This is a genomic window from Alteromonas sp. BMJM2 (assembly GCF_027257845.1).
Taxonomy (GTDB): domain Bacteria; phylum Pseudomonadota; class Gammaproteobacteria; order Enterobacterales; family Alteromonadaceae; genus Alteromonas.
In genome coordinates, this window is the sequence record NZ_JAPVOT010000010.1 from 1 (window position 1) to 115343 (window position 115343).

103 protein-coding genes and 1 pseudogene (1 of these 104 running past the window's edge) are annotated in these 115343 nt (G+C 44.7%); 42 read left to right on the forward strand and 62 right to left on the reverse strand.

Going from position 1 to position 115343, the window contains the following annotated elements:
• The 8 genes from O9X84_RS11975 to O9X84_RS12010 form a co-directional block, all read right to left on the reverse strand.
• A partial coding sequence (locus O9X84_RS11975; RefSeq protein WP_269520012.1) for a right-handed parallel beta-helix repeat-containing protein occupies window positions 1-2467 on the reverse strand: 2467 nt, incomplete at its 3' end.
• Window positions 2468-2486: 19 nt separating this feature from the next.
• Window positions 2487-3050 (reverse strand): hypothetical protein, encoded by a 564-nt coding sequence (locus O9X84_RS11980; protein ID WP_269520013.1) that lies wholly within the window; start codon window positions 3048-3050, stop codon window positions 2487-2489.
• Between the two features lie 228 nt (window positions 3051-3278).
• The gene (locus O9X84_RS11985; RefSeq protein ID WP_269520014.1) at window positions 3279-5342 is read right to left on the reverse strand and encodes an FG-GAP repeat domain-containing protein; all 2064 of its coding nucleotides are present in this window, start codon (window positions 5340-5342) and stop codon (window positions 3279-3281) included.
• 242 nt (window positions 5343-5584) lie between these two features.
• The gene (locus tag O9X84_RS11990) at window positions 5585-6991 is read right to left on the reverse strand and encodes a mannose-1-phosphate guanylyltransferase/mannose-6-phosphate isomerase (RefSeq protein WP_269520015.1); all 1407 of its coding nucleotides are present in this window, start codon (window positions 6989-6991) and stop codon (window positions 5585-5587) included.
• A gap of 168 nt (window positions 6992-7159) precedes the next feature.
• Window positions 7160-7423 carry a Txe/YoeB family addiction module toxin gene (locus O9X84_RS11995; protein WP_269520016.1) on the reverse strand — a complete coding sequence of 88 codons (264 nt, stop codon included), beginning with the start codon at window positions 7421-7423 and terminating at the stop codon, window positions 7160-7162.
• Window positions 7420-7662 carry a type II toxin-antitoxin system Phd/YefM family antitoxin gene (locus O9X84_RS12000; protein WP_269520017.1) on the reverse strand — a complete coding sequence of 81 codons (243 nt, stop codon included), beginning with the start codon at window positions 7660-7662 and terminating at the stop codon, window positions 7420-7422. Before O9X84_RS12000 ends, O9X84_RS11995 begins: the two co-directional genes overlap by 4 nt.
• Window positions 7663-7799: 137 nt before the next feature.
• Window positions 7800-9260 carry a phosphomannomutase CpsG gene (locus tag O9X84_RS12005; protein WP_269520018.1) on the reverse strand — a complete coding sequence of 487 codons (1461 nt, stop codon included), beginning with the start codon at window positions 9258-9260 and terminating at the stop codon, window positions 7800-7802.
• A gap of 186 nt (window positions 9261-9446) precedes the next feature.
• The gene (locus tag O9X84_RS12010) at window positions 9447-10811 is read right to left on the reverse strand and encodes a flagellin N-terminal helical domain-containing protein (RefSeq protein WP_269520019.1); all 1365 of its coding nucleotides are present in this window, start codon (window positions 10809-10811) and stop codon (window positions 9447-9449) included.
• Window positions 10812-11125: 314 nt separating this feature from the next.
• On the opposite strand from O9X84_RS12010, the gene O9X84_RS12015 reads away from it, so the two are divergent.
• Entirely contained in the window at window positions 11126-12193 is a 1068-nt protein-coding gene (locus tag O9X84_RS12015; RefSeq protein WP_269520020.1) for a GGDEF domain-containing protein, read from the forward strand.
• A 98-nt stretch (window positions 12194-12291) separates the two neighbouring features.
• On the opposite strand, the gene O9X84_RS12020 is transcribed toward O9X84_RS12015, so the two are convergent.
• The gene (locus tag O9X84_RS12020; RefSeq protein WP_269520021.1) at window positions 12292-12681 is read right to left on the reverse strand and encodes a MerR family transcriptional regulator; all 390 of its coding nucleotides are present in this window, start codon (window positions 12679-12681) and stop codon (window positions 12292-12294) included.
• A 71-nt stretch (window positions 12682-12752) separates the two neighbouring features.
• On the opposite strand from O9X84_RS12020, the gene O9X84_RS12025 reads away from it, so the two are divergent.
• Window positions 12753-14891, forward strand: coding sequence for a TonB-dependent receptor plug domain-containing protein (locus O9X84_RS12025; protein ID WP_269520022.1), 2139 nt, complete (start codon window positions 12753-12755; stop codon window positions 14889-14891).
• Between the two features lie 586 nt (window positions 14892-15477).
• Here the strand turns inward: O9X84_RS12025 and rplQ are convergent.
• From rplQ to rnr, 22 genes are all read right to left on the reverse strand, one after another.
• Window positions 15478-15879 carry a 50S ribosomal protein L17 gene (gene rplQ / locus O9X84_RS12030; protein WP_032094882.1) on the reverse strand — a complete coding sequence of 134 codons (402 nt, stop codon included), beginning with the start codon at window positions 15877-15879 and terminating at the stop codon, window positions 15478-15480.
• Between the two features lie 41 nt (window positions 15880-15920).
• Window positions 15921-16910 carry a DNA-directed RNA polymerase subunit alpha gene (locus O9X84_RS12035; protein ID WP_032094883.1) on the reverse strand — a complete coding sequence of 330 codons (990 nt, stop codon included), beginning with the start codon at window positions 16908-16910 and terminating at the stop codon, window positions 15921-15923.
• A 19-nt stretch (window positions 16911-16929) separates the two neighbouring features.
• Window positions 16930-17550: a 30S ribosomal protein S4 gene (gene rpsD, locus O9X84_RS12040; protein WP_269520024.1), complete on the reverse strand. Its 621-nt coding sequence runs from the start codon at window positions 17548-17550 to the stop codon at window positions 16930-16932.
• 24 nt (window positions 17551-17574) lie between these two features.
• A complete protein-coding gene (gene rpsK, locus O9X84_RS12045) occupies window positions 17575-17967 on the reverse strand; it encodes a 30S ribosomal protein S11 (RefSeq protein ID WP_013786215.1) in 393 nt (130 codons plus the stop codon).
• 14 nt (window positions 17968-17981) lie between these two features.
• Window positions 17982-18338, reverse strand: a complete 357-nt coding sequence (gene rpsM, locus O9X84_RS12050; RefSeq protein WP_032094885.1) for a 30S ribosomal protein S13 — start codon at window positions 18336-18338, stop codon at window positions 17982-17984.
• Window positions 18339-18512: 174 nt separating this feature from the next.
• The gene (gene rpmJ / locus O9X84_RS12055) at window positions 18513-18626 is read right to left on the reverse strand and encodes a 50S ribosomal protein L36 (RefSeq protein ID WP_013786217.1); all 114 of its coding nucleotides are present in this window, start codon (window positions 18624-18626) and stop codon (window positions 18513-18515) included.
• Between the two features lie 37 nt (window positions 18627-18663).
• Window positions 18664-19983, reverse strand: coding sequence for a preprotein translocase subunit SecY (gene secY / locus O9X84_RS12060; RefSeq protein WP_269520026.1), 1320 nt, complete (start codon window positions 19981-19983; stop codon window positions 18664-18666).
• Between the two features lie 5 nt (window positions 19984-19988).
• On the reverse strand, window positions 19989-20423 hold the full coding sequence (rplO, locus tag O9X84_RS12065) for a 50S ribosomal protein L15 (RefSeq protein WP_032094887.1): 435 nt from the start codon (window positions 20421-20423) through the stop codon (window positions 19989-19991).
• A 4-nt stretch (window positions 20424-20427) separates the two neighbouring features.
• On the reverse strand, window positions 20428-20607 hold the full coding sequence (gene rpmD / locus O9X84_RS12070) for a 50S ribosomal protein L30 (protein ID WP_032094888.1): 180 nt from the start codon (window positions 20605-20607) through the stop codon (window positions 20428-20430).
• 6 nt (window positions 20608-20613) lie between these two features.
• Window positions 20614-21114, reverse strand: a complete 501-nt coding sequence (gene rpsE / locus O9X84_RS12075) for a 30S ribosomal protein S5 (protein WP_032094889.1) — start codon at window positions 21112-21114, stop codon at window positions 20614-20616.
• Between the two features lie 9 nt (window positions 21115-21123).
• Window positions 21124-21477, reverse strand: coding sequence for a 50S ribosomal protein L18 (rplR, locus tag O9X84_RS12080; protein WP_032094986.1), 354 nt, complete (start codon window positions 21475-21477; stop codon window positions 21124-21126).
• 12 nt (window positions 21478-21489) lie between these two features.
• Window positions 21490-22023, reverse strand: coding sequence for a 50S ribosomal protein L6 (gene rplF / locus O9X84_RS12085; RefSeq protein WP_032094890.1), 534 nt, complete (start codon window positions 22021-22023; stop codon window positions 21490-21492).
• A 13-nt stretch (window positions 22024-22036) separates the two neighbouring features.
• Window positions 22037-22429, reverse strand: coding sequence for a 30S ribosomal protein S8 (gene rpsH / locus O9X84_RS12090; RefSeq protein WP_032094891.1), 393 nt, complete (start codon window positions 22427-22429; stop codon window positions 22037-22039).
• A gap of 13 nt (window positions 22430-22442) precedes the next feature.
• Window positions 22443-22748, reverse strand: a complete 306-nt coding sequence (rpsN, locus tag O9X84_RS12095; protein ID WP_032094892.1) for a 30S ribosomal protein S14 — start codon at window positions 22746-22748, stop codon at window positions 22443-22445.
• A 12-nt stretch (window positions 22749-22760) separates the two neighbouring features.
• Window positions 22761-23300 carry a 50S ribosomal protein L5 gene (gene rplE / locus O9X84_RS12100; RefSeq protein ID WP_032094893.1) on the reverse strand — a complete coding sequence of 180 codons (540 nt, stop codon included), beginning with the start codon at window positions 23298-23300 and terminating at the stop codon, window positions 22761-22763.
• Between the two features lie 17 nt (window positions 23301-23317).
• A complete protein-coding gene (gene rplX, locus O9X84_RS12105) occupies window positions 23318-23632 on the reverse strand; it encodes a 50S ribosomal protein L24 (RefSeq protein WP_032094894.1) in 315 nt (104 codons plus the stop codon).
• A 12-nt stretch (window positions 23633-23644) separates the two neighbouring features.
• Window positions 23645-24013 (reverse strand): 50S ribosomal protein L14, encoded by a 369-nt coding sequence (gene rplN / locus O9X84_RS12110; protein WP_032094895.1) that lies wholly within the window; start codon window positions 24011-24013, stop codon window positions 23645-23647.
• A 465-nt stretch (window positions 24014-24478) separates the two neighbouring features.
• Window positions 24479-25936, reverse strand: coding sequence for a DUF4397 domain-containing protein (locus O9X84_RS12115; protein WP_269520028.1), 1458 nt, complete (start codon window positions 25934-25936; stop codon window positions 24479-24481).
• A 349-nt stretch (window positions 25937-26285) separates the two neighbouring features.
• A complete protein-coding gene (locus O9X84_RS12120; RefSeq protein ID WP_442864531.1) occupies window positions 26286-27956 on the reverse strand; it encodes a S8 family serine peptidase in 1671 nt (556 codons plus the stop codon).
• An 815-nt stretch (window positions 27957-28771) separates the two neighbouring features.
• Window positions 28772-29749 (reverse strand): transposase, encoded by a 978-nt coding sequence (locus tag O9X84_RS12125; protein ID WP_269520031.1) that lies wholly within the window; start codon window positions 29747-29749, stop codon window positions 28772-28774.
• A gap of 213 nt (window positions 29750-29962) precedes the next feature.
• Window positions 29963-30703, reverse strand: coding sequence for a 23S rRNA (guanosine(2251)-2'-O)-methyltransferase RlmB (gene rlmB, locus O9X84_RS12130; RefSeq protein WP_269520032.1), 741 nt, complete (start codon window positions 30701-30703; stop codon window positions 29963-29965).
• On the reverse strand, window positions 30704-33085 hold the full coding sequence (gene rnr, locus O9X84_RS12135) for a ribonuclease R (RefSeq protein ID WP_269520033.1): 2382 nt from the start codon (window positions 33083-33085) through the stop codon (window positions 30704-30706).
• Window positions 33086-33789: 704 nt separating this feature from the next.
• Between rnr and O9X84_RS12140 the strand changes: the two genes are divergently transcribed.
• The gene (locus O9X84_RS12140; protein ID WP_269520035.1) at window positions 33790-35466 is read left to right on the forward strand and encodes an alkaline phosphatase D family protein; all 1677 of its coding nucleotides are present in this window, start codon (window positions 33790-33792) and stop codon (window positions 35464-35466) included.
• Between the two features lie 120 nt (window positions 35467-35586).
• On the opposite strand, the gene O9X84_RS12145 is transcribed toward O9X84_RS12140, so the two are convergent.
• Window positions 35587-37950, reverse strand: a complete 2364-nt coding sequence (locus O9X84_RS12145) for a TonB-dependent receptor (protein WP_269520036.1) — start codon at window positions 37948-37950, stop codon at window positions 35587-35589.
• Window positions 37951-38292: 342 nt separating this feature from the next.
• On the opposite strand from O9X84_RS12145, the gene O9X84_RS12150 reads away from it, so the two are divergent.
• Together O9X84_RS12150 and O9X84_RS12155 are read left to right on the forward strand one after the other, a co-directional pair.
• Window positions 38293-38577 (forward strand): PepSY domain-containing protein, encoded by a 285-nt coding sequence (locus O9X84_RS12150; RefSeq protein WP_269520037.1) that lies wholly within the window; start codon window positions 38293-38295, stop codon window positions 38575-38577.
• A gap of 100 nt (window positions 38578-38677) precedes the next feature.
• Entirely contained in the window at window positions 38678-39544 is an 867-nt protein-coding gene (locus O9X84_RS12155) for a cytochrome b/b6 domain-containing protein (protein WP_269520038.1), read from the forward strand.
• Window positions 39545-39707: 163 nt separating this feature from the next.
• Here the strand turns inward: O9X84_RS12155 and O9X84_RS12160 are convergent, their stop codons facing one another.
• Together O9X84_RS12160 and O9X84_RS12165 are read right to left on the reverse strand one after the other, a co-directional pair.
• Window positions 39708-40358 carry a tetratricopeptide repeat protein gene (locus O9X84_RS12160; protein ID WP_269520039.1) on the reverse strand — a complete coding sequence of 217 codons (651 nt, stop codon included), beginning with the start codon at window positions 40356-40358 and terminating at the stop codon, window positions 39708-39710.
• Between the two features lie 115 nt (window positions 40359-40473).
• Window positions 40474-40725 carry a TIGR02647 family protein gene (locus O9X84_RS12165; RefSeq protein WP_032094905.1) on the reverse strand — a complete coding sequence of 84 codons (252 nt, stop codon included), beginning with the start codon at window positions 40723-40725 and terminating at the stop codon, window positions 40474-40476.
• Between the two features lie 225 nt (window positions 40726-40950).
• Here O9X84_RS12165 and ubiD point away from each other — a divergent pair, with 225 nt between their 5' ends.
• The 4 genes from ubiD (at window position 40951) to O9X84_RS12185 (ending at window position 46160) form a co-directional block, all read left to right on the forward strand.
• The gene (gene ubiD / locus O9X84_RS12170) at window positions 40951-42420 is read left to right on the forward strand and encodes a 4-hydroxy-3-polyprenylbenzoate decarboxylase (RefSeq protein ID WP_269520041.1); all 1470 of its coding nucleotides are present in this window, start codon (window positions 40951-40953) and stop codon (window positions 42418-42420) included.
• Between the two features lie 53 nt (window positions 42421-42473).
• Window positions 42474-43169: an NAD(P)H-flavin reductase gene (gene fre, locus O9X84_RS12175; RefSeq protein ID WP_269520042.1), complete on the forward strand. Its 696-nt coding sequence runs from the start codon at window positions 42474-42476 to the stop codon at window positions 43167-43169.
• A gap of 246 nt (window positions 43170-43415) precedes the next feature.
• Complete coding sequence (locus O9X84_RS12180) at window positions 43416-44762, forward strand: M28 family metallopeptidase (RefSeq protein ID WP_269520112.1); 1347 nt, start codon at window positions 43416-43418, stop codon at window positions 44760-44762.
• 375 nt (window positions 44763-45137) lie between these two features.
• Window positions 45138-46160 carry a hypothetical protein gene (locus O9X84_RS12185; RefSeq protein ID WP_269520043.1) on the forward strand — a complete coding sequence of 341 codons (1023 nt, stop codon included), beginning with the start codon at window positions 45138-45140 and terminating at the stop codon, window positions 46158-46160.
• 319 nt (window positions 46161-46479) lie between these two features.
• On the opposite strand, the gene O9X84_RS12190 is transcribed toward O9X84_RS12185, so the two are convergent.
• Window positions 46480-49182 (reverse strand): ATP-binding protein, encoded by a 2703-nt coding sequence (locus O9X84_RS12190; protein WP_269520044.1) that lies wholly within the window; start codon window positions 49180-49182, stop codon window positions 46480-46482.
• 207 nt (window positions 49183-49389) lie between these two features.
• Entirely contained in the window at window positions 49390-50595 is a 1206-nt protein-coding gene (locus O9X84_RS12195; protein WP_269520046.1) for an MFS transporter, read from the reverse strand.
• 212 nt (window positions 50596-50807) lie between these two features.
• Between O9X84_RS12195 and O9X84_RS12200 the strand changes: the two genes are divergently transcribed.
• Genes O9X84_RS12200 through O9X84_RS12210 form a run of 3 tightly spaced genes read left to right on the forward strand, consistent with a single transcriptional unit; the run spans window position 50808 to window position 53764 of the window.
• Window positions 50808-51365 carry a GbsR/MarR family transcriptional regulator gene (locus tag O9X84_RS12200; RefSeq protein ID WP_032094910.1) on the forward strand — a complete coding sequence of 186 codons (558 nt, stop codon included), beginning with the start codon at window positions 50808-50810 and terminating at the stop codon, window positions 51363-51365.
• An 11-nt stretch (window positions 51366-51376) separates the two neighbouring features.
• On the forward strand, window positions 51377-52747 hold the full coding sequence (locus O9X84_RS12205) for a cytochrome ubiquinol oxidase subunit I (RefSeq protein ID WP_269520047.1): 1371 nt from the start codon (window positions 51377-51379) through the stop codon (window positions 52745-52747).
• 9 nt (window positions 52748-52756) lie between these two features.
• Window positions 52757-53764: a cytochrome d ubiquinol oxidase subunit II gene (locus tag O9X84_RS12210; protein ID WP_269520048.1), complete on the forward strand. Its 1008-nt coding sequence runs from the start codon at window positions 52757-52759 to the stop codon at window positions 53762-53764.
• 190 nt (window positions 53765-53954) lie between these two features.
• Here the strand turns inward: O9X84_RS12210 and O9X84_RS12215 are convergent, their stop codons facing one another.
• The 8 genes from O9X84_RS12215 to prlC form a co-directional block, all read right to left on the reverse strand.
• On the reverse strand, window positions 53955-54428 hold the full coding sequence (locus O9X84_RS12215) for an Lrp/AsnC family transcriptional regulator (RefSeq protein WP_269520050.1): 474 nt from the start codon (window positions 54426-54428) through the stop codon (window positions 53955-53957).
• Between the two features lie 158 nt (window positions 54429-54586).
• The gene (locus O9X84_RS12220; RefSeq protein WP_269520051.1) at window positions 54587-55351 is read right to left on the reverse strand and encodes a hypothetical protein; all 765 of its coding nucleotides are present in this window, start codon (window positions 55349-55351) and stop codon (window positions 54587-54589) included.
• 392 nt (window positions 55352-55743) lie between these two features.
• The gene (gene cspE / locus O9X84_RS12225) at window positions 55744-55953 is read right to left on the reverse strand and encodes a transcription antiterminator/RNA stability regulator CspE (protein ID WP_269520052.1); all 210 of its coding nucleotides are present in this window, start codon (window positions 55951-55953) and stop codon (window positions 55744-55746) included.
• 301 nt (window positions 55954-56254) lie between these two features.
• Entirely contained in the window at window positions 56255-57886 is a 1632-nt protein-coding gene (gene ubiB, locus O9X84_RS12230) for a ubiquinone biosynthesis regulatory protein kinase UbiB (protein ID WP_269520053.1), read from the reverse strand.
• 9 nt (window positions 57887-57895) lie between these two features.
• A complete protein-coding gene (locus tag O9X84_RS12235) occupies window positions 57896-58531 on the reverse strand; it encodes a ubiquinone biosynthesis accessory factor UbiJ (RefSeq protein ID WP_269520054.1) in 636 nt (211 codons plus the stop codon).
• Window positions 58531-59385 carry a bifunctional demethylmenaquinone methyltransferase/2-methoxy-6-polyprenyl-1,4-benzoquinol methylase UbiE gene (gene ubiE, locus O9X84_RS12240; protein WP_269520055.1) on the reverse strand — a complete coding sequence of 285 codons (855 nt, stop codon included), beginning with the start codon at window positions 59383-59385 and terminating at the stop codon, window positions 58531-58533. The genes O9X84_RS12235 and ubiE overlap by 1 nt, the downstream gene beginning before the upstream one ends.
• Window positions 59386-59453: 68 nt before the next feature.
• On the reverse strand, window positions 59454-60143 hold the full coding sequence (locus O9X84_RS12245) for a DNA-3-methyladenine glycosylase I (RefSeq protein ID WP_269520056.1): 690 nt from the start codon (window positions 60141-60143) through the stop codon (window positions 59454-59456).
• A gap of 8 nt (window positions 60144-60151) precedes the next feature.
• Window positions 60152-62188 (reverse strand): oligopeptidase A, encoded by a 2037-nt coding sequence (gene prlC / locus O9X84_RS12250; protein WP_269520057.1) that lies wholly within the window; start codon window positions 62186-62188, stop codon window positions 60152-60154.
• Window positions 62189-62529: 341 nt separating this feature from the next.
• On the opposite strand from prlC, the gene O9X84_RS12255 reads away from it, so the two are divergent.
• The 6 genes from O9X84_RS12255 to O9X84_RS12280 all read left to right on the forward strand — a co-directional run bounded on the left by O9X84_RS12255 (window position 62530) and on the right by O9X84_RS12280 (window position 72504).
• Complete coding sequence (locus O9X84_RS12255) at window positions 62530-63090, forward strand: response regulator (protein WP_269520058.1); 561 nt, start codon at window positions 62530-62532, stop codon at window positions 63088-63090.
• 26 nt (window positions 63091-63116) lie between these two features.
• A complete protein-coding gene (locus O9X84_RS12260; RefSeq protein WP_269520059.1) occupies window positions 63117-63932 on the forward strand; it encodes a phosphate/phosphite/phosphonate ABC transporter substrate-binding protein in 816 nt (271 codons plus the stop codon).
• Between the two features lie 10 nt (window positions 63933-63942).
• The gene (locus tag O9X84_RS12265) at window positions 63943-65604 is read left to right on the forward strand and encodes a sensor histidine kinase (RefSeq protein ID WP_269520060.1); all 1662 of its coding nucleotides are present in this window, start codon (window positions 63943-63945) and stop codon (window positions 65602-65604) included.
• A gap of 148 nt (window positions 65605-65752) precedes the next feature.
• Window positions 65753-67060: a response regulator gene (locus tag O9X84_RS12270; RefSeq protein WP_269520061.1), complete on the forward strand. Its 1308-nt coding sequence runs from the start codon at window positions 65753-65755 to the stop codon at window positions 67058-67060.
• A 346-nt stretch (window positions 67061-67406) separates the two neighbouring features.
• Window positions 67407-68756, forward strand: a complete 1350-nt coding sequence (gene gorA, locus O9X84_RS12275; protein ID WP_269520062.1) for a glutathione-disulfide reductase — start codon at window positions 67407-67409, stop codon at window positions 68754-68756.
• 406 nt (window positions 68757-69162) lie between these two features.
• On the forward strand, window positions 69163-72504 hold the full coding sequence (locus tag O9X84_RS12280; RefSeq protein WP_442864537.1) for an amidohydrolase family protein: 3342 nt from the start codon (window positions 69163-69165) through the stop codon (window positions 72502-72504).
• 190 nt (window positions 72505-72694) lie between these two features.
• Here O9X84_RS12280 and O9X84_RS12285 read toward each other — a convergent pair whose 3' ends face one another.
• Window positions 72695-73849 (reverse strand): hydroxymethylglutaryl-CoA reductase, encoded by a 1155-nt coding sequence (locus O9X84_RS12285; RefSeq protein ID WP_269520113.1) that lies wholly within the window; start codon window positions 73847-73849, stop codon window positions 72695-72697.
• 36 nt (window positions 73850-73885) lie between these two features.
• Window positions 73886-74239: pseudogene (locus tag O9X84_RS19650) on the reverse strand (hydroxymethylglutaryl-CoA reductase); the annotation flags it as partial.
• Window positions 74240-74782: 543 nt separating this feature from the next.
• On the opposite strand from O9X84_RS19650, the gene O9X84_RS12290 reads away from it, so the two are divergent.
• The 5 genes from O9X84_RS12290 (at window position 74783) to O9X84_RS12310 (ending at window position 80063) form a co-directional block, all read left to right on the forward strand.
• Complete coding sequence (locus O9X84_RS12290; RefSeq protein ID WP_269520064.1) at window positions 74783-76036, forward strand: HlyD family secretion protein; 1254 nt, start codon at window positions 74783-74785, stop codon at window positions 76034-76036.
• Window positions 76037-76038: 2 nt separating this feature from the next.
• Complete coding sequence (locus O9X84_RS12295) at window positions 76039-78348, forward strand: peptidase domain-containing ABC transporter (protein ID WP_269520065.1); 2310 nt, start codon at window positions 76039-76041, stop codon at window positions 78346-78348.
• Window positions 78335-78646 (forward strand): helix-turn-helix domain-containing protein, encoded by a 312-nt coding sequence (locus O9X84_RS12300; protein WP_269520066.1) that lies wholly within the window; start codon window positions 78335-78337, stop codon window positions 78644-78646. The genes O9X84_RS12295 and O9X84_RS12300 overlap by 14 nt, the downstream gene beginning before the upstream one ends.
• Before the next feature lie 46 nt (window positions 78647-78692).
• Window positions 78693-78887 carry a hypothetical protein gene (locus O9X84_RS12305; RefSeq protein ID WP_269520067.1) on the forward strand — a complete coding sequence of 65 codons (195 nt, stop codon included), beginning with the start codon at window positions 78693-78695 and terminating at the stop codon, window positions 78885-78887.
• A gap of 219 nt (window positions 78888-79106) precedes the next feature.
• Window positions 79107-80063, forward strand: coding sequence for an ATP-grasp domain-containing protein (locus O9X84_RS12310; RefSeq protein ID WP_269520068.1), 957 nt, complete (start codon window positions 79107-79109; stop codon window positions 80061-80063).
• 145 nt (window positions 80064-80208) lie between these two features.
• On the opposite strand, the gene hslU is transcribed toward O9X84_RS12310, so the two are convergent.
• The 4 genes from hslU to priA form a co-directional block, all read right to left on the reverse strand.
• Window positions 80209-81537, reverse strand: coding sequence for an HslU--HslV peptidase ATPase subunit (hslU, locus tag O9X84_RS12315; RefSeq protein ID WP_269520069.1), 1329 nt, complete (start codon window positions 81535-81537; stop codon window positions 80209-80211).
• Between the two features lie 141 nt (window positions 81538-81678).
• On the reverse strand, window positions 81679-82203 hold the full coding sequence (hslV, locus tag O9X84_RS12320) for an ATP-dependent protease subunit HslV (protein WP_269520070.1): 525 nt from the start codon (window positions 82201-82203) through the stop codon (window positions 81679-81681).
• A gap of 145 nt (window positions 82204-82348) precedes the next feature.
• Window positions 82349-82963, reverse strand: coding sequence for an SPOR domain-containing protein (locus tag O9X84_RS12325; RefSeq protein WP_269520071.1), 615 nt, complete (start codon window positions 82961-82963; stop codon window positions 82349-82351).
• Between the two features lie 100 nt (window positions 82964-83063).
• A complete protein-coding gene (priA, locus tag O9X84_RS12330; RefSeq protein WP_269520072.1) occupies window positions 83064-85256 on the reverse strand; it encodes a primosomal protein N' in 2193 nt (730 codons plus the stop codon).
• Window positions 85257-85809: 553 nt separating this feature from the next.
• On the opposite strand from priA, the gene rpmE reads away from it, so the two are divergent.
• On the forward strand, window positions 85810-86022 hold the full coding sequence (gene rpmE, locus O9X84_RS12335; RefSeq protein WP_032094946.1) for a 50S ribosomal protein L31: 213 nt from the start codon (window positions 85810-85812) through the stop codon (window positions 86020-86022).
• A 100-nt stretch (window positions 86023-86122) separates the two neighbouring features.
• Here rpmE and O9X84_RS12340 read toward each other — a convergent pair whose 3' ends face one another.
• Window positions 86123-86437: a hypothetical protein gene (locus O9X84_RS12340; RefSeq protein ID WP_269520073.1), complete on the reverse strand. Its 315-nt coding sequence runs from the start codon at window positions 86435-86437 to the stop codon at window positions 86123-86125.
• Window positions 86438-86927: 490 nt separating this feature from the next.
• Between O9X84_RS12340 and O9X84_RS12345 the strand changes: the two genes are divergently transcribed.
• Entirely contained in the window at window positions 86928-88154 is a 1227-nt protein-coding gene (locus tag O9X84_RS12345; RefSeq protein WP_269520074.1) for a malic enzyme-like NAD(P)-binding protein, read from the forward strand.
• A 148-nt stretch (window positions 88155-88302) separates the two neighbouring features.
• Here the strand turns inward: O9X84_RS12345 and metJ are convergent, their stop codons facing one another.
• On the reverse strand, window positions 88303-88632 hold the full coding sequence (gene metJ / locus O9X84_RS12350; protein WP_269520075.1) for a met regulon transcriptional regulator MetJ: 330 nt from the start codon (window positions 88630-88632) through the stop codon (window positions 88303-88305).
• Between the two features lie 161 nt (window positions 88633-88793).
• On the opposite strand from metJ, the gene metF reads away from it, so the two are divergent.
• Both metF and O9X84_RS12360 read left to right on the forward strand, forming a co-directional pair.
• Window positions 88794-89684: a methylenetetrahydrofolate reductase gene (metF, locus tag O9X84_RS12355; protein WP_269520076.1), complete on the forward strand. Its 891-nt coding sequence runs from the start codon at window positions 88794-88796 to the stop codon at window positions 89682-89684.
• Between the two features lie 209 nt (window positions 89685-89893).
• Window positions 89894-90817, forward strand: a complete 924-nt coding sequence (locus tag O9X84_RS12360) for a virulence factor BrkB family protein (protein WP_269520077.1) — start codon at window positions 89894-89896, stop codon at window positions 90815-90817.
• Between the two features lie 70 nt (window positions 90818-90887).
• On the opposite strand, the gene O9X84_RS12365 is transcribed toward O9X84_RS12360, so the two are convergent.
• Window positions 90888-91526, reverse strand: a complete 639-nt coding sequence (locus tag O9X84_RS12365) for a DUF2959 domain-containing protein (RefSeq protein ID WP_032094950.1) — start codon at window positions 91524-91526, stop codon at window positions 90888-90890.
• On the reverse strand, window positions 91523-91765 hold the full coding sequence (locus O9X84_RS12370) for a hypothetical protein (RefSeq protein ID WP_269520078.1): 243 nt from the start codon (window positions 91763-91765) through the stop codon (window positions 91523-91525). Before O9X84_RS12370 ends, O9X84_RS12365 begins: the two co-directional genes overlap by 4 nt.
• A 201-nt stretch (window positions 91766-91966) precedes the next feature.
• Between O9X84_RS12370 and pip the strand changes: the two genes are divergently transcribed.
• The 3 genes from pip to O9X84_RS12385 all read left to right on the forward strand — a co-directional run bounded on the left by pip (window position 91967) and on the right by O9X84_RS12385 (window position 94397).
• A complete protein-coding gene (gene pip / locus O9X84_RS12375) occupies window positions 91967-92944 on the forward strand; it encodes a prolyl aminopeptidase (RefSeq protein ID WP_269520079.1) in 978 nt (325 codons plus the stop codon).
• Window positions 92941-93378 carry a D-aminoacyl-tRNA deacylase gene (dtd, locus tag O9X84_RS12380; protein WP_269520080.1) on the forward strand — a complete coding sequence of 146 codons (438 nt, stop codon included), beginning with the start codon at window positions 92941-92943 and terminating at the stop codon, window positions 93376-93378. The genes pip and dtd overlap by 4 nt, the downstream gene beginning before the upstream one ends.
• A gap of 104 nt (window positions 93379-93482) precedes the next feature.
• Entirely contained in the window at window positions 93483-94397 is a 915-nt protein-coding gene (locus tag O9X84_RS12385) for a bifunctional GNAT family N-acetyltransferase/hotdog fold thioesterase (protein WP_269520081.1), read from the forward strand.
• A 113-nt stretch (window positions 94398-94510) separates the two neighbouring features.
• Here the strand turns inward: O9X84_RS12385 and rpoH are convergent, their stop codons facing one another.
• On the reverse strand, window positions 94511-95368 hold the full coding sequence (gene rpoH / locus O9X84_RS12390) for an RNA polymerase sigma factor RpoH (RefSeq protein WP_269520082.1): 858 nt from the start codon (window positions 95366-95368) through the stop codon (window positions 94511-94513).
• Between the two features lie 587 nt (window positions 95369-95955).
• Between rpoH and O9X84_RS12395 the strand changes: the two genes are divergently transcribed.
• Both O9X84_RS12395 and O9X84_RS12400 read left to right on the forward strand, forming a co-directional pair.
• Window positions 95956-97182 carry an EAL and HDOD domain-containing protein gene (locus tag O9X84_RS12395; RefSeq protein ID WP_269520083.1) on the forward strand — a complete coding sequence of 409 codons (1227 nt, stop codon included), beginning with the start codon at window positions 95956-95958 and terminating at the stop codon, window positions 97180-97182.
• 269 nt (window positions 97183-97451) lie between these two features.
• Window positions 97452-98693: an EAL and HDOD domain-containing protein gene (locus O9X84_RS12400; RefSeq protein WP_269520084.1), complete on the forward strand. Its 1242-nt coding sequence runs from the start codon at window positions 97452-97454 to the stop codon at window positions 98691-98693.
• 84 nt (window positions 98694-98777) lie between these two features.
• Here O9X84_RS12400 and ftsX read toward each other — a convergent pair whose 3' ends face one another.
• The 3 genes from ftsX to ftsY are packed head-to-tail and all read right to left on the reverse strand — an operon-like array spanning window position 98778 to window position 102128.
• A complete protein-coding gene (gene ftsX / locus O9X84_RS12405; RefSeq protein ID WP_269520085.1) occupies window positions 98778-99758 on the reverse strand; it encodes a permease-like cell division protein FtsX in 981 nt (326 codons plus the stop codon).
• On the reverse strand, window positions 99755-100462 hold the full coding sequence (gene ftsE, locus O9X84_RS12410) for a cell division ATP-binding protein FtsE (RefSeq protein WP_269520086.1): 708 nt from the start codon (window positions 100460-100462) through the stop codon (window positions 99755-99757). The genes ftsX and ftsE overlap by 4 nt, the downstream gene beginning before the upstream one ends.
• Before the next feature lie 25 nt (window positions 100463-100487).
• Window positions 100488-102128: a signal recognition particle-docking protein FtsY gene (ftsY, locus tag O9X84_RS12415; RefSeq protein WP_269520087.1), complete on the reverse strand. Its 1641-nt coding sequence runs from the start codon at window positions 102126-102128 to the stop codon at window positions 100488-100490.
• 66 nt (window positions 102129-102194) lie between these two features.
• Here ftsY and rsmD point away from each other — a divergent pair, with 66 nt between their 5' ends.
• Window positions 102195-102884, forward strand: a complete 690-nt coding sequence (gene rsmD, locus O9X84_RS12420) for a 16S rRNA (guanine(966)-N(2))-methyltransferase RsmD (RefSeq protein ID WP_269520088.1) — start codon at window positions 102195-102197, stop codon at window positions 102882-102884.
• Here the strand turns inward: rsmD and O9X84_RS12425 are convergent.
• Window positions 102881-103462: a YjaG family protein gene (locus O9X84_RS12425; RefSeq protein WP_269520089.1), complete on the reverse strand. Its 582-nt coding sequence runs from the start codon at window positions 103460-103462 to the stop codon at window positions 102881-102883. The two genes, rsmD and O9X84_RS12425, sit on opposite strands and share 4 nt — an antisense overlap.
• Window positions 103462-104064 (reverse strand): YhgN family NAAT transporter, encoded by a 603-nt coding sequence (locus tag O9X84_RS12430; protein WP_269520090.1) that lies wholly within the window; start codon window positions 104062-104064, stop codon window positions 103462-103464. The genes O9X84_RS12425 and O9X84_RS12430 overlap by 1 nt, the downstream gene beginning before the upstream one ends.
• Window positions 104065-104422: 358 nt before the next feature.
• Here O9X84_RS12430 and O9X84_RS12435 point away from each other — a divergent pair, with 358 nt between their 5' ends.
• A complete protein-coding gene (locus tag O9X84_RS12435; RefSeq protein ID WP_032094963.1) occupies window positions 104423-104605 on the forward strand; it encodes a hypothetical protein in 183 nt (60 codons plus the stop codon).
• A 120-nt stretch (window positions 104606-104725) separates the two neighbouring features.
• Here the strand turns inward: O9X84_RS12435 and pepB are convergent, their stop codons facing one another.
• Window positions 104726-106009 carry an aminopeptidase PepB gene (pepB, locus tag O9X84_RS12440; protein ID WP_269520091.1) on the reverse strand — a complete coding sequence of 428 codons (1284 nt, stop codon included), beginning with the start codon at window positions 106007-106009 and terminating at the stop codon, window positions 104726-104728.
• Between the two features lie 132 nt (window positions 106010-106141).
• On the opposite strand from pepB, the gene sfsA reads away from it, so the two are divergent.
• The 7 genes from sfsA (at window position 106142) to panC (ending at window position 112453) form a co-directional block, all read left to right on the forward strand.
• Window positions 106142-106843, forward strand: a complete 702-nt coding sequence (gene sfsA, locus O9X84_RS12445; protein WP_269520092.1) for a DNA/RNA nuclease SfsA — start codon at window positions 106142-106144, stop codon at window positions 106841-106843.
• Between the two features lie 220 nt (window positions 106844-107063).
• Window positions 107064-107513, forward strand: coding sequence for an RNA polymerase-binding protein DksA (dksA, locus tag O9X84_RS12450; protein ID WP_269520093.1), 450 nt, complete (start codon window positions 107064-107066; stop codon window positions 107511-107513).
• A 286-nt stretch (window positions 107514-107799) separates the two neighbouring features.
• Window positions 107800-108783 (forward strand): tRNA glutamyl-Q(34) synthetase GluQRS, encoded by a 984-nt coding sequence (gene gluQRS, locus O9X84_RS12455; RefSeq protein WP_269520094.1) that lies wholly within the window; start codon window positions 107800-107802, stop codon window positions 108781-108783.
• A gap of 101 nt (window positions 108784-108884) precedes the next feature.
• The gene (gene pcnB / locus O9X84_RS12460; protein WP_269520095.1) at window positions 108885-110204 is read left to right on the forward strand and encodes a polynucleotide adenylyltransferase PcnB; all 1320 of its coding nucleotides are present in this window, start codon (window positions 108885-108887) and stop codon (window positions 110202-110204) included.
• Window positions 110197-110694 carry a 2-amino-4-hydroxy-6-hydroxymethyldihydropteridine diphosphokinase gene (gene folK / locus O9X84_RS12465; protein ID WP_269520096.1) on the forward strand — a complete coding sequence of 166 codons (498 nt, stop codon included), beginning with the start codon at window positions 110197-110199 and terminating at the stop codon, window positions 110692-110694. Before pcnB ends, folK begins: the two co-directional genes overlap by 8 nt.
• A 50-nt stretch (window positions 110695-110744) precedes the next feature.
• Window positions 110745-111539: a 3-methyl-2-oxobutanoate hydroxymethyltransferase gene (gene panB / locus O9X84_RS12470; protein WP_269520097.1), complete on the forward strand. Its 795-nt coding sequence runs from the start codon at window positions 110745-110747 to the stop codon at window positions 111537-111539.
• A 65-nt stretch (window positions 111540-111604) separates the two neighbouring features.
• Window positions 111605-112453, forward strand: coding sequence for a pantoate--beta-alanine ligase (panC, locus tag O9X84_RS12475; protein WP_269520098.1), 849 nt, complete (start codon window positions 111605-111607; stop codon window positions 112451-112453).
• A gap of 120 nt (window positions 112454-112573) precedes the next feature.
• On the opposite strand, the gene panP is transcribed toward panC, so the two are convergent.
• Entirely contained in the window at window positions 112574-114211 is a 1638-nt protein-coding gene (gene panP, locus O9X84_RS12480) for a pyridoxal-dependent aspartate 1-decarboxylase PanP (protein ID WP_269520099.1), read from the reverse strand.
• Window positions 114212-114727: 516 nt separating this feature from the next.
• On the opposite strand from panP, the gene O9X84_RS12485 reads away from it, so the two are divergent.
• Window positions 114728-115343: the 5' portion of an EAL domain-containing protein gene (locus O9X84_RS12485; protein WP_269520100.1), read on the forward strand. 128 nt of this gene lie beyond the right edge of the window; the window shows 616 of its 744 coding nt (coding positions 1-616); it begins with the start codon at window positions 114728-114730; the stop codon falls past the right edge of the window.

The window sequence follows — 115343 nt, forward strand, 5'->3', positions numbered from 1 at the left end:
AGCCCGACTCACTGCCCGTAACAATAAATGAATAAGAGTTAACCGCCGTGACTGTCCAGTCTTCGGTGAGTGTGTCGTAACCGGTGCTCATCACCCGCAGTGAGCCGTCGCCCACATTGTTCTTACCTGCAATCGCCAGTGTGTGGCTTGCTTTCTCGCCCGTATCTTCAGTTTCGCTGGTCACTAATACTGTAATGGTGTCGACGTCTGACGTACTGATGTTACCGTCTATATCCGCTAGGTTAAGGTATACCGTCGCGCCGCTTTCGTAGGTTTGCGCCACGTTACCTTCGCTGTCCACTAAATACAGTTCACCTGTGCTCGTTTGTGATGTGGGCTCACCACCGGTAGTAATACTGCCGTTTAACCAACCTGAGTAGTTAACCCCTCCCGTAGCGCTATTTTCACTGCCATCATAAATAAAGCTTAACGCCTTAGGGTTATCCCCCTCATTCATTTCAGCCGTGTCGTCTTCACCCCACCAGTTGTTTTTCGCATTTATCGCATTACTCGTGTGGTTCGCTAACGCATAACCACCGTTGCCGTATATGTCATTGCCGTTGATCGCAGGGTTGGCGTAGTTGTGCACACTAATACCGTAATCATCGTTATTGGTGATTTGGTTGCCGCTAACTTCAGCGTTACTGTTGCCGCTACTCTCTGCGTAACTCACGTATACACCCGCACCGTTACCGTCAATCACATTGCCAACAATAGAAGGCACAACGTTACCGCTGATGTACAGACCAACACCGCTGCCATAGTAGCCATCTTGGCCATTGTTCGTAATGGTGTTGTTATGCACTGACGCCTTCGTGGCATTAGACTCACCGTACAAACGGATACCCGACCCACTGTTACCGTCTACCTCGTTATTACTCACATCAATATGGTTATGCTTACTCAACGTGAGCTCAATACCGCTACCGTTATTACCGCTTACCGTATTGCCTGTAATGGTGGCGGTATAGTCACTGGTATTGTTTCCGTATGAGTAACTATAGCCATAGATACCCCCGTCTTGATTATCAGTGATAACGTTGTCGGTAATAACCATATCACCTTCTATACTGTCTAAATAAACCCCTCTATTCTGGTTTCCGGTAATGGTATTACCATCGAGAGTGAGGCCCTTAATGTCGTATAGGTATATCGTACTGCCATTATTTTCAATCGTGTTGTTATTGATTGACCACACGGCATTACCGTAACTCGCTTGCAACGCATAGCCCGCATTATCATGAATATGGTTGTTTGATACGATAGCCGTGCCATTGTTATATAAACTGAACGCACTTATCGCTTGGCGGTTATTGGTTAGCTCACTGTGAGTAATGCTAAATACGGCATTGTCATACATGTCTTGCGTCGCAATACCGTAGTCACTGTATTCCATCAGCATATGCGCGATACTAGCTGAGCCATTATTGATACGAATGCCGCCCCAGTCGCCTACTTCACCGTTACGATTGCTGCTCGTGAAAACGACCTTGTCATCGTCGTTACCCGCGACGACCAAACTCCCGTTTATCCATAGCTCACTGTTATAAGGGTTTTGGCCATCAGATGTGTCGTCACTATTCGCTAAGAACAAGACTTCTACGCCTGCCATAATGGTTAGCGTGACATCCGATGAAACGGTAATGTCACCGGTAATAAGATACGGGCTATTCTCTTTCGTCCATACCGTATCTTTAAGTAACGTTGCGCCAGGTAGTACCGTGGCTGCATAAAGCGCTGTAGTGCGAACTTGCTCTTCATCACCCCAATCGCCCGCGGCATCGGTATACACTGCGGTAATTAAATCGCCCGTCTGGATATCGAGTAAACCATCGCCCTCTAAAGGCGTGGCCGTCTCGTTCACATCAATACTGCCTGTGAACACGCCGCTATCCACATCGGTTTCAGTGAGCGTAACCGCCTCACCCACAATCGTGCCCGCGATAGTACTGAACGTGAAACTATCACCGGTATTAAACCCGACAGCGCCCGTGTCTATCTTAAAGCGCACTTCGCTATTGTCTGTCACATAGCCATTGTCGTTTGCGTAAATATCATACTGCTGACTTTGTAAGCCCGACTCACTGCCCGTAACAATAAATGAATAAGAGTTAACCGCCGTGACTGTCCAGTCTTCGGTGAGTGTGTCGTAACCGGTGCTCATCACCCGCAGTGAGCCGTCGCCCACATTGTTCTTACCGGCAATCGCCAGTGTGTGGCTTGCCTGTGAACCTGTATTCTCAGTTTCAGATGTAACTAGAACTTGAACGGATTCAACAATAGAAAGGTTACTGTTTAGATCTGGATCTGATACTTCGACATGAATTGCTTCACCACTTGAGTAGGTAAGTACTGATAGGCCAGCCTCATCAACTAATTGAATAGTGCCTGTTTCTGATGCAGCTACTATAAGCGGAGATACAAGGGCACACACGAATGCGTTAATCGACATCCCTTTCAATTTCATCGTTTAGTTCCTTAAATTTTTACTTATTCTTTTCGTTTAAGATTGCTAAAGATTTTACTCTTATTAGATTATTCTTTTCAGTCTGAGCAACTCTGTATTCCCACCCAACGTTTTGGCCGGCAACTAAATCATTAGCTAAAAGTCGTTTATCTATAACAAGCATATATTCTTGACGTTTGGTTTTTACCGCTACATAAATGTCGTTATTAACAGATTGGGTAGACAGCACAATGCCAGAGCGATGTATGCTTTTTACAATCTCAACAATGAATAGTTCGTTGAAGGCTTTGCTTTCTGTTTTGCTAAAGTAATTGGTAGATTTTCTGGCATTTTTCCAGAAAACTGTATCGCCAACCTTTGGCTTAGTATCAATTGAGGCGGCTGCCAATTGCAAAGCTGTCCCGTCGGCTTTTTCAACGTCGAGAAATGTGTACCCTTTGCCAATCGATATCGATACTAACTTACCTTCGCTCACACCATCAGATAAGTCACTAGACAAAGAATGGGTTGAATAGGTAATAAACAAAAAGGCTAAAGGTAAAAGGAATGAATTTTTGAAACTAGTTTTAAACAAAACTGACACAGCCTAGCGCTCCCTGCTCTTGTGCTTACTACTACAATTATTGTGCAGATGTTACTTATTTGTGAAAGTTTAACTCAACAAAGCCTTATAAACAATAAAGCAGGCCGCTGGCCTGCTTTGTAATTAGTAAGGCGTAACAATTATTTTTCAACGAGCCTCTGATTTCACGAGAATTTGTTTGGCTCTCACTATTCCATTAAAGTGTTACAAGCTATTTCAAGCAACGAGTTAGTTTATGACTATCCATTCGATGCTTACAGACTTTCCATAACCTCCCAAATTAACCTTAGGGCCATCCATAAGATATATGTAAGTTTGCCCTGACTGCTGTTGTCGCCAGAATAAATCAGCTTTTCCGTCACTATCAAGGTCGGCAATATCTGCAATTTTCCAATCACTGTTATTCACTGTGTTGATAAGTGAACTGGTTTTTATCTCACCATTGCCCATAAGATAAGCCCAATTTCGGCCGTCACTACGATTTCTCCAAATAATGTCGTCAGTGCCGTCCCCATCAATATCTCCAGCTCCAACAATGTCCCAGTTGGTATTAACCGTGTTGAGCGTGTATCGGCTTGAAATATTGGATCCATTCATGAGCCAGATATAATTTGTACCTTTTATTTTGTGACGCCAAATAATGTCATCAAATCCATCACCATTAACATCGCCGCTACCGACAATTTGCCAGTTTAAATCTGCCACTTTTAGGCTGGGTATAGAGGAGTTTGCCTCAATACCATCCATCAAATATATCCACGTATCGCCTCTTCCTTCGTGGCGCCAAATAATATCGTCTTTACCATCGCCATTGAAATCCATGACTTCTTTAATTTTCCACTGCGTGTCGTAGATGTAATTTAGTTCACCACGCTGCTTAATGTTGAACCCATCCATTAGGTAAATGTAATTACGGCCAGTTGCTTGATTACGCCACAATATATCTGATTTGCCATCGCCATCGAAATCACCGCGGCCTACAATGTTCCATGCTTGATCTGCGATAACATTAATACCTGCGTTTTTAGTCGTAGATAGTCCATCCATAGACCACATCCAGTTTCGACCATCGTTTGTGTTGCGCCAAAGAATGTCTGCCTTGCCATCGCCATCAACATCATGCTTCGTAGGCAAAGAATTATTTGTTACGACAAATTTTTCGTTAAACCTATCTGGAGGGCCGAAACTGCCTGAGTTATCCGCATTATCCTTTAATGGGAATAACGTAACACTCCAATCGCCTGATGTAGTTCCTTGAGGTACAGTGAGCGCTGCCTCCCAAATACCATCTAAATCATCTCCAGAAACAAGCCTAACTGCTCCGAAACCTGTGGTCGCATTGTTTATGTCGCTTCCTGCAGTAACACTTGGGGTGACCACACCAGACTCATCATCAGTTATACGCATGGTTACTGTCACGACTTGACTGGTTTGGCTAACATCAACAGTGGTGGGCGATATATTAAACTCTAGAAGTTCTGGGGCTGTTAAGTCTTCGGCATCAGATAAAACTGTAAATGAAGAATTGAATTCACTAGGCGGACCGAAGCTACCTGAGTTATCCGCGTTGTCCTTTAATGGGAATAGCGTAACACTCCAATCGCCTGATGTAGTTCCTTGAGGTACAGTGAGCGCTGCCTCCCAAATACCATCTAAATTATCTCCAGAAACAAGTCTAACTGCTCCGAAACCTGTGGTCGCATTGTTTATGTCGCTACCTGCAGTAACATTAGGGGTGACCACACCAGACTCATCATCAGTTATACGCATGGTTACTGTCACGACTTGGCTGGTTTGACTAACATCAACATTGGTGGGCGATATAGTAAACTCCAGAAGTTCTGGGGCTGTTAGGTCTTCGGCATCAGATAAAACTGTAAATGAAGAATCGAATTCACTAGGCGGACCGAAGCTACCTGAGTTATCCGCATTATCTTTTAATGGAAATAGCGTAACACTCCAATCCCCTGATGTAGTTCCTTGAGGTACAGTGAGTGCTGCCTCCCAAATACCATCTAAATCATCTCCTGAGACAAGCCTAACTGCTCCGAAACCTGTGGACGCACTGTTTCTCTCACTACCTGCGGTGACATTGGGTTTGACCACACCAGATTCATCATCAGTTATACGCATAATAACCGTTACTATTTGGCTGGTTTGACTTACGTCGACTGTAGTCGGTGATATCGAAAAGTCTATGAGATCGGGGGGTGTAAGGTCTTCGGCTAAAATTGCCCCAGAAAATATGCTAATAAAAAATAAAGTCAGTGAAATGAGGTTTTTTATATACATTACTAATCCTTGTAAACTAATGGTAGTAGAAGCTTCTGTGTATGCTGTATCTTTCCTAAACAACAAAATCGGCAGAAATAATGACCTGAGCCTTATCGATAATTAATAAGTTCATTGGTTGGTGAGTACAGAAGCATCGGCTTATTCCAATAGTTGGAACTCGTTTAACTGGTCGATTGGGTTAGTATGCCTAACCCTTTCGACTTTAGCTTCCGCGAAAAATGAAGACAAAGAAATACTTTCTACTTCGCCACTCGCCCATATCTATCAGAAAAACGAACAATATCATCTTCGCCAAGATATGCGCCCGACTGAACTTCAATTAGCTCTAGTGGAATTTTGCCTGGGTTTTCTAGGGCATGTACCGCTCCAATCGGAATGTACACTGATTCGTTTTCAGTAACTAACTGAGTTTCTTCATCAATAGTTACATTGGCGCTGCCTGATACTACAATCCAGTGCTCTGCGCGGTGATGATGCATTTGAACCGATAACTTTTCGCCCGGCTTAACTGTGATGCGTTTTACCTGGAAGCGTGCACCGCTGTCGATAGAGTCGTAGCTTCCCCATGGGCGAAATACTTCACGGTGAAACTCAAACTCTGGACGGTGCTCTGCTTTAAGCTTGTTTACAACAGTTTTTATGCTTTGCGCGTCGTCTTTATGGGCAACCATTACAGCGTCTTTCGTCTCTACGACAATTACGTCTTCTAATCCGATGACAGAAACTAAACGCTGCTCTGCATTTACGTAGCTATTTTTGGTATTTTCTAAAATGGTATCGCCTACAGTAGCGTTGCCGTTCTCGTCTTTTTCCGCAGTTTCCCACAATGACGACCAGCTGCCTACATCACTCCAGCCTGCATCAAGTGGCACCATAGCTGCGCTGTCAGTTTTTTCCATCACGGTGTAGTCGATAGAATCATCTGGGCAAGTAGCAAAGATATCGTGATCTACTCGGATAAAGTCTAAATCAGGTGTTTCGGTATCAATAGCACGCTTGCATACATCTAGCATTTCAGCATTATATTTAGCTAGCTCTTCCAAGTAGCGGCTTGCCTTAAACATAAACATACCGCTGTTCCAAAAGTAACTACCTGAATCTACGTATTCTTTAGCGGTCGCTAATGCTGGTTTTTCAACGAATTCTGCTACTTCAAACCCATCGCCAAGTTCGCTACCCGCTTTTATGTAACCATAACCGGTGTGCGGCTGATCAGGTACTATGCCAAAGGTAACAAGCTTTCCTGCTTCTGCTAACTTTTCTGCTTTTTCTATCGCATGGTGAAAAGCTTGGTTATCTTGAATTAAGTGGTCTGCAGCTAATACTAAAAGAACCGGATCTTCACCGTTCATTGTTGCGTGAAGCGCAGCTAATGCGATGGCTGGTGCTGTGTTTCGGCCCACTGGCTCAAGCAATATGCCCCCATGATGGATACTTTTTTGGCGAAGCTGTTCTGCAACTAAAAAACGATGCGCATCATTACAAATGAAAATGGGGCTTTGGGCCTTCGTGCCTTTTAAGCGAGTAATAGTGTCTTGCAGCATAGTGCTGTCTGAAGTAAGCGATAGAAACTGCTTTGGAAGCGCTGCTCGCGACTTTGGCCATAAACGGCTACCTGAGCCGCCAGCTAATACTACTGGTTTCATTGTAAGATCCTTGATGTGTGAGTACGGTGCCCACGTCCTAAAATTAAGTTACTCTGGGTAGTATACAAAGGAATGAATATTGATTAAATGGCAAATGTGGAAATGACTGGGTAAGAGTAACTATTTCTAAAAATGGGAGCAGAGTTTTTTACTTTGACCCGATTATTACTAGGCGTAATGAGTGCACATGCGTAACACTTTGACTGTCTGGATATCGTCTAGAACTTGATAAACCAAGCGCTGCTGTATGTTGATGCGCCGAGAATACGCTCCGTCTAAATCTCCGACCAATTTTTCATAAGGTGGATGTGTTTGATAAGGGCTTTCACTTATGATCTGAATGAGTGTTTTTGCCTTGGCTTTTAAGCCACCACTAGCGAGTTTTTTCGCATCTTTTTGCGCTTGTTTGGTATAAACGACATTCCATGTCACCAATCTACTTCCTCTGAACAGCTAGCTACATCTTCTTGCATTCCCGCTTTGATAGATTCTCGCATTCCCGAAACAGAGAGAAGGTATAACGTTTCTTGAATTGAATTCCAATCACTCTCAGAAAGCAACACGGCATTATTTCGCTTACTCGTAATTAATACTGGCTTATGGGATTCTGCGGTTTCATCGATTACGCGATACAAATTAGCTCTAGCCTCTGTGGCTGATAGTGTAGTCATAAAATGCCCTCTAAAGAAAGTACAACGTACGCCAAAACGTACACCCCTCGTCAAGAAGTATCACTCTCAAGGAGATAAGGGGGCTTGAGTTTTCACTCACGCCCCCTTTTTAGTTAAGCACTGCATGTCTGAAAGACTTACTCTGCACGAATTAGCGCAAGCACCTCTTTGGTTTTTTCTTCCATTAGCGGAATATCACCTTTACTTTCTACGTTCAGGCGAATTACCGGTTCGGTATTCGATTTACGTAAGTTAAAGCGCCACGTATCAAACTCTAACCCTAGGCCGTCGGTAGTATCAATAACGCTGGCTAGCGGCTGGTATTTACTGGTAACGCGCTCTAATGCGGCATCGGCATCTTTTAGCTTGCTGTTAATTTCGCCCGAGGAAGGGAAGGCTTTAATACGCTCTTTAACCATGCTGGCGAGGGTTTGTTTTTTTACACACACAAGTTCAGCAATAAGTAACCAAGGGATCATGCCTGAATCGCAGTAGGCAAAGTCGCGAAAGTAGTGATGGGCGCTCATTTCACCGCCATATACTGCATCCTCTTTGCGCATGCGCTCTTTAATGAAGGCATGGCCAGTTTTCGATTTTATGGGCGTACCGCCTGCGTTGGCAACGATGTCTTCGGTGTTCCAATAAACGCGCGGGTCGTAAATAATTTTGCTGTCGGTGTTTTTTTCGATAAAGGCTTCGGCAAGTAGCCCTACAATGTAATAGCCTTCTATAAATTCACCGTCGGCATCGAATAAAAAGCAGCGGTCGAAATCGCCGTCCCACGCAATACCAAAATCGGCACCAGACGCTTTTACTGCATCGGCGGTATCGGCACGGTTTTCTGGTAGCAGCGGGTTAGGAATGCCATTTGGAAAGGTACCGTCTGCGTTGTGATGCACCTTAATGAATTCAATAGGTACGTTTTTATTGTGCATAGCCTTTTCAATGGCATCTAAAGCGGGGCCCGCAGAGCCGTTACCGGCATTCACTACCACTTTAAGCGGTGTAAAGTTATCTAGATTGACATACGAAAGCATGTGTTCTACGTAATCACTCATACAAGAGCTTTTTGTATACTGGCCAGTACTGGTTAGATTGTCTTCTTGCGTGTGGGCCTGACCGTTGAAGAAGGCATCGGCATCTACAGTTTCGTTATTGAAGTAGTGATCCAAGCGGCCGTTAACAAACTTGTCGCTAAGATCTTCTGCCCGCTCTTTTATGGCGTTAAGGCCCGTGTCGCCACTAATGGGGATAGAGCCGGCTTTTACCAGCTTCATGCCGTTGTAGTTGATAGGGTTGTGGCTTGCGGTGACTTCAATGCCGCCGTCTACGCCAAGGTGCTTAGTGGCAAAGTAAATTTCTTCTGTGCCCGCCATGCCAATATCGGTTACATTTGCGCCAGCATCAATTAGCCCAGCGGTAAGCGCTAATTTAAGCGGTGTAGAGGTTAAGCGCACATCGCTGCCTACTACCACAGTTTTGGCATCGAGTTCTTCGGCAAAGGCATAGCCTATGCGGTAAGCCACTTCTTCGGTTAACTGAGCGTTAAGTTCGCCACGAATATCGTAAGCTTTAAAACAGGTAATTGGGTTGGCCATTACTGAGTCTCTATTCCTTTACTGGGATGATGAAAATTGTTCTATAAATGCTAAGTCGCAAGGACATATATTAAATCATCTAGCGAGTAATATTACTACGCGCATTCTATTATCTATTTTTGTTAAAGATAGAAAAAGAACACATACTGAGCGGTTAGTGGAACAAGAATGTTGTTCTGACCCCATTTATGCAGTTTGTTCTGCAATGCCGTTTAGTAGGCCTAACACTTGGTTTTCGCTCGACTGGGCCTGTGCTCGCACGCTAATACTTGCTTGCTCTACTATTTGGCTTTGGGTCAGTTGTGCGGTTTCTGCCGCATAATCAGTGTCGGTAATTCGTGATCGTGCAGCGTTGATATTTTCATTAGCAATGGCGTTTACGTTTAAGGCTGATGTCATTTGATTGAGCTTTGCGCCGTAAAAGGCACGACTTTCACTCACGGTGTTCAGTGCTGCATCAATTTGACTTAGGGCTGCTTCAGCATTCTGTTCGCTATTGATAGAAGTGCCTTCTAAACTTAAGTCTTCTAATGTGGCAGGCGTTTTCGTTACTTCTATATATTCAGTGCCCTTACCGAGCTTATTAGTAGCAGTAATATCAGCTGGGCCTAAATTGAACGCTCTTTCATCCTCACCGCCTAGTGAATCCCATGTAGCGGTAACATTAAAAACACCACTACCGATTACCGAAATGATTAATGGTTGAGAGTTGCTTGAAATAGTTAAAAACTCGTTTAGGTTTGACGGTGTTGCGCCATTTTGATCACCGCTAAATGAAATGGTGTTACCGTCTATAGTTGCAGTTCCACTGGTGAGTAATTCGCTGTCATCGTAACTCGCGTCGGCATTGTATCCGTTTGTGGTCAAAAAGAAGCGAGATTCAACATCGGCTACGTTAGAAATATTATTAGAACCGGCACTCCACGTTGCATTAGTAATAGGCGTGCCGGCAAGGTGTTTACCGCTGGTTGTAAATACTTGTATATCGTCGTTAGCGCCGTTGTCGTTTATATTCACCTGAACATTACTCGAACCGGCTGGTATGTACGCTATAGATTGCAAGCCGCTTGGAAGAGACTGTGTTACACCCTGAGCGAATCTGTCGCCTAATGAAGGCACATTATCACTTAACAGATTAGCATCACCTACTAAGGGAAGACGGTTGAATACTTCGGTTCCGTACGCAATGGCATTGAGCTCTAATTTAAGTGTTTGGAATTCTTTATCCAGGGCTGCTCTGTCGCTTTTACTGTTAATACCGTTTTGAGATTGGATAGATAGTTGCCGCATTCGCTGCAGTATAGCGGCAGATTCCTGCAGCCCACCTTCTGCCACTTGCGCATAGCTTATACCGTCATTCAGGTTTCGATTCAGTTGCGTATAGGCATTACGCTCTGACGTCAGCCGATTAGAGATTTGGAGGCCAGCGCTATCATCGGCAGCGCTGTTAATGCGAAGCCCTGAACTTAAGCGCTCTAGAGATGTAGCAACTGCGTTACTTCTAAACGTTGATAACCCTAAAGATTGATACTTGCCCGATACTGATAACATTTGCTTCCCTGTTTACTATTGGTCAGTGCCTACGTTGCCTACCACCGATGGTGCTAAAACTTACCGTATTATGGCTTTATCGTGTTAAGTGACTTTTTAAGTGTATTGGTTCACGTTTCATCGATATGAAAGTAGCAAATTCTCTGCCAGCAGTTTCACGTTTATGAACACGAGCGGGTTTAAAGATGAACATTAAGAGGTAAATGTGGTTCTGACCCTACTTAATTTGTGCTTAACGGTGGTCAACTAAACAGGCATACTGTTGGCTTTTTAGAGTGCAAAAACATAACGATGGTAATAAGCAGTAGAGTTTTATGAGAAGTAAAATGTATGGTCTGAGGTGGTGGTATAAGGAATATTCGCATGCACAGTTTAGCGAAGATTATTGGCGCATTAAGCTAATTCAACATACCCTACTATTGTCTTGTTTAGTGTTTCCAATCTTATCCACTATTAACGCATTTGGTTTCAAGAATGTTCAGCTCGCACTAATGGACTTTTTTGGATTTCTACTTACTCTCGCCATATATTTTGCCTTTAGAAAATCGGGTAATGTGAAATTTACTGCATGGCTTATTTCTATCGCTGTTACTGCGGTTATGCTGTATTTTTTGATAAGCGTTGAGGGTCGCGCTTATTCATTGGTTTGGGCAACTATTATTCTCCCGTTTACCTTCTTTCTGCTAGGTCGTCGCGGCGGTGCGGCGCTCTCAAGCATCACTCTTTGCGTGTGCATCTATCTTGTATCAGAGCAAGCCTCAAGCGGCATACCTATTACAATATCGACAGGCGCCATACTTAATGTAACAGAGGCTGCTATTGTGCAACTTTTATTATTTAGGTTTTATGAGGGCACACGTCAAAAAGCTTTTGATCAGCTTCGGGCAGAGCATAAAGTATCGAAAGAATTGTCTGAAACCGACCATTTAACCGGTGTTTATAATCGCGCTAAGTTTCTGTCGCTAGTGAAAACGGCGATGGCAACAAATAATGCTGGGAATCATTCTTTGGCAATTTTAGACATAGATGACTTTAAAAAGATCAACGACGAACTAGGCCACAATGAAGGCGATAATGTTTTAAAAGCATTTACTCGTATGCTTCGTGAAAGCACTCGCGAAGACGACATTATTGCGCGTTGGGGAGGAGAGGAATTTGTATTGTTACTACAGAATGTATCGGCGGTGCAAGCTAAAGCCCGGCTAAACGAGCTACTTGCGATGAATCAATGTATTACACCGCTAAACACTCCGGTTTTATTTAGTGCAGGCATAGTTCAGTGTAAACGAGGTGAAGTGACTGACGAATTAATCAGAGTTGCCGATGAAGCTTTATATCAAGCGAAGCATGATGGTAAGGCACGGGCTTACATTGCAACTTAAACTGGCTTTACAACGACAAACTAAGAATCGTTGCTTTTGAACATCAAGCTTTGATGCGATTTAGCGTACTGAATATTCGGTTCTGACCCCAATATATGCTAATTTGCTTGTAACTGACTTAAAATACAGCAGTCTTCTATTTTTTGGTTCGCGCATGAAGCGGCTAGGGATGACAGCGTATGTTCTAACAAAGCTAACTCTTTTTGTTGCTGTCGAATATCATCTAACTGCTTTTTAACCATACTATCAACTGCCTCGCATGACGCCGCAGGGTTTTGTTGCAGTAAAAGTAACTGCTTAATATCGCTTATGGCCATATTAAGTGCTCGGCATCTGCGTATAAAAATAAGTGTTTTTGTGTCTTTATCACCGTATTGCCGATATCCGTTGTCACTTCTTGTCGTCTTAGTAATTAAACCAACTTGTTCGTAATAACGAATAGTTTTTACCGAAGTTTGAGTCGCAGTAGCAAGTTCACTTATTCTCATCTTGACCTTCTAGTCACTGTAATCTTTATAATCATTGTATCATTATAAAACTGTTTAATTTGTTTCGATTCATGATTAAGTACCACAAGAAAATACTCACAAACATCGGCCTACCTTCTCAATCATCTTCAATACTATTTCTGCCCCAGCCTCTGTTATCAGCATGCTCGGTATCTAAACGCGTTTTTCGTTTTTCATTAGTAGCAGTTGCGTTAGCGAATGCTTCGTTGGTTTACGCCGCAGATTCAGAACAAGAACATGAACATGAACATGAACATGAAGAATCTATTGAAAAAATAGTCGTTCAAGCAACCCGGTCTGGCCGAATTGCTAATGAGCAACCGATCAGAGTTGAGCTTATTAACAGAGAAGAGATCACAGAAAAGGCCACCATGCGACCAGGCAATATTTCCATGCTAGTGGCAGAAACAGGCGGAGTACGGGTTCAAACTACATCCCCTGCCCTTGGTAGCGCGAATATTCGCCTTCAAGGAATGTATGGGCGTTATACACAGCTATTAGCCGATGGGCTGCCCTTATACGGCAACCAGGCAGCTTCTATTGGCTTACTGCAAATCCCTCCTACAGATCTTGGAAGAGTTGAGATTATTAAAGGTTCTGCCTCATCTCTTTATGGGGGCTCTGCCTTAGGTGGTGTAATTAACCTTGTTTCAAGACAGCCAGGAAATGAATTTACAGGAGATGCTTTAATCAACCTCACCACCCGTGACGGCCAAGATTTTACTACCTATGTTGAATCGCCTTTGTCAGATTCGTTAAAAGGATCTATTACGGCAGGGGCGCATCATCAACGCAGTGTAGATATTGATAATGACAACTGGATAGACTTAGCAGGCTATGAAAGATATACATTTCGTCCAAGGCTGTTTTGGCAGGGCGATAATGGAGAAAGCCTTTATTTTACCGCTGGGCACATGACAGAGAATCGTAACGGCGGCAATACTAATGGTGGTGTGGTTCCTCCTGTAACTAGCAGCGCTAACTCACAAGCAACAGAGTTTTTGCAGGCTCAAGATTCAACCCGCTCCGACGCAGGGTTTGTATTTAGCATGCCCGTAGGCGAGGTTATGACGCTTTCATCTCGTGCTTCGGCGATGATTCAGGAACACGAGCATCAATTTGGTAATATTCTAGAAGATGGCGCACTAAACGATGATAAGCACGAAAGCTACCTTGCTGAAACTAGCCTAGCCGGATATACCGATAAGATAGATTGGGTGGTGGGAATTGCCTACCAATCTGACATCTATAAGTCTGACACCTACCCACAGTTTGACTATACCTATGAAGTACCAGGGCTGTTTGCTCAACTCGATCATGAATTAACAGAGACAGTCACTACTTCTTATAGTGTGCGTATGGACGATCATAATCGATATGGGATGCAGGTCAGCCCTCGCTTATCTGTGTTGTACAAACCTGGTGACTTAACGGTAAGGGGCAGTTACGGTCAGGGCTTTTACGCACCTACACCGTTTGTTGAAGAAATAGAAGCAGCAGGGCTATCACGACTCGCCGCCATTAACGGGCTCGATGAAGAACGAGCAGAAACTGCATCTTTAGATTTCACTTATACCGTAGGAAGTATCGAAACCAGTCTAACTTTCTTTGGTTCTGACGTTGAGAACGCAACGGCTCTTGAGGCTTTCTCTTCACTAGCGGAGGCTAATACAGATACTGAAAACTTAGATCGCGTGCGTTTAGTGAACCGAGACGGTGAAACTGAGATACGCGGTTCTGAAGTACTTGTGCGTTACTATTTTGACGATATAAAGCTAACGGCTAACTACCTTTACGTTGATGCGCAAGAGAACTCCGTAACTGACAATACACCGCAGGCTATGGCACTGACACCTAAACACTCTGCAGGTTTTGTAGCGATGTGGGAGCAACATGGTAACTTTCGGGCGGGGTTTGAGGCCTATTACACCGGCACACAACAGGTTAACGATAATCCTTACATCGATAAAACCTCGCCGTACTGGCATTTAGGCTTAATGGGGGAAATTACTGTTGGGAGAATAAGTTACTTTGTTAATCTAGAAAACCTTCTTGATTTTAAACAAAGCGATGAGCATCCCACTTTGTTACCAAACCGTGCGCCTAGTGGCCAGTGGACTACCGACATCTGGTCGCGGAACGATGGGTTCATAGCGAATGCAGGAGTAAGAATAAAGTTTGGGGAATAGGCTAAATGACAAGTATCTAATTATGCCTGTTATCTAATTATGCCTGTCAGGTTTAGTTATTTGTGACTGTCACAATTTGTCTAGTCACAATTTGTCTAATCTAATTATGCCTGTCAGGTTTAGTTATTTATGACTGTCACAATTTGTCGTCACAATTGGTCTATCAAACTATGCCTGTCAGGTTTAGCTTTACGTTACGATATTGGTACTACTGACAACGTTAGCCTCTCTCGTCGCAATAGTGCTTGGGATGGTGCTTGTTACCGCTAATAAACATCGTCGGTTCCAAGCTAACACCGAGACGAAGCCCGTGTTATCGTTCCACTATCTTGGGCTCAGGGCTATCGCGTGCCGGGTACGGTTTACCATGCGACAATGGAAAGCTGCACTCACGTGGTACAGCTCCTTAGTCGATGAGGCCTGGGCTGGAAGCACATGAAATTAAATTCGTGGGGATCCCTCAGGATCTGACCCCATTTATTTCGAGGAAGACACGGTCATTAATTTGGACCTGACCCCATTTATTTAGGGTAAAAAAAATGGGGTCAGAACTTTCGTTCTGACCCCATTTCTATTTGAGTAATATTTACTCTTCAGTTGCTTCTACTACTTCTTCTTCAGCTTCAACAACTGGACGGTCAACTAGCTCAACATATGCCATTGGGGCATTGTCGCCAGCACGGAAACCACATTTTAAAATGCGAGTGTAACCGCCTGGGCGTGCTTCGTAACGAGGACCAAGCTCGTTAAACAGTTTACCTACGACCTCTTTATCACCTGTACGGGCAAAAGCTAGACGACGATTTGCAACGCTGTCTTCTTTAGCCATAGTGATTAGTGGCTCGATTACGCGACGTAATTCTTTCGCTTTTGGTAACGTAGTTTTGATCACTTCGTGCTTGACCAAAGAACCGGCCATGTTTTTGAACATAGCTTGACGATGGCTGCTGTTGCGATTCAACTGACGACCACTCTTACGATGGCGCATAGTTTTATCCTTCTCTACAAATCAGTTTGATAAAAACCTGATTAATCTTTTTCAGCGATGCTCTCTGGCGGCCAGTTTTCTAGGCGCATGCCTAGAGACAAACCACGAGATGCTAGAACATCTTTGATTTCAGTTAGCGATTTCTTACCAAGGTTAGGCGTTTTAAGTAGCTCAACCTCAGTGCGCTGTACCAGGTCACCAATGTACTGGATAGCTTCTGCTTTTAAGCAGTTAGCAGAACGTACTGTTAACTCTAGGTCATCAACTGGGCGAAGTAGAATCGGATCGAATTCCGGCTTCTCTTCTTTCGCTTCCGGCTCAGATACATCACGTAAGTCTACGAATGCATCAAGCTGTTCAGCAAGAATGGTAGCAGAACGGCGGATCGCTTCTTCAGGATCTAAAGTACCGTTTGTTTCCATGTCAATGATTAGTTTGTCTAAGTCTGTGCGTTGTTCAACACGAGCAGACTCAACAGTGTACGCAATACGCTCTACTGGGCTGTATGAAGCATCAACTAATAAACGACCAATTGGACGATCATCTTCTTCAGAGGAGCGACGGGTAGAAGCTGGAACATAACCGCGACCCATTTCTACTTTAACGCGCATGCTGATTTCAGCTTCGCCTGTCAAAGTACAAATTAAGTGATCAGGGTTAACAATTTCTACGTCGCCATCATGCTGAATATCACCAGCAACAACAGGGCCAGCGCCAGATTTCACTAGAGTTAGGGTTGCCTCAGTTTTACCTTCAAGGCGAACCGCTAAACCTTTAAGATTTAGCAAGATTTCGATAACGTCTTCTTGTACACCTTCTTTGGTGCTGTACTCGTGAAGAACGCCATCTATTTCTACCTCGGTAACTGCACATCCTGGCATAGATGACAGTAATATACGACGTAGGGCGTTACCTAGAGTGTGGCCAAAGCCGCGCTCTAGTGGTTCCAAAGTTACTTTGGCACGAGTAGGAGAAACGTTTTCGATCTCTACTAATCTCGGTTTTAGGAATTCAGTCACAGAACCCACAATGCTTCCTCTTTAGTTAGCTTTACTTAGAGTAAAGTTCGACGATCAACTGTTCGTTAATTTCAGCAGACAAATCAGTTCTTTCTGGAATGCGCTTGAAAGTGCCTTCCATTTTAGTGCTGTCTACTTCAATCCAGGTCGGCTTCTCACGTTGGTCAGCCAGCTCTAAAGCAGCTACGATACGCGCTTGCTTTTTCGCTTTCTCACGAACAGAAACCACGTCTTCGGCAGAAACGTTAAACGATGGAATGTTCACAACTTGACCATTTACCATGATCGCCTTGTGGCTTACTAGCTGACGTGCTTCAGCACGTGTACTAGCAAATCCCATACGATAAACCACGTTATCTAGACGCTGCTCTAAAAGCTGTAACAAGTTTTCACCTGTGTTGCCTTTTAGACGCGCAGCTTCTTTATAGTAGTTGCGGAATTGTTTTTCCAGTACGCCGAACATACGACGAACTTTTTGTTTTTCACGCAGCTGAACACCGTAATCAGACAAACGGCCACGACGGGCACCATGCTGACCAGGCGCTGTATCGATCTTACATTTAGAATCGATTGCGCGAACGCCGCTTTTAAGGAACAAGTCAGTTCCTTCGCGACGGCTAAGTTTGAGTTTTGGACCCAAATATCTTGCCATGATCTTTCTCCAACTGTCCGTCGATTAAACGCGACGTTTTTTCGGTGGACGACAACCGTTGTGAGGAATAGGTGTCACATCGGTAATATTTGTGATCTTATAACCAGTAGCGTTAAGAGCACGGATCGCAGACTCACGGCCTGGACCTGGACCTTTTACGAACACTTCTAGGTTCTTAAGACCGTATTCTTGTGCAGCTACACCTGCACGCTCAGCAGCTACCTGCGCAGCAAATGGGGTAGATTTACGTGAACCACGGAAACCTGAACCACCAGATGTCGCCCATGCTAGTGCATTGCCTTGACGGTCTGTAATAGTCACAATTGTGTTGTTGAAAGACGCATGGATATGAGCCATACCGTCTGCAACCTGACGTTTAGCGCGCTTACGCGTACTACGAGCTGGTGCTTTTGCCATAACTTACTCCCCGCTTACTTCTTAATTGGCTTACGAGGACCTTTACGGGTACGCGCATTAGTTTTAGTGCGCTGACCACGTAGAGGCAAGCTACGACGGTGGCGAATACCACGGAAGCAACCCAGGTCCATCAAACGTTTGATGCTCATAGAGACTTCACGACGTAAATCACCTTCAACAGTAAATTTCGCCACTTCGTCACGAAGCTTATCGATAGTCGCTTCGTCTAGCTCTTTGATTTTTGTATCTTCTGCAACACCAGCACCTGCACAAATGCTTTTCGCACGTGTGAGGCCTACACCATAAATCGCTTGGATAGCGACTACAGCATGCTTGTGCTCAGGAATGTTAATGCCAGCGATACGGGCCATTAACAGCACTCCTCTTGTTTATTTGTCGACGACCTAAAAAGCCCGATAGGATACTCATCCGTCGACCAAATTGCAAATAAAGGTTCAAAACACCTATAAACAAAACTAGCAGAACCCGATAAGTATGCTCCGGATTCTGCTTAGTAGCTTTGCAAGTATTCTGTACCGCTTAGATTAACCTTGCCTTTGCTTATGCTTTGGCTCTGTACAAATTACACGCACAACACCGTTGCGCTTGATAACTTTACAGTTACGGCAAATCTTTTTAACTGATGCACGAACTTTCATTACATCACTCCCCTATCTTTAATATTAAGGGGCTAACTTAACGGCCGTAGCCTTTAAGATTAGCTTTCTTCAGAACAGACTCATATTGACTACTCATCAAATGCGTCTGCACCTGTGCCATAAAGTCCATGATAACCACTACTATGATTAGAAGCGACGTACCACCGAAGTAGAACGGAACATTCCAAGCAATTAGCATGAATTCAGGCACTAAACAAATAAAGGTTATGTATAGTGCGCCAGCCAGTGTGAGGCGAGTCATTACCTTATCAATATAACGCGATGTTTGTTCACCCGGGCGGATGCCAGGAATAAACGCACCAGACTTCTTCAAATTATCTGCTGTATCACGCGGGTTGAAAACCAACGCCGTGTAGAAGAAGCAAAAGAAGATGATTGCTGTTGCATATAACATTACGTACAGCGGTTGACCTGGAGATAGCATTAACGCTACGTCCTGCAACCATGCTGTTGATTCATTCTGACCGAACCATCCTGCGATAGTTCCTGGGAACAGAATAATGCTGGAAGCAAAGATTGGTGGAATTACACCAGCAATGTTGACCTTCAGCGGTAAATGCGTGCTCTGCGCTGCAAAAACCTGACGGCCTTGCTGACGTTTCGCGTAGTTTACCACAATTCTGCGTTGTCCGCGCTCTACAAATACAACGAGGTATGTAAGCGCAATAACAATCACAGCAATCAACAGGAGGAATAACAAGTTAATGTCGCCCTGCCTTGCTTGCTCTGCCGTTTGACCGATTGCTGTAGGTAAACCTGCAACAATACCAGCAAAAATCAAGATAGAAATACCGTTGCCGATACCTCGTTCAGTAATTTGCTCACCCAACCACATGAGGAACATAGTCCCTGTGACCAAGCTCACTACCGCTGTAAAGTAGAATCCGAAGCCAGGGTTCAATACCAATCCATTAATTAGGTTTGGCAGGCCAGTCGATATTCCTATCGACTGGAAAATAGCAAGTACAAGCGTTAGATAACGCGTGTACTGACTGATTTTACGACGGCCTGCTTCGCCTTCTTTTTTAAGCTCTACCATCGGTGGATGAACCACCGAGAGCAACTGCATAATAATGGATGCAGTAATGTATGGCATAATGCCCAAAGCCAGAACGGATGCACGCTCAAGCGCACCACCAGAGAACATGTTAAACATTTCTACAATGGTGCCTTTCTGTTGCTCGAACAAGTCAGCAAGTACAGCTGGATCGATGCCCGGAATAGGAACATAAGAACCCAATCTGAAAACAACAATCGCACCAAGTACGAACAACAATCTTGCTTTAAGCTCACTCAAGCCGCTTTTAGCGCCTGAATCCAATCCTGGTTTAGCCATCTAGCTTATTCCTCTACTTTACCGCCAGCAGCTTCAATCGCTTCTTTAGCGCCTTTAGTAACCTTTAAACCGCTTACTGTAACAGCACGTGATAACTCGCCGCTCTTAACTACTTTTACAAACAACATTTCTTTCTTAACAAGACCTGCTGCTTTCAAAGTTTCAAGAGAAACTGTATCACCGTCTACTTTTGCGATTTCTGCAAGTGTTACTTGATCAGTAACAAAGCTCTTGCGTGAAGTGAAACCGAATTTCGGAAGACGACGCTGTAAAGGCATCTGACCACCTTCGAATCCTGGCTTAACACGGCCACCTGAACGGCTTTTTTGACCTTTGTGGCCTACACCACTCGTTTTACCAAGACCTGAGCCGATGCCTCGACCAGTACGCTTACCAGATTTATGAGCCCCTGGTGCAGGAGCAATAGTATTTAAACGCATGTTCTTACTCCTCCACTATCTCGACCATGTAATGTACACGGTGGACCATGCCACGTACGGCTGGGGTATCTTCCAGTTCACGAACATGGTTGATCTTACGAAGACCTAAGCCTTTAAGCGTAGCTTTGTGCTTAGGCAGTCTGCCGATAGCACTTTTAGTTTGCTTTACTTTAATCGTTGCCATGTCTGATTACCCCAAAATTTCATCTACAGACAATCCACGTTTCGCAGCAACTTTCGCTGGAGAATTCATCTCTGTCAGCGCGTTGATTGTTGCACGAACAACGTTGATTGGGTTTGTAGAGCCGTAACATTTTGAAAGTACGTTTTGTACGCCAGCTACTTCAAGTACTGCACGCATTGCACCGCCGGCGATGATACCGGTACCTTCTGATGCAGGCTGCATGTAAACTTTAGAGCCAGAGTGACGACCTTTAATAGGGTGCTGTAACGTATTGCCATTTAGGTCAACGTCAACCATATTGCGACGTGCCTTTTCCATAGCTTTCTGGATTGCAGCAGGAACTTCACGTGCCTTACCATAACCGAAACCTACGCGACCGTTACCGTCACCCACTACTGTCAATGCAGTGAAACTAAAGATACGACCACCTTTAACCACTTTAGATACGCGGTTAACGGCAATCAATTTCTCTAACAGTTCACCGTTCTGAACGTCTTGTTTAGCCATTATAAACTCCTAGAACTGAAGGCCAGCTTCGCGAGCTGCATCAGCTAATGCTTTAACGCGACCGTGGTATTGGAAGCCACTACGATCGAAAGCCACTGCTTTAATGCCTTTCTCAATAGCGCGCTCTGCGATTGCTTTTCCGACTACCGTCGCTGCTTCAGCGTTACCTGTAGACTTAAGATCTTTTGCAAGATCCTTTTCAACAGTTGAAGCCGCCGCTAATACTTCAGAACCGCACGGGGCGATAAGCTGAGCGTATATGTGGCGAGGTGTGCGGTTAATAACCAAGCGATGCGCGGCCAGTTCACGAATTTTTGCTCGTGCGCGAGTTGCGCGACGAATGCGAGCTGTTTTCTTATCCATCGTATCACCCACCTACTTTTTCTTAGCTTCTTTACGACGTACATGTTCGTCAGCGTAACGTACACCTTTACCTTTGTAAGGCTCTGGTGGACGGTAACCACGAATGTTCGCCGCAACCTGTCCTACCATCTGCTTATCGGCGCCTTTGACGACGATTTCAGTTTGGCTAGGAGTTTCAACGGTAATGCCTTCAGGCATTTCGTATACTACAGGATGAGAGAAACCTAGCGTTAGGTTAAGCTTGCTACCTTGTGCTTGCGCACGGTAACCAACACCATTTAGCTGAAGCTTTTTCTCAAAACCTTGCGTAACACCTTGAACCATTGCGTTAAGAAGTGAGCGAACAGTACCAGCCTGTGCCCAATTGTTTGCAAAACCTTCACGAGGAAGTGCTTTCAATTGGTTCTCTTCTTGTACAACTTCAACAGCGTCGTTAAAAACGCGGCTCAATGTGCCTTTACTACCTTTTACAGTAACTTCTTGGCCAGAGATAGATATTTCTACGCCTGAAACCAAGTCTACTGGGGCTTTTGCTATACGTGACATTTCAACTCCTCCGTTATGCTACATAACCGATGATCTCACCGCCCATGCCAGCGTTACGCGCTGCACGGTCAGTCATCACACCTTTTGAAGTCGACACGATAGCGATACCCAAGCCACCCATAACCTTTGGAAGCTCATCTTTTTTCTTATAGATGCGCAGACCGGGGCGACTTACGCGCTCGATAGTGTCAATTACTTGCTTGCCTTCGAAGTACTTAAGCGTAACTTCTAAAACAGGCTTAACGTCACCTGATGCAGCAAAGTCTGTGATATAACCTTCTGACTTCAACACTTCGCATATAGAAACGCGAACTTTTGAAGAAGGCATAGTTACAGAAACTTTCTGAGCCATCTGGCCGTTACGGATGCGTGTGAACATATCCGCGATAGGATCTTGCATACTCATTATCAGCTACTCCTTACCAACTGGCTTTCTTAAGGCCAGGGACTTCACCGCGCATCGCTGCTTCGCGAAGCTTAATACGGCTAAGGCCGAATTTGCGTAGGTAACCATGTGGACGGCCAGTTACGCGACAACGGTTACGTTGACGTGAAGAACTAGAGTCACGTGGTAGTTGTTGCAGCTTCAGAACAGCGTCCCAACGCTCTTCTTCAGAAGCGTTAACATCGCTGATAATCGCTTTAAGTGCAGCGCGCTTCTCAGCATACTTAGCTACTAGCTTAGTACGCTTCGCTTCGCGTGCTTTCATTGATTCTTTTGCCATAACCCTACACCCCTACTTTTTGAATGGGAAGTTAAACGCGTCCAGCAGAGCACGTGCTTCGTCATTAGAATTCGCACTGGTAGTGATAGTAATATCCATACCGCGAACCTTATCCACTTTATCGAAATCGATTTCAGGGAAAATGATTTGCTCACGCACGCCCATGCTGTAGTTACCACGTCCGTCGAATGATTTTGGGTTCAAACCACGGAAGTCGCGAATACGCGGAATAGCGATTGAAATCAAACGCTCTAGGAATTCCCACATACGCTCGCCACGTAGGGTTACTTTACAGCCAATCGGATAACCTTCACGGATTTTAAAGCCCGCTACTGATTTTCTAGCAACTGTAACAATCGGCTTCTGACCGGCGATAGCCGTCATGTCAGCTTGAGCATTCTCAAGCACCTTCTTGTCAGCAACTGCTTCACCTAAACCCATGTTTAGAGTGATTTTTTCAATCCGAGGGACTTGCATGACGCTTTTGTACCCGAACTGCTTAGCAAGTTCAGCTACTACTGTTTCTTTATAGAAATCATGCAGTTTCGCCATCGTACTCTCCAATATAATTAAACAAGTTCGCCGTTAGATTTGAAGAAACGTACTTTCTTCTCATCTTCGAAACGGAAACCAACGCGATCTGCTTTACCCGTTGCTGGGTTAACAATCGCAACATTAGAAACGTGAATAGAAGCTTCTTTCTCAACAATACCACCAGCAACACCCAATTGAGGGTTAGGCTTAGTGTGTTTCTTGACGAGATTAACGCCTTCTATAATTAAACGGTCATCAGCCATAAGCACTTTAAGGACTTTGCCTTGTTTGCCTTTGTCTTTACCCGCTAATACGACTACTTCATCATCACGACGAATTTTATTAGCCATTATCGTGACTCCTTATAGTACCTCTGGGGCCAATGAGATGATTTTCATGAAGTTTGAACTTCTCAACTCACGGGTTACCGGGCCAAAGATACGCGTACCAATTGGTTGCTTGTTTGCATTAAGCAAAACAGCCGCGTTACCGTCAAAACGAATGGATGAACCATCAGGACGACGAACGCCTTTTCTAGTACGCACCACCACTGCATTCAGTACGTCACCTTTTTTAACTTTACCGCGAGGAATTGCTTCCTTGACAGTAACTTTGATGATGTCACCGATACCTGCATAACGGCGATGCGAGCCACCAAGAACCTTAATACACTGAACCCTGCGAGCGCCGCTGTTATCTGCAACGTCCAGGTTAGTTTGCATTTGGATCATGTTAGTGCTCCGCTCTAAATTAAGACTCTCCCGAGTCGTTATTGTGCTGCTAAAAACAACTGGATATCGTTGCTTTTATGTACATACCCCCATAAAAAGGGCGCGAAACTATAACAGAATTATTAGCTAAGCGATAGCGGTAAATTGAATTAATTTTAGACTGGGTGGATAAAAAAACCCCAGCTGAAAAACTGGGGTGATGATAACCACAGAGGAGGTCATCAAGCAGGAACTCTATGAGCTGCGACACGTGAACATAGCTATCAAAACACTGCGCACAGTAATAAAGATAATAGATATTCTGGGATATGACAGTTTTCAAGCTAATCATTTAGTATAAAAATACACTTTGGTATAAAAATAGAGACGCTTTAACCGCTCCTTTTTCAATATTTCCCTTTTTACAAAGTGAAGCAGCGCTAACATGTTGTTGTCAGCGCTTATCAACAGAGATGCCTATCGCGATTAAAACAGTATGTTTATTTCGTAACCCGTTGCTGTATCTGCCGGCTCAACGGTCACAATGTAGTTTTCTTCTTCTGTGAAGCCAAAAAGCGCTGTACGGTCTAACAATACTTGCTCATCGTTGTCGTCTTCGTACACCGCGATAACTTCGTAAAAATCAGAAGGCAGGACTTCGGTGCTGGTTTCACCAAACTCAAGGTTGTTCACTCTGTACTCTGCGGTATCGATAGTTTCGTCGTGACGTACAAGGAAAATTTCAACGTCGTCATAGTCGCTAACAAGGTTAATAAAGTTAACGGTTTTGTCGTAGGCCTGTGGTAGCCCACTTTCTTCAAAGGTTGCAGCACCTAATTTTCCGTCTTTCTCGTAAATGAGTATTGCCTTACTTTGCCCCTGATTAAGCGTGATAAGTTTATTGCTAAGATTAGTAATAGCACCAGAAGTGTCTTCTACCGACACACGGTAGTCACCGTAGCGAATTGCAGTAAAGTCGGAAAGCTCATCAGCAGCTAATGTAAATTCAATGTCTTCTTCGTCTGTGTTGCCACCGAAGGTAACGGTTACTGGTGTGTCTAAGTTTGTTGAGTTGTAGATGCGGTATTGCGCATCGGCTTCTACATCGGTTAAACCAGATACACTTGAAGAGTTTAGTATGGTGTCTACGACAAGACCTTCTTGTATAGCGCCACTTACATCGCGAAGGGCCATTACGTATTCAGTTTCATAGATGAAATCTAAGGTTTGAGATTCAAAGATGACGTCAGTGCTGCCAGGCGCGGTGAGGTATACGGTGTATTCGCCCTCATCAAAGTCGTCGCTATCGTCATCACCATCCCAAAACGTCAGTTCTCCCAAATCGTTTGGTGTAATGGTGCCAAGAAAATTTGCTGCTTCAAAGGGGTCGCCTGCGTCGCTCATGTAGAAGTCAAAAGATTCGTCATCCATGGTCACTGATATAGCTAGGAGTCTGAAGTGGTCCTCTAGTGATTCCCTCTCATAACTATATGCATTGAATGAAGGGCTGTTGAAGTCGCCGCTCATGACGATCAAAGTTTTCTCGCCCTCTTTTAAATTTACCGTTATTTCATCTATGTAGACTTCTTGATCGTCTGAATCGGTGCGAATGAACTCTAAAACAAGTTCTCCGCTTTCCATTGAATACATAGAAGACGCATCACCAAACTGGGCGGAGCCAAAGCTATCTCCATCCACTTCACGCATTTCTACATTGGCCCCATTAGGCGATGCGTTATAAAACTGAAGATACGCAAATTCGTAATCTGAATCGCTGCTGTCTGAACCTCCACATGCCGCAAGGGTAAATAGCGCAACCAAACCTAGTACAAACGATTTACTAAAGTGACAGGCATAAGTTTTACTAAAGAGACAGGCATGATAAAAGACGCTGAGCCCCCCACTATTGTGACAGGCACGATTTACCAATGAGAATGATCGCATAAACGGTGTTTCCTTTTTATTTTTAAAGAGTAATTGGAAAACAGCACAAGTGTTAACACATGCGCCGAACGCGGTTATGGCACATAGTTTTGAGGTAGGTTCATGGCTTTACGCTGTCTTTACAAAGCTGACAATTCACTGAAGAAAATGACGGTGAATCTATACAAAGTTTGTTGTTAGTTTGACTGTCACTTTTGAAAGACTAGGTTTGAGGCATAAGTTTGAAGGGATGAGCTCAAAAACTGTTATTGCTGAGCGTTTAATTCGCTCTTTGAAAAAAAGGTAAAAAAAAGCCTGCCGCGCGGCAGGCTTTTACTTATCAATCTTATTTACGGTTATTCGCTAAAGGTTACTCGTAAGAGTAAGATAGCGTTACGTTGCTGTATCTAGAGTATGCACGTATACCGATATGCCAAGTACCTGCTGCAGGCGCGTCGAAGGTACATTCTTCGTTGTTACCATTGCGATAAGGGCGGCAATCAAAGTCGTTTGTCTCTGGCTGAGAGCCGAACTTCATGTATAAGTCTGCATCGCCTGAGCCACCAGCAATGCTAACGGTCATTTGGCTTACACCTTCTGGAATAGTCCACGTATAGCGGTTCCAGGCGTTTCGAGCGGCGGATAAACCAGGCACTTGTCCTGATACTGGCTCAACGGTAGGGCTTCCGCCATTGTCGGTTCCATCACCGCTTCCATCACAGCCGTTGGTATTAAGCTGGTTGTACGCATCGGCCAATTGCATCAAACCAAACCCATAGAAATTATCACGACCCGCACTGCCTTTATCCTCAGCGGTAACATTAAGTGCATTTCGAATTTGGTTATTTGTACACTGAGGGAAGTAGCTCCAAACTAATGCAGCACCACCTGCAACGTGAGGCGTTGCCATTGACGTGCCGCTAAGAGCTGCGTAGGTGTTAGTCGGGTAAGTTGACTGTACTGCACTGCCAGGCGCTGCAATCTCTACTTGGTCATTATATTGGCTGTAGCTGGCACGGTTTTCATTTGAGTCTACCGCGGCTACTGACATAACCGCATCGTAAGACGCCGGATAAGACTTGCCACTGTTACCATCGTTACCTGCTGCAGCCACTAGCAACATACCCGCATCAGTGAAGCTTTGCATAGCATCACGCTCTGTCGCTGATGCACTGCCGCCACCCAAGCTCATATTAACAACGTTTGAACCCGCATTTTCACACTGAGTAATAGCGTCGATAAGATCTGACGCATAGGTCCACTGCCCGTTGTCATTAAAGATTTTTACAATGTGCAGGTCGACGCCAGGGTATACACCTACAACACCTTCGTTATTATCATAAGCTGCGATAGTGCCGGCAACATGGGTTCCATGACCGTTACCGTCGTTATACCAGTTACCTACGGCGGCATTGTTCGCATTACCTGTTACACCATTATTGGTATCCGGCAAGTCGGGGTGACCCAAGTTATAACCTGTATCGATAACACACACTTTACGCGCTGTAGTATCGGCTTGGCCAAACTGGTTAGCTTGAACCATGGTGTAACCGTATGGTGTGGTTTGTGCCATAGGTTTACGCTTCGCATCTATTTCGATACTTTCAACATTTGGGTTTTTGCGAAGTTCGTTTAATGCTTTACGATCGAGCTTCGCCGCCATCATGCGATGTTTTTTCAATTCTTTTTTAACTACGCCCCCTGCACGGATAACGTCATTTTTTGCAGCTTGTACGTTAAACGCTTTTTTCTGATGACCGAATTTAAGCGCCCCTTTTCCTGTTAGCGTGTCATCGTTAGTTCCCATAAGGACTTCAGATGTCATTTCATCTTTAAATTTTACAATGTAACGATCGCCAGACTCTTCAAGTGAGCCAAAACCAATTTTTTTGAATCGATTATCTAGGCGACTGTTTAAGCTTTTATTCAACTTTGAGGAGAAAGATTTTTTCTTTACTTCTACTTTTACCGGAGCATTTTCTTCAGCTATTGCACTTTGACCAGCGAAGGCTAAAGAAACTGCGATGGCAGCAGCAGTCATACATGTGTGTTTCTTATTTTTTAAATTCAAAATTTATTTCCTGTTTATCTGTCTTGTTGTTTCAGCACTTTTACTCTCGTGCTTTAGAAACTTTTGTTATGTTTTGACATACAGGTTCAACCATTACCTTAAACGAAACGCCTATCCATGACTTTCAACGCAACTGCGTTGCAACGACCTACCCGCGTGTCAGTTGGCGTAAATAAAACGTACCTACACTTCATCTACAAAATCCATATTAATAGGCAAATCAGCATGTTGAGTATACAACCTCAGTCCTGATGAGTTTTTTTCATACCTATTAAACAGCCATCAAACGGAGTAAAAAAACGTCACACCCCGTCATCCCTGCGCTATGAGCAGATTCATATTAGGAATAGATCTTTATAATTAACATTTATTTCACGACTACAAATGTAACAAAATGTGAGCTGTGCCTTTTTGAAAGTTATTGGCAGAAACTTGAGATGGCTTGAAAGGCCCATGAGAACGTGGTTTGGTGAATTAGATGGGTGGGATTGTTAGGTTTATTAAATTTAGATAGGCAGTTTGCTCAACACGCGAGAGCATTTAACGAGACGAGGGACACTAGTTGTGACAGGCATATTTAAAGACGAAAATTGTGACAGGCATAGTTAAAAATGAGATGAGTTTTCACTTAGTCTATTTGCTAGGCATAAAACGGGCTTGAACAAATTTTGATAATTCTTCTTGTTGAAAATTAGAAGCAGTCGAACAGGTGAGTTTCGCTAGCGAAAATAAGTATGCAGCTACATTGACTGTTCTGGTATGTCGTTGGTCAATTTAGATTGAAGTTATCCTAGCAAACGTCTGGCATTTGTTTGCCCGTGCACCCGTTGTTGATTTTGATTATGCGCGTACTGCTCTAGGTGCAGCACTTTTCCTGCTGCATGCTTAAATAGGGTTTCGAATTGCGTGGTTAGCGTTAACCATTTGTCGCTTTCGATGTTGAGCCTATCCAAAATGTGTAATTTGATGTTGTCTACTTTCCCTTGTTTGGCTAGGTACATACGTCGACTGGTTGCATCAACGGCCTGAAGATATTCAATGAGAGTAAAGGGCAAACCGGTCGATAAACCTTTTTTTGATTTACTTGAAAAAGGCATGAGTCGTTTTGGCGTCTTCCCTGCCCTAGCTGCGCGTATACGATACTGTATACTAGTGTGATTGGAACTTTCTGGTGTTTTTGCCATATTTGCACGCACTGGATTTAAATCTACATAAGCCATGCAGGCCGCTAGAGCCGATTCATCTAATAGCGCTTGCGATTTAAATCGTCCCTCCCAGAAATGTCCTGTGCACGCATCTTCTTTGTTAGCAGCTCGGGCAATATACTCATTCAGTGCTCGCATAAACCAGCTGATATCGTAGAGCCGCTTTCGCCACACTTCTGCAGTGCATTCAATGGTTTTAAGTTGCGCTGCACTAAGCTCTTCTCGCGTAGGTAACGCCAGATACTGCTGTGTAAGCAAAGTTCCCTTATACAATGTATGCCAACGCTGAAGCACTTCCTCGATGGTCATAGACTGCGCTTTGTCCTTGTCTATATGCAGCACCAAGTGTGTATGATTACTCATCACTGCATACGCACATACCCCGATAGTGAATACTTCACTCAACACATGTATTCGATTTTCCACCCATTGACGGCGGTGTTCAAAACTTTTCCCATTTTCTTCCCCGCACAAAAAGGCACGACGAACACAGCGTGAAATACAGTGGTAATAGGGTGTATCGAAAAGGCTAATTTGCGATTTTCTGGCTTTAGGCATCGAGGCTGTCAAACTATGAGTTGTAATATAAACAGTTTGAGTATTCATCGAGCTTAAAGAAAGTGTATCGAGGTACAGTTTTATTGATGTTTTATGCCTGTCTCATTAGTTGATGTGTCTCATTAGTTGATGAGTGCATGGGTACAAAAAAGGGGCAATAAAATTGCCCCTTCGTCAGTGCGCTAGGTTTCACGCGCAGTGGTGTTAGCGGTGCTAACTGAGTCGCTGCCTAACAATTTCATATAAGCACACGCCGGTTGCAACCGATACGTTCAAACTTGAAACACTGCCAGCCATAGGAAGCTTCACTAACTCGTCGCAGTTTTCTCTCGTAAGCCTGCGCATCCCCTTTCCTTCAGCGCCCATCACCAAGGCTGTAGGGCCTTTTAGATTGATATCATAAAGAGTTTTATCGGTTTCGCCTGCTGTACCTACAATCCAAATTCCTTTGTCTTGCATGTGCTTTAAGCTTCTTGCCAAATTCGTCACCTGAATAAGCGGTATCACTTCTGCAGCACCGCACGCCACTTTGCGAACCGTGCCATTTAAACTAGCTGATTTGTCTTTAGGTACAACAACGGCATGTACGCCAGCGCCATCAGCTGTTCGTAAACACGCGCCTAAATTGTGCGGGTCGGTAATTCCGTCTAGCACCAGTAAAAAAGGTTGTGACTCTTTCTCTAAAATGCGGTCAAGATCGGCTTCATCAAGTACTCGTGCGGCTTTTGCTCTGGCAACTACGCCTTGGTGCTGCTCGCCGTTAACTTTGTCATCTAAGGTTTTGCGCTGACAAAACTGTACAGAAATGCCAAAACGGCGGGCTTGGTTCACAATGTTGACTAAACGCTCGTCGGTTCTACCTTTTAGCACCATAACTTCAACAACACGCTCAGGCTCGTTTTCTAATACCGACTGCATAGCATGTAAACCGTATAACCATTCTTGCTGCGCCATTTAACGCTTTCCTCTTCTACTCGTTTTATCTGATTTACCCGCTTTAGCAGGGCTTTTTACCCCGCTATTGGCTGGTGTCTTCGCTGGGCCTTTTTCTTGCCCAGTGCCACCACCTTTATTTGATGCAGGTTTAGGACCTAGCTTCCCTTTTCCAGCGGCTTTCTTAGAAGGTTTCGCTTTTCCCTTCTTGCCACCAGGGCTGCGCAGCATAGACTTATCGAACAATAAATCAATCTTTCTTTCATCTAAATTAACGGCAGCAACTTGCACTAACACGGTGTCGCCCAATCTAAACTGATTGTGGCCAGACTCACCCACTAGCGCCATTTTCACATCGTCAAAATGATAGTAGTCATCATCTAACGAGGTGATGTGAACAAGCCCGTCAATATGATATTCGGTAAGGCGGATAAACAAGCCGAAATTAGTGACCGAGCTCACCACACCTTCAAAGGTATCGCCAACGTGGTCGAGCATAAATTCACATTTCAACCAATCGGCAACGTCGCGCGTCGCATCATCGGCTCTGCGCTCTGTCATAGAGCACTGTTCGCCCAATTGCTCTATTTCATCAACCGTATAGCTCTTACTGCCGCTTACCGACTTTTTGCCCTGTTGCTTTGCAATAATGCTTTTCAGCGCTCGGTGAACCACCAAATCTGGGTAGCGACGAATTGGAGAGGTAAAATGCGCGTAGGCTTCTAACGCTAAACCGAAGTGGCCAACGTTGTCGCCGCCATATACCGCTTGCTTCATTGAACGAAGCAACATGGTTTGTATTAGCTCTTCATCAACGCGACCTTTGGTTTTAAGCACCACGTCGGTAAATGCAGAAGGCTCTGCATCATCAACAATGCGATGAGTAATCCCTATCTCGCTAAGGTAGCTCGTAAATGCGGTAAGTCTGTCGGCGTCTGGCTTGTCGTGTATGCGATATAACGCCGGTGCTTCATGCTTTTCAAGCATAAGTGCAGCGCTCACGTTCGCCATGATCATGCACTCTTCAATAAGCTTATGTGCATCATTTCTCACAAGAGGAACAATGTTTTCTATCTTGCGCTGTGCGTTAAACACAAATTTCACTTCTTGCGTTTCAAACTCAATAGCACCGCGTTTGGCGCGAGACTTTTTAAGGCCCCGATACAAGTCGTGTAAGTTACGCAAATGAGGCACATGCGCTTCGTAGCGCTGATGCATTTCTTTGTCGCCCTGCAGAATTTTCCAGACCTTGTTATACGTAAGGCGAGCATGAGAATTCATTACGGCTTCGTAAAATTGGAACTCTTCAAGAATGCCTTGCGCACTGATGGTCATTTCACACACCATGCACAAACGATCTACTTCAGGGTTAAGCGAGCACAAGCCGTTTGATAGTACTTCAGGCAGCATTGGAATAACTTGGTCGGGGAAATACACCGAGTTTCCACGCTGTTGCGCTTCATCATCAAGGGCTGAGCCTGTTTTTACATAATGGCTCACATCGGCAATGGCTACCCATAGCTGCCAGCCGCCATCGTCTAGCGGCTCACAATATACTGCGTCGTCGAAGTCTCTGGCATCTTCACCATCAATTGTTACCAACGGCAATTGACGTAAATCTACCCGTCCTGCTTTAGCATCATCAGGCACTTGGTCGGTAAGGTGTGACACTTGTTTAGTCACGCCCTTCGGCCACTGATGTGGAATATCAAACGTGCGCAAAGCCATCTCAATTTCCATACCTGGCGCCATATGCTCACCAAGTACTTCAACAACTTTACCTACTGGGCTCATTTTTCTGCGCGGGCGCTGAGAAAGCTCTACAACCACAACTTGCCCCATTCGAGCACCGTTAGTGCTTTCCGGCGGAATGACAATCTCGTGCTGAAGGCGGCTGTCGTCTGGCACTACCATGCCAAAGCCTTGCTCTACAAAGTAGCGCCCAACAATGGGCTCTTCTCTTGGCTCTATAACTTGTGTGATAAAGGCTTCTTTGCGGCCTCTGCGGTCGGTGCCGCTCACTCTGGCTTCTACAATATCATCATGCAGGAACATGCTCATTTGTCCTGCACTTACGAATAAATCGCCACTTTTATCTTCAGGGCGCAAGAAACCAAAACCGTCACGGTGACCAATAAGTCGGCCTTTAAATATTTCATCACGGTTTTGAAGAATGTACTTTTTCTGACGCGTAAACTGTACCTGCCCCTCACGCTCCATGGCACGAAGTCGTCGTTGAATACCAATTCGGGCATCTTCGTTTTCAGCATTTACTTCGGCGCAAATATCAAGAAATGACAAGGGTTTGTCATACTCTTTCAATATGCTCATCAAATGTTCTCGGCTAGCTACCGGGTTTTCGTACTTTTCTTTCTCGCGCTGATAATGCGGGTCGTCACTCATGTATTTGTAAATTACCTTTTGTTTATTTGGTTTTGTTTTTCAATATCATTTCTAAAAAGCGGATATTTCAATTGGCTTTGCGTGATTGCATAGTGTGTAATTTCATCGCCAAAACTACTTTGCTGTTATGGCATCACTGCAACCGCTTCGCCATCTGGTTGTTTGATGCACAGTATAACAGTATTTATCACAAAAATATTGCGCTCAAGTGACAGCCAGAAACTGCGTAAATGAGTAAGTTGACTCGACTCTTCATTTTCCTTACAAAATAATGAGCGGTAACTCGCTTCGGTTGATTAGTTCATTGTCTACAGGTGGCGCTTTCGTATCACAAAAGCGCTACTTATCATGCCTGTCTTATTTCTTTTCATCTCTTATTTATCATGCCTATCTCATTAGTTGCGTTTGCTAATTTTTATGACTGTCTTAATAATATTTTTTCACAATGAATACTCAAGCTTGGCTTTAGTAGTGCAAAGCATTGATAAAAAAGTGACACCTTCATGTCATATAGCCCCTGTATAAAAATAAGCCTTAGCATGTCGAGATGTGTGTTTTTAAACTTTAACGCTTTGATGAGTTTGTGCTTAGAAGCGACAGTGTTCTTGGGCGCTGACACTCTATAACGTTAAAATCTAGCGTTATTTCCGAAATATAAACGCAGCATCGATATATCACTTACTCTTTTTGGAAAACCAGGCACCATGGATAGAAGAAAATTTATTGCATTATCATCAGTTGCTGGCGTGAGCATGGCAATATCAAGTGGACTAGCTGGATGCGTTTCAAGCGCTCGCCCATCAAGCAATGCTGCTTTTACACATGGCGTGGCCAGTGGCGATCCGTTACAAAGCGCTGTTATTATCTGGACGCGGGCAGTTCCAGCGGGTAATGCCACTAAAGCCGACATTATTTGGGAGGTAGCCAGCGACAAAACGTTCAAAAGTATTGTGGCCAGCGACAGAGTATTCGCCAAAGCATCGCAAGACTATACCGTTAAAGTTGACGTAAAAGGCCTATCACCCAACAGTCAATATTATTATCGCTTTCGAAGCGCTGACAGCATGAGTGCAATCGGTGAAACCCGAACCCTACCTTCCAATGAAGTCAGTGAAGTGACTTTTGGAGTATTTTCTTGCTCTAACTATCCAGCAGGCTTTTTCACGCCTTATATGGAGGCGGCCGAGAATTCAAACATAGACTACGTGCTTCACTTGGGCGACTACATCTATGAATACGACGGCGAAGGATATGCCACAGAAAACGCAAAACAAATTGGCCGTACGTTTGAACCTGACAACGACACCGAGCTCTTTACCCTTACCGATTATCGCCGCCGCTATGCGCTTTATCGAACAGATGAAGGGTTACTCGCGCTGCATCAAAATAAACCCTTTATTGTAGTATGGGACGACCACGAAGTATCAAACGATACTTACAAAGATGGCGCTCAAAATCATCAGGACGATGAAGGCGACTTTTTCAACCGTCGCGCAGCAGCGATACAAGCCTACTACGAGTGGCTACCGATAAGACCCACCTTTGGTGAGTCGCGCATGGAAATTTATCGACAATTCACATTTGGCAAGCTGCTCGACCTGTACATGTTAGACACGCGGGTACTCGCTCGCGATAAGCAACTTGAATATGCTCATTACCGTGACAAAGATACCAAGGCGTTTAACCAAACGGCGTTTACTAAAGATATAAGTAACCCGCAGCGAGGTCTGCTTGGCGACGCGCAGCGTAAATGGTTGAACGAGGCAATGAAAAACAGCAGTGCAAAATGGCAGGTGTTAGGCCAACAGCTTTTAATGGGTCGCATGCTGTTTCCGGTGTCTATATTTAATGGCGTGCCGCGGGAGCAAATTCCGGCTCACGTTGGCACTCTTGCTAAGATAAAGCGTAAACAGCAGCGCGGAGAAACGCTTAGTGAAAATGAGTTGCAGCTAGTGGCCTCAGTCATGCCATACAATCTGGATGCGTGGGATGGCTACCCTGTTGAGCGGGAGAGTTTACTAATCCAACTAAAACAGCTTAATAAGCCAGTCATAGCACTAGCTGGAGACACTCACAACGCGTGGCATAACACCCTCACTCTCGCTGATGGAACAAAAGTCGCCGTTGAGCTTGCGACTCCTGGAGTTTCCTCGCCAGGGATGGAGAACTATTTATCTATGGATAATAAATCAGCCGAGGCAATGGCGAAGGATTTACCCATGCTTATTGACGACCTTCAATACTGCAACCTTCATCAGCGCGGATTTCTGACACTAAACGTTACCCATGAAGAATCAAATGCTACATGGCATTTTGTCGATGCCATTTTGACTAAAGACGGAAAAGTAAGCCAAACCCATTCCATAACTCTTAAGGCTTAGCAGTAAGGTTTTATAGTTATGGGCGTTAGAATAGAAAAGGGGCAGAGTGAAAGCTCAGCCCCTTTTTTGGTGTTACTTATGTGACGCGTATTAAATTGGGATCTGACCCCATTTATTGTTTTAGAACTCGTAGTATACGCGTACGCCGGCTATTCTGGGCATGCCGCGAACATTGGTAGGAATACCAAGGCCGCCGCCGGTATTACCTGCATCAATTAAATACTCTTTATCGAACGAGTTATTTACATACAGCTCGTAGGCAAACTGACTGTCATTTTTATTCAACTTAATAGAAACGTCGGTGAGTGAATACGTATCTTGCGACGAGCCAGGATAATTACTGCTTTCAAAAAACACAGTAGACTGAAAGCTTGTTAACCAATTCACATCAAGGGTCCAAGCATCTACGTAAAACAACTTGTTAATGTTAAACGCACCGCTTACCTCTGGTGCTAAACGAAACTTGTTACCGCCATATTCAAAGGGCGAGCCATCTGCTGTATCGTTAGCAAACTCGGCATCAAGAAACCCTAAGCTACCTGTAAGGGTTAAGGTGTCGCTGTAATTATAAACCGCCATTCCCTCGATACCTGACATCGACGAGTCACCCACAGTCACGGTAATGGATTGTAATGTTTCAGGGTCGGTAAAACTCTGCTGATAATTACTGTATTCATAGGTAAACATAGCACCGGTAAACATAAAGTTGGCGCTTTGATATTTAACACCAACATCAACACTATCCACTATCTCTGCATCGGTAATATTTACCCCACCAGCATTAGCATCTACTACAGGTGAGCGTCGGCCTCGCGCGTAACTTGCGTACACATTCCAGTTGTTTTGAATATCGTAACTTACTGCAAAACGAGGAAGGGTATCGCTAAAATCACCCTCACCTTCAAACGTAAATGGCCCATTCGCAGTGGCAAAGGTATTGCGCGTGAAGCGAGTTTCATCAATGTAACGCATACCCGCTGTCACATTTAATTCATCGGTAACAAAGTAAGAAAGCTCAGCAACGTACGACTTAATATCTAATTCAGCCTCGAAAACAAACGGCCCCTGAATAACAGTAGAAGGTAAGTCGGGATTGGAAATTGGCGTACCATCTGCGTTAAACAACGCCGATACCAGCTGGCTGCGAAGGGCTTGTATTTGCTCAAGCGTTGCGTCGGTAGCAATATTTTGGTTAAGTGGAATATCCGACGACGCTTCTAACTGAGCCTTTACCGCATCGAATGTACCGCGAACAAATGGGTCCACCATGATGTAGTAAGGCAAGATTGAATCATCCTGCATAATAGATGCCCCCACAAACCCAGTTAGCCTGTCACCAGAGTTGTAAACTAGGCGCATAGAGCCGCCTTTTAGTGTGGCATCGTTATCAAAATACGCATCTTGAATTCGAAGCGCTGAACCATCAGCGTCAAAACCTTCGCTTACTTCAACATCCTTGTAAAAGCCATCTGCATGAAAGCGCAGCGTGTCGTTGATGTCATAGTTAACTGTAAGATCATAAGCGTACAGAGAACGCTCAATACCCAGTTCACTCCCCATGCTAAATTCAGCCGCAGTGTAGGGGCTAGTATCGCCATTTTTAGGCGCGATAGAGCCAGATTTAAACGCAATACCTGGTTGATCATTGTATTCCATTGAAGCACGGGCAATAATTTCCAGCTGGTCATAATCAGCCTTCCACGTAGCGCGCAACGCCTGAACCGACACCCCTTGTAAATCTTCACCGCTGCACGGCACGCTATTACCTAGATGATCGATTACATCAGCTTTGCCATAAAACGCTTCATCACTACAGGCTTTATTTTCAACGATGCCATCCATTTCCCGGTACAGCCCTGCAATTCGAAAACTATTGTTTTCGTTTACTGGTTTGTTGTACATAAAGTCGAGCTCTCTTCCCTGCTCGCTGTTATAACCAAGCTGTACCTTACCTTCTTCTGTGTCGGTGGGTAGCTGTGAATGAATGCTAATAGCACCATTTGCAGCGGCGACACCGAAAAGGGTTGGCTGAGGCCCTTTAAGTACTTCAACTCGCGCAATATCGTAAAGGGCAACACTCGATACGGTCTTTTTACTGATATCAAAACCGTCTTGGTATACTGAAATTCGCGGTGTTGCGGAGACCGATGACACGTCATCGGTGACACCGCGAATATTGAAAGAAGGCAAGCTTACCGCCTGCTCTTGAATTTGAACATTGGGAAGGATACGAGATAAATCGTCGAGTTCCATTATATTAGTGCGTTCCAAAAACTCACTACCAATAACGTCCATGGTTACCGGTACATCCATTACCGATTGCTCACGCATTTGGGCAGTGACGGTAATTTCTTCTATATAGTCATACGTATCATCTGACGTGTCTGGTGCCACAACACTAGACTCTTGTGCATTTGCTGACGCAAAAGTGGTTGCAGAGAGCGCGCATACAACTGCGCTGGCTAACAATGAGCGGGGGTACATAGTTCATTCCTTTATGTGTGCAAGCTTTGTGTTTTTTATTTCAGCGCTCATGAGTAAGGTGATTGATTTTTCTGCGCTGGCGTTCATGAAGGTAGAGTGGATTTGAGACGTTTCGATGACACATATATGAAAGATAAAAGGCAGTTCTATGACAGTGCCTTGAACCATAAACTTTTGTAATTTATGTACATTATCATCTTGTATAGTAGTGCTATAAAAAGCATGCTAGTCTGATAATAAGAATTATTCTCAGGCGATTAGGCGAGCATTTAAAGCGTGTTCACGTTTTACTAGGCTCGATGAATATTCAATGAAACCATTACCATGTTGAAGGAGAAAACAATGAAAAAAGCGATAATGCTACTAACCGCGATTGGTGCGGCCACACTGCTAAGTGCATGTAGTGCAGAGCACGGTACTACGATGTGTACAACAGCACCTCAGGCAGATTGGCAAAATCAAGAAGCCTTTCAAGCACAACTTGTGGCACAGGGTTATAAAATAAACGAGTTTAAAGTAACCGATGGTAACTGCTACGAAATCTATGGCTTCAACAAAGATGAAAACAAGGTAGAAATTTATTTCAACCCTGTAGATGGCAGCATCGTTAAAGAAGAAAGCCACTAACCTTTAAGGCAAATACGTTGTAAGGTTTATATGAAAGCGCCACAATTATTATTGCGGCGCTTTTTTTTCAGCGCTGTTTATAAAAGTGAAGGCAAATGACATGACTGATAACACAACACAGCCTGTGAAAGACACAACACCTGCAAACAACCACCGTAGTAAAAACACCTTTAGTAATGACCATAAGGGCAATAACCTGCAAGACATTACTATTTGGGATGGTGTGGTAAGGCTGTGTCACTGGGGCTTGGTTATTTGTTTTATCACAAATTATTTTATTGTTGAACCAGGACGTCTGTATCACGAAATTGCGGGTTATAGCGCCGTGTTTTTCGTTGTTGTGCGCATCGTTTGGGGCTTCACACGCCCACCAGCTGAGAGTACTTATCAAGACAGTACTTATCAAGACAGGCATGCTTCTCATGACTGTCATAATAAGAGTGATAAAAACGACAATCAGGACCAAAGCGTTTATCAGGACTCCACCTTTTGTGACAGGCATAGCAGTGACAGGCATAGCAGTGATGTTTATGACAGGCATAGCAGTACTTCTCATGATTCTTTTTATGCCTGTCTCAATAAGGAAGCTCCTAGTGAATCGAACTACGCTAGCTTCCGCACTGTTAACTTAAGTAGCCAAGCTTTTAAAGAACATTTACAGCACTTAACACTTCGTAATGTGCCTGTCCAAACAGGGCACAACCCCTTTGGTTGGCTTATGATATTTGCAGTTATAGGGTTATTTTTTGGCCTAGGTATTAGCGGGTTTCTAATGGAGGAAATTGACGCCCTATTTGGCAATAGTACGTTGGAATGGATCCACAGCATATTTGCTGATGTGTTATATGCGTGTGTATTGGTCCATATTGCAGCGGTGTTTTTTGTGCAGTACAGAGGGCGCGTACAGTTGCTGCGCCCTATGATAACGGGCTTACGGCGAAACTTGTCTCGAGATGATAAGCCTTAGGGCGTGATCTTTGCTGAGCATTTTCGCATGGGCCTATGTGATGTTTAAAAAGGCAAATGATTAAAGGTCTAGTGGACTAAATTAAAACCATTTAACGCGGTATATACAGCACGCAGGCGCTACCCGAGAGGGGCTAAATTTCTACAGTAAAGGTTAACGTGCCTTAACTATCCATAGGCCGTTTTGCAGCGCGAACTGCTTTGGGGTGCATTAGCGTTTCTAGTTCATCAAGGTATGATGCTATTTTTTTGTGCTGAGCTTTGTCGTTAGTAATGGCGTTATGCAGCCAGTGATAAGCATCTTCGTAATCGTATGGGCTACCGTAACCTGCTAGAAACAACTCCACAAGCTGAATTTGGGCCTTTAAATTCTTAAGTGCTGATGCTTCACGTAGATAAACAACGGCGCGCTCTTTATCTTCTTGTACCAGTGTTCCGTTTGCGTAATATCGGCCTAACTGTTCTAACGCCGCAGGCAAACCTTGATTAGCTGCATCTTCTATATAGCCAATACCTCGTGCCGGTTCCTCATCAACGCACACTCCCCACGCCAGCATGTCACCCCATAAAAACTGATAGGCAGGCACTTTTAATACGTCGGCCCGCGCCTCAATGTCCTGAACCAGCTGACAGCGATCGGCCAAAACCTTATCTAAATGCGTATTGGCATTTATCATTTCAATAAGTGCGTCTTCGCTGTAGAGCTGTACAGCACGAATCTCTTCTAGGGTTTCGCCCTCCAAAGCATTAACACGCGCAGAAAAACTGAGCGTTAAAAAAGTAACCGCAAGAGTGATAAGAAGATATGGTTTCATAATTACAGGTTCTAACAATACTAAAGCAAGCGTAGTTAAGTTATCGTCCAAGTATAGAATATCTTAACTACATTGCTCACTTCTTTACAGCTACTGCACTATTTAGCAACCTTGTTTAGTGGCCGCCTTTTGTGGAACATAAAGCAGATTGAATATGACGAGCGTGGTCAGCAAGGTCGATACCTAAGTCGGTAAGGTAACCTCCATCAGGTAGAGTGATAAGTCCTTTTGAGTATAATCGAGAGGCGGCGTTAACCATGGTTTGACTTGCGTCATGGTGAATTTTTAAACCTTGTAGCAGGCTATTGTCTGGAAATTTGAGTAGTAAATTTAACTCGTCGAGCATGTCCTGATCGAATGTTGTCATACAACCACCTTAAGCAAAGGATTGAAAGTTATAGCGCTTATGTTTCTCTATTAGTTATAGCGCCATTTCCTATATCACACACAATTAATCGCACTGTCCAGATCATTTTCTCGAAAATAATCACTATTGAACCTTTTATATGGAATTCACACCGCGAACTGATCGGACTTTCTCACTAAATAGTATACTCTTGCCATAACATGAGTTCGTGGATGTGCAGCCCCAATGAAGTATAAAGATTTACGCGACTTTATTCGCCAACTAGAAAGCAAAGGTGAATTGGTACGCATTAGCCAGCCAATTGATACCGACCTTGAAATGACCGAAATTGCGGATCGCACCTTGCGTGCCGGCGGCCCTGCGCTTCTTTTTGAGAATCCCAAAAATCATTCTATGCCTGTCTTGGCCAACCTGTTTGGTACACCTCATCGGGTTGCCATGGGTATGGGTCAAGACTCAGTAGAGGCGCTAAGAGAAGTGGGTAAACTTCTAGCCTACTTGAAAGAGCCTGAGCCACCGAAAGGATTGAAAGATCTGTGGTCAAAGCTTCCTGTGTTTAAGCAAGTGCTTAATATGCCGGCTAAGGTAGTTAAAAAAGCGCCTTGCCAAGAAGTGGTGCTAACCGGTGATGATGTAGACTTATCAAAAATCCCCGTTCAGCGATGCTGGCCAGGTGATGCGGCACCATTGGTAACGTGGGGGCTCAGCGTAACTCGCGGGCCGCACAAGAAACGTCAGAACCTAGGCATCTATCGCCAGCAGGTTATTGCCAAGAATAAACTCATCATGCGTTGGTTATCTCATCGCGGCGGTGCGCTAGATTTTCGCGAGTGGTGTCAAACTCACCCCGGCGAACCCTACCCAGTGTCAGTAGCATTAGGTGCCGACCCTGCCACTATTTTAGGTGCCGTTACGCCAGTGCCCGATACGTTATCTGAATATGCATTTGCCGGGTTGTTACGAGGTGATAAAACGGAAGTGGTTTCTTCTATTAGTAACGATCTGCAGGTACCCGCAACCGCTGAAATAGTACTTGAAGGGTATATTGCGCAGGATGAAACCGCGCCTGAAGGGCCTTATGGCGATCACACTGGTTATTATAACGAGGTAGACGAGTTCCCTGTCTTCACCGTTACCCACATAACTCACAGAAAAGATCCTATTTATCACTCTACCTACACCGGTCGTCCGCCAGACGAACCCGCCATTTTAGGCGTAGCGTTAAATGAGGTGTTTGTCCCTATTTTACAAAAACAATTTCCAGAAATTGTCGATTTTTATCTGCCGCCTGAAGGATGCTCCTACCGAATGGCAGTGGTTACCATGAAAAAGCAGTATCCGGGGCATGCGAAGCGGGTAATGATGGGTGTATGGTCGTTTTTACGCCAGTTTATGTACACTAAATTTGTTATTGTGTGTGACGATGACGTGAATGCGCGAGATTGGAATGATGTGATTTGGGCCATTACTACGCGTATGGATCCGGCCCGTGATACGGTATTGATAGAAAATACCCCTATCGACTACCTCGATTTTGCATCTCCCGTATCAGGGTTAGGCTCTAAAATGGGAATGGATGCGACCAATAAGATGCCCGGTGAAACCGACCGCGAGTGGGGCGAGCCCATCGTTATGGATGAAGACGTTAAAAAGCGTGTTGATGATATTTGGGACGAACTTGGTATTATGAAATAATCAGGCTCAAGAGCAAAGGCAACACGCTAAACCAAAAGGTAAGAAGAGAATACATGCCACAGATTAATTGCAAGGTTGCAAGCATTACGCCTTTAACCGATGTAGTACAAAAAGTTGAGCTAGCGTTACCAGAAGCAGTAGCGTTTAAAGCAGGTCAGTACGCCATGGTAGTGATGGGCGAAAAAGATATGCGCCCGTTTTCTATCGCTAACCCGGCCTACGACAATAACAGAGTAGAACTTCACATTGGCGCAGAGCCAGGTAACAGCTACGCGGGTGAAGTGTTAGCGCGCATGCAGCAAGACGGAGAAATAACGCTAAGCCTTGGACACGGCGATGCATTCTTGCAAAGCAACGGTTTACCCATGGTACTTATTGCTGGCGGCACAGGGTTTTCCTACACCTACTCTATTTTAAAAGAGCACTTACAAAGCGGCGATAAAACACCATTAACGCTGTATTGGGGTGGTAAGCACGCCGACGACCTGTACTTGGCCGATGAGCTTAGCGCGCTAGCTGATGCAAACGACCATTTTACCTTTGTGCCTGTGGTTGAGTTTGCGAGTGACGACTGGACGGGAAGAACGGGTTGGGTACACCATGCAGCAATGGCTGATCATGCCGACTTCGGCGAGGTTCAGGTATATGTTGCTGGCCGCTTTGAAATGGCCAAAGTCGTTCGCGATGACTTCACGCAGCGCGGCTTAAAGGCAGAAAACTTGTATGGTGATGCGTTCGCCTTTATTTAAGACCTGCTACTTCTTTTAGTGTTTTGAAAGCCGACTGATTACTGTCGGCTTTTTTATTCCTTCAAATTCGATAACTAACTGCTGTACACGTTTACTCCAATTGTTCCTTTCTAACGTATCCGCTATGGTTGAGTAACTCTGTCACCTAGTGTTCAGTTAAAAGCACCCTTGGAGAAAAGAATGATAAAAAATATTCCTACAACATTTAAAAGCGTGGGTCTGTCTGCGCTTTCATTAGCATTTCCTATGGCAATTGTGAGTGCCGCTACCATTGGTAATGCCCACGCTGCAGATACCAAGCAAAAGGCAGCTCTGTATGATATTGCCGCATCTATTTCACCAGAGAGAATAGAAGACGATATCACTACGCTGGTTAATTTTGGTACCCGCCACACCCTATCTGAGACTGAGTCTGATACCAGAGGAATTGGCGCGGCAAGGCGCTGGATTAAATCTGAGTTTGAGGAAATTTCTGCTCAGTGCGGCGGCTGCTTAGAAGTATACTTTCAGTCTGAAACCATTAGTGGTGAAAAGCGTATTCCTAACCCTACTGAGGTAGTCAGTGTTATCGCTATTCAGCGAGGCGCTACCGACCCTGGGCGCTATGTGATCATGTCTGGCGACATTGATTCTCGCGTGTCTGATGTTATGGATTTTACGTCTGACTCACCTGGGGCTAACGATAATGCATCGGGTGTAGCCGGTACGCTGGAAGCTGCACGAGTACTGTCTAAGTACGAGTTTAACGGCACCATTGTCTATGCCGCGCTGGCAGGTGAAGAACAAGGCCTTTTTGGCGGCCGCATAATGGCGAACCAAGCTAAGAAAGATGGCTGGCGCATTAAAGCGGTATTGAATAATGATATGATTGGCAATATTGAAGGGGTAAATGGGGTTATCAACAACACCACAGCCCGTATTTTTGCTGAGGGTACACGAGTTACTGAAACCGAAGCAGAAGCAAGACGTCGCCGCTTTACCGGTGGTGAAGTAGACTCGCCAAGCCGTAACTTGGCTCGCTACATAGATAAAGTCGCCGACCAGTATATTGAAAACCTCGATACCATGGTGGTATATCGTTTAGACAGGTTCGGTCGAGGCGGTCATCACCGTCCGTTTAACGACCTTGGCTATCCGGGCATTCGCATTATGGAAACCAACGAAAACTACACGCGTCAGCATCAAGACTTGCGTGAAGAAGGTGGCATTAAGTACGGCGATACCCTCGATGGCGTAAATTTTGAGTACGCGGCCAAGTTAACTGGCTTAAACGCCGTAACCTTAGCTTCTATGGCATGGGCACCAAACCCACCTGCAAATGTATCAATTAAAGGCGCAGTTCAACCTTCAACAACATTAATGTGGGATGCATTAGACGAAGCACAAAACCCTCAGTTAAAAGGGTATAAAGTGTATTGGCGTCATACTGACGCGCCGCAGTGGGAATACAGCAAATTTGTCGGCGATGTTACTGAGGCCACCCTTGAGAATGTAGTGATTGATAATTACTTCTTTGGCGTTGCCAGTGTAAACAACGATGGCGTTGAAAGCGTGGTCGTTTACCCAGGACCAGCGGGTAGCTTTGGTGAGTAAAAAGGGTGAATAAACTGCTCGTATGACGCTGTGAATAAGCTGGTCAAATAGCAACACAAGTAAAATAACAAAGCGCTGCGACTGTAATGAAGAGGCTTCAAATACACCTGTATTTGAAGCACCCTTCAACAACGTGCAGCGCTTTTTTTTAAACATAGCTTTTAAGTCAGCTTTTAAAAAGCCTTTAAAACCGCCGCTTCGTGTACGCAGTGTAAATTGTCGTTAATATGGCCGCGGTGGATTAAACTTTATATCTACCCTAGAGTGTATAAAGAGGCACAATTCGCAGTATATTAGTTAAAGGGGAAAAATAACTTGCTCACAAAGCGTGTTAGTCGTTTTACGTTTACCTCCACACTTGCATGCATCTTTTGCATGTCGGCCCTCTCTCACGCAAATGCCCAATTAGCTGACGAGCCAAACGAAAAGCTAAATAAAGTCACTCTTGCCGCTGCCCCTTTCGAGACTTACGTCAATGACGACGGTGAGCCTGCGAGAGTGAATGACCTGGTATCCACCGCGCTAGCGCAAAGTGGCACCGATGCTAATTTAAAAGTCATGCGTCAGGCTTTTTTGGGAAGCGCTGTTCGAGCAGGAAGGGTAGATGGTGAATATGCTTTTGTAGATATGGGCCAACAAATAGAAGGCGTAATAACATCGAACGTGTTTTTACCCCTATATCTTTATGCCGCCAGTAAAGAAGCCGACGTAGAGCAAATTAAAATTTTTCAGCATTTGAAAAGCAGCCGCGTGGCGATAGAAAATAGATTTGCTAACACTCCGAACTTCAGATTGGTTAAAGACATAAAATGGTCGCGCAACCCAACCACCTTTGACGCATTTCGCCAACTTGCCGACGACAGAGCGCCCTATTTAATTACATCTGAATTGCTTATTAGAGAGTTTAATACCCTACTTGCCAACGATAGAGAAGAAACTCTGCACTATTCTGCAAAGCCTTTGATGAAAAGTGGGTTTCAGCTAGCGATACGCGACGACGTGCCAAATGCGCAGAGGATTATTAACAACTTCAACACTGCTGTATCTGCCATGCAACTAAACGGGCAGTACAATAAGCTTCTTCAAATAGATTGGTTGCGTAAAGACATAAACCAAGACGGTATTGCCGATTACATTGGGCATTCTGATATTACCCGCGCTTCTAGCTTACTTAAAACCGCCTATAACCTGGATTCAACACCGGTTTCTGACGATAGTGTATTTGTGATAGACGGCACCGTTTTTACCTCTAAAGCCGAGGCATTTAATGCCTTGCCGAGTATTGAAGAAAACACTAGTGAAAAAAATAGTATTGAAGCAGAAAAGCGCGATGCAATGAACAAGCGAATGTCCTTACTTGATGCGACTACCTACGAGACGCTATTAAGGCGCTGGTAGGTTGTTTGCCCTCTAGCTTTTTTCTTTCTGGATTTGTTGATCGCTTTAGGAATTGCCATCGCAATAGCTTTTTTAGCGCCGCAGCTTTATAAGTCACGGCAATCTTTGATAGCTATTAAGCGGGGCTGTCTCTTACAGCTGATAACCGCGACAGGCCTCTAGCGGGCACTTATTAGCGGCTATCAATTGCGACAGGCACTTATTAGATATTCTAGCTAGCGCTCAAATACAGGCGCCGCTAATAATACAAAACAAGCGCCTCAAGCGTTATGACAACACCCTTGGCGCCAGCACCCTTTTTGCCTGCAATAGGGTTTCCCTACATATACATTTCTAAGATGGTGAGCAGCTCTTCGCCGTCGACGGGCTTAGACACGTAGTTATTGAACCCCGCTTTAAGTGCTTTTACTCGGTCAGAAGTATACGCATACGCTGTTAGCGCCACCGCACTAAGTGACGATATCTGCGCAAACTCACTAGAGCGAATTTTCAGCACCAGTCCCAGCCCGTCGAGTTCTGGCATGCCAATGTCAGATAACACCAGGTCAAACGCCTCTGGCATTTCGTTAATCTCTTTCCACGCAAGTAGGCCGTTTTTCACCACGTTAACTCGCGCCCCGTTCGACTCTAAAAAGAGTTTGATAAAGTCTCTGGCATCTTTTTCATCTTCAGCAACTAAAATCCGCAAACCGTTTAGTCGAAGCGAAGGAGACAAGTCGCTTATTTCGGTGTTTTTCACCTCAATAATCTCATCGAATACATTTAGCGGTGCTATGGGTAGCGATACAAAAAAGGTAGTGCCAGTATCAAGGCCATCGCTTTCTGCGTAAATTTCCCCGCCGTGCATTTCAACAAGGCTCTTCACAATAGAAAGACCTAGTCCAAGCCCATTCTTATTGTGCTCGTTTTTACCCTGATAGAAGCGCTCAAATACGTGAGAGATTTGCTCACGGGTCATGCCCTTTCCGTTGTCTTTCACTTTGAAAAGATAATTTGAATGCTCCCGTCTACCCTTAATATGAACCGTACCGCCTTTTGAAGTAAATTTGAGGGCATTGCTCAACAGGTTATTAATAACCTGTTTAATCCGTAAATTATCACCCAGTATTTGCGTATATTCATCATCACAATTGATAGACAGCTGAATATTCTTGCCTGCGAATCCGGCTTCAAACGACTTAGCTACTTCTGAAATAGAGTGAGTTATTTTTAACGAGTGAGTCGATAGCTTCATTGTGCCCGATATGATTCGCGACAAGTCTAGAATATCGTTAATCAATGCCGCTTGCGTAGAGGCAGCTCGCTTAATAACACCTAAGGCATCTTTCATCCTATCGACGTTTTCCACGTCCATCAGCGCCAGATCGGTCCAGCCTACAATCGAATTAAGTGGCGAGCGCAGCTCATGAGAAATACTGGCTAAAAACTGGTCCTTCGCCTTATCAAGCTCTTCAAGCTTGTTAATTTGCTTATCAAGTGAGGATTTTAAACTCAACGCGTAAGGAATAAATAAATGGTCGAACCCTTCAATAATCAACTTATCGTCTTCGGTCCAATCCACCGATTCATCTGCCACACTTTGTAAGTAAAGCTCAAAAGAATTGCGAGGTGTTAGCGATTTAAGCTTATCCTGTTTAGCGGCATCACGACCTGCCCAGCGAATGGTTTTATCTCGCTGCTCTCTAAACCATACCGTGTAATAGCCTAGCTTTGCAGACACGCATGATATGTACATACCACGAATGCCGTTGAGGTTGCACGAATCTGTCACCTGTTCCGCTAGTCTGTTTAACGTAACGGACTGCTCAGAGTTTGGCGTGGCAAATTTCTCTAGTAGTTTCATTACTGTCGATTCTGAGGGGGTTTTGCCCACAAAATAATTACTCGATGGTGTTATCACCGCCATGCCGCAAGAATCCGCCACCTCCAGTAATTCTTTTTCTTTTTCTCTTATCGCATCAAGGGGGTTTGAATAAGACGTTAGCTGGTGAACAATGTTATTCAATGAGCGCTGACGATTCTGGAAATGCTCCTTTTTTTCATGAAGCGTTTTTGTGTGTAGCTGCCATGCATAAAGGTGCCCGAGTGATTCACACACCAAACGCTTTTTCTGATCGACATAGATAGGTTGCTTACTATGACAGGCTATTAAGCCCCAAAGCTTGCCTTCAAATACAAGAGAGACAGAAAACGAAGAACGAACTCCCATATTCTTAAGATAGGTAATATGAGTAGGAGAAACTGATCGCACCATAGACATAGAAAGGTCGAGCGGCGGACGCTCAGACTCTTCAATACGAGGCAACAATGGAATGGCGGCTTCGTTAACATCAAACACGCAGCGCACGCGATTCAATAAATAAAGCTCTCTTGCCTGCTGTGGAATATCTGAAGCTGGAAATTTGAGCCCCTTGAACGATTTATTCTCAGATTGAGTGGCCTCACCGATGACTTCACCGCAATAGTCATCGTCGAATTGATAAACCATAACAGCATCAAACCTCACATAGTCTTGAAAATATCGTGCTATGCTATCTGCCACATCGCCTATGGAATCGCGATCATCTACATTGGGCAATAACGCCCGTAAGTCGATATCCATGGGTACCCACTGCTGCGCTGCTTCATAGCTTAACTGTGGCGTGGGTTCTAATTCAATGACCAAAAAACCGTTAGATTCATAAGCAACCCCACTGCCTTCTTTTTCCCAGTCTTCTAGCCATAGGGCGTTTTCTGCAAAGTTCCACTGATAAGCGTGACGTACTTTGCCACCTTTTACCGCTTCAAAGATGGTTCTAAAGGTATGGGCTTCTGGATTTGGAATGGTAAAAAGCTCAGTAATAAGCGTTTTACCTGGCACAATGTCTACTTTAAAAAGCTCGCCAATGTTACTACTTACAACTTGAATGGTTTTATCTGCCGGATTAAGGGCTATCACGTAACCGAAACTTTGAACACTTTCAATAAGGTGAATGGGTTCGTCTGCACAATTCTCGTTTAATTGTGGCGAAGCTTGACTCATAGTGGAAACCTTATGTTTACTACGCCACTATCTAGCAAGAAATGAGGCGTCATTCAGACGCAACAACATGAAAGCACCTGAAAAATATTTAATCAAACATGGTAAAGGTTCTACCGCCAATAATCACTTTTTTGCTTAGTTTTTAATAAAAAAAACCACTGAAGTACTAAAAACGTGGATGAACTGACTTTTCAGCAAGGCTGTAAGTTAAATTCTAGACCGTTTTAAGAATATGCAAGCAGTAGTGCTTACAAGGCATAAGCCCGTTGTTATAAGAACGAACGTATGTGCAGGAAGCATTGAAAACGTGCTACCTAAATAAGCAACTAAATAAGCGCCCGCGGCAGCGCCGGATAAATGAAAAAAGCCCACTAGTGCGGCCAAAAAGCCTGCTGATTTTGCTGAAAAGCTCAGCATAATAGTGACACTGCACGGCATAGCAATACCAATAAAAAAGAAAATGACATAGCTGTAGGCGAGCATCATAACTAATCCGTTAAGATTTAGCAGAAATGTGAGCGCACTAATGAGTACTGACAAACTCAGTACGGCAACACTCGAAAGCCTAAACTTTAGTAAGCTAGACAATTTAGAAAGCCGAATATTGAGTATGCTACCTGCAACAAAGGCGAGAGTTGCGAGCAGTGAATAAATAGAGAAAAGCGTTTTGCTCAGCCCATGCTGCTCCATAATCATCGACGGTGCGATAGTGATGAAACAAAACACAATGCCATAGAGTAATCCGCTTGCTACGCCCATCAAGATAATCGGCGCGCCACTCTTTTTAATCAACCTGAAGGTTTCACCTAAAACGTTAGGTGAAACTGCTGGACTGTGACGGGAAATAGTCTCAGATGCGATTAAAAGCAGTAATAAGGCTGCACCCCCTATTGTTAAAACGAAATAGAAAATAGCAGACACGCCTAGTTGCTCTCCAATTACAGTACCTAGTAACGGAGCAATCGCAGGCGCAATGGCAAAGGCTATGTTGGTAATAGAGAGTGATGCACTAAGTTGCTTTTCATTAAATATTTGCCTTGATAAGCCCCGTGACACCGACACTCCAACGCCTCCGCCAAGCCCTTGCACAATTCGACCTAAAAGAAAGCCGCTGTCTGAATTAGCCAATGCAACCAAAAGAGTGCCGCACATAAACACTAAAATTCCACATAACAGAAAAAGGCGTTTATTTATGTAATCGCAGAGAATACCAGACAGTAACTGTGAACCTGAAAAAGCAATAAGAAAGATAGCCACACTCTTTTCAATAAGACTAACGTTACTGTTGTAGGTATGGGCTAGATCGTGAAAGAAAGGAGTATAGATGCTAGTGGAAACCTGCCCCAGTACAGACAGTAATGTAAACGTACTTATTACCAAGTAAAAGTGGTACCGGGAAAGAGTCGATGTCATGTAGGGATACCAAAAAGCGCTGAAACGTCCTTAGTAATAGCTTACCTCTCCCGTATGACAATTTAACTATCACTCCTGTGCCATTGAGTTCTTAGGCGTAGTGCAGGGAAGCGGCGTATTTATGAAACCATATTAATGTCAAAAAAGATTGATCTGCATCAAATAGAATATTAAACTTTCAGTAATTTCTGAAACTTCAATAGGCACACAAAATGAAGATGACACCTTTGATCACATCAGCAGTCATGCACTTTGGTGAAATGGGAAGTCGATGGGGCTTTAACAGAACAGTAGGACAGATTTTGGCTCTTATTGTGTTAAACGAAGAACCCATTTCAGCACAGGAAATTGCCGATGCGCTGAATATCTCCCGCGGTAATACCAGCATGGGGTTGAAGGAACTTCAGTCGTGGAGACTCGTCAAACAGCATTTAGTACCCGGCGAACGCAAAGAGTTTTTTATTCCTGCAGGCGATATTTGGACGTTGGCCAATCGAGTTTTTGAAGAACGAAGAAAACGCGAAATAGATCCAACTCTAAGCCTACTGCGAGACCTACTGCTCGATGAGCCTGCAAATGGCACCGAAGCTGGTGCACAAAATAAGCTTAATGAAATACACGATTTATTGGAATCAATTACGGCTTGGTCTGAAGAGCTTCAAAACCTTGGACCAGAAAAACTTAATACGCTGATGAAACTCGGTTCTGGCGTAGGCCGTATGCTAGACCTTAAGGATAAGATTTTACCAGGTAAAAATAGCGTTAATTAAGGAGACGTTCTGTGGATGCATTCTTGTTGTCTCGATTACAGTTTGCTTTAAATATCAGTTTTCACATTCTATTTCCCACCATTACGATGGCGATGGGATGGTTTCTTTTCTACTTTAAAATGCGCTCAAACATATCCGGTCACCCTGTATGGATGCGTATGTACCGATTTTGGGTACGGGTATTCGCGCTAAGCTTCGCCCTAGGTGTAGTGAGCGGTGTCACCATGTCTTTTCAGTTTGGTACAAACTGGCCTGGCTTTATGGAAAAAGTGGGTAATGTAGCCGGCCCATTATTGGGCTATGAGGTGCTGACCGCCTTTTTCTTAGAAGCCACGTTCTTAGGTATTATGCTATTTGGTATTCGCCGAGTGCCTAATTGGCTGCATACCACTTCCACACTGATTGTCGCCCTTGGCACCACAACGTCTGCGTTTTGGATTTTAGCGCTAAATAGCTGGATGCAAACCCCACAGGGGTTTGAGGTAGTTGACGGTGTGGTTTACGCCACCAATTGGAAAGAAATAATATTCAATCCGTCGTTCCCTTATCGCTTTGTTCACATGATGTTGGCATCGGGGTTAACAGCAAGCTTTTTAATCGCCGGCCTATCCGCTTACAGAATGCTAAAAGGTGACGATAAACTTGCGCCCAAGCTTGCCCTTAAAACGGCGACTTACACTGCGGCCGTGCTGATACCGCTACAGATTTTTGCAGGCGACATGCATGGGCTTAACACCCTCGAGCATCAGCCGCAGAAAGTAGCCGCTATGGAAGGACTGTGGGAAACCACTGAGGGCGCGCCGCTGCTTTTGTTTGCCATACCGGATGAAGAAGGCAGAGAAAACTATTTCGAAATTCCCATTCCCTATGCAGCCAGCTTAATTCTTACCCACGAATTAAAAGGTGAGATAAAAGGCCTCAATGAGTTTGAGGGAGAGCACCCTCCAGTAGCGCCTGTATTTTATGGCTTTAGGGTAATGGTAGGCATGGGCATGTTAATGCTTGCAGTGTCATGGTTAGGCAGTATTTACTTAATGCGAAACCGTTCATTTCCTGTGTGGTTAAAGCGTACTTTTGCTGGTATGGCGTTCAGCGGTTGGGTAGCAACCCTTGCAGGCTGGTATGTTACCGAGATAGGCAGACAGCCTTACCTTGTTAGCGGTGTATTAAAAACGACTGACGCAGTAACACAACTACCGCCAAGTAATATCGCGATATCGTTTGCTCTGTACGCTGTTATCTACAGCGGGCTACTTATCGCCTACATCGGCACCCTAATGCTGATGTGTCGCCGAGCAGTTGAGATTGAAGAAATCACTACTGAGGAACGCGAGATCGCAAAAGCGAAAATGAGCCCCAACAACAACCCAGTCACGGTGTAAGGAGTCACTATGTTTGAACATGTTTCACCTGAAATGCTCGGTAATATCTATGTGGGTTTATTGGGCTTATCGGTTTTACTTTATGCTATTTTGGACGGCTACGACTTGGGAGTGGGTGTGCTTATACCACCTCGTACCGAAGCCTTTAGAGACGATATGATAGCCTCTATTGGCCCATACTGGGATGCCAATGAAACCTGGTTAGTGTTAGCAGTAGGATTGTTACTTATTGCCTTCCCTGAAGCGCACAGCGAAGTACTGCAAACCCTGTATCTTCCGGCAACTTTTATGCTGCTAGGGCTTATTTTACGGGGCGTTGCCTTTGACTTCCGCGCAAAGGTAGTACAGGTGAATAAGCGTAAGTGGGACTTAGTGTTTAAGTATGGCTCTTTGCTTACCACTCTTTTCCAAGGCTACATGCTAGGTATCTATGTTACTGGGCTTCGTACCGACCTTTGGGCACAAGGGTTTGCCGTATTAGCAGCACTTGGTGTAACAGCGGCATATGCGTTTATTGGCTCGTGCTGGCTTATCTTAAAAACGGAAGGTGAACTGCAGCAGAAGGCATATTACTGGGCAAAACGAGGGTTAGGAATATTAGCGCTGGGGATTGTGTCGGTGAGTATTGCCAATCTATCTCTGCATGAAGAGGTACGCGACTTATGGCTATCGGCGCCGTGGGGGTTCATGCTATTTGCCATTCCGGTTACCTGCTTTGCGCTGTTAACACTGTGCGGAGTGCTGCTTAAAAAGCTTCCCCGTAGTGATGGCAAAGGAGAATGGCTACCGTTCTTCATCGCATTGTTAGTCTTTCTACTGTGCTTTACCGCGTTTGCCATAAGTTATTACCCATACATTATTCCAGGGCAAATGATGATATCTGACGCGCTAAGTGATGCCAGTTCACTCCGATTTTTATTAGTTGGCGTGGTGGTAGTAGTACCAGTTATCTTGGCTTACACCGTGATGGTATACAAAATTTTCTCAGGAAAGTCAGAGAAGCTGTCTTACTACTAACTAGAGCGTGCGCTGACATAATCAGGCATTAAAGGGAAGAGAAGTAGAGCAAGCTTACAAGCTTAATCTTCAACTTCGTCAAAGCGATACTAAGGGTCTATTTAATAGGCCCCTTTGCGCTTTTGTTATACATGTTTTTGTTTTATATGCCTAAGCGCTAAGTGTCTGTTGCATGGAAGACTTCATCACACTATAAATGTGTGAGGGGAACCGCAGTGGTATATTTAATTTGCTCCATGGCAAAACTTGAGGTGACGTCTGAAAAGGCGATTCCGCTTACCAGTCGTTTATAGAAGTGATCGAAACAGGCCATGTCGGTTACTAGCACTTTTAATAAATAGTCATATTCTCCCGACATTCGATAGCACTCCACTACTTCGTCAAAAGAGGATGCGTGCTGCGAGAAGGTCGACAACCACTTTCCATCGTGATTACCCGCTTTAACCTGTACAAACACGGTCATCGTGAGGCCCAGTGTTTGCGCCTGTAATAGCGCTACACGGCGAGAAATAATACCGCTAGCTTCTAACTTTTGTATTCTTCGCCAGCAAGGGGTAGAGGTTAGCCCCACTTGTTCGGCTATTTGTGCAACAGGCGTTTCTGCATCTCGCTGTAAAATACTCAAGATAGTGCGATCGACTGCATCAATATTGGTATTTTTCATACTTTATATGTTTTCATTTCGTTGCTTCTCTATTTACGCCTTTAAAAGTACGATTAAAAGCTTGGCTTTATTTCGGCTTCAATCTCGGCTCTAATCTCGGCTTTAACTTAAGTGATAAGCTAAGCGTAGCGTTAGGCCGTAGGCCACTGCAATGCTAATTACAGCCACCACGGCTGAGCAAAATTAATATTCTCCTCAGCTAATTCATATTGATACGGCGGGGTAAAAGGCGTCCAAAAACCGTCGGCAAGCCCCTTATCGAGGATGGTAAATTTACCCGATTGCTCATAGTTTTTTAGCACTTTGTAATAGGCACCAACGGGTAACTGAGGGTTAGACTGGCGAAACACAACCTTGCCGCCATAGGTATTATACATATGCTTTTCCACTAGAAAAATCATAACTTGGCGCTTTGCAACATCGTCGCTAATGCCATCTTCGCTGGCGCTAGTCGCAAATTTGACTTTAAATTTTTCAACCAAAGCGGGATCTATAACAAGATTATTGCTTACGAAGTAGTCATCGAGCACGCTTTCAATAATAAGCTCTGACAGCTTTGTTAAACTGGCAAGCGCCATCATGGCGTTTTGCTCGTCGCTACTGTTCGCTTGAGAAGCCATCTCAGCTAATACCTTGTCATCTGGAGTAATGTCTTTGGCGGTAATGGCTTTATCGAATATCGTGGCTACAGCAGCCGCCTGCTCTTCGTCATTTGATTCGGTTGCTTGTTCAGCAAGTGCCGCCGGCAAAGACATATTTGTATTAGTTGCTTGTGTATCAGGTGCTTGAGCAGCATTTGCACTGCCTAAAACCAACCCCAGATTCACTAAAATACCTACCACCATACTTTTTCCTCTACCTCTTTTTACACTTATCAGATTGGAGATTGAGAAAAACTGCAAGCTAACTAAACGAATAATCATAGTGAATATCCTAATAACCGAATGTGAAAAGATGCTCAAAGAATAAGGCTTTTGTCGGTGTGTTTATATCCTAGAATTAACCAGCAAAACAAAACCAGCATCAAAAGCTATCGCAGAACCTGAAACCCAAAGCGCGCTCTTAAAATATGAGCAAACTAATAGGTTTAGTAAAACACTTTACACAAGGAAATAGCAATACATAACACGCAATGGAGAAAGTGAATTTTCGTTAACGAAGGGGGGACTGTTGTCGGTAGAAACAGAGACATTGCGCTCAACAAGGCTGTTAAGGCAAGTGTATAAAATCAATGAGCGAGCAAAGGGGCGCTGGTGCAGACAAAGTAAAGAGGAAAGAAAAATGGCGGTCAAATTGACCGCCATTTTTGAATTTCTTAGATAGCTTGCACGTTAGCAGCTTGAAGACCTTTTTGACCTTCTTCAACTTCAAATTCTACGCGCTGACCTTCTGGAAGAGTTTTATAACCTTCAGAGACAATTGCACGGAAATGAACGAAAACGTCCTTGCCGCCATTATCTTGAGTAAGAAAACCATAACCTTTATCAGCGTTAAACCACTTAACGGTGCCTGTAACTTTAGACATGTCGTATAGACCTCAAATATCGTAATAAATTGCGCAAAAGAGCGCGTGTAACTGTGTTTCTGTTGGTCTTTAAATTGGCGGAGTATTGAGGCTTACTTACGAATGGACTAACAAAAAACACAAATTACAGGGTAACTCGAGCAGTTTTTACTTGTAGCAACATATAGCAAATAATACAAATCTCGTCTATTTAAAGACTCTGGCAAACAGCCACTGCCACTATAACACTCTTGGTAACAATTAACATACTAATTAATGGCTTATTAACCAGATTCATAAAAAGTTCATTATTGCTTTAGTGTTATTGGCGACTATTTCGCCAAGACAGGAACCAAAAAATACTCCCTATAACACCGCTAAATGCTGGGAAATACCACGAAATGTCGTAAATTGGCAGAATAGCGGCAAGTAGAATAAAAGTACCGCCAACCACACTTAAGTGAGTGGTCTGAGTAGTTCTTTTCTGCTCTTGTAGAAGCGCTACAGTGGCTTTTTGGTGCTGTAACGGCATCCTTTTTATGTGCTGTAAACTGTCATAAAGCAGATCTGGCATTTCAGGCAGTTTTTCAGACCAAAATGGCAAGTTGGCTTTCACTTTCCCCATCATGGCAGAAAATCCAATCTGCTCTTTCATCCAGTTTTCTAAAAATGGCTTCGCCGTTTTCCATAAGTCCAGCTGTGGATATAACTGTCTTCCCAATCCTTCCACATACAGCAAGGTTTTCTGCAACAGCACCAGCTGAGGCTGCACCACCATGTCGAAACGGCGGGCTGTATTGAATAGTTGTAGCAATACATTACCAAAGGAAATTTCGGCTAGGGGCTTTTGAAATATAGGCTCGCATACCGTTCTAATGGCCATTTCAAATTCATCGATGTTGGTGTCTTGAGGTACCCAACCAGAATCGGCGTGAAGTTGCGCTACTTTGCGATAGTCTCGATTAAAAAAGGCAATAAAGTTCTCGGCCAAGTAGCGCTTATCTTCTTTATTTAGGGTTCCTACAATGCCGAAGTCGATAGCGATATATTTGGGGTTATCTGGGTGTTCGGTGGAAACAAAAATGTTGCCAGGGTGCATGTCTGCATGAAAAAAGCTGTCGCGAAACACTTGGGTGAAAAATACTTCTACACCGCGCTCTGCTAACTTTTTTAAATTGGTATTTTGCGCAATTAACGCATCGATATTCGAAATGGGAATGCCGTAAATTCGCTCCATAACAAGCACATTATGACAACAGTAGTCACTGTAAATTGTAGGTACATACAGGGCATCAGAGCCCTCAAAGTTGGTGCCCAACTGAATACCGTTAGCCGATTCACGCAGTAAATCAAGCTCATCCACGATAGTCTTACGATACTCCACCACCACTTCAACCGGGCGCAAGCGCCTGCCATCGGGAAGCCAGCGTTGAATAATGTTGGCAAAGCTGAACAACAGCTCCATGTCTGCCACTATCGTATCGCGAATATCAGGGCGCAGTACTTTTACCACCACGTCTTCGTTATTTGTCTTTAATTTTGCCGCATGCACTTGAGCAATAGACGCTGATGCTAAAGGCGCTTCTTCAAATTCACTAAACAGTTCGCTCAGTTCGCTTAGGCCTAAAGAGGACTTAATGATCGCTTGGGCCGCTTCTGAAGGAAAAGGAGGTACTTTATCTTGCAAACGAGCCAGTTCGTTAGCAATAGAGGGCGCAAGCAAGTCTCGGCGTGTTGACAGCATCTGGCCAAACTTAATGAATACAGGCCCTAAGCTTTGTAGCGCAAGCGTAATTCGCTCGCCTTGGGATTTACCTTTGTGCTTGTTGCGCACCCAAAAGATACTGTGGCGTAATAATCGCGCATACCAAGGTAACCACTTTGCAGGAATTAGTTCGTCGAGGCCGTGTTCTAGCAGCACTCGATTAATTTGATACAGCCTAACAATTCGCATGCAAGTCTCTTATTTAAGTCGTTCTTCTAAATCACGTAGCCTAGCGTCTAAACGCTCTGTGCTATCTCGCAACGCACTAACTTCATCGCTAAAATGCATAACTGCAAGCTTATGTGCAGCCAACTTTTTTTCTTCCACTAAGGCGTTGCCAAACACATCACCCATGTTGGCAAACATCGACATGGATTTTTCATGAATAGCTTTTACCGTTTTCATCGACTGATGGGCAAAAACGTCATTTGTTCTAATAGCGATAAGCTCTTCTACATCTATGTCGAGATCTTTGAACAAACTGCTTGCCTGCTGCGCCACATTTAACTCGCCCTCTAGATACAGCGCTTTCTGCTGAATAAGGCGGGTTAATTGACTGGTTTCTTTTAGCGCTGGCAATGTATCGAGTGAGGTTTTAATACAACAGTCTTTGGCACCTAACTGCGCCTTTACCTCTTCAAAATCACCATGCTCTATCAATACATCAACCTTGTCGGAAAACACCAGGGTAATGCCAAATGGAATAGGAGATAAAAACGCTGTCATCCGCGAACCGTCGAGGGCGTTAAGCCTCGCCTTACTGTCGCTATCGAGCGCTAGCAGTTTATTGATAGAAGCTTCTAGCGTAGCCGCAAAAAGTGCAGATGCAGGCATTAAAATTTATAGCCTCGGTGAAGCGCTACAATACCGCCCGTTAAGTTCTGGTAGTCGCACTGTTCAAACCCGGCTTCTTCAAACATGCCTTTCAAGGTGTCTTGGTCTGGGTGCATGCGAATACTTTCAGCTAAGTACTGGTAGCTTTCTGCATCGTTCGCGACCAATTGCCCCATCTTGGGAAGTAAGTGAAATGAATACATGTCATAAAGCTTACTGAGCTGCTCAGATGTTGGTTTAGAAAACTCTAACACCAATAAGCGACCGCCAGGCTTTAGCACCCGATAGATTGAATTAAGCGCGTTTTGTTTTTCCGTCACATTTCGCAGACCAAATGCCATGGTAACCACATCAAAGTGGTTGTCTGGAAATGGCAGTGCTTCTGCATCAGCTTGAACGTAGTCGATATTGCTGACAAGCCCGCGATCGCGCAGTTTATCTCGACCTACCTGAAGCATGGATAGATTAATATCAGCAAGGGTTACACGGCCAGTAGGGCCAACTAAGCGAGAAAATTTAGCAGTTAGGTCGCCAGTGCCACCTGCAATGTCTAGCACCTTATTGCCTGCGCGCACACCTGAACAATCGATAGTGAATCGCTTCCATAAACGATGAACGCCCATGGACATCAAATCGTTCATTACATCGTATTTCGCTGCGACAGAATCGAAAACGTTGGCAACTAAAGACGCCTTTTTTTCTTTCTCTACTTGCTTAAAACCGAAGTGCGTCTTTTGATCTGTAGCTTGCTCTGCCGTTTGTTCCACATCGTTTTCTAGCACGTGCTCTTCAGAGAGAGAATGCTTGGATGAAGAGTGCACATCACCCGCTGATGAGGTCTGATTGTCGCTCATAACGTTCCTATTGCTAACTGTATTTCACAAAACTGAAGTGTATAGGATTGTGAGGGTAAGCTAAAGCCTTAACGCACCCGTGAATTCGTACCCCAGCTGAATGCCACCGTAGTGCTAATTTCTTGCAAAGACCGGCCACTTTCTTTATGCCAATTGGCAAACGTATCATTCGCTGCCCTAAGGCTTTTCTTCGAGGTAAGGCCGCCGTCCACAATATCGTTTTTACGTAAATAATCTTCCACGTCACGGGACAACAAGAAGGTATCAATACCTAAGGAACGAAGTGTATAAGGCCCAGTATTTCCGCCAAGCCGTGCGCCTCGTTTTTTCAAAAAAGCCCAAAGCTCGGTGATGTTTTCAGGACCAAAAGACGCCACAAACTTTCCAAAACTTCCGTATTCTAACGACACATCTTTAATCATGATGGCGTTATCTCTCACGGTCATGACTTTTTTATAATTTCTTACTATGCGTTTATCAGATGCTTTTTGCTCCAGCATCTCATCAGGCATCAACAATACTTTGTCGATATCGAAGTTAAAAAAAACCGTTTCAAAGTCGTCCCACTTATTTTCGATAACTCGCCACACAAACCCCGACTGAAACACTTTTTTCGTCATTGCGGCCAAAAAGCGATCGTCCGGAATAGTAGCCACTTCAGAAGCCGACAAGGGTGCGTGAAGCATAGCTTCAAGCACCCTTTTTCCGCCTTTTCGCTCACACGCTCGCTGATATATAGAGTGAAACGATTCAGCCATAGCGTGTGTTATCCTTTTATCCCACTGTGACGCAGCAATGCATCCACTTTAGGCTCTCGGCCTCTAAACGCGATAAATAGCTCCATTGGCGGTTTGCTTCCACCCATTTCTAAAATATTTGTCAAAAAGGCTTTTCCGGTCTCACGATTGAAAATACCGTCTTCTTCAAACTTACTGTAAGCATCGGCGGATAATACCTCAGCCCACTTGTAGCTGTAGTAGCCCGCTGCATATCCACCCGCAAAAATATGACCAAATCCATTTTGGAAACGGTTGAAAGAGGGTGGTACAGATACGGCCACTTCGTCTCTTACACTATCGAGCACACCTTGCACGTCAACGGTGCTGCCTTTTTCACTGTGAAGTAAGAAGTCAAACAAACTGAACTCTAACTGTCTGACCATCTGCATGGCAGATTGATAGTCTCTGGCTGCTAACATACGTTCTAGTAGGTCTGCCGGTAATGGCTCGCCAGTCTCATAGTGTCCAGAAATGAAGTTAAGTGCGTCTTCTTCCCAGCACCAGTTCTCTAAAAACTGACTGGGTAGCTCTACCGCATCCCACGGTACGCCATTGATACCAGATACACCCGCCACGCGCATTTTGGTTAACATATGGTGGATGCCGTGACCAAACTCATGGAAAAGCGTTACCACTTCATCGTGGGTGAATAAAGCAGGCTTATCGCCAATGGGCGCGTTAAAGTTACACGTTAAGTAGGCGACAGGAAGCTGCAGTTCGCCATTGCTCATTTCGCGACGCACGCGACATTCATCCATCCACGCACCGCCGCGCTTTTTCGCTCGTGCATACAAATCTAAATAGAAGCTTCCGCGAAGCACGTCTGCTTCATCAGTAATAGTGAAGTAGCGCACATCTTCATGCCAGGTATCTACACCAGGCTGCTCGACAATCGATAGGCCATAAAGTTTGTGAACCACATCAAATAACCCGGACAGCACTTTGTCTTCTGGGAAATAAGGGCGCAGCATTTCATCTGAGATTGTGTATTTCTCTTGCTTCAGCTTTTCGCTGTAATAAGGTAGGTCCCAAGATGCTAACTCAGTCACATTGTGCGTGGTGCGGGCGTACGCTTTTACTTCGTCTAACTCTCGCTCTGCCTGAGGCTTCGACTTAGCCGCTAAATCGCGCAAGAAACCAATGACCTGCTCGGTAGAGTCCGCCATTTTAGTCGCTAGCGAACGCTCAGCGTAACTTGAAAATTCCAGCAGTTCAGCAATCTCAGTGCGAAGCGCTAGTATCTGTTTAATGATATCGGTATTGTCCCACTTGCCCGCGTTAGGCCCTTGATCAGACGCTTTCGTTGAATACGCGCGATACATTTCCTCACGCAAATCACGGTTATCGGCATACAGCATCACAGGAAGATAAGATGGAATATCTAGCGTGAACAAATAGCCCTGAAGATCTTTTTGATGGGCAGCCTGCGCTGCCGCTTCTAAGGCAGACTCTGGCATACCCTCTAACACACTTTTATCACTAACATGCTTGGTCCACCCCATGGTGGCATCCATCACATTATTTGAAAACGTAGAAGACAATTCACTTAGCTTTGCCTGTATTTCTGCAAAGCGCTTCTTTTGCGCATCAGGTAAGGCCACGCCAGACAGCGTAAAATCTCTAACCGCGTTTTCAACTACTTTTTGTTGTTCATCATCTAGGCTGCTGAACTCTTCTGAATTTTGTAGCGCTACATAGGCATTGAACAGACCTTCATGCTGCCCAACCCATGTGCCATATTCTGACAATAATGGTAAGCAGGCATCGTGGGCCTCTCGCAGCTCATCACTACTAACCACACTGTTCATGTGTGAAACTGGTGAAAATATTTTGCTAAGTCGGTCGTCAACTTCTTCTAGACGAAGCACCACATTTTGATAAGAATAATCTTTAGACGCGACTACATCGTCAATTTCTGTTTTGCAGGCCTCAATAGCACGCTCAACGGCTGGTTTTATCGAATTGGCTTCAATGCCAGAAAATATAGGTAAACCGTCGACTAATTCAATTGCTGGGGTCGTCATAATATATTTACTCTTATCGTTGTATGCATAATCTTAGTTATAAATAAGGTGGGGGTTTTTCATCGAAAAACAACATTCATTCTTACCCAAGCTTCGTCTAAACAATACCGCCACACTTCGCTGTATCATGCCATGCTTGGTTAGTGATTTGACTTAACCTGTAAGTACAACTATTTTTTAGTCGAAGATCAAAAGCTATTATCAGTGACAAAGCGCACTTTTGCTGGTGTCTCAGTCGCCATAAACTGAAATGTCACTAATGTCACATTTAAATCTTTTGTCTACTTTGCCTTCCCTGCGCATGACGCTATAATTCACTGGGATATGAAAAAGGCGAAACTATGAAGACACTTACATCGGGCGAAATAGCATCATACTGCGATGTTAATTTGCGTACCGTAATCAGATGGATAGAAAACGGTAAACTTAAAGGCTTCAAGCTTCCCGGCCGAGGGAATAATCGTGTGCTCGTTGAAGATTTCATTGAGTTTTTAGAGCGTCACGACATGCCCATCCCCGCCTCACTGAAGGGTGACGCAACACCTTCAATACTTATTGTCGATGATGAAATGCCCGTTGCCAAGTCAATTCAACGGGTAGCACGCAGAGCCGGATTCGACAGCTACATTGCTACCGGCGGGTTCCAAGCGGGCATAATGCTTAGTCAGTATGAGCCTAAGGTAATGACACTCGACCTGAGTATGCCGGGAATGGATGGATACAGCGTGATCGATTTCACACGTGAGCAAAGCAAATACAAAGATTTAAAAATCGTTGTTATTTCTGCACTTGATGATATTAGCCTTGAACGTGCCTTAGAAATAGGGGCTGATGCATCACTTCAAAAGCCATTTTCTAACCACGATCTCACCATGGTACTCGAGCAGTTTATGTCGATGTAGGACAAGAGAGCATAAGGAGCGTTTTCATGTGTAGAATATTATGTGCAATGTGCACCGCTTTTATACTGATGCTACCGCATGGAGTACAATCGAAAACCCTCACCTTTGGCGTTGTTCCTCAACAGTCTGCAAAAAAAATGGTGAAGTCGTGGCAGCCTCTCTTTGACTACATCGAAGATTACACCGGCCTCACTATCGATTTTCACACGGCCAAAGATATCCCCTCCTTTGAAGCTAACTTAGCGAATGGCGAATACGATATTGCTTACATGAATCCGTTTCATTTTGTCGTTTTTAATTCGTCGGTGGGTTACCAAGCCCTCGCAAAACAAAAAGATAAACGCTTGCAGGGCATTATTTTTGTGCACAAAGACAGCGGCATTCAGTCTTTGTCCGAACTAAACGGGGCCGAGCTAGTATTTCCAGCACCGGCTGCCTTTGCCGCAAGCATAGTCACGAGCGCCAAATTACGAAACGAAAATATTGCTTTTGTTCCTCGCTATGTAAACTCCCACGATTCCGTTTATTTGAATGTAGAAAAACAGTTTTTTATCGCTGGCGGTGGAATTTATAGAACGCTGCAGTCATCTCCAGCCCAACAAGCGTTAAAAATATTGTGGGAAAGCCCTCTTTATACTCCTCACGCTATTGCTACACACCCAAGGCTGAGTGAGGATGAAAGACAATCTATACTCAACGCGTTAATCTCGATTTCCAGCGATGCCAGTAGCGCCGATGTACTGAAGAACTTGGGTATGAACGGCTTTGTTGAAGCCGATGATTCTCATTGGGATGATGTCCGTGAACTTGGCATATCATCACTATCTCGGCCCCATAGTTAAAGGACTAACTGTGCGATTATCGTTGCGAACAAAAACCATCACAGGCGTAGTATCAATAACCGCCATACTGCTTATTGTTTTAGTGGTCACTATTTTTCAATTTTTAAACGACCTAGTTGATAGCAGCGTTGAAAAATCTGCAAGCACAAGCGCGGCACTGTTTGTCTCTACCACTAAAAATGCATTTTTAAGTTACGACCTTTCCTCTCTTGATGCTGATGTTACAGAAATACTCACCAACCCCAATATTGCTTACGTAAGGGTTAAAGACAAAAACAACAGAGTATTTGTTGAAAAAGGCGATTCAATCGCTTTGCAGAACACGTTTAACGAGGACACCTCGGCCTCACACACCGACGATGGCATTTACGACACTCGGGCTCCCATCTTGGTGAACGACACACTCTACGGCCATGTGGAAATGGGGTTAAATATTGCTTCGGTGACAGACTCGGTGTCGCGGGTGAGAAGCTGGACGCTCACCCTAGCGGTGCTTGAGTTTGTACTTGTTGGATTGTTGTCTTATTTACTTGGCTCTTACTTAATGAGACAGCTTCAATCACTTCACACTGGTGCTAAACATCTTGGCGAAGCCATTGAGAATAATCATTATCAAAATATCCTTATCGAGGTTCGCGGTAAAGACGAACTCAGTGATTTAGCTGAAGCTTTTAACCATTTAGTGGAGCGCTTAAGAGAAGAGCACGGCCAGCGGCAGCGTTTTGAAGATGAGCTTAAAGAACTCAACGCCCTGCTTGAAGACAAGGTACGTGACAGAACGGCAAAGCTAAATCAAAAGAACATGGAGCTTGAAGACACAAACACAAACCTCAAAGAGGCACAGGTGCAGTTATTGCAAGCAGAGAAAATGGCTTCCGTTGGTCAATTAGCTGCCGGTGTTGCTCATGAGATAAACAACCCTGTTGGCTTTGTGAGTAGCAACATATCAACGTTAAACGACTATATTGCCACCTATCAAATGTTATTCGCGCAGGTCACCACGCTACTAAATAGCGATGATGAGGCTCAGCGATTAGCTCTCATTACCGATATAAAGCAAAACATCATTGATAAAGATATGGCATTTATTAATGAAGATATTAGCGATTTACTCAATGACTCCACCGAGGGGCTTCATCGCGTTGCAGAAATAGTGAAAGGGCTAAAACTCTTCTCTCGGGTAGATAGCGATGGCGTGCAGTTACACAACATTAACGATTGCGTACGCACCACATTGGCCATGGTTAATAACCAGCTAAAGTATGTATGTAGTGTAGAAACCAAATTAGGCAACGTGCCTGCGGTGACGATGAATATCGGCAAAATCTCACAAGTAGTGACGAATTTGCTCATCAATGCAGGACAAGCGGTAGAAAGCACAGGTATACATGGAAGAGTCACTATCTCCACAGTCGTCGCTGGCGATTTTGTAGAGTTAAGAGTGGAAGATACTGGGTGCGGTATTCCTCAAGATAATTTAGATAAGCTGTTTAATCCATTTTTCACTACCAAGCCAGAAGGGCAAGGTACTGGGTTAGGATTGTCTATTTCGTTTGGAATAGCACAAGAGCATGGCGGTCGCTTAAGCGTTACAAGCCAAGAAAATGAAGGCAGTAAGTTCACATTGGCACTACCCATTGTGAAAGATAAAAGTGACGAACCGGAAACCTAGCTACCTTGGGTAGCCTATTGACTAACAGTCAAGGTAGTAATATTTGGTTACGATATTGAGTAATTGTCGCTATATAAAGAAAGACTCAACGTAGGCAGTGCAATGCTTACATAGTGAGAGGCAGCGTTTTAACAGGATTACGTTTTTTATGACAGCACCTACCCCAGAAAAGCCGGTGACATACACTGTCTTATTTGTCGATGACGAGCCCAATATATTGCGCGCGATAAAACGTGCTCTGTTTACCATGGATATTAATTTGCTGCTCGCTGATGGCGGCTCAAAAGCCCTAGAGCTGATGGAAAAGCAGACTGTCCATGTGGTGATTTCGGATATGAAAATGCCGCAAATGTCAGGGGCTGAACTGTTAGGGCAAGTCGCTAAAAACTATCCTGACACCTTTAGAGTGGTTCTCACCGGCTACGCCGATATCGAGTCTACAATCAAAGCCGTAAACCAAGGTAAAATTCATCGCTATTTGCAAAAGCCATGGGATAACCAAGAGCTCATTTCAGTTATCAATGAAGGGCTAGAACGGGTTAAGCTTAAAGAAGAAAATACGCGGCTGCAAAAGCTGACTCGTCTTCAGAACAAAAAGCTCAAAGACATTAATACGTCCCTTGAAAGTGTGGTTCAAAAAAGAACCCGTCAAATAAAATTTGCGCTAAATAAGATTGAGAAGCACAACCAGGCCATGGAGCAAGTGCTGTTCAACGTAATCAGTATCAACCCCCATATCAACGGTAAGTTTGCCATTGAAGTGAGCGAACTTGCGGCAAAGATTGCCCGTATTGCACAGTTAGAGAAAAGTGATATCAAACAGGTAAAGTATGCGGGGCTCATATGCGAACTCGGTCAATTGGGTTTGCTGGTAGAAGATTTTGCCGAGCCGTTTGCTAAGCTGAAATATCAACAGCAACAGAATTACTTATCGCAAACCAAACAAGCTGCGCTTATTCTCGCTCCAGCCGAAGAGCTTCAGCCCATATCAGATATCATCGAGTTTCAGTTTGAGCACTACAATGGTTCAGGCCTTTACAATAAGGTGGCGAAAGAGATCCCTGTGGGAGCGCGAATATTGGCGATTGCAAGGGACTACTGGCGTTTGGTCACCGGCAGAATGAGCGGTGTAGAAATGCTGCCTCGAGACGCCAAAGCAGAAATGAAAAAACACAGAAACACCCGCTACGACGGTGAGTTTCTTGACTTATTATTAAGTGCCGAGGATATTGGCACCTCTACCCTTCTCGATACCACAATGAAGGCCGCTCAGTTAAAAGAAGGGATGCAGCTGGCTCAAAACTTGTATAACGACAGTCATATACTCATCTTGCCTGAAGGCCACGTATTTAACCGTGCAACCATTCAAAAACTACAGCAATTTGAAAAAGAGCGCGGTAAAGCATTTAGCATTCAAATAGAACCAGAAAGCAATTCTGAGACTACAAGACAGTAGTTTCTCTTTAAGAAGGTGCGCTAGCCGCTAATAATTAGCGACTAGCGCACTTGTTATACCAGTCCTCATAGATAATTACCTACTCAACGAGACTTAAAAGGTTCGTAATTGCGGCGTGTTATCGCAGGTATAGTGGTTCTGCATCAAGGTGACACAATAAAGAGTACGGACATTTTTAGCAGTAAAGGCTTGTGGTTGATGTGTGCTCAATACGCATAGTTACAGGTATTGCTTGCGATTAATCGCATTATTGCCGCTGGCGATGCTATTTCGTATGTCGTTACAGTAGAATTCATGTGAGAATGGGAAAATAAGAATTGGCTCTAACAATTTAAAAGGCTTTTGTATGAAACATTTTGATTATATTTCTATTGGCGGCGGTAGCGGTGGCATTGCATCGGCTAATCGCGCAGCAAAGCACGGCAAAAAAGCGGCAATTATCGAAGCAAAGGATATTGGTGGCACCTGTGTAAACGTGGGCTGTGTTCCTAAAAAAGCCATGTGGTACGGGGCACAAATTGCAGAAGCCGTGCACCGCTATGCGCCAGAATATGGATTTGATGTTTCAGTCAATCACTTTAGCTGGGATGGCCTAATTGCAAGTCGCCAAGCGTACATTGAACGCATTCATGCCTCATACGATCGCGTGCTAACAGCTAACGACGTAACTCTAATTCACGGATTTGCTAAGTTTATCGATAACAATACGATTGAAGTGAATGGTGAAAAAATTACGGCAGACCACATTACTATTGCAGTAGGCGGCCGCCCTTCTATTCCAGATATCGAAGGGGCGCAGTACGGCATCGACTCAGATGGCTTTTTTGCCCTAAAAGAGCAGCCTAAGCGCGCAGTCGTTGTGGGTGCTGGCTACATTGGTGTTGAATTGGCAGGTGTACTTCATGCGTTAGGTACAGAATCTCACCTAGTAGTGAGAAAACATGCACCACTGAGAAACTTCGACCCTATTATTCACGAAACATTGGTTGATATGATAAACGCCGAAGGCTGTAAACTACATACCTTCGCCAGTGTTGAAAAAGTGGAAAAAGCTGACGATGGTGAGCTAACGATATCGTTAACCAACGGCGAACAGTTAAAAGCAGACTGCTTAATTTGGGCCATTGGTCGTGAGCCATCTACCGATAAAATCGGATTGGAAAATACCGATGTTGAGCTTAGTGATGACGGTACGGTGAAAGTGGATAAATACCAAAACACCACGGCCAAAAATGTATACGCCGTGGGTGACATTACCGGTGAAGCAGAGCTAACTCCCGTTGCGATAAAAGCTGGCAGACTGCTCAGTGAGCGTCTGTTTAACGGGCAAAAAGATGCGCATATGGACTATTCACTTATCCCAACGGTGGTGTTTAGCCACCCACCTATCGGCACGATTGGAATGACAGAGCCAGAAGCCATTGAGGCGCACGGCGAAGACAATATTAAAACTTACACGTCAAGCTTTGCATCTATGTACACCGCCGTAACCCGTCATCGCCAAATGACAAAGATGAAGCTTATCTGCGCCGGTAAAGATGAAAAAGTGGTTGGCCTGCACGGTATTGGACACGGCATGGATGAAATATTACAGGGTTTCGCAGTGGCCATAAAAATGGGCGCAACAAAAGCTGACTTTGATGCCTGTGTCGCTATTCACCCTACCAGTAGCGAAGAATTCGTTACTATGACCTAATTTCTGGGCTCTGGGTTCTGGGTTCTGGGCTTTGGGCTTGGGAATTAGGCATTGGGCTTGAGCTCTTAACTTGAATTCATAGCTTAATCAGCAACTGTGACCTTCAATAGGTCGCAATTGCTGTAAAATATAAACCGTAGGCCGCATTTGAGATTAAGCGGCCTTTTTTTGAGCTAAAAAAATCAGCCTTACTCTTTATCCACTCTGTTTCTTCTTACAAACAACGTAAATATAATGTTAACTGGCATTCATCACTTATTGAAAGCGACTAGTCGCGTTATGTTTATATAACGTTTATGTTGTAACGTATGATATCAACAACCAATGCTGTTCTTGTTTACGGGCCTGACGAAAAAGAAACAACAACACGCACACTATAAAAGCTAACGACATTAAAAAGTTGGAAATAAATACAATGAAAAAATTATCACTGAGTCTCATCGCAACAGCGATGTTGGCATCAGGCATTGCTCCTACCTTTGCACAGGAAGCAATGTCTCAGAGTAAAGAAGAAAACGGCTACGATGTGGAAAACTGGGATGTTAATAACCCGCCTTATGCACTTAATGAAGTGGCAATAAGCACCACTGAAACCACGTGGTCGAGCCTAGATGTGGCACCTAACGGCAAGTTTATGGTTTTCGATATGCTTGGCGATCTATATAAAGTTGATATCAATGGCGGTGATGCGTCGCCACTTACTCAAGACTTTGCATGGAATATTCATCCTTCTATATCGCCAGACGGTAAGCACGTTGCCTTTATCTCAGACCGCGATGGCCTAAGTAATGTGTGGGTTATGGATATCGATGGCGAAAACCTTCATCAAGTGACTAGTGAGAAGAACAACCTTATTCACTCTCCTAAGTGGAGCCCTGATGGCGAATACCTTGTGGTAACAAAAGGGATTATGTCGAGTCGCAGTATTCCTGCGGGCGAGATTTGGATGTATCACAAGTCAGGCGGTGACGGCCTGCAAATTAAAGCGCGAAACAGCGGAAAGCGTGACCAGCAAAATATTGCTGACCCTGTTTTTTCTCATGACGGCAAATACATCTACTTCACAGAAAATACCGTTCCTGGCAGCCGCTTTGAATACAATCGCGACCCGCTAGAAGGTATCTTTGCCATTACCCGTTTTGATCGTGAAACCGGTGAAGAAAGCCGTTACATAAGCGGCACTGGCGGTGCAGTTGTCCCTACTCCGTCACCAGATGGTAAATACATTGCGTTTGTTCGCCGCGTGAAAGACAGAACTGCTCTGTTTATAAAAGACGTTAAAACGGGTATTGAAACGCCCCTCACACTAGAACTTGAAAGAGATATGCAAGAAGGCTTTGGCTCTGAGGGCTACTTTGCGTATTTCGACTGGATGCCCGATAGCTCGAAAATCGTGTATTGGACAGGCGGAAAGTTCCACACCATCGATGTTGCTGACAAAAGCACATCAACGATTGAAATTAGCGTAGACGCCAAAGTGAAATATGCTGACGCCCTGCGTTTCGACGTAGACGTAGCTCCAGACAAGTTTGATGTCAATATGATCCGCTGGTCTCAAATGTCACCCAATGGCAAAACCGTTTTATTTCAGGCGCTAGGTAAGCTGTACGTTCGCGACGTGAAGTCGGGCAACATTAAGCGTTTAACCAAACAAAGCGACCACGACGAGTTTTACCCACGTTTTTCTAACGACGGTAAAAAAGTGGTGTATACCACGTGGGACGACCAAGATTTAGGTACCGTTCGGGTAGTGTCAGCGAGAGGCGGTAAAGGCAAAGTCATTACCGAACAACCGGGCCATTACATTGAGCCATCATTCTCCGCAAATGGAGAAAAAGTGCTGTTTCGCAAATTTACGGGTGGCTATTTGCTTAACCCTAAATACTCTGTAGAGCCTGGCATTTATGTGGCCGACCTTGAAGAAGACACCGTCAATAAGGTGACCGACGGTGGGTATAATGCCCACTTTGCAGGCGGTGACGAACGGGTTTACTTTACTGAGTCTGCAGGCGGTGAAGCCTATTACGAAACGCAACTATCTAGTGTAAACCTTAAGGGCAACGATAAGAGAACTCATCTATACGGCAGCACTAAGGTAAGTGAGTACAAACTTTCTCACGATAAAAAGTGGATTGCCTTTGTCTATCAGTTCAAAACGTATGTGGCGCCGTTCGTCGATAATGGTAAGAAAATTACCATTGGTCCAGACATGACCTCACTACCAGTAACACAGCTTTCAAGCCGTGCTGGAGAGTACCTAACGTGGTCGCCTGACAATAAAACACTAAGCTGGTTTAACGGCCCGACGTTGTTTAAGCGCTCTCTTGATGAAGCCTTCGCCTTCGTTGACGGAGCCTCAGACACACTACCAGAGCCAGTGGCACAGGGAATGGACCTATCGTTCTCAACCGACGCTGACAAACCATCAGGGTATAAAGCACTGGTAGGCGGCAAAGTGGTTACTATGCGCGACGCTGACAATACGCAGGAAGTGATAGAAGATGGCGTTGTGCTTATTAAAGATAACCGCATTGAAGCTGTCGGCAAGCGCAGCGACATCGAGATCCCTGCCGACGCGATGCAAATTGATACCAGCGGAAAAACCATTATTCCAGGTCTTATTGATGCTCACGCTCACGGTTCCCAGGGAAGAAATGAAATCATTCCACAACAAAACTGGAGTCAGTACTCGAATGTGTCCTTTGGTGTCACCACCATTCACGATCCGTCAAACGACACTACTGAAATATTTGCAGCGTCTGAGCTACAGCGCAAAGGTAAAATTGTAGCGCCACGTATTTACTCTACCGGCACCATTTTATATGGCGCAGAAGGACTAGGATACAAAGCCATCATTAACGATTATGACGATGCTTACTTCCACGTTGAGCGCTTAAAAGAAGCGGGCGCGATTTCAGTCAAAAGCTATAACCAGCCACGTCGTGACCAACGTCAACAGGTATTATGGGCGTCTAAGAACCAAGAAATGATGGTAGTGCCTGAGGGCGGCGGTAAGTTCCAGCAAAACCTAACCATGCTAGTTGATGGCCATACAGGTTTAGAGCACAGCCTACCGGTGGAAAAAGGGTACAGCGACGTAACTCAGCTTTGGAAAGCCACAGAGTTTGGTTACACACCCACTTTTGTTGTGTCTTATGGCGGAATGATGGGTGAAGAATACTGGTACGACAAAACAGAGGTGTGGAAAAATCCGCGATTACTGCGTTATACCCCATCAACCATATTAGATAGACGTGCTATTCGCAGACCTAGTGCACCAGAAAATCAATATAACCACCAAAACGTGGCTAGCTACGCTAAAGAGCTTCGCGACAATGGAGTAAGCGTACATATTGGTGCTCACGGACAGCGTGAAGGTTTGGCCGCTCACTGGGAGCTATGGATAATGCAACAAGGCGGCTTTACTCCTTGGGAAGCATTACGCGGTGGTACTATTGATGGTGCCAAACACTTAGGTATGTCTAAGGATCTCGGCAGTATTGAAGCCGGAAAACTAGCAGACTTAGTGGTAATAGATGGCGATGTACTCAGCGACATTAAAAAGAGTGAGTATGTTGAATATACCGTGCTAAACGGTCGCGTGTACGAGTCGGCAACGATGAATGAAGTAGGCAGCAAGAAGAAGCGTAAACCTTTCTTTTTCGAGCAAGATAACGCCACCTTTATGCCACAAGCAACGGCCGATGCGGTTGAAGCCAAAGCGCACCACTTTCATTGGGAGCATTAAACTGCTGAGCAGTAATTAGCGCCAACAGACGGGCTAAAGAGCCCGTCATAATGTGTAACACTTAAAAGCCAGCGATGAATGAGTTGATACCTCTCATCGCTGGCTTTTTATTATTTATCAACACAAGTTGAAAATACTCAACTGGCTTAAAGCAGGCCTATTTACTTTCACCATTGGTCACAACCGTACGCTATCTATTACGTCCATACTGCTCGTGAGACGATACCCAGTCTGACGAGCTAATGGCCGATGCCAGTGATATCTCACCTGCCAATACTACCGATGCAACAATTTCTGCGAACTTATACACGCGGTCGCGGCCATAGCAATCAAGCAACTCCAAACATTCTCTTTGCGTTCCAATGCCCGTGCCTCCTCCGTAGGTAGCCACAATTAACGACGGTATGGTAATAGAGACATACAAGTCTCCTTCTTCAGTTAATTCTGAGTACATAATTGCTGCTGATGACTCGGACACGTTGGCCACGTCTTGCCCCGTGGCGATAAACATTGCAGTGATACCGTTGGGTGAATGCAGGCCAGTGTTGTTTACGCCAGATAAGAATGAGCCTACACCCGCCACTCGGCCATGATAATCAATTTGTTTAGGGTCAACCCGCATCACCTCTAACAAATGCTCACGCTTAATGGTGGCCTCAGCAGTTACGCGCTTACCTCGGGTACGCATAATATTAATTTGTGATGCTTTTTTATCGGTGGCGAAATTCGATTCCAAATAGAAATTCTCAATACCTTCGTAGTGGTCCAGTATCCACCCGCAAGCAGCAAATGTAGCTCTACCCACCATGTTTTGGCCAGCTGCATCGCCCGTACGGTAGTTAAAGCGAAGGAAGGCAAATTTGTTAGACAGAAAGTGGTCAATATAAGTCAGCTTAGCAATACTGGACGTGGCCTCGGCTTCTTCACGAATTTTTTCAATATTTTCCTGGACCCATTTTACAAAGTCTCTTGCACCTCGGGCATTTTCAAATATAAACACAGGCGCGCGCTGCATGGCATCGTCAACAACGGTAGCAGTTATGCCGCCGCTCATGTTTAACAACTTCATACCTCGATTATACGAGGCCACCAAGGTTCCTTCTGTGGTTGCTAAAGGTACAACAAACTCACCTTTTGCGTGCTCGCCATTTATTTTTACAGGTCCTGCAATACCAATTGGCACTTGAGCTACGCCAATAAAGTGTTCGATGTTGCCTTTCAAATCATTAGGGTCGATAGAATACTTCCCTACATGATTAACCTTATTACCGGTGGCACTCTCAAAATACTGCTGACGAGTTTTAATAATAGACTCGCCATAATCGTCCAAGTCATCGCGAGGAATATGCGCGCTGCGTTGCCCAGCTAACGTAATATTGTCCTCTACCTCAAACTTCAACTTTCCAAACGGAGATGCAGAAAAGCAGATACCGAGCTTTCGCTTTTCAGGACACGCGTCTTTTTCGATATCTAAATGTAGCGTGATGGTTTGTCTAAGCGCGAAGGGCCTACCGTCAGATTGATTAAGTTCAGCTGCAGGTAAAAACGTATCGTGAGTAAGTTGAAGTGAAATTTTATCCTCTGGAATTTTCTCTCCATCTAAAGAAACCCAATGTAGCTTTTCAATGGTTGCGTCTTTTAACCTGTTTTTAAGCGAGAACGACAATCCAGTATTGGTTTTGGAGAGACTAGCGCGTGTGTAGAGTTGTTTTAATAATATGCTGGGCACAAACATGAGACTTCCTTATTAGCGTATACGTTTTCTTTTTCTTGTTTAACTCTTTCGTGTGTATTTTCTACTTTTTATTTTTCATTCTTTTTCATTTTGTTGGGGGCTTCCTAGGCATTTTCTCAGGCTGCTTCATAGGTTTCTGCAACCCCCCGATGTTTTTATAGCACATTCTTTATACAGAACGATGACTACTTATTATTTAATGTAGGTCAATCTTTGCCACTTTTTGTACATTTTCTTATCTATTTTTGCGCCACGCTTTTCAAATTTGAGCCAAGCCCGCATCTTTACTGGCCTTCAAAACCTTGGGCTTTAGCTAAATGACACACCTCTCATCAATCACCTAAAGTTTCTGTGTCGTCGCAACAACGATGACTAGAAGGTATCTGGTAGCAACAAGGGAGGCATCAAGGACTGCGATGCCAGGGATAAAACGTCTGCACGGAAGAGACAGCCAGATACCTTTTACCAAAGCGTATTCAGTTAAATAATGACAAAGAATATGCCCTGCTTAATACACATAGGTGTAGGGAAAAAGGAGCAATAATGAGAAAGGGATTATTTCGAAAGGAAGCAATTGGACATCAGTCGACGGCCATTACCGGTCGTCTATTAATGACACCAAAACCAGTCTTTATGATTCTTGCCGCTATGCTGGTAACGTGGATGCTGGTGGTTATTGTTTTCCTCATGCAAGGTAGCTACGCTAGAAAAACCTCGGTTCAGGGGTGGTTAGAACCTCATGGCGGTGTATATAAACTCTACGCCGAGCCGCGTAAAGGACAGGTATCAGATGTCTTTGTTGCAGAGGGTCAATATGTTGAAAGCGGTACATCGCTGTTAACAATAAGCTATGGTGGTAAGAGTACACTTGGCGCCCCTATCAATGAAAGGCTTCTTAACGAGCTCGAAGGAAAGCGAAAAAGAACCCAGGATATTATCCAGCGACTGCACGCTATTCAAAGCGCAGCATTACAACAGCTTGACGTGTCACTTTCTCATGCAAAAAAAGAGCAGGTAGAATTTAACGATATTGCTGACATTTCCCGCTCTCAGTATGAGGTAACGCTTACTCATTTCGAAAAAACCGAATCGCTTTATCATGACGGCCACGTAAGCCATATTGACTATCAAGAACAAAAATTAAGAAAGTTAGCCAGCGAGCAGCAGTTAAAACATGCGCTTCAAAACCTCAATACTGCCAACAATACAACACTGTCGTTAACTCAGCAGCGAGCCTCGTTACCCTTGCAGCAAAAAAATGAGCTGGCGAACTATCAAAATGCGCTGAGCGATTTGAATCACCAAATAATGACTCATAACAGCACCAGCGAGAAGACTATTTACGCGCCTCAAGACGGAATAGTATCAGGCCTGCATATAAAACCTGGCTACGACATCAAAAATAATGACTTACTACTGACGTTGGTGCCACCATTTTCTTCAATGCAGGCTCACATGTTAGTGCCCGTTCACTCTGCTGGATTTATTGACGAAGGACAGACACTCAACATTCGCTACGATGCGTTTCCCTATCAAAAATTTGGCATGCAGTCGGGCAGTATTCTTCGAATTTCTAAAACATTAATACTGCCTGGAGAATTAAACAATGCCCCAGTGATGACGAATGAGCCTGCTTATCTAGTCACTGCCGAACTTATAAGCGAAACCCTTGTTGCTTATGGTGAGCAAATTCAATTGAAAGCAGGAATGACCTTCTCTGCTGACATTCAGTTGAGCCAACGTTCGCTTTTAGAGTGGTTGTTAGAGCCCCTTTATAGTCTATCAGGGAGGCTATGAGCATGCTCACACAAGCACTTAATCTTTCGCTTTTCACAAGGCGGAGAGTCCCCCTTGTATTGCAAAGCGAAGCGGCAGAATGTGGTTTAGCGTGTATCAATATGATTGCGCAATTTTATGGCGACAAGCGGGATCTTAACCACCTGAGGCAAACTCTGTCGGTGTCTATGCGCGGTTGCACACTGCTTGATATTATGAATATTGGCGCACATGTAGGCCTTCAATGTCGCGCTCTAAAAATTGAAATAGAGCATTTGCGACAGCTAACCTGCCCCGCCATTTTGCATTGGGATATGCAGCATTTCGTAGTATTAACTTATGTGGACAAAAGCAAAGTTATCGTCAACGATCCTGCTCAGGGCGAGCGCACATTAACCTTAAGCGAAGCGTCTAAGTCAATTACTGGTATCGCCCTTGAAGTATCTCTTGCAGACAGCTTTACGCCTGTAAGTACTCCACCTACGCTAACTTTAAAAAACTTTTTCGTCAACGCTACAGGCTTTAAGAGAAACCTGTTAACGCTTATTACCTTATCTATTTTATTACAATTGTTTGTACTAGCCGGCCCCTACTATATGCAAACCGTGGTAGATGATGTGCTGGTTTACAACAACGGTGCGCTTCTCAACGCCTTAGCGCTTGGCTTTGCCTTATTGTTAGTCATTGAAATCTTCACCTACGTATTGCGCAAGCTACTCGTATTATCTGTGTCTATGCGCTTGCAGCTGCAGCTTTCCGCATCTGTTTTTAAGCACCTCCTCTCGCTACCTTTAGACTATTTTGCCAAACGACATGTGGGAGATGTTGTCTCTCGATTTAGCTCACTAGGACAAATAAGAGAGTTTTTAACTACTGGGGTGGTAACCGCCTTACTCGATGGCTTACTCGCCGTTATCACCTTGGTTGTAATGGCGGTGTATTCAATAAAGCTTACCGCGTTAGTGGTTGCAATAATGACGCTGTACATAGCCTGTCGCCTCGGTGTGCTCTCGTTCATGAAACGTCTAACTACAGAAAGAATTGGCCTAGCAGCAACGGAGCAAAGTCATTTCATTGAAAGTATGCGCGGTATTTTACCCATTCGGGTTTACAACCAAGAGGTACAGCGCCACAGTCATTGGCAAAACAAGCTCGTGGCTACGCTAAACAAAGATATTAGCCTTGGCAAACTCAGCATTGGCACTGACGCTGTTAATAAAGCCATGTTTGGTTTAGAGAATCTCGCTGTTATTTACCTTGGCGCTCTGCTAGTCATTGATAGCACTATGAGCATTGGGATGCTATTGGCCTTTATTGCTTATAAAACCCGTTTTACCGGCGCGGTAGATGGTGTCATTAATAGCATTATTGAATTTAAAATGTTGAGCGTTCACTTTACACGCTTAGGCGATATCGTATTAACTAAACCCGCCGCTCACTCGCGTAGAACGCCCCCGGAGCTTTCTTCTTATAACCTGCAGTCCCAAAGCCCCAGTTTTAATAATCATGATTTTCAAAAGCCAGAAACAATAGTTCACTCTCGATCTGCTGATGTAAAAACCGCCGAGGCTGAAATGTCGAGATGCACCAGCGACACATCGAAAGGCTCATCTGCTGGCACAAGCAAGGGGATAGCGCTTGAAGCAAAAAGCATCAACTTTCAATACAGCAAGGCAAGCGACCCTGTTTTTAAACACATCGATTTGGTAGTACACCGCGGCGATATTGTTGCCATTACCGGTGATAGTGGCTGTGGCAAAAGCACGCTTATCAAATGTCTAATGGGGCTTTATGCAGTCAGTGAAGGTAATGTTATCCACCAGCATCACACTCAACAGCACGGACGCTGCAAAATAGCGTCGGTGTTACAAGAAGACACGCTGCTAAACGGCAGTATCGCAGATAACATCAGCTGTTTTTCCCAAACGCCGCGTTTAGAGCAGATTATTCACGCCGCTCAGCTAGCCTGTATTCACGATGAAATAGCGGCGATGCCCATGCAATATCACTCATTGGTGGGAGATATGGGAAGTAGTTTAAGCGGCGGGCAAAAACAGCGCCTATTGCTAGCTCGAGCCCTTTACCAATGCCCAGACATTTTATTTTTAGATGAAGCAAGTAGCCATCTGGATATGGATAACGAGGAAAAAATTAATCGCCACCTTAAAGCGCTAAATATCACCCGAATCATTGTTGCGCACCGCCCTCAATCTATCGCTATTGCAGATACTGTTTACCGTTTAACGCATACCAATTTGCAACGTTTACCACCCCCAACTGAAGAAATAACGCCTATAGAAAATCCCATGGAGAACACCGATGAAAATACATGAAGTAAGAGAAAATAACGCCCTTATGACCGAATCTGAGCGAATGCAAGTTGAGGCCCAAGGTATCACGTCAAGCGGCACGCTTATCCCAATAAAATGTTTGTCAAAACGCGAGCTTCAGGTTGTTCACAAAATAATGGGGGGATGCTCGAACAAGCTGATTGCAGATCAGCTGTTTATCAGTGAGCGAACGGTAAAATTTCACTGCGCCAATATTTATAAAAAGCTCAATATCACCAGTCGGACTGCACTTATCGCTGGCTGCTTCAGAACCCTTTACCGCGAAGTTGTCTCGCACTAGCGCGACGACCTCATTTTAAACCACGCTAATACAAGGAGCGTAACCAATGAAAGACCAACAACAAGCCGTAACACTAGCAGAAGAGCAACTATTTGTTGTATCAGGCGGCCGGACATATGAAGGAGTCGGTGTAAAACCACCCACTTTTAATTTACCCAGCCCGCCGGTTTATAAGGAGCCGGTTTATATCACCATGGCTATTGGTGAAGGCGGCGGAACCTTACCGGATATACTTGCCTAGCCCTACGTAATATCTGCCTAACTGCGTTCAAGTTGTTGTAAGCGCAGCTAGGCAGCAACCAATGCGCTGAATTATGCAGTCATTTGCTACACTTGATTGCTGCAGTTAAATGCCGCTCTTTAATGCACGAATATTAACGCAGGTATCGACGCAAAAAACGGGCGTAATGCACGAAATTTTTTCAGCGCTTTTACATTTTTCATGCAAAAAGGAAATCGCATGTACATTGGACTTATTGGCGATGAGAACGACCCGCAGCTCATTCATTTGGCGAGCGCGCTTACCCAACAAAACACACCCTATTTCATTGCTAATACTGCCTATTTTGGTAGCCAGTGGAGCATTAGCTTTGACCCAGACAGCAACGAAGGATATTTACATTTTGCGCCGTCTCAAAGTCAGTCAAAACAACGAGTGATGTTTTCAGAAATCAAAGCGGTTTACTGGCACCAGTATATTCCCACGAAGACAATGACAGGGATATCTGATACTTCTTCAGGACCTAAAAACCTGCAACAAAACGCTGCACAAGCCATGTGGATTGAACAAGAGTTGTCGAGCACACTTTTATGCTGGTTCACATACCATGGCACCAGATGGGTAAACTCTATAGACGCAGTTCGCTCGCATCAGTGCAAACCCATGCAGTTGACTATTGCGTCCCAGCAAGGAGCGAAGATCCCCTATTCGTTTGTGGGCAACGCGCCTGAGGCTGCTGCGCAGTTTTGCAGTAATTTGCAGGAGATAGTTTACAAACCCGTACGCGGTGGCAAAGTTGCTCAGCTTGTCAATAAAACAGAACATCTTCGGCCGTTGCTGACAACCTTGCTATCGCAGCGTCCCGTTACCTTTCAAAAGTATATAAGTGGGACGAACATTAGAAGCTACGTGCTAGGTAATGAAGTGGTGAGTGTGCGTATCGACTCAGATGAGTTAGATTACAGAAACGACGATGGTGCAACGCCGGTAATTACAGTGATACCCCAAGATATCAAACGCTTAGCGGTAAGAATATGCAAAGCACTTGGCATGTATTGGTGCGCTATTGATTGGCGCAAGACCAACAAAGACACTTACTTTTTCTTAGAAGCCAACCCGAGCCCTTTTTACCTAAAAGTAGAGCGCGACACTGGCTTAGACATCACAGGTAGACTGGTAAACTTGTTGACCATGTAAATTGCTGACATTGTAGTAACGCTTACCCGTTCGCAGGCATGTGTTTAGCCTGTGATAGTTAAAGACCCAACAAAAAAACCCAGCTGCTAGCAGCTGGGTTTTTGTTATGTTTCTCGTTAGGTCTATTGGCAGGCCTTTGCGTTAATTACAAAATAAAGCGTGAAAGGTCTTCGTTATCTACTAATGTTTCTAGGTGGCTATTAACGTAATCAGCATCAATCACAAATGATTCGCCGCTTTTCTCCGATGCATCATAGGAGATATCTTCCATTAAACGCTCTAGCACTGTGTGAAGACGACGAGCGCCTATGTTCTCGGTGCGTTCATTAACTCGCCACGCCGCTTCTGCAATACGCTGAATACCAGAGTCGTCGAAGGTCACAGTCACCCCTTCAGTTTTCATTAGCGCAATATACTGCTGAGTAAGTGACGCACTTGGCTCGGTAAGAATACGCTTAAAATCACCCACTTTCAGTGCCGATAATTCAACGCGAATGGGCAAACGGCCTTGAAGCTCAGGAATAAGATCCGAGGGCTTGCTCATTTGGAATGCGCCAGAGGTAATAAACAAAATGTGGTCCGTTTTTACCATACCGTGCTTTGTTGATACCGTAGAACCCTCAACAAGAGGCAGCAGGTCTCGCTGTACGCCTTCTCGCGACACGTCGGCAGAATTGTTGCCTTCACGCTTACAAATCTTGTCAATTTCGTCAATAAATACAATGCCGTGCTGCTCTACCGACTCAATGGCTTTTTCTTTCAAGTCTTCTTGATTAACTAAGCGCGCCGCCTCTTCTTCAATCAGCAATTTAAACGCGTCTTTAATCTTCAGCTTTTTCTTTTTCTTTTGCGAACCAGACAAGTTTTGGAACATACCTTGAAGCTGGTTTGTCATTTCTTCCATACCAGGAGGTGCCATTATCTCTACACCCACCTGTGGAAGCGCAACGTCAATTTCTATCTCTTTGTCATCTAGCTCACCCTGACGAAGCTTTTTACGAAATGCCTGACGTGTACCGCGGTCTTCTACTTCTTCCTTGTTACCCCATGCGTCTTCTGGTGGTGGTAACAAAGCATCTAGAATGCGATCTTCAGCAGCTTCTTCAGCGCGGAATTTCACTTTCTTCATTTCGTTTTCTTTCGTCATCTTCACGGCGATATCGGCAAGGTCGCGAATAATGGTTTCGACTTCCTTACCTACATAACCCACTTCGGTGAACTTTGTCGCCTCTACCTTAATAAAAGGTGCGTTGGCAAGCTTAGCCAAACGGCGAGCGATTTCAGTTTTACCCACGCCCGTTGGCCCAATCATAAGAATATTTTTAGGCGTCACTTCTTGACGTAGCTCAGGCTCTAGCTGCATTCTGCGCCAGCGGTTGCGAAGCGCAATAGATACAGCACGCTTGGCATCTTGTTGACCGATAATATGACGGTCTAACTCGTGAACAATTTCTCTTGGTGTCATTTCAGACATGAATAAACCCTTATATAAACACGCTTAGTCTGCGCGCGATGAAAGCACCGACGTATCGGTTCGCGCAGTTAAAAAGTAGCAACAGCTTCGTTACTGCCAGTCTAGTGCACTACTATGCTGATAAATTAGTACGCTATTAACTTAGTAGTCTAGAACATCAACCGTTTGGCTATGGTTAGTGAATACGCAAATATCACCTGCAATGGTCAACGCCTTTTCCGCGATGTCTTTTGCACTCAATTCGGTGTTTTCTAACATAGCCGTTGCCGCGGCTTGGGCGTAGTTACCACCAGAGCCTATAGCAATGAGATCGTTTTCTGGCTGAACCACATCGCCGTTACCAGTAATAATAAACGATGCGGTCTCATCGGCCACGGCGAGCAGGGCTTCAAGCTTTCGAAGCGCCCTGTCGGTTCGCCAGTCTTTGGCCAGCTCAACGGCCGCTTTTGTTAAATGGCCCTGATGCGCCTCTAACTTAGATTCAAAACGTTCAAACAGGGTAAATGCATCGGCGGTACCACCAGCGAACCCAGCTAATATTTTGTCGTGATACAAGCGGCGCACTTTACGCGCATTGCCTTTCATCACAGTATTTCCTAGTGATACCTGACCATCACCGGCCATTACCACTTGATTTCCACGTCGTACAGATACAATCGTTGTCACGTTAATTCCCCGTTTTGGCTGGGAGTTGATGCCGCTTAGATAGAACCTGAGCGGCAGCAACTTATCAATTCTATAAACCTTAAGTGGGGGGACGGTTTATAATTTCAAGGGGCTGGAGGGTTTGTACGCTTACCTGATTTATCTATTATAAATTCCAATACCAAATCTGACAGGTGGCAATATTGACTTTGCGAAGGCTGTGCTTCGCTTTTTCTGCATCTCGTTTAGATTCAAACGGACCTAAAATAACGCGGAACCAGTCTCCGTTACTTCCCGTACTTTGACGGATGAGCGCCTCTAAACCTTGAAATGCGATTTTCGCTTTCATTTCTTCCGCTTGGGCACGGGTTCTAAACGACGCGCACTGCATAAGATAGCGCTTATCAGACTTTTCTTGAGCCTGCACATCTACCTCTACCTCATAGCCAGGAAGCGTTTTAATGTACTCCCACTCTTCTTCAGGTAACTTGGGTAAGGCTTCTTCGGTTGGTGCGACAGGACGGGCAGCTTGGGTATCCACATCATCTTCAACGTTATCTTTAATTGACCATAAAAACACACCAAAGCCGAGGACAAGGGCAATAATTATCGCAATCCTAAAAACCGGAAGCGTATGTAAGCTTGGCGCACTGGACTGACGGCTGCTCGCATGGCTATTGGCACGACTATTGGCACGGCTATTGGTATTGCCTGGCGCTTTTTTTGGCGCTTTTTTATTTTTTTGTGAGCGTCCACGGGACACGTAATCGCGTTGAGCCATAGTTGGCAATGTTCCTACTTGTTATCGCTAAAACACCAAATGTGTATTTTAATGCTGCGTATTTTCGTCTTTGAATTTTAACGTATTGCTCGCTAACAAGCTAACTGAAATCTGTTGGGTCAATATCCACCGACCATCGTACTTTTGTCGCCTGTGGCAATGCCTGTAAAAAGGGTAGTGACTGGCGTAATACGCTATGAAGTGGAGCCCGCTTGTTGTGGCTACAAATCAACATAAACCGAAAGCGCCCCTGTCGCTTTTCTATTAGCGATGGAAAAGGGCCACTCATTTCTATGTCATTGTTGCTCGCCGCAAACACATTTCGACTTCCACTTAAAAAGGCAAATGCCAATGCACTGTCAGCAGCTTCACAGCGCACCACAAATTGACTGATATAAGGGGGTAATCCTGCCGCCTTTCGCTCCATTAATGCATGGCGGGCAAAATGGCCATAGCCGTTATTCACTAAATCTTGTAACAGCGGATGGTGAGGGTTGTGAGTTTGTAACCACATCTCGCCGGGCTTGCTGGCTCTTCCTGCACGCCCTGCAAGCTGAGTCACTAGCTGTGCTAACTTTTCAGGTGCTCTAAAATCGGCACTAAACAAGGCGCCATCGCAATCAAGTACGGCCACAAGCGTAACGTGAGGAAAGTGATGTCCTTTCGACAATATCTGAGTGCCAACCAGTAATTGATACTCCTGGCGATTGATGGCATCTAGCGTTTGATGAAGCTTATCTTTTCCTCGCACCGTATCGCTATCAATACGCACCTGTTTTACATCTGGAAACAAAGTGGCCAGCCCGTCTTCCACTTGCTCGGTGCCTGTACCTGCGGTGACAAGAGACGCGCTGTGACAAACTTCACACTGCTTAGGCATTGCTCTAGTACCAGCGCAGTGGTGACACTGCAACCGGTTGTGCGACTTATGCACGGTATAAGGTCTGTCGCATCGCTTGCAGGTTACCGTTTCACCACAGTGGTGGCACAGTAACGCAGGCGCATATCCGCGGCGATTCACAAATACCAGCACTTGGTTTCCCGCATTAATATGCTGGCGCATAATGGTTAATAGCGCTTGGGATATACCGTAATACAAAGGCTGATCTCGCGCATCTAGAAGGTGCTGGTGAGTATTCTTTGCACCACCTGCTCGGCGAGTAAGGTGTAAATGGGCGTACCGACCACCTAAAGCGTTATTAAGGCTTTCTAAAGCGGGGGTTGCACTACCTAGCAGTAGAGGAATACTGTGTTGTTTTGCACGCATCGCCGCCAAGTCGCGGGCGTGATAGCGAAGCCCGTCTTGCTGCTTAAACGACTCATCATGCTCTTCATCCACAATAATCATCCCCGGGTTAGCCAGAGGAGTGAAAATAGCCGAACGGGTTCCAATGATGATGCCTAGCTCACCAGATTTAGCCCGTTGCCACACCCGCAGCCGAGCTTTATCAGACAGCTGGGAGTGCAATACCCCAACATCGATACTGAAACGCTTCTCAAAGCGAGATACGGTTTGTGGAGTCAGTCCAATTTCGGGAACAAGTATAAGAATTTGTTTACCGGCTTGTAATAAAGGCTCGATGGCCTGTAAGTAGACCTCAGTTTTTCCACTTCCCGTCACGCCTTCAAGCAAACTGACGGCAAATTTACCCTGCTGCTGATTAAGCGCTGCAATGGCAACAGACTGCTCAGTATCGGGAATGGGCTTTTCATCAATGGTTATGGTCGATAGCCATTCTTGCTCTCGCACTTCAGGCACCACTTCAACCACTTCGGCAAGTGACTTATCGATAAGGGACTTAACCGCTGGCGAGCCAAATAACTTTCGACTTTGTTGCGCTGACAAACTGGATTTTTGTAGCGCCTCAAAAAATGCTTTTTGTTTTGGCGCCCGTGTTAGTTCATCAGATGAAGTGTGTTCCCCTGTTTCAGTTAGCCGTATTCTTTCTTCTGGCAATACTTGCGCTGTTTCACCCTTTCTCAATAAAACAGGAAGCATGGTGTGAAGCACTTCACCGGGTGCATGATGATAGTATTGCCACAGCCACTGCGCCATTTTCAAAAGCACTGCATCGATGACAGGAGCTTCATCTAGTACCGTCTCAATGGCCTTTATCTTATCGGCATTCTCTATCTCAGGAGCGTCTTTGTTTGGCTCGTTAACAACAATACCCACCAGCTTTCTTGGCCCAAATGGCACGCGCACTCGCACGCCCGCGGCCAAATCGCAGTGGTGAGTATAAGTAAACAACTGTCGCAGAGGCACTGGCACTGCAACACAAATATAGGCCATGTTAGAACGCATCTCTAAAGCTACTGTCTTCGTTGTTATTTGGGCCGCTTAGCTAACCGTTAATATGACGAGCTTCTACGACGAACTAAAACAACGAGCACTGTTAACAAGAATGAATACTCACAATCAATTTGAGAGTTGAAATGTGAGAGTTAATATAGGGGATATTTAAACACAGTTTTCATCGCTGCCATAAAACCATCTCAGATAGTTTTCTGATTACCGTACTAGACCTATCTGTTTGACCCTATCTTTTTTGCTTTGATCACTTGATACCAGTGCGCATAGATAATTCCCCACTCAGCGAGATTTAAAATGTTCGTAATCGCGGCGTGTTACCGCAGGTACAGTGGCTCTACATCAAGGTGACACAACAAAGAGTACGGACATTTTAAACTCATAAAGCCCTTGATCGCTGGCTCGGCTTCCTTTATTATCCGCCGCTCTTTTGCGATGAGTTGTTTAAAGAACTGCTCATCATTTGAATATTAAGTTACGTATGGTGTTTGGCTTCGGGCGAAATAGCGATACGGCCTTATTGTGAGGTAATCCCATGAAACAAGGTATCCACCCAGAATACGCTGAAATGACAGCAACATGCTCTTGCGGAAACGTAATGAAAATCCGCTCTACAATGGGTAAAGACATCAACTTGGACGTATGTTCTTCTTGTCACCCATTCTACACTGGTAAGCAACGTAACGTTGATACTGGTGGCCGTGTTGATCGCTTCAAGAAGCGTTTTGGTGCACTTAGCAAGAAATAAACTTTGTACTTTTTTAAGTATTGAGTTGAAAAAGCGCCTTAGGGCGCTTTTTTATTGCCTGCTTTTTTACTACCTGCTTTTCTTAGCAATGAGTTCTTCATTAGTGGATTGCGCTTTTAGCTAAATGCGTATCCCAATTTCCTTTGCTTTGTTTTGCACACGCTTCCTCACTATCAAAACGCACAGATACAAGCTTAGACTTTATTCCTTCCAGCGCTATTTCTACCCGCGTTATAAACGTTGCATCCCAGTTTTGCTCAAGCGCACGGTGGCGGTTTATTTCGGTATCAAACACGGCCACAATTTCCGGATTGCGCCAGTGGCCTAAGTGAGTGAGCCATATAAAGCCATTACCTTGCTTTTTTAGCCCCTCACACACCTCCGTAAGCTCACTGATTAATCGACGCTCTGTCATATTTTCACATTCATATTTTTTATCCCCTATGCGTAGTGATAGCGCTTGTTGCTACCTGACTTCGCCCGTACTGAGTGTTAAAAAGCCTTATCGCCCGGCCTTTTGATGATAGCGTATAGATACAGCAGAAATATGAAACCAAAAATTAACATAATAAGTGTGAATGACAAATATAGTCTGCTTTTACTGGTCTAACGAGTGACTCTCACCTACATTTATTAGGCGTACTGAACTATGAGCAATTCTGATCAGATATGTACACCGCTACGGCCTGTGTTAGTGTTGCTAAGAAAGCTTCATAAAGAATAACACAGACGACAGCCATCTGATTTTGTTGCCCTAATTATACTGAAAACAAGCAACGTTTAACGGTGTGCTGGTGTTGTGAAGACAGCCTCAAAAAGGTCTGGTGAACAAGGCCTAATAAAATTAGGCCAGAAGAAAAATACAGCAATGTCCATGAACCCTACACTCAAGGAATCCATTTCACATGTCAGATTTTAGACAACGCGCTCTCGATTATCACGCCAAGCCAACGCCAGGAAAAATAAGCATTGAGCTATCTACACCCGCAAACAGCGTTGATGATTTAGCGCTTGCATATAGCCCAGGTGTTGCCGAGCCAGTAAGAGAAATAGCTGAAGACCCAGACAACGCATACAAATATACGGCTAAAGGCAATTTGGTGGCGGTTATTAGTAATGGTACTGCTATTTTAGGCTTAGGTAATCTGGGTCCACTAGCCTCAAAACCGGTAATGGAAGGCAAAGCCCTGCTGTTTAAGCGCTTTGCTGGTATCGACGCTATTGATATCGAGGTAAAACACAGAACTACCGAAGAGTTTATCAATACGGTAGCGAATATTGCTGATACGTTCGGGGGTATCAATCTTGAAGATATTAAAGCGCCAGAGTGCTTTGAAATAGAGCAAGAGCTTATAAAGCGTTGCAAAATTCCTGTCTTTCATGATGACCAACACGGCACCGCAATTGTCACCGCAGCCGGTATGCTTAACGCGCTAGAGATTCAGGGAAAAAATATCGAAAATGCCAAAATCGTCTGTCTTGGAGCGGGAGCCGCTGCCGTGGCCTGTATGGAATTGCTCATAAAATGTGGCGCACAGCGCGAGCGTATTTATATGCTTGATAGAAAGGGAGTGATACACACTCGTCGCGAAGATTTAACCGAACATAAGTCATTATTTGCCAACAACACTGATAAACGCACTTTAGAAGACGTAATGAAAGGTGCAGATATATTTGTAGGCGTGTCTGGCCCAGACCTTCTTCCTCCGGAAACATTGGCGCTTATGGCCGATAACCCCATCGTTTTTGCTTGCTCTAACCCAGACCCTGAAATCAGGCCAGACCTAGCCCATGCGGTACGAGACGATCTCATTATGGCAACCGGCCGCTCAGATTACCCAAATCAGGTGAATAATGTACTTTGCTTCCCGTTTATTTTCCGTGGCGCGTTAGATGTGCGAGCCAGCGCGATTAACGATGAAATGAAAGTGGCCGCTGTTGAGGCACTGCGTGCAATTACAAAAGAAGAAGTACCAGCCGAAGTACTTGCCGCAAGCAATAGTAAAAGCCTTAGTTTCTCAAAGGACTACATTATTCCTAAACCAATGGACCCGAGATTGTGCGAACGCATTGCTAGTGCTGTGTCAAAAGCCGCCATCGATTCTGGGGTTGCCGGTATTACAAACACGTAGTCGTAGCGCTTAAGTATACAAAGTAAGCGAAATAAAGTGTAAAAACACAAAAGCTAGGTTTGTAGTAGGTTGTGCTTACTTCAAACCTAGCGCCACTGTGCTGCGTGCAGTCATACCAGAGTCAAATCCAACGCGCAGGCGTTCACTACTATTCTTCTGTAGGCTCATTTTCGAAGCTTGGGTCAATCCCCATCTCTTCCATTATTTTTCTTGCCTCTGCAGGTACTCTGTTGCCGTTGTCTTTACGCAAATCATCATCGTTCGGTAAAGGTTGACCTGTGAAAGCATGGAGAAATGCCTCACACAACAATTCTGAGTTAGTGGCGTGTCGCAAGTTATTAATCTGGCGACGGGTGCGTTCGTCCGTTAACGCCTTAAGCACATTAATCGGTATTGAAACAGTGACTTTTTTTACCTGTTCGCTTTTCTTACCGTGCTCTGCATAAGGGTGTATATATTTACCATTCCATTCTGCCATAGTACTAATTCGATCTTATTCTACTTATATTATGAAGTGAAATTCTAAACGAGTTCACGAAAAGGTCAATTGAGCAGTGTAAACCTCTTGACGTCTAGACATATATTCTTTAATTTAGACGTCTAAACGTCTATTAATATCGCTAGTAGAGAGAAAATTACATGGTTTCTTATGCACAAGGCATTGATGCGCTCAACCAGTCCCTATCGGAACTGCGTGACATTGACGTCTCTTTTGAGTTTTTCCCCCCTAAAACGGAAGCCATGGAGCAAACCCTTTGGAAGTCAGTTGAGCGTTTAGCACCACTAAAACCAAGTTATATGTCGGTGACGTATGGTGCGAACAGTGGCGAACGAGACAGAACACACGATGTGGTTAAGCGTATTCAACAACAAACCGGCGTTGCCGCAGTGCCTCATCTTACTTGCGTTGACGCCAGTAAAGACGAACTAAAGCAAATTGCACAAGACTATTGGGATTCGGGCATTCGTCGTATTGTCGCTTTGCGTGGCGATCTACCTCCGGGTATGAATAACACAGAAATGTATGCGTCAGACTTAGTCGCCTTACTCAAAGATGTGGCTGATTTTGATATCTCTGTTGCCGCTTATCCAGAGAAGCACCCTGAAGCACCTAATGCGCAATTTGATCTGCTGAACCTTAAGCGCAAGGCAGAAGCTGGTGCTACCGAGGCCATTTCTCAATTTTTCTTTGATACCAGTGTTTTTTTGCGATTCAGAGACCGCGCCGCTGCTGCGGGTGTTGATTTAGATTTAGTGCCAGGGATCCTGCCAGTCACCAACTATCAAACTCTTGTTAGATTTGCCGGTTTTACCAATGTTCACGTTCCGGGTTGGTTACATAAAATGTTTGATGGTTTAGACACCGATGATCAAGCTACTCGTAACCTGATTGGTGCCAACATCGCGATGGACCAAGTTAAAGTATTAGCAAAAGAAGGCGTGAAACACTTTCATTTTTACACCCTTAATCGCAGTGAGTTAAGCTACGCGATTTGCCATATGCTTGGGGTGCGTGGCGACAGCAAATGATTGCCGGCATTAAGCCACAGACACAATGCAGGCAAAATGCAGAGACAATGCATCGACCTGCTCTAGAATAAACCTTTACTCATAGCGCCGCTGGCAGTTACCATCAAATTACAGAACCTCAGCAAGCACCTCAGCAGCAATGTCTCTAAACGTTGGCGCTGACTCAGTGTTCGTGCTGAAACGTTGGTATAGCAGTCAGGAGAGCAAGTGTGTACGTAGAGCGGGTTAAAGCCATTTATGAGAATATAAAGCCGCAAGCAAAAGATCTCTTTACTATATTCATCAATCGCTGCAAAGAAGACAATGTAACGATATCTGCAGGTCACCTTGCCTACGTGACTCTGCTCTCGCTAGTGCCGTTTATTATGGTGACGTTTACCATTATGTCGGCTTTTCCTGCTTTCGCATCGGTGCGCAGCAAAATAGAACGTTTTATTTTTAGCAATTTCGTACCCACCGCCAGCGACGTTGTTCATCAGTACATGACAGACTTCGTGGGTAACGCCTCAGAGATGAGTGCCATTGGTATTTTGTCGCTGCTTTTTGTAGCGCTGATGCTTATCTCAAATGTGGATAAAACCCTTAATAGAATCTGGCGAACAAAAAGCGAAAGACCCATTGTCTTTACCTTTGCCATATATTGGATGGTGATAACATTGGGCCCTATTTTGATAGGCTCAAGCGTTATCGTTAGTACCTACCTTACGGGTCTAGCCGCATTTACCGAAGAATACACCCCAGGGCTTGGCACATTGCTGCTGAGCTTGGTGCCTAGTGGCGCGGCCATGCTCGCATTTACTATTTTGTACACCATGGTACCGAATAAGCAAGTTTACGCCCGCCACGCGGCCTGTGGAGCCTTTATTGCCACTATTGCCTTTGAGCTAACCAAGTCGGGCTTTGCACTGTATGTGACTAACTTTCCATCCTATGAACTCATTTATGGCGCGCTGGCCGTTGTGCCTATTTTGTTCCTGTGGGTGTATTTGTCGTGGATAATTGTATTATTCGGCGCAGAGTTTACCTGCAGTTTAGGCGAAGCCTTTGAAAATCAAAACGTCGTTGATAAAGAAAAATACGTGCCAGAGGACGCCCCCCCTTCAGATTCCTCTAACAGCGAAGCGCAAAAATAAACAAGAAAGGGAGCCAGCTGGCTCCCTTTGTCATTATAATTTTGCTATATCAAATAAAGTACTTTCTACCCTAGTTTTTCATAGACGCTATAAACGCATCTGATTCCGCTATGGCAGAGTTCATCTGGCTAAGCAGTTGAGCAACATTGTCTTCAATGGTTGAAAGCTCGCCTTGAAGGGCACCAATAGCGCTGGCGTTTAGATTATGCTTCAAATAAAGCACATTATCCTGAAGCGCATCTAGCACGGGCGGCATTTTACTTTCGGCTTTGCGCATAGCACTCATCAACGACGAATAACGACGCTGAGTTTCACGAAGCTTTGCAGCACTATCTCGCTTCAAAGAACCACTTTGATATTTTTCTAGCTCTTCTTGCCACTCATCAAACAGGGCTTCTGCTACGCTTTCTACCTTATCAATGCGCGCCGTTACTTCTTCTGCAGCGGCGACACTGTCTTGATACTGGCCATTTAGATTGTCGTAAACGTCTTCTAGTTCACCACCATCAAATGCTACCGCAGCACTAAATGCTTCTAGTGCAGAGCTAAATTGCTCTTGCGCGTCTTCTTGAGACTCTTTTGCATTGTCGACGCGATCAACAAGAATGTCTCGCTTTTCTACACCCACTTTCTCCCAAGCTGCATAGTACGCAGACTGACAGCCTGTAAGAGTCAGTGCCGCGACAAACACGGTTGCTAGTAATCTCATACGCTTACTCCACCTCTATAGCGCGCTGCGCTGATAATACTGATTAAATGCAGTAATGCGCCTAAGGGCCAAAATATGATAGCAAGCACGACTGTTGCCGCTAGCGCATAAGACACACCCACGGTAATAAAGAAAAACAATGCCCCTAAAATTCGGCCTTGGACCAAATGTCCCAACCCGGGAATAAAAAAATTACAGATAGCGGCAATGACATTACCACCCGATCCTTGACCTGCCATATAAACATCCTCGCATTTATGACTATAATATGATTAGCTAGTGTAACACTTGCGCGGTAACAACCCCCTTATCATTTAGGCGGTTAAAGCGTGTTAAGCACTGCGCATCTTGTTAAACACAGCACAGTGTGTCGGCACGCGACAGCATGCATAATAATAAATTAAACTAAAACAGGCACTCGCACAACGCGTAGAAATATAATGAAACGACTTTATCCGGATGTAACCCGCTATGACGACGGATTTATTGATGTAGGTAACGGGCACTCCCTGTATTTTGAGCAAAGCGGTAATCCAGATGGAATACCCGTCCTCTTTATTCATGGTGGGCCTGGCGCTGGACTCCCTCCTAATTACAAAAGCTTCTTTGACAGCAACAAGTACCGCATTATTGGCTACGAACAGCGCGGTTGCGGGCGATCCACTCCCTTAGCCGATACCAACAATAACGATACGTGGCTAAACGTAGACGATATAGACACCCTACGCAGTCACCTTGCTATTCCAGAATTTTTATTGTTTGGCGGCTCTTGGGGGTCAACACTTGCGCTTCTATACGCACTAAAGTATACCGCCCATGTATCTGGCTTAATTTTACGCGGTGTTTTTCTTGCTCGCCAACAAGACAGGGAATGGTTTTTATCTCCACACGGATGCGCAGCCCAGCTTTTCCCCGAGCATTATCGCAAGTTCACAAAAGACATCCCTGCGCCATTGAGCGCAAATGCAGTATGCGATTATTACAGCGCAATTTTAAAATCTAACAACGATGTACTTAAACATGCCGCGTTGCGACGCTGGTATCAGTGGGAAGAACGTTTATCTAGGTTGAGCTTGCCGCCAGGAGTCGGTGACGCCCATTGCCACTACCCCATGCACCTTGTTACGTGTTTAGCAACTTTAGAGTGTCACTTTTTGTCCAACAAATGCTTCATTCCTGAAAACTACATCATTGAAAATATTGATAAGATAGCGCATATTCCGGGCACGATTATCCACGGTCGCTACGACATGATATGTAAGACGGAAGCTGCTGAAACCTTGCATAAAGCGTGGCGGCAAAGCCAACTGCAAATAGTACCGGATGCAGGTCACAGCACCTCAGAGCCTAGTATTGGCTATGCGCTTTGCAGGGCAACAAGAGACATGTCGCGATTTATCAAGGAACAGACCCAGTGATAGGACTAATTCAACGCGTATCTGAAGCAAACGTTACCGTAGACAACAACGTTATTGGTGAAATCGGCCATGGAATGCTTGTATTACTAGGCGTAGAAAAAGACGATGGCGACGCTGAAATTGAAAAGCTCGCCAACAAACTATGCCGCTACCGCATGTTCAGCGATAGCGATGGGAAAATGAACCTGAATATTGAACAGGTGAAGGGTGAAATACTGGTTGTGTCTCAGTTTACCTTGGTGGCAGATACGCAAAAAGGCAATCGACCTGGTTTCTCTCGTGGTGCATCACCTGCCCATGGCGAGGATATTTACTCACGCTTTGTTGGCGCGCTTAAACAAAAAGGAATGCGTGTTCAAACCGGTGAATTTGGTGCCGATATGAAGGTTGGCCTTGTTAACGATGGTCCAGTCACCTTCCACTTTCACGTATAGGCAATAGCTATCGCGCTACCTCTATTTGCTTATATATTTAAGCTTGTACCCATAGCGCGGTTACGTTTAAATACCTAATCGATTTTAAAAAAGGCCAGTTTATTGTGTACAAGGTTGTAACACCAAAAAGTGATGCAGAATTTGAAGCCTATTTTCATTTTCGTTGGGAACATTTGCGTCAACCGTGGAACTTTCCCCCTGGTTCAGAGAAAGATGAATACGAACAAGTGGCTGAACATCGTATTATCACCAATAGCAAGAACGAAATTGTGGCCTGTGGTCGAGTACATTTAAATACCGCAGAAGAAGCGCAAATAAGACATATCGCAGTGCACAGCGACCACTTGCGCAAAGGCTTAGGCCAAATGGTAATGGTTGCGCTCGAAAATGTGGCTAAAGACCTTGGTGCAGTGCGCGCAGTGACAAACAGCCGCGAGATCTCCATCGACTTCTTCGCCTCTTGTGGATTCGTGGTTGAGCGTGAGGCGCCTAATGAACTAGGCATGCTTAAGCGTCAGCAAATGGTGAAAAAATTTACTGAAAATAATACGCTGGTGCTTCATCCTAAATGGTGTAAAGCACTTCAAGAAACTTGGTCAGAAACCATTCCTATTACTGAACACATGGGTATTAAGTTGTATCAGTACACGGGACGAACGCTGGAAACCAGAGCCTCATTAAACAAGAACATTAATATTCACGGCACTATGTTCGCGGGAAGTATTTTTTCATTGGCCACACTCACTGGCTGGGGACTCATATATCTGCAGCTTAAAGAGCGTGGTTTAAGTGGTGATATTGTATTGGGCGATGGAGATATTCATTATCATAAGCCAATTACCATGAAGCCAAGGGCCATATGCAATATTGAAACACTGTCTGGCAAGTTTGCACCGCTGCAAAAAAATAAAAAGACGCGTTTCGAACTCAGCGTGGCTATTCTCGATAACGATACGGCAGTGGCAGAATTCGAAGGGGTATTTTGGGTGCTTCCACCCGAGACATCTGATAAAGAATAAAGATAAGCAATAAATTCAAGACATAAAAAAAGCGCCCAGTAATAAAGTGAGGCGCTTTTTTTTGATACTGTTTTTTTTGATACTGTGTAGTGGAATTAACCTAAGATGTAGCCTTAGGCTGCAACCATTGCAGCTTGTAATTTCTTCATCGCATTCTTTTCAATTTGGCGAACGCGCTCTGCAGAAACTTCATATTTATTGGCTAAGTCTTGCAGCGTAATCTTATTGTCTGCCAACCAACGGGTTTCGATAATATCTTGGCTGCGTTCATCAAGGGTTTTAATCGCAGAATATAAACGCTTACTTGCCGCAGTATCCCAATCGTTGTTTATAACATCAGTTTCAACGTCAGCGGTTTTGTCTTCCAAAAATTGGACAGGCGCAAAATTACCGGTTTCATCCTCGTCTGCTGACAAGTCGAAAGCCTGATCCTGACTGCTCATGCGCGCTTCCATCTGCAGCACTTCCTTGGTACTTACACCAAGTTCGTTTGCCACAGTTTGCACCTCTGCGTGGGTAAACCAACCTAGACGCTTTTTCGCTTTGCGAAGGTTGAAGAAAAGTTTACGCTGAGCTTTTGTTGTCGCCACTTTCACGATGCGCCAATTTTTTAATACAAACTCATGTATTTCGGCTTTTATCCAATGAACGGCAAAAGAAACTAAGCGCACACCCACAGTCGGGTCGAATCGCTTAACCGCCTTCATTAGACCAATATTGCCTTCTTGAATGAGATCAGCTTGTGGTAAGCCATAACCTGAATAAGATTTTGCAATATGCACAACAAAGCGAAGGTGCGACATCACTAATTGACGCGCTGCCTCTAAATCTTCGTCCTCGCGAAGGCGTATGGCTAACTGACGCTCTTCGTCTGCAGTAAGCATATCAATGCGACTTACAGCCTGCATGTAGCCTTCGATGCTACCGCTGTGTGGCACTGATAACGCCATAGATTGCAAATTATTGCTCATTGTTCACCTCATTAATCACTGTTCCCCACTGCATATGAGTACACATGCAATAAGAACTGCGAGAGACCTAAATAAAAGAAAGAAGCCCAGATAATACGTTGGTATGGGGACGACCGCTACTATATCAAGACCAGTAGTTAGAAAAAAAGTTCAAACCCATGTCAACATACCATCAATTGCTAATGATAAAATAACTTTATCGACGTTTTCAACATATATGCGCTAAATTCAACGCCCGTTGAGGGCTTTAGCGCTTTTTAAAAAGTACTTATCAATATTTTATATTATTTTACCGCAATTTCATCCAAACCGTTCTCCTTTGGTCCCACCTAACTGCGGCCTAGCGATATGATTGGCTATACACGTCAAAAAATTAGAGATTGTAGAGTAAAACGTTGTACACATTTAAGCCAGCATGTAGTCTTATCGCTATATACTGCGTTATCTTATAATACCGTGTATTCGCTCAGCATACGTACACACAGTAAAAACGGCAGAAAAACAACGTTAGGGTATAGCCACCAAAATTAGAAAAACAAAAATCAACGCGCTCTACCGTTGCCGAGAAAGATTGCTCAAGGATAATTATGTTTGCATACGTCGCAAGACAGCCAATATTTAATGTAGATAGGGAAGTTTACGCCTATGAATTACTCTTTCGCGTTGGTGAAGAAAATTGCTTTCCAGATATTTCTCCCGATGAAGCAACCTCTAAAATACTCACATCTACACACCTTAGCCTTGGTATCGAAGAAATAACCGGCGACAAAAAAGCGTTTATTAATTTTCATCGCGATACGCTCATGTTCCGTTTCCCTACCTCGTTAGATGCGAACAAAGTCGTTATAGAGATTGTAGAAACGGTAAATGTAGATGATGCGCTTGTGGCCGCCTGCAAACACATCCGCGGTTTGGGTTACCCAATTGCCCTTGATGATTACGATATGCATGGTAAGTGGGAAGCGTTTATGCCCTTCACTAGCGTGGTTAAAATTGACATTACAGAGATAGCTCATGAGGAAATTCCCGCACTAGTAAAACGCTTCAAAGCGAATAAAATGAAGTTAGTGGCAGAAAAAATTGAAACCTACGAAGAGTTCCATAAGTTTAAGGAAATGGGGTTCGACTACTTTCAGGGCTACTTTCTTGCGCGCCCTGAAATAGTAAGGCATCGCAAATTAGGCCCAAACAACCTTACGATGTTGGAACTGCTAGCCTTAAGTAGCGAAGCTTCTCTTAACCTTGAAAGGGTCAAAACCATTATGGAAAGAGACCCTTCGTTAACGTATTTACTGTTGCGGTTCATTAACAACCCAATGGTTAATAAACGCCACACTATCAATTCGCTCAAGCACGCATTAAATTTTATGGGTGAAGTAGAAGTGAAGAAATTTCTCTCATTACTTGCCCTGGCGAACCTAAGTGATGGACAGCCCACAGAACTCATGCAGATGGCCTTAGTAAGAGCAAAGTTTTGCGAACTCGCGTATTTGGCCGTAAGTAAAGACAAAAACTCCCATACTGGTTTTTTAGCTGGATTGCTCTCGCTGCTCGACGCCATGATGGAGCAGCGCATTGAGGACTTAGTGAATAAGGTACCCATTGATAACGACGTGAAAGATGCGCTGTGTGGAAAACCCAACTTACTTAAGGAATGCCTGCAGCTGTCTCAGCATTTTGAAACGGCCAGATGGGCAGGCATTAAGCAATTTGCCGCCGAACACAAAGTTAATCAGGCCCTGCTTCATAGCTATTATAGTGAAGCTATCAAATGGGCTAAGCATATCCATAATGCCGCGCTTGATAAATCCTAGTGTGCTTGGCGCATACGCAGAGGCGCTAATTTGCGGTGTCAGTATTGTGTATAACCGGCCATTGTCATAATCTACTCGCAAACCTCGCAAACTAGGATTAACGTTTTAATGGTGGTTACTGTTTGAAAGGCTGCAGAGAGTGAAGAATTTATCATTTAGGTCGATAATACCTATTCAACAGACTAAAAATAATTAAAAGCTGTTATAAGCTAACAGTCACATAAGTCCATCAGCAAAAATATCATTTTGCATCTTGTCAGGGATAAAATATGTTCGCGTTTATAGCTCGTCAGCCAATTCTGGATAAAGAAAAAAGTGTATTTGCCTACGAGCTGATTTTCAGAGATGGTAAAGGTGGGGCCTATCCGGAGCATCAAGAAGAAAAATCCAAATTTATTGCCGATAACTTTCACCCTCTCGGACTCGATGATATTAGCGGTGAAAAAACATCATTTATTACGTTTTCAACCGACACCCTTGTGTCACGCTTTCCCACAAACTTAAACCCCGACTCTGTGGTTGTAGAACTCGCCAACCCGGCTGATACTAGCAGTGGCTTATATGAAGCGTGTCAGCACATCAAGCAAATGGGATTTAAGCTTGCCATCGACGATCCAATGATGATTGGTTCTGAACACGACATTTTTCCACTTATCGATATTGTTAAGGTAGACGTATCTAAAGCCCGTTTTGAAAACATTGAAAAACACATCCCTCGCTATCATGACGACAACAAAAAACTCGTTGCCGAGCAGGTAGACTCTCAAGATAGCTTTGCATCGTGTATCGACCTTGGGTTTGATTTCTTTCAAGGCTACTTTTTTTCTCAGCCGGAAGCGCGAATTTTAAAGCAGCTGCCAGCCTCTAAAATGAACATCGTGGATTTGATGGCTGAAAGTGGCAAAGTGAACTTTGACATTTCCCGTACCACACAAATTATAGAGCGTGATGCCACGTTAAGTTTTTTACTTCTTAAATTTATCAACAACCCAGCCATTAATAAACGCTATAAAATAACATCTCTGAAACACGCCCTAAATTATATGGGCGAGGTAGAAATTAAGAAATTTATAGCGCTGCTTAGCCTGACGAATATTGCCGACGATAAACCCCTTGAAATTATTCACATGTCGTTGGTAAGAGCGAAGTTCTTTGACTTATTGGCAGAGCGACGAGGCTTTAAAAATAACCCGCCTATCGCATTTTTGGTTGGGCTATTCTCACTGCTTGAAGGGCTGCTGGACCAATCGATGACCGATATCGTTAAGCAACTTCCGCTGTCTGACGATGTCAATAACGCTTTGTTAGGGAAAAATACAGAACTGAACAACTATTCATCTCTTGTTCGCGCCTTCGAAAGTGCGATTTGGATGACTGTGATAAAACAAGCCAAGTTGCTGGATATTGACCAGAAGCAGCTTCACATGTTGTACAACCAAGCCATTGTTTGGGGGAATGGCATTAGAAGCGCAATTTCATCGCATTTCCCAACTGCAAAAGCGCAAGGCTAGCATCTGAAATCAGGATAAGTAAGGACTTGCAGGATACTCCCTACTCTTCCTTACAAAATGGATACTGACACGCTGCGAACAGACTCATTTAGGCTCTATTTGACCCACGTGCCGCTGCACAGAAATAAGCGACCCCAGAAGACCAACTAGTACTGAAAGCCCCAGCATTGTGAGTAGAGCAGTGCCGGTAAGCCCGGTAATATTAAACTCTTTTTGGTACATCGCGGCAAAGGTCGTAATGCTGCTGTCCATCCACCATAAAATAATAATAACGGCGAACCACGCCATCAGCCCACCTAGAAGTCCATACCAAAACCCCGTGTATAAAAAGGGGCGATGAATGAAGGCATCTGTTGCCCCCACCAGCTTCATAACCACTATTTCATCGTACTTATTAAGAATATTAAGACGAATGGTGTTCCCTATGATCAACACAACCGCAACGAAGAGCAGTACGCCTATAAGCATTACCAAGTCACTCGCTATAGCAATAACGGCGTAAAGTCGTTCCAGCCATTCAATATCAAGCTTGCCAATATCAACTTCTCGTTGCTGCCTTAACTTATCAAGCAGTGCACGAGCGGCAATTGGTGATGCATGTTTATCGGTAGGAGTCACTAGCACCACATCGGGTAGAGGGTTTTTCTCTAAGTAGGCAATAGCATCGCCTAACCCCGATAAATGCTGAAACTCTTTTAGCGCATCATCGGCGGGAATATACACCACACTTTCAATTTCTTGCCATGTATTAAGCCGTGTCACCAACTGCTGAGAGCGATTGGCTCCTATATTTGGCGTAAGAAATAACGATATTTCGGAAGCTTGTTCCCAACCTGCGGTAATTTTCTCGGTATTTTTAACCATGATATACAGGGTACTTGGCAAGGTAATACTCAGCCCGAGCACGCCAATGGTCATGAGCGAAGCCACTGGCTGGCGCCAAAGCTCACCTAAACTAGATAATGCTTGCCTGATGTGACTCACAAAGAACATGATGAAAGCTTGCAGCACTGACACTTTCGAAGAAGACGCGCCTTTTGCTCGGCCTTTAAAAAGAATGCTCATCGCGGCTCTCCCTCGCGGTGGCTGCCGGCGAATTCACTATCTGTCAGCCCGTCAGTGATCATTTGGCCGTTTTTTAACGTTAACGTGCGGTAACGCATGCGAGCAATAAGGCCTAAATCATGGGTGGCGATGAGCACTGATACACCCGCCTGGTTAAAATCTTCAAACAAGCGAATAATTTCCATAGACAGTTTAGGATCTAAATTACCAGTAGGCTCATCGGCAAGCAGCAGAGGCGGTTTGTTCACCACGGCTCTGGCTATTCCTACGCGCTGCTGCTCACCGCCTGAGAGGGTAATAGGCAGACTTCGGCTTTTATCTCTCAGCCCTACCATCTCAAGCGCAGCATCAACCCGTTTACGAATTTCTTTGTGCGTGTAACCTTCTATGACTAGGGGCAACGCAACGTTATCAGCAACGGTTTTATCCATTAACAGCTGATGGCTTTGAAAAATCATACCGATATCGCGGCGGATAAATGCAATATCTCGCCGCGTTATATTATTCAGATCGTGGCCGTTAATTAAAACACGACCCACAGTAGGGCGCTCCATAATACTGATGAGTTTGAGCAAAGTACTTTTACCTGCGCCAGAATGACCAGTTAAAAACGCCATCTCGCCAGGTGCAATGTGAAAGTTCACCTTGCTTAACGCCCGCTGTCCACCGGGGTAGGTTTTGCTTACCTGCTCAAACTTTATCATCTTATAACCCTACAGCCTCAATCAACTAGCTTGCTGGTGTATCCAACTCGCTAAACAGGGCGTCGATAAACTCTTCGCCATCGAACTGCCGCAAGTCATCAATACTTTCGCCCACACCAATATAACGTATAGGAATACCGAACTGATCGGCAACTGAAAAGATAACGCCGCCTTTTGCAGTACCATCTAATTTAGTTAACGTTATACCGGTTAAGCCCACAGCTTCATTGAATAACTTGGCTTGGCTAATCGCGTTTTGCCCTGTTCCGGCATCAAGCGTCAACATAACCTCATGCGGCGCGTTAGGGTTAAGTTTTTTCATTACCCTAACTACTTTTTTGAGCTCTTCCATCAAATTGTCTTTGTTTTGCAATCGCCCGGCCGTATCGGCAATCAGAATGTCCGACCCGCGAGACTTAGCTGCTTCCAACGCATCGTATAGCACTGAGGCACTGTCTGCACCGGTGTGTTGGGCAATAACAGGGATATTGTTGCGCTCGCCCCATACTTGTAGCTGCTCGACAGCCGCCGCGCGAAATGTATCACCCGCTGCAAGCATGACTTTTTTACCTTGCTGCTGAAACTGCTTGGCCAACTTTCCGATTGTGGTGGTTTTACCTACGCCGTTAACCCCAACCATCAAAATAACAAATGGTCCCTCGTCTCCGTTGTGCTTCTGCATAACGTCACTAAGCGGCACATTCACATTCGCTAACATACCCGACATTTGCTGCTTTAGAATATCTAACAAAGCTTCAGCGTCTTTAAGATCTTTGCGAGACGCACTGTCAGTAAGGTGGTTAATAATTTTCTGCGTGGTATCCATACCTACATCGGCAACGAGTAACTGTGTCTCTAAATCTTCATACAACTCATCATCAATGGCTTTGCCTTTGAACAGGCTGACAATACCACTACCCAGGTTTTCTTTGGTGCGCGATAGGCTTTCTTTCAAACGAGCGAATAAGGATTTCTTTTCCTTGACTGGCGGCGCTTCCTTAGCTGGCGCAGCCGTTTCAGCGTTGGCGAGCTCGTCGTTAGTCGTCTCTTTCTCGGCGCTAACTTGCTTGTTTGCTTCAGCAGTGCTTTCTGTTAATGAAGCATCGCCTCTGCCACTAAAGGCTGTAGAATCAGAGACTAGAGCGTCAGTGTGTTGCGCTGCTTTTTCTTCTGCAAGCACCTCTGCTTCAACACTGGCCGTTGGAGCAGAATCTAATGGCGTTGCTGCTTCATCTACAGACTTTGAAGCAGGCATATCTACTTCAGCAGTTGAAAAGTCTAAAGGCTGTTTTTCTTCGCTTTCTAGGGCGTCAACAACCGTGTTGTGAATAGCTTGATTCCCGTCAGTGACAGAAGGCGTAATGTGAGAGGAAGACTCTTGCTCCTGTACATCTGCCGTTGTTTGCGTAGATAAAATCTGTGCAGGCTGTTCTTCTGCTTGTTCACTCTTGCTTTCAACAGGTTTTTCAGCCGACTGGTCCACTGGCACAGCACCATCAGCCGCCTCGACTTTTTTTGTCCCAGTGATTTCGGCTCCGGTTGTTTCGCCGTTAGATGTTTCGTCAATTGGGCTCGCTACTTCCTTCGCAGCCTGCTCTTGTGCTTGCTGCTCTTTTTGTTTCTCTGCTTTTTTGTTCTTGCTGAACCAGCCAAAGAGTTTCGACATTGTTAGGACAAATCCTTATAAATTCTGAACAAATTCGGCTACACTTGCCGCCTAATATATAAATGTATGATACCACTGTCAGTCACTATGAAGCGAGTTTCTCACCCCTCAAGGGGCATATCTTCTACAAAAAAACGTCAGCCTGCAAAAATCGACAAAAAAAAGAGAGGGCTGATCCGCATCATTAGCGGCCAATGGCGTGGAAAACGACTCCCTGTGCTCGATGCAGAGGGGTTACGACCCACAACTGATAGAAACAAAGAAACCTTGTTCAACTGGCTTATGGCCTACGTGGATGATGCCCAGTGTTTAGATGTTTTTGCGGGTTCAGGTGGTTTAGGTTTAGAAGCGCTATCTCGCTATGCCAAGCGATGTGATTTTATTGAGCTCGACCGACAAGCCAGTGAACAATTGAACAAGAATCTGCACACTCTCAATGTGGCTAACTCAGATATGGCGACGGTTCACCAAGGCGATGCATTAAAAGTACTCAAGCAGCTGACGGGAACGCAGTACGATATTGTATTTATCGACCCACCATTTTATCAAAATTTGGTAGCCCCCATTGTCAGCGAAATTGTGAACACTAACATTGTTACTGCTGGCAGTATGGTTTACATCGAGCACGAAACCGAGCTTGAATCATTGCCACTTCCTAGTCACTGGCATGTGGTGAAAGAGAAACGCACTGGCTCTTTGGTGTACATGCTTGTTGAAGTAGGCGAGAAAAGCCCGCCCCAACAAGAAGATGCCTAACTTAATTCAAGACCAATATTAGACATACCGGCTTCAAGGGCGAGGGCTCGCATTTCGTCAGCGGCTTTCGCTGGAGATTTGGCTTGCTCAATATAATCAAGCAGTTCATTTTGCACTTCCACTTCAAACGCCATCAACGGGTGACCTTTCACTGAGTCATCATCGGCTTCGCCAGTTGAAAGTAAATAAGCCTCAACACTGCCTTGAGAAAGCTTACTAATAACGACTGCCCCCTGAGGGTCGTCGCCAGCAACAAGATTCAGTAAGGAAGCAAGGCCAATAGCTGCATCAATTGCAGGATAAACGCCGTAGTTATCGTGAGTTTCTGTATCTGGCGTAGCAACTTCCACCTTTTCAAGCTGAACAGCGATATTGAATTTGCTCTTTGGCGACTTTAGCGTTTCCCATACCAGATTAAGGCAATTTCTAAGCGCGGGCGCATCACCAGATTCGGTAACCTCGCAAAATAAAGCGTAATTTGGCAGCATCCTCTCCAGCAGCGCTGCTGCAAACGCAATGGCCTTTTGACCTTCTAGCGCTCTTACTCGAGAAAATGTATTTAGTTTTTGCTTTGCCATTAAAGTGCTCCAGCGGCGTGGGTAAAGTATTTGGTAACGCCATCTAGCAACATCTGAATGGCAATCATAACTAGGATCATACCCATTAATCGCTCCATAGCAACTAAACCGCGCTCACCGAGTATTTTATGAAATATATTGGAAAACATGAGGATCACAGCGCTAATTGACCAAGATGCCGCAAGCGCAATAGACCAATCAGTCATTCGGTCTGGGGATTGATTCGCCAATAATATGAGTGCAGCTAGCGTTGATGGCCCTGCGATCATCGGAATTGCAAGGGGAACGAGAAACGGCTCTTCACCCACCGCAAGGCCACTTGGATTACCCGACGATGGAAAAATCATTTTCAGAGCAATGAGAAATAAAATAATACCACCAGCAATACTAACGGTTTCTTGTTCAACATTGAGGAAGTTAAGTACCGACTGGCCGCTGAATAAAAATAGAAACAAGATAACAAGCGCAAACAGCAACTCTCTTATCAATATAAATTGGCGCCGCTTGGGTTCTATCGACTTTAGTACCGACATAAAAACGGGTAGATTGCCCAACGGATCCATGATCAAAAAAAGCATAATCGCGGCGGACCAAGTATCCATCGTTCTTTATCTCCTGTTACTATGACGTATCAAAACGCGCAGTTCAACTGCTAGCATTGCTATTCGTCTGCAATGGTAAACTAACTTCACCAGCTTAAAAACACTTTACGTCTTCATATAGCTAAATTAGTTCCTCACGGGCGTATTGGTCTTAATTGACTATTTAGTTGAGCAGTCTGCATGCTGCATCGACAACGCGAATAATTAAAAAATCAGTAACTCAATGTGCAAGCATTTAAGTTTGAAAGGCACTTTTAATATTTTTCGTCTATATTATTTACTATTCTAATCTTGTGCGTTTTAACCTTACAAAAACGCATCAATAACGATTACAAAAATAAAATACGGAATTGAAACAATGAGTTTAATGACAGTAAATGAAGTTGCCGCTTTTTTGGGTGTCCAAGATGTAAGAGTAGAGCGTCTTGAGCGAGAGAGCCTGTTGGTAGCGAAAGAAAAGGATACTGATGGCAATCCGCTTTTTGATAGTGGTGATGTTGAACGCTATAAAAAGCTCGCTGAGCGTTTAGGCGGAATTTAATAAAGGAGGGAACTGGTTTCACAGTTCCCTCACTCGCTTTTCAAAATTTCAACTTTTTAAGTCACGCCTTTTAAGCGTGCACCTACGCGTGTATTCACTATCAGTGCACGCATTAATTTTTTATGCTTTAAAGTCGTGTAGCATTCTTGCAATAGTGCGAATGCCTTTCGCCGTTGCGCCAACAGGCATCTCAGACGTAGCGCCGCCGTGATAGGCAGCAGCTAGATCTAAATGCACCCAGCCTTTGGGTTTAACGAAGCGCGATAAAAACCCTGCGGCGTTTGACGCACCGCCACCACCACCGCCTTTCATTGGGCGGCTGTTTGCCGTGTCAGCAAACGCCGATGGGCAGCGCTCTGCATGAAATGGCTCTAGTGGTAATGGCCAAAAACGTTCGTTTTCTGCTTTCGCAGCATTGAGTATCTGCTCTTTTGCATTATCATCCATTGAGAAAACAGCATGATAATCAGAACCTAACGCTACCGTTGCAGCTCCGGTTAGTGTCGCGGCATCAATAATTAACGGCGCACCAGTGTCTGTGGCAGCCATTAGACCATCGGCTAGTACCAAACGACCTTCAGCATCGGTATTGACTACCTCTACCGTTACACCGTTTTTATACGTCAGTACATCGCCCAGCTTGTAGGCGTGGCCGCTTATTAGGTTCTCTGCGCAGCACAAAATCAGTTGAATGCGCTTTTCAATTCCTTGCGTAATGGCTAAACCAAGCGCTCCGGTAACTGTTGCAGCACCACCCATATCGCATTTCATATCAAGCATACCTTCACTTGATTTTATGCTGTAACCACCGCTATCAAAGGTAATCCCCTTACCCACTAACACAGCATCTACAGGTGCATCGGCATTGCCGGTAGGGTTATAGTCAAGCACAAGCATAGCTGGCGGACGCTCGCTTCCTCGACCCACATTGTATATGCCTACCCAACCTTCGTCTTTCAGCGCTTCACCCACCGTCATGGTGTAATCAACTTTGTTTTTACCTAGTGACTTAAGCCAATCAGCAGCACGCTGAGCTAAGGTTTCAGGGCTCAAATCTTCCGGTGTGTCATTGACAAGCTGTCGAGTAAATAACAAGGCAGCGTACTCTTGTTCTAGCGCTGCTCTATCGTTGCTATTCGCCCAAGAAATACTCGCAGGCTTTCTTGCTCGGGTAAAACTTAACGCGAATGCCCACTGCTGCTCTTTGCTCCAGTCGCCCGTTAGCGCAACACTTGGCAAGTTAAGTCCATCAAGTTTACGTGCAGCTTGTTGAATAGTGCGCTCATTGGCGCTGTCATCGGGCAAGTGAATTATGGCACCTGACTCTACGAAGGAAAGCTTAGCGTTATCTCCCCACGACGCATTAGCTGATTGAGTAGAAAGACTTACGGTAAATTCTGCCATTATGTTTTAATCCTTATATACTATTGTTCGCTTTGTTGTCCGTATCTGTCGCTAAGGCGAGTATCGAAAGCCTTAGCCAGTAATAGCTTGCAGTACGTAAAACAACATTTGTTCTCTCAATTAAGGAGAATCATGAATTTCTCATCACCGCTTATACGCGGCACACTCATTAAACGATACAAACGCTTTCTTGCCGACGTTGAACTAGAAGACGGTCAAGTCGTAACGGCCCATTGTCCAAATACAGGTGGCATGACAGGGTGCGCCGAACCAGGTTATACCGTCTTTTTGAGTGAGTCCAACAACCCCAAACGCAAACTTAAGTATACGTGGGAAGTGGCTAAAACCTTTAATGACCACTTTATAGGTATCAACACTCACAATGCTAATAAGTTGGTGGCAGAAGCACTGAATAACAAGGTCATTGAGGAATTTTCTGATATTTCAGACTGGAAAGCAGAAGTAACACCTCCAACCGCTAACAGCCGATTTGATTTTGCACTAACGAGAAACCGCGCCATTGAGTACATGGAAGTGAAATCGGTAACCTTAGCCGATGGCCATCAAGGTTACTTTCCAGACGCAGTGACGCAGCGTGGAGCGAAGCACTGTCTAGAATTGGCGCGATTGGCACATGAAGGTGTTAAAACCACCTTACTCTTTTGTGTACAGCATACGGCAATAACCTCTGTGCGTATTGCTGAACAGATTGATCCTCGTTATGCAGAAAGCGTAACAACTGCCGCTCGTGCAGGTGTCAATATCTTAGCAATGGCCTGCGCGATTAATGAACAAAAAATCGAAGTAAATCAATCACTCCCTATTATTTTGTAAAAAATAGGTTGATTTTTTTCATTTCGGCTTCATATTTGCGCCTTGTTTTGGCGGGTGAACGCACTAACGCGTTTGATGGGAGCCAAGCTGGCTAATCGTAAAAAGAGATACCAGCATAATAATTACATAGACACAATTGATTGCCTGAGGCTATCGAGTCTGATATAGATATCGGTCCAATCAGGATAAAATGGATGTCGTAGTGTAGGAGATGTGGCACATGCCAACAGGAAAAGAGACAAAATCCTTAGGACTATTAGCGCTGGCAGGTTTACAGCCTTATCAGCCGAAAGCAGACGAAGAGTACATGGGCGACCCCCAAATTGAACACTTTCGTCTTCTGCTTAGAGCATGGCGTAATCAGCTTCGCGAAGAAGTTGACCGTACTGTAACGCATATGAAGGACGAGGCAGCGAACTTTCCTGATCCCGTCGACCGTGCAGCGCAAGAAGAAGAGTTTAGCTTGGAGTTGCGTACCCGTGACCGTGAGCGCAAACTCATCAAGAAAATTGAAAAAACACTCAAGCGTATCGAAGAAGACGATTTTGGCTTCTGCGACCAGTGTGGTATTGAGATTGGTATTCGCCGTTTAGAAGCCCGTCCAACTGCCGACCTATGTATTGACTGTAAAACGATGGCTGAAATTAAAGAAAAACAGCTTCAGGGCTGATTTGTCATCACCGTCTTGTTACAGACGGTAGTGCAATCGCTTAGTTTGATGCTCGTTTTTACATTTAAGCCCATAATAACGTTTACGCTGATTTTAACACTCAAGTTAACGTGTTTTTTGGCAGCATCGTTTTTCAAAAAGCCTCATCATTTATTGATGAGGCTTTTTAGCATTTCTTACTTTCCTCCAAACAGACTCGCTTCTCAGCGCTACCACCTTCTGAGCTTTTTACCTTTGCCTTTCTATTTACCCGTCGAGCAAAGCACTTTTGCAAGGGCGTATAACAATGCCTAATATTTTTAACCAGCATTCAGAAAGCGACTTAGACTCTAATCCAAAATACACAGGCCGTTTTGCTCCCTCTCCTTCTGGTCAGCTTCACTTTGGCTCACTTGTCACTGCGCTAGCCAGTTACCTTGATGCAAAACATCATAATGGCAAATGGCTCGTGCGTATGGAAGATATCGACGAGCCCCGCTGTATTTCAGGCACTGATACCGCTATTTTACACACCTTGGAAGCCCACGGTTTGCAATGGGACGGTGAAGTCATGTATCAAAGCAAGCAGCATTCCCGTTACCAAGAGGTGGTGAACGCGCTACTACATCATCAGCAGGCGTACTACTGCAGCTGCACTCGCAGAATGATTAAGGCAATGGGCGGCACTTATAATGGTCACTGCAGAGATAAAGGTTTAACACCTTCCAACGGCCAACTTGCTATTCGGCTGAAACTGGATACTCCATTAGCGCCTTTCACTGATTTGATCATGGGCGAAGTGGGTGTACCTCATCAAAAATTGGCCGGCCACAGAGTAGAAGAAGCCCACCGGATAGAAGACATAACGATAAAGCGCAGAGACCAGCTGTTCTCCTATAACTTAGTGGTTGTGCTAGACGATGTGTTTCAGGGCGTGACCCACGTTATTCGGGGTTGTGATTTGATTGACGTAACGCCGCTTCATCGCTGCGTGCATCAATCGCTTGGCTATCAGCCATTGGAATACGGCCATATACCGGTGGCCGCGATAGCGCCAGGACGAAAGTTGAGCAAACAGAACCATGCCACTCCCATCGAGTGCACTACAGCACTAAAAAATTTAGTTAATGCTCTACACTTTTTGGGCTTTACAGAGGTTAAGCAACAAGATTTTAACTCGGTAGACTCGCTATTGTCCTTCGCTGTTTCTTTGTGGAATAGGAAAAAAGTAGTGAAAACACCCGAAATTATTGTTCCTCGGCATGAATCCACTTATTATAGCGTTCCTTAATATATTGCGGAGATACCATCATCATTCATCGTGTTTTCAAATCTGTTAAGCGTGCATTCTCAAAAGAGAGCTCGTCTGACAAAGCATTACAGCCAAGAGTAATGACTCGAGGTGAGCATGGTATTTCTCGCGAAGATATCAGTGCGAATGCGTTAAAAGTCATGTATCGCCTTAACGGAGCAGGCTTCGAGTCTTATTTAGTCGGAGGTTGTGTTCGCGACATTTTGATGGGATATGAACCAAAAGATTTTGATGTAGTTACCAATGCTACACCTGAGCAGATAAAAGGGCTGTTTAGAAACTGCCGGCTAATAGGCCGAAGGTTTCGCCTTGCCCACATTGTGTTTGGCCGAGAAATTATTGAGGTGGCTACATTCCGTGGCCATCATCAAGAGACAGATGAAAGCCAAGCAGTGCCAAAAAATAAGGCCACAGGCTCACAAGACGCGCAAGGACAGCTTGTTAGAGATAACGTGTTTGGCTCTATTGAAGAAGATGCAGAGCGCCGGGATTTCACATTTAATGCCATGTACTACAGCGTGGCTGATTTTACGGTGAAAGACTTTGCCAATGGCCTTGCTGCGATTGAAAAGCGTGAAGTGGCACTAATGGGCGACCCGGAAACTCGCTACCGCGAAGACCCTGTTCGTATGCTTCGCGCTGTTCGCTTTGCTGTTAAGCTGTCTATGCGCATTGAAACGTCAACGGCTGCGCCTATTAAAAGCTTGGCGAGCTTGCTTCAAAATATTCCTCCTGCACGTTTGTTTGAAGAAACACTAAAATTGTTTTTATCTGGCAAAGGTGAAGAAACGTTTTTAATGATGCGTGAATACGGTCTTATCGACCAACTATTCCCCCAATTAGCGCCGTTTTTGAAAGACGAAAACAGCAAAGAAATGCAGTTTGTACGTCATGTACTTGCCAATACCGATGAGAGAATTAACAACGAGCAACGGGTCACCCCCGCGTTCTTGTATGCCGCATTATTATGGTATCCCGTTGAAGAGCAGTCACAACGTCTGCAGTTGGAATCTGGATTAAACGCTCACGACGCTTTCAACATTGCCTCAAGTGAAGTCATTGCAAAGCAAACCCAGCGCATCATGATCCCCAAACGATTCTCCACTGTGATACGAGACATTTGGATCTTGCAGCAGCGCCTTCCTAAACGCTTCGGTCGTCGCGCTTTTCAGTTGCTTACTCACCCCAAATTTAGAGCTGGTTATGATTTCTTACTCGCACGAGGCCAAACTGAAGGCGGCGACCTATTAGAACTTGCACAGTGGTGGACACACTTCCAGCATGCTGAAAGTGGTAAGCAAAAAGGTATGCTTAACGCCCTTAAACGAGCTGATAGCGCAGGCAAGGGCGCACCGCGCAAACGAAAGCGCCGTCCGGTTAAGAGAGATTCTGATGCTTAAAGAGCATGTGTATATTGGTATAGGAAGTAATCTTGGCGATAGTGAGCAACAAACTACAGATGCCTTTGAGGCTATCGGTAGTCTTGAAGATACTCGCTTACTGAAGACGTCGTCTCTTTATGCCAGCAAGCCTATGGGCCCGCAAAATCAGCCCGATTACATTAATGCCGTATGTCTTATAGAAACCTCTCTTAAACCTCATAGCCTATTAAAGCAATTGCAACGCATAGAGCTTGAATGTGGTAGAGAGCGAAAAGGCGATAGATGGGGCCCGCGCACACTCGATTTAGATATTTTGCTTTACGGCAGTCAGCATATCGATACTGCGGACTTAATTATTCCACATTATGGAATGGCCGAAAGAGAATTTGTGATGGTGCCGCTATTTGAAATCGCCCCTACCATGGTGATGAAAGACGGAAAGCCCATCGCACACTGGGTGGCTAACTGTTCGCTAGACGGTCTAAGGCGCCTGCGCGCTTCCAATTAATGGCAAAATCCGTATAGTTCCCATCTTGATATAAACATCTGGACCTTGTTATGAAGAAAGTTACTGTTTCTGGCCTGCTCAAAAAGAAGCAAGCTGGTGAAAAGATTACCTCTTTAACCGCTTACGATGCCAGCTTTGCCAAAATGTTTGATGAACAGGGCATTGATGCGTTGTTAATTGGCGATTCACTGGGCATGGTCTTACAAGGCGAAGATGACACCCTACCGGTTACCGTAAACGATATTGCCTATCACACCAAGAGCGTTCGAAAAGGCACTCAACGTGCTTTTGTAATTGCTGACATGCCGTTTATGTCTTACGCCACAGCTGAGCAAACCTATGGCAATGCGGCAACGCTTATGGCTGCTGGCGCAAGCATGGTTAAAATGGAAGGCGGAAGCTGGCTGTGTGACACCATTGCAGGGCTTAACCTTCGAGGTGTACCTGTATGTGGCCATTTAGGCTTAACACCACAGTCTGTGCATGTGTTTGGTGGCTTTAAAGTACAAGGCCGCGGCGATGAACAAGCCCAAAAGCTTGTTGAAGAGGCTAAAGCCCTAGAGGCCGCTGGTATACAGCTACTGGTGCTTGAATGCGTTCCCTCATCACTAGGTAAATTAATAAGCGAGACGCTTAGCATACCTGTGATCGGTATTGGCGCTGGTAAAGATACCGATGGTCAAATTTTAGTTATGCACGATATGTTCGGCATTAGCGCTAACTACATGCCTAAGTTCTCTAAAAACTACCTCGTTGAGACTGGAGACATGCGTAAAGCCGTGGCGCAGTACATCAACGACGTTGAGTGTGGCAAATTTCCCTCTACTGAACATAGTTTCGAGTAGCACGCTACATTGATACCGTTTTGCGTATCATCCCCACATTATACAGCTTAAACAATGAGGTTTTTATGAAGGTGATTAGTGATATTGCATCGCTTCGCGAAGTAGTCAGCGATTGCAAACGCACAGGCCGCTCGGTTGGTTTTGTTCCTACTATGGGAAACCTTCACGATGGGCACCTTCAATTGGTGAAACGCGCTAAATCACATAACGATGTTGTTATTGTGAGTATCTTTGTTAACCCCATGCAGTTTGGCGAAAATGAAGACCTAGATGCCTATCCAAGAACCATAGAAGAGGACAAAGCCAAGCTGGTTAACGACGGCGTTGATGCCGTGTTTTTACCCAGCGTGAGCGATATGTATCCGTGCGGCCTGAAAGCACAAACCTATGTGGAAGTGCCGGGTATTTCTGATGTGCTTTGTGGCGCAAGCCGCCCCGGCCATTTTCGCGGTGTAGCCACCGTGGTAAGTAAGCTATTTAATATGGTGCAGCCTGACGATGCCTTTTTCGGTGAAAAGGATTTTCAGCAGCTTCAAGTTATTCGTACTATGGTGCGCGACCTTTCCATGTCGGTTAACGTGCACGGCGTACCTACCCAGCGCGAAGCATCCGGACTTGCCATGAGCTCTCGCAATGGTTATTTAAGCAGTGAGCAAAAAGCTACCGCTAGCTTTATCTACCAAGAGATGGCACGAGCAAAAACGCTTATTGAGCAAGGCGACACTCAGTTTGGCGAGATTGCCGATTCAATCGTGAGTAATCTTGAAGCTAAGGGTTTCAAAAACGATTACGTCAGCATTGTTAATGCTGATACGCTGCAACGCCCTGTCCCTGGCGATAAGCACCTTGTTATTGTGGTGGCGCTGTTTATGGGCACTACTCGATTGATTGATAATTTGCAGGTTGCTTTATAAAGGCAACCGTTAGCAGTTGCCCTTAAAGAGTCAGTGAGGATACATCAAAATGCGTGGCAGGCTTATTAGCCGTTAAATCATGGGTAAAGGCGCTGATAGAATTGCTGTTATCAGCACTAATTAAGCAATACTTTGCACGTCGTTGTTTTGCACAAATTCAATGAGCGATGCCCACGCTTTCGTTCCCTTCGCAATAATATGCTGCTCCGCTAAAATAGCGGCTAAATCGTTGTGGCTAGTCAATGGATTTGCCAGTACAACTCTAAAGACGGTAATGCACTGCGTAGGATAATCTGGCGCTTCAAGACGCGTTCGAGACACAAAGGACTTACCCGCTTCACGCTGTTGCTTTTGAACAGCAACTACTAACGCATCAATCTTCTGATTAATGGCTTTTCGCATGGCTGGGGAAGCCGTTTTAAGCGCTTGCTGAACTTCTACTGGGCAAACCCGATAAGTAAGCAGTGATAGCGTTGGACTAGTCGTTAATTCAAAATCTTGCGCCTTATTGATCATGCCCGCAAAATCATGGGCTTTATCAATACTGCTGTCTATCAATAGCTCGTAGCCTTTACGACCAAAAATATGCAGCGCCGAATAGACCATCATGGCCATACCGTTACGAGAACCCTCGAGGGTAGTGGCGCCTAAATCTTTTGAACCAGCACGCAATATGTACTGCGCGTGATGTCTAACCGCATTGGCATCTTCAGGGTTTTTAAATAACGCCATTCCAGCGCCCATTGGCACATACATTTGTTTATGGGCGTCTATTGTCACCGAGTCTGCACGCTCAATGCCTTTTAAACGGTCGCGATAGCGAGGCGAAAATAACGTAGCCCCACCCCATGCTGCATCAACATGGAACCAGCAGCCCAGTTCTTTAGCAACATCGGCTAATTCATCAAGAGGGTCAACATGCCCTGTCTCGGTGGTACCGCCAACACCAACAATGGCGAGCAATTTATTGCCTTCTTCTTGATATCGCTTACCAGCGCGTAAGGCTTTTTCAGGGTCTAGGGTTTGTTGAGGCGCAGGTAAGGTTATAAGCTGCTCTCGGCCAATTCCCAATACATCGACTGCCTTAGACAATGAATAGTGCCCGCGCTTACTGCACATAATGCCCATATTGTTGATGTTGTGAAAACGGTATGCTGCCGCTAATCCCGCTTTAGCAACGCCTGCAAAACCTTTTTGCGGGCCTAACAACTTGTTTCTTGCTACCCATAATGCCGTGATATTAGCGATGGTTCCGCCAGAGCAAAATGCGCCTAGTGAGTGCGCCGCACTGTGAAGGTGTGCGTCGTAAAAGGGTTCGGGCTGGTCGTATACCAAGTTGTGCATCATGCCTATCACTTGGCGCTCAAGGGGAGTAAATGCTTTAGAGGTCTCTATTTTAACCAAATTTTGGTTGAGTCCCACCATAAGCTTTGAAAGTGGCAGGTGAAAATAGGGCAACGCAGATGTCATATGCCCGATAAACGTGGGTGAATAGGTATTCACAGAGTGCGCAACAAGTTTGTCGAGCAAGCTTTCAGCGTGAGTCGATACAAACTCCGGAGACTCTGGTACTTTAGAATCTGAAAAGTCTTTTTCTACTTCTTCCAACGAGGTCTTTTTCGTCACAACGTGTTGAGACAAAAAGTCCAAAATATTGTCTGATAAATGCTGCTCAATTTGAGCCAGCTTTGAGTCTTTGTGTTCAGGTTTAGTAAACACCCGATACAAGTGCTCTAAACTAACTTGCGCTTCACCCACTAAACACACCCCTTACATCAAACCTATACGTTATTGTTTCGCTTCTGACGAATTTTGCATAAAACGAAAGTCATAGGTGGTGTTATAAGATACCGACCTAACTCTTTTTATTTGAGCACTGCTGCCTGCTTTCTTTACCGAGTACTTCACGCCAAGCGCCGACTACTTTGTGTCGAACATGTCGTATCGAATACTTCGTTTCAAATACTTCGTATCGAATACACAGTTGTTTGAGCAGCGCATTCGCTTTGGCCAATCGCTTTGGCCAATCGCTTTGGCATAGTCTAATGGTTGCCAACCCTGAAAGCTTTTATGTGACTTTCAGATTACACCCACATTATTTTCAAAGGGGACGCACTTTACATCAGATTACAATTTTCGCCAAGTGGTTACCAGCGGCATTTAAGAGTAAACCTCGCCCATCAGGTCACCATCGTCCTCAAAGTCGACGCATATGTCAGATTTACTGCTATATTTTAATTATGAATGAATACGAAAAAGCGAGGTAACTTGTTTATGCCAATACGTGAAATATCAGAAGATTTTTCAATCGACGACATTGTTCCGTATTTTCAGCCTATCGTAGACTTAGAAAGTCAGGGCGTATGGCGATACGAGTGTCTTGCCCGTTTAATAACCCAAAACGACAAAACGTTTTTACCTAGCGAGTTTCTCTATTTGATAGAACGGGAACAACATGTGAAAACCTTAGCCGCCAGTATGTTCTTGCAAAGCGCCAGTTATTTCCACAATGTGAATATTCCGTGGAACATCAATATTTCTGCCAACGACTTGAATAACGACGGGCTTATCAACTCTCTCATTGCGCAACTTGCCGACTATCCCAACCCTGAAAGAGCGAGCATTGAAGTAAGTGCAGCTACAGCGCTGGCCAATCAGGCGCAGCTTCGGTCGTTTATTGATAAAGGAATGCACACAGGATTAGGCGTATTTATTGATAATGTGGGCTCTTGTCCGGGGAATATTCGGGCTTTAATGAACCTACCAGTACGAGGAATAAAAATTGCGGGCGGACTGATTAAACATTATCAGCAACAAGACGCAGTGAAAGAATACGTCGACTATGTGCTGGCCTTGTGTGAACACCAGCACATTGCAGTTATTGCAGAAC

Excerpts from the sequence above, each read along its gene's own strand:
- O9X84_RS11985 (WP_269520014.1), bottom strand. The coding sequence starts at position 5,342 with ATGTATATAAAAAACCTCATTTCACTGACTTTATTTTTTATTAGCATA.
- O9X84_RS11990 (WP_269520015.1), bottom strand. The coding sequence starts at position 6,991 with ATGAAACCAGTAGTATTAGCTGGCGGCTCAGGTAGCCGTTTATGGCCA.
- O9X84_RS12000 (WP_269520017.1), bottom strand. The coding sequence starts at position 7,662 with ATGACTACACTATCAGCCACAGAGGCTAGAGCTAATTTGTATCGCGTA.
- O9X84_RS12005 (WP_269520018.1), bottom strand. The coding sequence starts at position 9,260 with ATGGCCAACCCAATTACCTGTTTTAAAGCTTACGATATTCGTGGCGAA.
- O9X84_RS12010 (WP_269520019.1), bottom strand. The coding sequence starts at position 10,811 with ATGTTATCAGTATCGGGCAAGTATCAATCTTTAGGGTTATCAACGTTT.
- O9X84_RS12015 (WP_269520020.1), top strand. The coding sequence starts at position 11,126 with ATGAGAAGTAAAATGTATGGTCTGAGGTGGTGGTATAAGGAATATTCG.
- O9X84_RS12020 (WP_269520021.1), bottom strand. The coding sequence starts at position 12,681 with ATGAGAATAAGTGAACTTGCTACTGCGACTCAAACTTCGGTAAAAACT.
- O9X84_RS12025 (WP_269520022.1), top strand. The coding sequence starts at position 12,753 with ATGATTAAGTACCACAAGAAAATACTCACAAACATCGGCCTACCTTCT.
- rplQ (WP_032094882.1), bottom strand. The coding sequence starts at position 15,879 with ATGCGCCATCGTAAGAGTGGTCGTCAGTTGAATCGCAACAGCAGCCAT.
- rpsD (WP_269520024.1), bottom strand. The coding sequence starts at position 17,550 with ATGGCAAGATATTTGGGTCCAAAACTCAAACTTAGCCGTCGCGAAGGA.
- rpsK (WP_013786215.1), bottom strand. The coding sequence starts at position 17,967 with ATGGCAAAAGCACCAGCTCGTAGTACGCGTAAGCGCGCTAAACGTCAG.
- rpsM (WP_032094885.1), bottom strand. The coding sequence starts at position 18,338 with ATGGCCCGTATCGCTGGCATTAACATTCCTGAGCACAAGCATGCTGTA.
- rpmJ (WP_013786217.1), bottom strand. The coding sequence starts at position 18,626 with ATGAAAGTTCGTGCATCAGTTAAAAAGATTTGCCGTAACTGTAAAGTT.
- secY (WP_269520026.1), bottom strand. The coding sequence starts at position 19,983 with ATGGCTAAACCAGGATTGGATTCAGGCGCTAAAAGCGGCTTGAGTGAG.
- rplO (WP_032094887.1), bottom strand. The coding sequence starts at position 20,423 with ATGCGTTTAAATACTATTGCTCCTGCACCAGGGGCTCATAAATCTGGT.
- rpmD (WP_032094888.1), bottom strand. The coding sequence starts at position 20,607 with ATGGCAACGATTAAAGTAAAGCAAACTAAAAGTGCTATCGGCAGACTG.
- rpsE (WP_032094889.1), bottom strand. The coding sequence starts at position 21,114 with ATGGCTAAACAAGACGTTCAGAACGGTGAACTGTTAGAGAAATTGATT.
- rplR (WP_032094986.1), bottom strand. The coding sequence starts at position 21,477 with ATGGATAAGAAAACAGCTCGCATTCGTCGCGCAACTCGCGCACGAGCA.
- rplF (WP_032094890.1), bottom strand. The coding sequence starts at position 22,023 with ATGTCACGTATAGCAAAAGCCCCAGTAGACTTGGTTTCAGGCGTAGAA.
- rpsH (WP_032094891.1), bottom strand. The coding sequence starts at position 22,429 with ATGAGTATGCAAGATCCTATCGCGGATATGTTCACACGCATCCGTAAC.
- rpsN (WP_032094892.1), bottom strand. The coding sequence starts at position 22,748 with ATGGCAAAAGAATCAATGAAAGCACGCGAAGCGAAGCGTACTAAGCTA.
- rplE (WP_032094893.1), bottom strand. The coding sequence starts at position 23,300 with ATGGCGAAACTGCATGATTTCTATAAAGAAACAGTAGTAGCTGAACTT.
- rplX (WP_032094894.1), bottom strand. The coding sequence starts at position 23,632 with ATGGCTAATAAAATTCGTCGTGATGATGAAGTAGTCGTATTAGCGGGT.
- rplN (WP_032094895.1), bottom strand. The coding sequence starts at position 24,013 with ATGATCCAAATGCAAACTAACCTGGACGTTGCAGATAACAGCGGCGCT.
- O9X84_RS12115 (WP_269520028.1), bottom strand. The coding sequence starts at position 25,936 with ATGCGATCATTCTCATTGGTAAATCGTGCCTGTCACAATAGTGGGGGG.
- O9X84_RS12120 (WP_442864531.1), bottom strand. The coding sequence starts at position 27,956 with ATGACTGCTGCTGCCATCGCAGTTTCTTTAGCCTTCGCTGGTCAAAGT.
- O9X84_RS12125 (WP_269520031.1), bottom strand. The coding sequence starts at position 29,749 with ATGCCTAAAGCCAGAAAATCGCAAATTAGCCTTTTCGATACACCCTAT.
- rlmB (WP_269520032.1), bottom strand. The coding sequence starts at position 30,703 with ATGGCGCAGCAAGAATGGTTATACGGTTTACATGCTATGCAGTCGGTA.
- rnr (WP_269520033.1), bottom strand. The coding sequence starts at position 33,085 with ATGAGTGACGACCCGCATTATCAGCGCGAGAAAGAAAAGTACGAAAAC.
- O9X84_RS12140 (WP_269520035.1), top strand. The coding sequence starts at position 33,790 with ATGGATAGAAGAAAATTTATTGCATTATCATCAGTTGCTGGCGTGAGC.
- O9X84_RS12145 (WP_269520036.1), bottom strand. The coding sequence starts at position 37,950 with ATGTACCCCCGCTCATTGTTAGCCAGCGCAGTTGTATGCGCGCTCTCT.
- O9X84_RS12150 (WP_269520037.1), top strand. The coding sequence starts at position 38,293 with ATGAAAAAAGCGATAATGCTACTAACCGCGATTGGTGCGGCCACACTG.
- O9X84_RS12155 (WP_269520038.1), top strand. The coding sequence starts at position 38,678 with ATGACTGATAACACAACACAGCCTGTGAAAGACACAACACCTGCAAAC.
- O9X84_RS12160 (WP_269520039.1), bottom strand. The coding sequence starts at position 40,358 with ATGAAACCATATCTTCTTATCACTCTTGCGGTTACTTTTTTAACGCTC.
- O9X84_RS12165 (WP_032094905.1), bottom strand. The coding sequence starts at position 40,725 with ATGACAACATTCGATCAGGACATGCTCGACGAGTTAAATTTACTACTC.
- ubiD (WP_269520041.1), top strand. The coding sequence starts at position 40,951 with ATGAAGTATAAAGATTTACGCGACTTTATTCGCCAACTAGAAAGCAAA.
- fre (WP_269520042.1), top strand. The coding sequence starts at position 42,474 with ATGCCACAGATTAATTGCAAGGTTGCAAGCATTACGCCTTTAACCGAT.
- O9X84_RS12180 (WP_269520112.1), top strand. The coding sequence starts at position 43,416 with ATGGCAATTGTGAGTGCCGCTACCATTGGTAATGCCCACGCTGCAGAT.
- O9X84_RS12185 (WP_269520043.1), top strand. The coding sequence starts at position 45,138 with ATGTCGGCCCTCTCTCACGCAAATGCCCAATTAGCTGACGAGCCAAAC.
- O9X84_RS12190 (WP_269520044.1), bottom strand. The coding sequence starts at position 49,182 with ATGAGTCAAGCTTCGCCACAATTAAACGAGAATTGTGCAGACGAACCC.
- O9X84_RS12195 (WP_269520046.1), bottom strand. The coding sequence starts at position 50,595 with ATGACATCGACTCTTTCCCGGTACCACTTTTACTTGGTAATAAGTACG.
- O9X84_RS12200 (WP_032094910.1), top strand. The coding sequence starts at position 50,808 with ATGAAGATGACACCTTTGATCACATCAGCAGTCATGCACTTTGGTGAA.
- O9X84_RS12210 (WP_269520048.1), top strand. The coding sequence starts at position 52,757 with ATGTTTGAACATGTTTCACCTGAAATGCTCGGTAATATCTATGTGGGT.
- O9X84_RS12215 (WP_269520050.1), bottom strand. The coding sequence starts at position 54,428 with ATGAAAAATACCAATATTGATGCAGTCGATCGCACTATCTTGAGTATT.
- O9X84_RS12220 (WP_269520051.1), bottom strand. The coding sequence starts at position 55,351 with ATGATTATTCGTTTAGTTAGCTTGCAGTTTTTCTCAATCTCCAATCTG.
- cspE (WP_269520052.1), bottom strand. The coding sequence starts at position 55,953 with ATGTCTAAAGTTACAGGCACCGTTAAGTGGTTTAACGCTGATAAAGGT.
- ubiB (WP_269520053.1), bottom strand. The coding sequence starts at position 57,886 with ATGCGAATTGTTAGGCTGTATCAAATTAATCGAGTGCTGCTAGAACAC.
- O9X84_RS12235 (WP_269520054.1), bottom strand. The coding sequence starts at position 58,531 with ATGCCTGCATCTGCACTTTTTGCGGCTACGCTAGAAGCTTCTATCAAT.
- ubiE (WP_269520055.1), bottom strand. The coding sequence starts at position 59,385 with ATGAGCGACAATCAGACCTCATCAGCGGGTGATGTGCACTCTTCATCC.
- O9X84_RS12245 (WP_269520056.1), bottom strand. The coding sequence starts at position 60,143 with ATGGCTGAATCGTTTCACTCTATATATCAGCGAGCGTGTGAGCGAAAA.
- prlC (WP_269520057.1), bottom strand. The coding sequence starts at position 62,188 with ATGACGACCCCAGCAATTGAATTAGTCGACGGTTTACCTATATTTTCT.
- O9X84_RS12255 (WP_269520058.1), top strand. The coding sequence starts at position 62,530 with ATGAAGACACTTACATCGGGCGAAATAGCATCATACTGCGATGTTAAT.
- O9X84_RS12260 (WP_269520059.1), top strand. The coding sequence starts at position 63,117 with ATGTGTAGAATATTATGTGCAATGTGCACCGCTTTTATACTGATGCTA.
- O9X84_RS12270 (WP_269520061.1), top strand. The coding sequence starts at position 65,753 with ATGACAGCACCTACCCCAGAAAAGCCGGTGACATACACTGTCTTATTT.
- gorA (WP_269520062.1), top strand. The coding sequence starts at position 67,407 with ATGAAACATTTTGATTATATTTCTATTGGCGGCGGTAGCGGTGGCATT.
- O9X84_RS12290 (WP_269520064.1), top strand. The coding sequence starts at position 74,783 with ATGAGAAAGGGATTATTTCGAAAGGAAGCAATTGGACATCAGTCGACG.
- O9X84_RS12295 (WP_269520065.1), top strand. The coding sequence starts at position 76,039 with ATGCTCACACAAGCACTTAATCTTTCGCTTTTCACAAGGCGGAGAGTC.
- O9X84_RS12300 (WP_269520066.1), top strand. The coding sequence starts at position 78,335 with ATGAAAATACATGAAGTAAGAGAAAATAACGCCCTTATGACCGAATCT.
- O9X84_RS12305 (WP_269520067.1), top strand. The coding sequence starts at position 78,693 with ATGAAAGACCAACAACAAGCCGTAACACTAGCAGAAGAGCAACTATTT.
- O9X84_RS12310 (WP_269520068.1), top strand. The coding sequence starts at position 79,107 with ATGTACATTGGACTTATTGGCGATGAGAACGACCCGCAGCTCATTCAT.
- hslU (WP_269520069.1), bottom strand. The coding sequence starts at position 81,537 with ATGTCTGAAATGACACCAAGAGAAATTGTTCACGAGTTAGACCGTCAT.
- O9X84_RS12325 (WP_269520071.1), bottom strand. The coding sequence starts at position 82,963 with ATGGCTCAACGCGATTACGTGTCCCGTGGACGCTCACAAAAAAATAAA.
- priA (WP_269520072.1), bottom strand. The coding sequence starts at position 85,256 with ATGGCCTATATTTGTGTTGCAGTGCCAGTGCCTCTGCGACAGTTGTTT.
- rpmE (WP_032094946.1), top strand. The coding sequence starts at position 85,810 with ATGAAACAAGGTATCCACCCAGAATACGCTGAAATGACAGCAACATGC.
- O9X84_RS12340 (WP_269520073.1), bottom strand. The coding sequence starts at position 86,437 with ATGACAGAGCGTCGATTAATCAGTGAGCTTACGGAGGTGTGTGAGGGG.
- O9X84_RS12345 (WP_269520074.1), top strand. The coding sequence starts at position 86,928 with ATGTCAGATTTTAGACAACGCGCTCTCGATTATCACGCCAAGCCAACG.
- metJ (WP_269520075.1), bottom strand. The coding sequence starts at position 88,632 with ATGGCAGAATGGAATGGTAAATATATACACCCTTATGCAGAGCACGGT.
- metF (WP_269520076.1), top strand. The coding sequence starts at position 88,794 with ATGGTTTCTTATGCACAAGGCATTGATGCGCTCAACCAGTCCCTATCG.
- O9X84_RS12365 (WP_032094950.1), bottom strand. The coding sequence starts at position 91,526 with ATGAGATTACTAGCAACCGTGTTTGTCGCGGCACTGACTCTTACAGGC.
- O9X84_RS12370 (WP_269520078.1), bottom strand. The coding sequence starts at position 91,765 with ATGGCAGGTCAAGGATCGGGTGGTAATGTCATTGCCGCTATCTGTAAT.
- pip (WP_269520079.1), top strand. The coding sequence starts at position 91,967 with ATGAAACGACTTTATCCGGATGTAACCCGCTATGACGACGGATTTATT.
- rpoH (WP_269520082.1), bottom strand. The coding sequence starts at position 95,368 with ATGAGCAATAATTTGCAATCTATGGCGTTATCAGTGCCACACAGCGGT.
- O9X84_RS12395 (WP_269520083.1), top strand. The coding sequence starts at position 95,956 with ATGTTTGCATACGTCGCAAGACAGCCAATATTTAATGTAGATAGGGAA.
- O9X84_RS12400 (WP_269520084.1), top strand. The coding sequence starts at position 97,452 with ATGTTCGCGTTTATAGCTCGTCAGCCAATTCTGGATAAAGAAAAAAGT.
- ftsX (WP_269520085.1), bottom strand. The coding sequence starts at position 99,758 with ATGAGCATTCTTTTTAAAGGCCGAGCAAAAGGCGCGTCTTCTTCGAAA.
- ftsE (WP_269520086.1), bottom strand. The coding sequence starts at position 100,462 with ATGATAAAGTTTGAGCAGGTAAGCAAAACCTACCCCGGTGGACAGCGG.
- ftsY (WP_269520087.1), bottom strand. The coding sequence starts at position 102,128 with ATGTCGAAACTCTTTGGCTGGTTCAGCAAGAACAAAAAAGCAGAGAAA.
- rsmD (WP_269520088.1), top strand. The coding sequence starts at position 102,195 with ATGATACCACTGTCAGTCACTATGAAGCGAGTTTCTCACCCCTCAAGG.
- O9X84_RS12425 (WP_269520089.1), bottom strand. The coding sequence starts at position 103,462 with ATGGCAAAGCAAAAACTAAATACATTTTCTCGAGTAAGAGCGCTAGAA.
- O9X84_RS12430 (WP_269520090.1), bottom strand. The coding sequence starts at position 104,064 with ATGGATACTTGGTCCGCCGCGATTATGCTTTTTTTGATCATGGATCCG.
- O9X84_RS12435 (WP_032094963.1), top strand. The coding sequence starts at position 104,423 with ATGAGTTTAATGACAGTAAATGAAGTTGCCGCTTTTTTGGGTGTCCAA.
- pepB (WP_269520091.1), bottom strand. The coding sequence starts at position 106,009 with ATGGCAGAATTTACCGTAAGTCTTTCTACTCAATCAGCTAATGCGTCG.
- sfsA (WP_269520092.1), top strand. The coding sequence starts at position 106,142 with ATGAATTTCTCATCACCGCTTATACGCGGCACACTCATTAAACGATAC.
- dksA (WP_269520093.1), top strand. The coding sequence starts at position 107,064 with ATGCCAACAGGAAAAGAGACAAAATCCTTAGGACTATTAGCGCTGGCA.
- gluQRS (WP_269520094.1), top strand. The coding sequence starts at position 107,800 with ATGCCTAATATTTTTAACCAGCATTCAGAAAGCGACTTAGACTCTAAT.
- pcnB (WP_269520095.1), top strand. The coding sequence starts at position 108,885 with ATGACTCGAGGTGAGCATGGTATTTCTCGCGAAGATATCAGTGCGAAT.
- folK (WP_269520096.1), top strand. The coding sequence starts at position 110,197 with ATGCTTAAAGAGCATGTGTATATTGGTATAGGAAGTAATCTTGGCGAT.
- panB (WP_269520097.1), top strand. The coding sequence starts at position 110,745 with ATGAAGAAAGTTACTGTTTCTGGCCTGCTCAAAAAGAAGCAAGCTGGT.
- panC (WP_269520098.1), top strand. The coding sequence starts at position 111,605 with ATGAAGGTGATTAGTGATATTGCATCGCTTCGCGAAGTAGTCAGCGAT.